Annotated in this window: 87 protein-coding genes, 4 tRNA genes, 2 rRNA genes and 1 riboswitch (1 of these 94 cut by a window edge); of the genes, 18 read left to right on the top strand and 75 right to left on the bottom strand. The window is 63.8% G+C overall.

What is annotated here, in order from left to right; translation table 11 throughout:
- The 3 genes from Q7S20_01875 to Q7S20_01865 form a co-directional block, all read right to left on the bottom strand.
- Window positions 1-2054 (bottom strand): 23S ribosomal RNA (locus Q7S20_01875); the annotation flags it as partial.
- Window positions 2055-2457: 403 nt separating this feature from the next.
- Window positions 2458-3991 (bottom strand): 16S ribosomal RNA (locus Q7S20_01870).
- A gap of 470 nt (window positions 3992-4461) precedes the next feature.
- Window positions 4462-6339, bottom strand: a complete 1878-nt coding sequence (locus tag Q7S20_01865; GenBank protein MDO8500570.1) for a PAS domain-containing protein — start codon at window positions 6337-6339, stop codon at window positions 4462-4464.
- Window positions 6340-6509: 170 nt separating this feature from the next.
- Between Q7S20_01865 and Q7S20_01860 the strand changes: the two genes are divergently transcribed.
- Window positions 6510-6689: a thioredoxin domain-containing protein gene (locus Q7S20_01860; protein ID MDO8500569.1), complete on the top strand. Its 180-nt coding sequence runs from the start codon at window positions 6510-6512 to the stop codon at window positions 6687-6689.
- A 36-nt stretch (window positions 6690-6725) separates the two neighbouring features.
- Here the strand turns inward: Q7S20_01860 and Q7S20_01855 are convergent, their stop codons facing one another.
- A complete protein-coding gene (locus Q7S20_01855; protein MDO8500568.1) occupies window positions 6726-7601 on the bottom strand; it encodes a response regulator in 876 nt (291 codons plus the stop codon).
- A gap of 336 nt (window positions 7602-7937) precedes the next feature.
- Between Q7S20_01855 and udk the strand changes: the two genes are divergently transcribed.
- On the top strand, window positions 7938-8582 hold the full coding sequence (gene udk, locus Q7S20_01850; protein ID MDO8500567.1) for a uridine kinase: 645 nt from the start codon (window positions 7938-7940) through the stop codon (window positions 8580-8582).
- Here the strand turns inward: udk and Q7S20_01845 are convergent.
- From Q7S20_01845 to Q7S20_01825, 5 genes are all read right to left on the bottom strand, one after another.
- Window positions 8552-8992, bottom strand: a complete 441-nt coding sequence (locus tag Q7S20_01845; GenBank protein MDO8500566.1) for a hypothetical protein — start codon at window positions 8990-8992, stop codon at window positions 8552-8554. The genes udk and Q7S20_01845 overlap by 31 nt on opposite strands.
- Window positions 8992-9297 (bottom strand): zf-TFIIB domain-containing protein, encoded by a 306-nt coding sequence (locus tag Q7S20_01840; GenBank protein ID MDO8500565.1) that lies wholly within the window; start codon window positions 9295-9297, stop codon window positions 8992-8994. The genes Q7S20_01845 and Q7S20_01840 overlap by 1 nt, the downstream gene beginning before the upstream one ends.
- A 206-nt stretch (window positions 9298-9503) precedes the next feature.
- On the bottom strand, window positions 9504-9659 hold the full coding sequence (locus tag Q7S20_01835) for a glycosyltransferase (GenBank protein ID MDO8500564.1): 156 nt from the start codon (window positions 9657-9659) through the stop codon (window positions 9504-9506).
- A gap of 81 nt (window positions 9660-9740) precedes the next feature.
- A tRNA-Lys gene (locus Q7S20_01830) sits at window positions 9741-9813 on the bottom strand.
- Window positions 9814-9840: 27 nt separating this feature from the next.
- A tRNA-Arg gene (locus Q7S20_01825) sits at window positions 9841-9917 on the bottom strand.
- A gap of 213 nt (window positions 9918-10130) precedes the next feature.
- On the opposite strand from Q7S20_01825, the gene Q7S20_01820 reads away from it, so the two are divergent.
- Window positions 10131-11129: a lipoate--protein ligase gene (locus Q7S20_01820; protein MDO8500563.1), complete on the top strand. Its 999-nt coding sequence runs from the start codon at window positions 10131-10133 to the stop codon at window positions 11127-11129.
- Window positions 11130-11266: 137 nt separating this feature from the next.
- Entirely contained in the window at window positions 11267-11782 is a 516-nt protein-coding gene (locus tag Q7S20_01815) for a hypothetical protein (GenBank protein MDO8500562.1), read from the top strand.
- A 147-nt stretch (window positions 11783-11929) separates the two neighbouring features.
- On the opposite strand, the gene Q7S20_01810 is transcribed toward Q7S20_01815, so the two are convergent.
- From Q7S20_01810 to Q7S20_01770, 9 genes are all read right to left on the bottom strand, one after another.
- Window positions 11930-12003: transfer RNA gene (locus tag Q7S20_01810), tRNA-Pro, on the bottom strand.
- A gap of 18 nt (window positions 12004-12021) precedes the next feature.
- Window positions 12022-12648, bottom strand: a complete 627-nt coding sequence (locus tag Q7S20_01805) for a non-canonical purine NTP pyrophosphatase (protein MDO8500561.1) — start codon at window positions 12646-12648, stop codon at window positions 12022-12024.
- A complete protein-coding gene (rph, locus tag Q7S20_01800; GenBank protein MDO8500560.1) occupies window positions 12638-13363 on the bottom strand; it encodes a ribonuclease PH in 726 nt (241 codons plus the stop codon). Before rph ends, Q7S20_01805 begins: the two co-directional genes overlap by 11 nt.
- Window positions 13353-13802, bottom strand: coding sequence for a D-glycero-beta-D-manno-heptose 1-phosphate adenylyltransferase (gene rfaE2 / locus Q7S20_01795; protein MDO8500559.1), 450 nt, complete (start codon window positions 13800-13802; stop codon window positions 13353-13355). The genes rph and rfaE2 overlap by 11 nt, the downstream gene beginning before the upstream one ends.
- Window positions 13803-13828: 26 nt before the next feature.
- Entirely contained in the window at window positions 13829-14203 is a 375-nt protein-coding gene (locus Q7S20_01790; protein ID MDO8500558.1) for a hypothetical protein, read from the bottom strand.
- The gene (gene lptE / locus Q7S20_01785) at window positions 14197-14652 is read right to left on the bottom strand and encodes an LPS assembly lipoprotein LptE (protein MDO8500557.1); all 456 of its coding nucleotides are present in this window, start codon (window positions 14650-14652) and stop codon (window positions 14197-14199) included. The genes Q7S20_01790 and lptE overlap by 7 nt, the downstream gene beginning before the upstream one ends.
- Before the next feature lie 13 nt (window positions 14653-14665).
- Window positions 14666-15304 (bottom strand): hypothetical protein, encoded by a 639-nt coding sequence (locus Q7S20_01780; protein MDO8500556.1) that lies wholly within the window; start codon window positions 15302-15304, stop codon window positions 14666-14668.
- A complete protein-coding gene (locus Q7S20_01775) occupies window positions 15301-17430 on the bottom strand; it encodes a peptidylprolyl isomerase (protein MDO8500555.1) in 2130 nt (709 codons plus the stop codon). The genes Q7S20_01780 and Q7S20_01775 overlap by 4 nt, the downstream gene beginning before the upstream one ends.
- The gene (locus Q7S20_01770) at window positions 17417-17839 is read right to left on the bottom strand and encodes a thioesterase family protein (protein MDO8500554.1); all 423 of its coding nucleotides are present in this window, start codon (window positions 17837-17839) and stop codon (window positions 17417-17419) included. The genes Q7S20_01775 and Q7S20_01770 overlap by 14 nt, the downstream gene beginning before the upstream one ends.
- Before the next feature lie 74 nt (window positions 17840-17913).
- Between Q7S20_01770 and Q7S20_01765 the strand changes: the two genes are divergently transcribed.
- Window positions 17914-18702, top strand: coding sequence for a UDP-2,3-diacylglucosamine diphosphatase (locus Q7S20_01765; GenBank protein ID MDO8500553.1), 789 nt, complete (start codon window positions 17914-17916; stop codon window positions 18700-18702).
- Here the strand turns inward: Q7S20_01765 and murI are convergent.
- From murI to murA, 17 genes are all read right to left on the bottom strand, one after another.
- Window positions 18637-19470: a glutamate racemase gene (gene murI, locus Q7S20_01760; protein MDO8500552.1), complete on the bottom strand. Its 834-nt coding sequence runs from the start codon at window positions 19468-19470 to the stop codon at window positions 18637-18639. The genes Q7S20_01765 and murI overlap by 66 nt on opposite strands.
- Window positions 19471-19486: 16 nt before the next feature.
- Window positions 19487-20047: a hypothetical protein gene (locus tag Q7S20_01755; GenBank protein MDO8500551.1), complete on the bottom strand. Its 561-nt coding sequence runs from the start codon at window positions 20045-20047 to the stop codon at window positions 19487-19489.
- Window positions 20048-20082: 35 nt separating this feature from the next.
- Window positions 20083-20179, bottom strand: a tRNA-Sec gene (locus Q7S20_01750).
- A gap of 4 nt (window positions 20180-20183) precedes the next feature.
- Window positions 20184-21227 carry a selenide, water dikinase SelD gene (gene selD, locus Q7S20_01745; protein MDO8500550.1) on the bottom strand — a complete coding sequence of 348 codons (1044 nt, stop codon included), beginning with the start codon at window positions 21225-21227 and terminating at the stop codon, window positions 20184-20186.
- 45 nt (window positions 21228-21272) lie between these two features.
- On the bottom strand, window positions 21273-21653 hold the full coding sequence (locus Q7S20_01740; GenBank protein MDO8500549.1) for a RidA family protein: 381 nt from the start codon (window positions 21651-21653) through the stop codon (window positions 21273-21275).
- Between the two features lie 60 nt (window positions 21654-21713).
- Window positions 21714-22526: a TatD family hydrolase gene (locus tag Q7S20_01735; protein MDO8500548.1), complete on the bottom strand. Its 813-nt coding sequence runs from the start codon at window positions 22524-22526 to the stop codon at window positions 21714-21716.
- Window positions 22436-23425: a protein translocase subunit SecF gene (gene secF / locus Q7S20_01730; protein ID MDO8500547.1), complete on the bottom strand. Its 990-nt coding sequence runs from the start codon at window positions 23423-23425 to the stop codon at window positions 22436-22438. The genes Q7S20_01735 and secF overlap by 91 nt, the downstream gene beginning before the upstream one ends.
- Complete coding sequence (gene secD / locus Q7S20_01725; GenBank protein ID MDO8500546.1) at window positions 23425-25080, bottom strand: protein translocase subunit SecD; 1656 nt, start codon at window positions 25078-25080, stop codon at window positions 23425-23427. Before secD ends, secF begins: the two co-directional genes overlap by 1 nt.
- Window positions 25077-26081 carry a bifunctional riboflavin kinase/FAD synthetase gene (locus Q7S20_01720; GenBank protein MDO8500545.1) on the bottom strand — a complete coding sequence of 335 codons (1005 nt, stop codon included), beginning with the start codon at window positions 26079-26081 and terminating at the stop codon, window positions 25077-25079. The genes secD and Q7S20_01720 overlap by 4 nt, the downstream gene beginning before the upstream one ends.
- Window positions 26074-26763, bottom strand: a complete 690-nt coding sequence (gene truB, locus Q7S20_01715; protein MDO8500544.1) for a tRNA pseudouridine(55) synthase TruB — start codon at window positions 26761-26763, stop codon at window positions 26074-26076. Before truB ends, Q7S20_01720 begins: the two co-directional genes overlap by 8 nt.
- Window positions 26764-26773: 10 nt before the next feature.
- A complete protein-coding gene (rbfA, locus tag Q7S20_01710; protein MDO8500543.1) occupies window positions 26774-27217 on the bottom strand; it encodes a 30S ribosome-binding factor RbfA in 444 nt (147 codons plus the stop codon).
- Window positions 27183-29942: a translation initiation factor IF-2 gene (gene infB / locus Q7S20_01705; protein MDO8500542.1), complete on the bottom strand. Its 2760-nt coding sequence runs from the start codon at window positions 29940-29942 to the stop codon at window positions 27183-27185. The genes rbfA and infB overlap by 35 nt, the downstream gene beginning before the upstream one ends.
- 4 nt (window positions 29943-29946) lie before the next feature.
- Entirely contained in the window at window positions 29947-30333 is a 387-nt protein-coding gene (locus tag Q7S20_01700) for a ribosomal L7Ae/L30e/S12e/Gadd45 family protein (protein ID MDO8500541.1), read from the bottom strand.
- Complete coding sequence (nusA, locus tag Q7S20_01695) at window positions 30330-31829, bottom strand: transcription termination factor NusA (protein ID MDO8500540.1); 1500 nt, start codon at window positions 31827-31829, stop codon at window positions 30330-30332. Before nusA ends, Q7S20_01700 begins: the two co-directional genes overlap by 4 nt.
- A 9-nt stretch (window positions 31830-31838) precedes the next feature.
- Window positions 31839-32402 (bottom strand): ribosome maturation factor RimP, encoded by a 564-nt coding sequence (gene rimP / locus Q7S20_01690; protein MDO8500539.1) that lies wholly within the window; start codon window positions 32400-32402, stop codon window positions 31839-31841.
- A 57-nt stretch (window positions 32403-32459) separates the two neighbouring features.
- Window positions 32460-33176, bottom strand: coding sequence for a polyphenol oxidase family protein (locus tag Q7S20_01685; GenBank protein ID MDO8500538.1), 717 nt, complete (start codon window positions 33174-33176; stop codon window positions 32460-32462).
- A gap of 43 nt (window positions 33177-33219) precedes the next feature.
- Window positions 33220-34524, bottom strand: a complete 1305-nt coding sequence (gene murA / locus Q7S20_01680) for a UDP-N-acetylglucosamine 1-carboxyvinyltransferase (protein ID MDO8500537.1) — start codon at window positions 34522-34524, stop codon at window positions 33220-33222.
- Between the two features lie 158 nt (window positions 34525-34682).
- Here murA and Q7S20_01675 point away from each other — a divergent pair, with 158 nt between their 5' ends.
- The 3 genes from Q7S20_01675 to Q7S20_01665 are packed head-to-tail and all read left to right on the top strand — an operon-like array spanning window position 34683 to window position 36691.
- Window positions 34683-35291 (top strand): DUF948 domain-containing protein, encoded by a 609-nt coding sequence (locus tag Q7S20_01675; GenBank protein ID MDO8500536.1) that lies wholly within the window; start codon window positions 34683-34685, stop codon window positions 35289-35291.
- Window positions 35206-35733 (top strand): hypothetical protein, encoded by a 528-nt coding sequence (locus Q7S20_01670; GenBank protein ID MDO8500535.1) that lies wholly within the window; start codon window positions 35206-35208, stop codon window positions 35731-35733. Before Q7S20_01675 ends, Q7S20_01670 begins: the two co-directional genes overlap by 86 nt.
- 1 nt (window position 35734) lies before the next feature.
- Window positions 35735-36691 (top strand): zinc dependent phospholipase C family protein, encoded by a 957-nt coding sequence (locus tag Q7S20_01665; protein ID MDO8500534.1) that lies wholly within the window; start codon window positions 35735-35737, stop codon window positions 36689-36691.
- On the opposite strand, the gene gatB is transcribed toward Q7S20_01665, so the two are convergent.
- From gatB to Q7S20_01630, 7 genes are read right to left on the bottom strand one after another with little or no spacing between them, the layout of a single operon-like run.
- The gene (gatB, locus tag Q7S20_01660) at window positions 36658-38100 is read right to left on the bottom strand and encodes an Asp-tRNA(Asn)/Glu-tRNA(Gln) amidotransferase subunit GatB (GenBank protein ID MDO8500533.1); all 1443 of its coding nucleotides are present in this window, start codon (window positions 38098-38100) and stop codon (window positions 36658-36660) included. The two genes, Q7S20_01665 and gatB, sit on opposite strands and share 34 nt — an antisense overlap.
- Window positions 38097-39581, bottom strand: a complete 1485-nt coding sequence (gene gatA, locus Q7S20_01655) for an Asp-tRNA(Asn)/Glu-tRNA(Gln) amidotransferase subunit GatA (protein ID MDO8500532.1) — start codon at window positions 39579-39581, stop codon at window positions 38097-38099. The genes gatB and gatA overlap by 4 nt, the downstream gene beginning before the upstream one ends.
- Window positions 39578-39892 (bottom strand): Asp-tRNA(Asn)/Glu-tRNA(Gln) amidotransferase subunit GatC, encoded by a 315-nt coding sequence (gene gatC / locus Q7S20_01650; GenBank protein MDO8500531.1) that lies wholly within the window; start codon window positions 39890-39892, stop codon window positions 39578-39580. The genes gatA and gatC overlap by 4 nt, the downstream gene beginning before the upstream one ends.
- Window positions 39892-42216 carry a UvrD-helicase domain-containing protein gene (locus tag Q7S20_01645; GenBank protein MDO8500530.1) on the bottom strand — a complete coding sequence of 775 codons (2325 nt, stop codon included), beginning with the start codon at window positions 42214-42216 and terminating at the stop codon, window positions 39892-39894. Before Q7S20_01645 ends, gatC begins: the two co-directional genes overlap by 1 nt.
- Window positions 42216-43358: a HAMP domain-containing sensor histidine kinase gene (locus Q7S20_01640; GenBank protein ID MDO8500529.1), complete on the bottom strand. Its 1143-nt coding sequence runs from the start codon at window positions 43356-43358 to the stop codon at window positions 42216-42218. The genes Q7S20_01645 and Q7S20_01640 overlap by 1 nt, the downstream gene beginning before the upstream one ends.
- A 3-nt stretch (window positions 43359-43361) precedes the next feature.
- Window positions 43362-44636: a serine--tRNA ligase gene (serS, locus tag Q7S20_01635; protein ID MDO8500528.1), complete on the bottom strand. Its 1275-nt coding sequence runs from the start codon at window positions 44634-44636 to the stop codon at window positions 43362-43364.
- Window positions 44637-44639: 3 nt separating this feature from the next.
- Complete coding sequence (locus Q7S20_01630; protein MDO8500527.1) at window positions 44640-45215, bottom strand: hypothetical protein; 576 nt, start codon at window positions 45213-45215, stop codon at window positions 44640-44642.
- A 137-nt stretch (window positions 45216-45352) separates the two neighbouring features.
- Here Q7S20_01630 and Q7S20_01625 point away from each other — a divergent pair, with 137 nt between their 5' ends.
- From Q7S20_01625 to Q7S20_01605, 5 genes are read left to right on the top strand one after another with little or no spacing between them, the layout of a single operon-like run.
- Complete coding sequence (locus Q7S20_01625; GenBank protein ID MDO8500526.1) at window positions 45353-45706, top strand: roadblock/LC7 domain-containing protein; 354 nt, start codon at window positions 45353-45355, stop codon at window positions 45704-45706.
- 6 nt (window positions 45707-45712) lie between these two features.
- Window positions 45713-46135, top strand: coding sequence for a response regulator (locus tag Q7S20_01620; GenBank protein MDO8500525.1), 423 nt, complete (start codon window positions 45713-45715; stop codon window positions 46133-46135).
- Window positions 46128-47165: a sugar phosphate nucleotidyltransferase gene (locus Q7S20_01615; GenBank protein ID MDO8500524.1), complete on the top strand. Its 1038-nt coding sequence runs from the start codon at window positions 46128-46130 to the stop codon at window positions 47163-47165. Before Q7S20_01620 ends, Q7S20_01615 begins: the two co-directional genes overlap by 8 nt.
- Window positions 47162-48373: a putative sugar nucleotidyl transferase gene (locus tag Q7S20_01610; GenBank protein ID MDO8500523.1), complete on the top strand. Its 1212-nt coding sequence runs from the start codon at window positions 47162-47164 to the stop codon at window positions 48371-48373. The genes Q7S20_01615 and Q7S20_01610 overlap by 4 nt, the downstream gene beginning before the upstream one ends.
- Window positions 48370-48495, top strand: a complete 126-nt coding sequence (locus Q7S20_01605; protein MDO8500522.1) for a hypothetical protein — start codon at window positions 48370-48372, stop codon at window positions 48493-48495. Before Q7S20_01610 ends, Q7S20_01605 begins: the two co-directional genes overlap by 4 nt.
- Here the strand turns inward: Q7S20_01605 and Q7S20_01600 are convergent.
- The 19 genes from Q7S20_01600 to Q7S20_01510 form a co-directional block, all read right to left on the bottom strand.
- Window positions 48482-49951, bottom strand: coding sequence for an aminotransferase class V-fold PLP-dependent enzyme (locus Q7S20_01600; GenBank protein ID MDO8500521.1), 1470 nt, complete (start codon window positions 49949-49951; stop codon window positions 48482-48484). The genes Q7S20_01605 and Q7S20_01600 overlap by 14 nt on opposite strands.
- A complete protein-coding gene (locus Q7S20_01595) occupies window positions 49948-50145 on the bottom strand; it encodes a hypothetical protein (protein ID MDO8500520.1) in 198 nt (65 codons plus the stop codon). Before Q7S20_01595 ends, Q7S20_01600 begins: the two co-directional genes overlap by 4 nt.
- Window positions 50146-50255: 110 nt before the next feature.
- Window positions 50256-51893: a chaperonin GroEL gene (groL, locus tag Q7S20_01590; protein ID MDO8500519.1), complete on the bottom strand. Its 1638-nt coding sequence runs from the start codon at window positions 51891-51893 to the stop codon at window positions 50256-50258.
- A gap of 24 nt (window positions 51894-51917) precedes the next feature.
- A complete protein-coding gene (locus Q7S20_01585; protein MDO8500518.1) occupies window positions 51918-52220 on the bottom strand; it encodes a co-chaperone GroES in 303 nt (100 codons plus the stop codon).
- Between the two features lie 244 nt (window positions 52221-52464).
- On the bottom strand, window positions 52465-53235 hold the full coding sequence (locus Q7S20_01580; protein MDO8500517.1) for a type III pantothenate kinase: 771 nt from the start codon (window positions 53233-53235) through the stop codon (window positions 52465-52467).
- On the bottom strand, window positions 53232-53981 hold the full coding sequence (locus Q7S20_01575; GenBank protein MDO8500516.1) for a biotin--[acetyl-CoA-carboxylase] ligase: 750 nt from the start codon (window positions 53979-53981) through the stop codon (window positions 53232-53234). Before Q7S20_01575 ends, Q7S20_01580 begins: the two co-directional genes overlap by 4 nt.
- Complete coding sequence (uppP, locus tag Q7S20_01570; protein ID MDO8500515.1) at window positions 53974-54777, bottom strand: undecaprenyl-diphosphatase UppP; 804 nt, start codon at window positions 54775-54777, stop codon at window positions 53974-53976. Before uppP ends, Q7S20_01575 begins: the two co-directional genes overlap by 8 nt.
- A 4-nt stretch (window positions 54778-54781) precedes the next feature.
- Window positions 54782-55951: an N-acetyl-alpha-D-glucosaminyl L-malate synthase BshA gene (gene bshA / locus Q7S20_01565; protein ID MDO8500514.1), complete on the bottom strand. Its 1170-nt coding sequence runs from the start codon at window positions 55949-55951 to the stop codon at window positions 54782-54784.
- Entirely contained in the window at window positions 55909-56820 is a 912-nt protein-coding gene (miaA, locus tag Q7S20_01560; GenBank protein ID MDO8500513.1) for a tRNA (adenosine(37)-N6)-dimethylallyltransferase MiaA, read from the bottom strand. Before miaA ends, bshA begins: the two co-directional genes overlap by 43 nt.
- Window positions 56807-58534 carry a DNA mismatch repair endonuclease MutL gene (gene mutL, locus Q7S20_01555; GenBank protein MDO8500512.1) on the bottom strand — a complete coding sequence of 576 codons (1728 nt, stop codon included), beginning with the start codon at window positions 58532-58534 and terminating at the stop codon, window positions 56807-56809. The genes miaA and mutL overlap by 14 nt, the downstream gene beginning before the upstream one ends.
- Window position 58535: 1 nt before the next feature.
- Window positions 58536-60146, bottom strand: coding sequence for a VWA domain-containing protein (locus Q7S20_01550; protein MDO8500511.1), 1611 nt, complete (start codon window positions 60144-60146; stop codon window positions 58536-58538).
- The gene (locus Q7S20_01545) at window positions 60143-61135 is read right to left on the bottom strand and encodes a VWA domain-containing protein (protein ID MDO8500510.1); all 993 of its coding nucleotides are present in this window, start codon (window positions 61133-61135) and stop codon (window positions 60143-60145) included. Before Q7S20_01545 ends, Q7S20_01550 begins: the two co-directional genes overlap by 4 nt.
- Entirely contained in the window at window positions 61132-62097 is a 966-nt protein-coding gene (locus tag Q7S20_01540; GenBank protein MDO8500509.1) for a hypothetical protein, read from the bottom strand. Before Q7S20_01540 ends, Q7S20_01545 begins: the two co-directional genes overlap by 4 nt.
- Window positions 62094-63149: a DUF58 domain-containing protein gene (locus Q7S20_01535; GenBank protein ID MDO8500508.1), complete on the bottom strand. Its 1056-nt coding sequence runs from the start codon at window positions 63147-63149 to the stop codon at window positions 62094-62096. The genes Q7S20_01540 and Q7S20_01535 overlap by 4 nt, the downstream gene beginning before the upstream one ends.
- Window positions 63146-64120, bottom strand: coding sequence for an AAA family ATPase (locus Q7S20_01530; protein ID MDO8500507.1), 975 nt, complete (start codon window positions 64118-64120; stop codon window positions 63146-63148). Before Q7S20_01530 ends, Q7S20_01535 begins: the two co-directional genes overlap by 4 nt.
- A gap of 39 nt (window positions 64121-64159) precedes the next feature.
- Window positions 64160-64879, bottom strand: a complete 720-nt coding sequence (locus Q7S20_01525; protein MDO8500506.1) for a pseudouridine synthase — start codon at window positions 64877-64879, stop codon at window positions 64160-64162.
- Entirely contained in the window at window positions 64876-65586 is a 711-nt protein-coding gene (gene scpB, locus Q7S20_01520; GenBank protein MDO8500505.1) for an SMC-Scp complex subunit ScpB, read from the bottom strand. The genes Q7S20_01525 and scpB overlap by 4 nt, the downstream gene beginning before the upstream one ends.
- A complete protein-coding gene (locus tag Q7S20_01515) occupies window positions 65561-66310 on the bottom strand; it encodes a segregation/condensation protein A (GenBank protein ID MDO8500504.1) in 750 nt (249 codons plus the stop codon). Before Q7S20_01515 ends, scpB begins: the two co-directional genes overlap by 26 nt.
- Window positions 66298-66981 (bottom strand): site-2 protease family protein, encoded by a 684-nt coding sequence (locus Q7S20_01510; protein MDO8500503.1) that lies wholly within the window; start codon window positions 66979-66981, stop codon window positions 66298-66300. Before Q7S20_01510 ends, Q7S20_01515 begins: the two co-directional genes overlap by 13 nt.
- Before the next feature lie 264 nt (window positions 66982-67245).
- Between Q7S20_01510 and rpsT the strand changes: the two genes are divergently transcribed.
- Window positions 67246-67491, top strand: a complete 246-nt coding sequence (gene rpsT, locus Q7S20_01505) for a 30S ribosomal protein S20 (protein MDO8500502.1) — start codon at window positions 67246-67248, stop codon at window positions 67489-67491.
- Between the two features lie 91 nt (window positions 67492-67582).
- On the opposite strand, the gene Q7S20_01500 is transcribed toward rpsT, so the two are convergent.
- From Q7S20_01500 to Q7S20_01465, 8 genes are all read right to left on the bottom strand, one after another.
- Window positions 67583-68449: a hypothetical protein gene (locus Q7S20_01500; GenBank protein MDO8500501.1), complete on the bottom strand. Its 867-nt coding sequence runs from the start codon at window positions 68447-68449 to the stop codon at window positions 67583-67585.
- Window positions 68450-68457: 8 nt separating this feature from the next.
- Window positions 68458-69792 carry a dihydroorotase gene (locus Q7S20_01495; protein ID MDO8500500.1) on the bottom strand — a complete coding sequence of 445 codons (1335 nt, stop codon included), beginning with the start codon at window positions 69790-69792 and terminating at the stop codon, window positions 68458-68460.
- On the bottom strand, window positions 69792-70751 hold the full coding sequence (locus tag Q7S20_01490) for an aspartate carbamoyltransferase catalytic subunit (protein MDO8500499.1): 960 nt from the start codon (window positions 70749-70751) through the stop codon (window positions 69792-69794). The genes Q7S20_01495 and Q7S20_01490 overlap by 1 nt, the downstream gene beginning before the upstream one ends.
- Window positions 70748-71314, bottom strand: coding sequence for a bifunctional pyr operon transcriptional regulator/uracil phosphoribosyltransferase PyrR (pyrR, locus tag Q7S20_01485; GenBank protein MDO8500498.1), 567 nt, complete (start codon window positions 71312-71314; stop codon window positions 70748-70750). The genes Q7S20_01490 and pyrR overlap by 4 nt, the downstream gene beginning before the upstream one ends.
- 50 nt (window positions 71315-71364) lie before the next feature.
- Window positions 71365-72252, bottom strand: coding sequence for an NAD(P)-dependent oxidoreductase (locus Q7S20_01480; protein ID MDO8500497.1), 888 nt, complete (start codon window positions 72250-72252; stop codon window positions 71365-71367).
- A complete protein-coding gene (locus tag Q7S20_01475; GenBank protein ID MDO8500496.1) occupies window positions 72249-73130 on the bottom strand; it encodes a serine hydrolase in 882 nt (293 codons plus the stop codon). The genes Q7S20_01480 and Q7S20_01475 overlap by 4 nt, the downstream gene beginning before the upstream one ends.
- Before the next feature lie 83 nt (window positions 73131-73213).
- Window positions 73214-73813, bottom strand: a complete 600-nt coding sequence (locus Q7S20_01470; protein ID MDO8500495.1) for a DUF4126 domain-containing protein — start codon at window positions 73811-73813, stop codon at window positions 73214-73216.
- A gap of 58 nt (window positions 73814-73871) precedes the next feature.
- Window positions 73872-74741, bottom strand: coding sequence for a YdcF family protein (locus tag Q7S20_01465; protein MDO8500494.1), 870 nt, complete (start codon window positions 74739-74741; stop codon window positions 73872-73874).
- Here Q7S20_01465 and Q7S20_01460 point away from each other — a divergent pair.
- Window positions 74740-75243, top strand: a complete 504-nt coding sequence (locus Q7S20_01460) for a hypothetical protein (GenBank protein MDO8500493.1) — start codon at window positions 74740-74742, stop codon at window positions 75241-75243. The two genes, Q7S20_01465 and Q7S20_01460, sit on opposite strands and share 2 nt — an antisense overlap.
- 21 nt (window positions 75244-75264) lie before the next feature.
- Here the strand turns inward: Q7S20_01460 and Q7S20_01455 are convergent, their stop codons facing one another.
- The 5 genes from Q7S20_01455 to Q7S20_01435 all read right to left on the bottom strand — a co-directional run bounded on the left by Q7S20_01455 (window position 75265) and on the right by Q7S20_01435 (window position 80491).
- Window positions 75265-75603, bottom strand: a complete 339-nt coding sequence (locus Q7S20_01455) for a hypothetical protein (protein ID MDO8500492.1) — start codon at window positions 75601-75603, stop codon at window positions 75265-75267.
- Window position 75604: 1 nt separating this feature from the next.
- Entirely contained in the window at window positions 75605-78094 is a 2490-nt protein-coding gene (locus tag Q7S20_01450) for a penicillin acylase family protein (GenBank protein MDO8500491.1), read from the bottom strand.
- Window positions 78095-78106: 12 nt separating this feature from the next.
- Complete coding sequence (locus Q7S20_01445; GenBank protein ID MDO8500490.1) at window positions 78107-78916, bottom strand: SDR family oxidoreductase; 810 nt, start codon at window positions 78914-78916, stop codon at window positions 78107-78109.
- 45 nt (window positions 78917-78961) lie between these two features.
- Complete coding sequence (locus tag Q7S20_01440; GenBank protein MDO8500489.1) at window positions 78962-79357, bottom strand: hypothetical protein; 396 nt, start codon at window positions 79355-79357, stop codon at window positions 78962-78964.
- A gap of 84 nt (window positions 79358-79441) precedes the next feature.
- The gene (locus Q7S20_01435) at window positions 79442-80491 is read right to left on the bottom strand and encodes a DUF882 domain-containing protein (GenBank protein ID MDO8500488.1); all 1050 of its coding nucleotides are present in this window, start codon (window positions 80489-80491) and stop codon (window positions 79442-79444) included.
- Window positions 80492-80502: 11 nt separating this feature from the next.
- Window positions 80503-80595, bottom strand: a riboswitch (cyclic di-GMP riboswitch).
- 320 nt (window positions 80596-80915) lie between these two features.
- Between Q7S20_01435 and Q7S20_01430 the strand changes: the two genes are divergently transcribed.
- The 3 genes from Q7S20_01430 to Q7S20_01420 are packed head-to-tail and all read left to right on the top strand — an operon-like array spanning window position 80916 to window position 83762.
- Window positions 80916-82070: a Re/Si-specific NAD(P)(+) transhydrogenase subunit alpha gene (locus Q7S20_01430; protein MDO8500487.1), complete on the top strand. Its 1155-nt coding sequence runs from the start codon at window positions 80916-80918 to the stop codon at window positions 82068-82070.
- The gene (locus tag Q7S20_01425; protein ID MDO8500486.1) at window positions 82067-82369 is read left to right on the top strand and encodes an NAD(P) transhydrogenase subunit alpha; all 303 of its coding nucleotides are present in this window, start codon (window positions 82067-82069) and stop codon (window positions 82367-82369) included. Before Q7S20_01430 ends, Q7S20_01425 begins: the two co-directional genes overlap by 4 nt.
- Window positions 82362-83762: an NAD(P)(+) transhydrogenase (Re/Si-specific) subunit beta gene (locus Q7S20_01420; protein MDO8500485.1), complete on the top strand. Its 1401-nt coding sequence runs from the start codon at window positions 82362-82364 to the stop codon at window positions 83760-83762. Before Q7S20_01425 ends, Q7S20_01420 begins: the two co-directional genes overlap by 8 nt.
- On the opposite strand, the gene Q7S20_01415 is transcribed toward Q7S20_01420, so the two are convergent.
- Window positions 83759-84529: the 3' portion of a cation diffusion facilitator family transporter gene (locus Q7S20_01415; GenBank protein MDO8500484.1), read on the bottom strand. The gene runs 162 nt beyond the window's last position; 771 of the gene's 933 nt are visible here — the last part of the coding sequence; its start codon lies off the right edge, out of view; its stop codon occupies window positions 83759-83761. The two genes, Q7S20_01420 and Q7S20_01415, sit on opposite strands and share 4 nt — an antisense overlap.

Genomic DNA, 84529 nt, shown 5'->3' with positions numbered 1-84529 from the left:
CCATTCGTGCAGGTCGGAACTTACCCGACAAGGAATTTCGCTACCTTAGGACCGTTATAGTTACGGCCGCCGTTTACCGGGGCTTCGGATCAAGGCTTCACCCGGCGTAAGCCAGGTTGACCTCTCCCCTTAACCTTCCGGCACCGGGCAGGCGTCAGTGAGTATACGGCGCCTTGTGCGGCTTGGCACTCACCTGTGTTTTTGCTAAACAGTCGCTTGAGCCGATTATCTGCGGCCTCCCACAGCAGCATCAGTAAATAATGCAACCATGAAAGGCATCCCTTATTCCGAAGTTACGGGATCATTATGCCGAGTTCCTTGACCTCGTTTCACTCGTTCACCTTAGGCTACTCGCCTTACCCACCTGTGTCGGTTTACGGTACGGACGCACGTTCAGACTCCCAGCAGAAGCTTTTCTTGCGTGTCGACTCCAGAAAACTTGAACTTGGGTTGCCCCGCATTCTCGCACTCCCGTCTCGGGTTTCCCCTACGCGGTTGGACGGCCATCCACAAAGCCGCTTTCCCTTCGTTACACGGTCCCTTCTGTGGTAATAACGCCTAAACGGCGGGGCTGGAATGTTCGCCAGCTATCCATCGACTACGCCTCTGGGGCCTCGCCTTAGGTTCCGCCTCACCCTGCGCTGATTGCCATGGCGCAGGAATCCTTGGGTTTACGGTGTCAAAGGTTTTCACTTTGATTTGCGCGTACTCATTCCGGCATCCTCACTTCTCATCGCTCCACGGCACGTTTCCACGACCGCTTCATTGCAGATGAGAACGCTCCCCTACCCCTCATACATAGTATGAAGGCCAAGCTTCGGCGGACCACTTAATCCCGACCATTCTCGGCGCAAACACGCTGGACTGGTGAGCTATTACGCACTCTTTCAAGGAATGGCTGCTTCTAAGCCAACCTCCCAGTTGTCACGGCACGTTCACATCCTTCGCTATACTTAGTGGTCACTTTGGGGCCTTAGCTGTGGCTCTGGGTTCTTTCCCTTTTGCCGCTGGACATTATCGCTCAGCGACTGCCTCCCAGGGTCCATAGCACAGGTATTCGGAGTTTGGTTGGGGTTGGTAGGAGCTTCGCTCCCCCGCGCCCATCCAGTCGCTCTACCCCCTGCGTACAACAGGCCTTGCGGCCTTCCCTGAGGCTCTACCTCAATAGATTTCGGGGAGAACCAGCTATCTCCAGGCTTGATTGGCCTTTCACCCCTACCCACACGTCATCCGAACGGTTTTCAACCCGTACCGGTTCGGGCCTCCACGCGGTGTTACCCGCGCTTCACCCTGCACATGGGTAGATCGCCCTGGCTTCGGGTCTACCCCATGGAACTAAACGCCCTCTTTGCAGGACTCGCTTTCGCTATGGCTCCGCCGCACAGCGGCTTAGCCTAAACGCTCCACAGGAGTAACTCGCCGGATCATAATGCAAAAGGCACGCAGTCAGACGCGACACAACCCGAAGGTCATGCCCATCCTCCTACCGCTTGTATGTATGTCGTTTCAGGCACTCTTTCACTCCCCGCACTGGGGTGCTTTTCACCTGTCCCTCACGGTCCTCGTTCACTATCGGTCACACGGGAGGCTTTAGCCTTGGAGGGTGGTCCCCCCAGCTTCACGCCCGACTCCTCGGAGCTCGGGCGTTACTCAGGAAATCCACTAGCACGTCCCTTGGCCTTCGCGTACCGGGCTATCACCGTCTATGGCGCTCCTTTCCAGGAGACTTCCGCTGACACTTGGACGTACCGTATGTGGCTCCTACAACCCCGCTACTCACAAGGAGTAACGGTTTGGGCTAGGGCCCCGTTCGCTCGCCGCTACTTGGGGCATCTCGGTTGATTTCTCTTTCCTCGAGGTACTTAGATGTTTCAGTTCCCTCGGTTCGCTCTCCTCGTAAGGAGTGACCATCATTTCTGATGGCCGGGTTTCCCCATTCGGCCATCCAGGGATCACAGCTTGTGTGCAGCTCCCCCTGGCTTATCGCAGCTTACCACGGCCTTCCTCGCCTCCGTGTACCCAGGCATCCCCGACATACATTCTTTCGCTTGATCAGATTTCTGACTCAAACAAACACATACAAACAACTACCAACTACACGCGCAATCTAACGAATGAATCAATCTTGCTCGCTTTTTGAGCCTTCGCGATTGCTCGCTCCAGCTCGTCTCGCGACGAAATTGAATCAGTGTTGATTCTTGACGCCCAGGATCTTATCAGGTCCCAGGCATCGAATCCCACGATCACTACTACAATCCGTTGTCAAACAGCTGTGCCTCTCCGAGGCGAACCCGGGGGCTCGGACTCGAGGGCGCAAAATGCGTCCGGCAGGCTTCGACACCTGTCGAACGAAAACAAATCGATGTTGAGATCAAGGATGATGCAAGACGAGCGAACTCGTTGAGAACTTTCGACTTAACGGCTTACGCCGAACCAAGTCTACTCGTTACTCTCCGTTAAGGAGGTGATCCAGCCGCAGGTTCCCCTACGGCTACCTTGTTACGACTTCGCCCCAGTCATGACGCTCGCCTTCGGCCGCTTGGTCCCTTGCGGGTTCCGACACGGACTTCGGGCGCTCGCCACTTCCATGGCGTGACGGGCGGTGTGTACAAGGCCCGGGAACGTATTCACCGTGGCGATGCTGATCCACGATTACTAGCGATTCCAGCTTCATGCCGTCGAGTTGCAGACGACAATCCGAACTGAGGACCGGTTTTGGGATTGCCTTGGCATTGCTGCCTCGGCCCCCACTGTCCGGCCCATTGTAGCACGTGTGTAGCCCTAGACGTAAGGACCATGATGACTTGACGTCGTCCCCACCTTCCTCCGGTTTGGCACCGGCAGTCTCCCTAGAGTCCCCGCCATTACGCGCTGGTAACTAAGAACAGGGGTTGCGCTCGTTGCGGGACTTAACCCAACATCTCACGACACGAGCTGACGACAGCCATGCAGCACCTGTGCATGGATCCCGAAGGAGGCTCCTCGTTTCTGAGGAGTTTCCCATGCATGTCAAGCCTAGGTAAGGTTCTTCGCGTTGCGTCGAATTAAACCACATGCTCCACCGCTTGTGCGGGCCCCCGTCAATTCCTTAGAGTTTCAGCCTTGCGGCCGTACTCCCCAGGCGGGGTACTTCCTGCGTTAGCGCCGGCACCCAGAGGGTCGCTCCCCCAAGCACCTAGTACCCATCGTTTACGGCGTGGACTACCAGGGTATCTAATCCTGTTTGCTCCCCACGCTGTCGCGCCTCAGTGTCAGTATCTGCCCAGCAGGCCGCCTTCGCCACCGGTCTTCCTCCGGATCTCTACGCATTCCACCGCTACACCCGGAATTCCGCCTGCCCCTACAGCACTCTAGCCTAACAGTCGGCACGGCCGATCCGGGGTTGAGCCCCGGACTTTCACCACACCCTTATCAGGCCACCTACGCGCCCTTTACGCCCAGTGATTCCGGACAACGCTCGCACCCCCCGTATTACCGCGGCTGCTGGCACGGAGTTAGCCGGTGCTTATTCACCCGATACAGTCAAATCAGCTAAAGCTGACAATTCGTCTCAGGCAAAAGAGGTTTACACTCCGAAGAGCGTCATCCCTCACGCGGCGTCGCTGCGTCAGCCGTTAGGCCATTGCGCAAGATTCCCCACTGCTGCCTCCCGTAGGAGTCTGGGCCGTATCTCAGTCCCAATGTGGCTGGCCATCCTCTCAGACCAGCTACCCGTCGTCGCCTTGGTGAGCCGTTACCTCACCAACTAGCTGATAGGCCGCGAGCCCCTCGAAATGCCCCGGAGGTTTCCTCGAGTCCAAATGCCTGGTCTCGAGCGTATGCGGTATTACCCGGCCGTTGGGCCGGCTATCCCCCTCATTTCGGTAGGTTGCTCACGTGTTACGCACCCGTTCGCCGGTTGCCCAAAGCTTGCGCTCTGAACCCCCGTGACTTGCATGTGTTAAGCACGCCGCCAGCGTTCATCCTGAGCCAGGATCAAACTCTCCAATAGTTAAGAGATTCGATTGCTCTCCGAACGCGGCTTACCAGACGTATGCCGTCTGGCACCACGTCCGGAATCACTTTGTGATATTTCAGGTTCAAACTCTCCCCGTGCCCCTGAATGGACCCGGATCGTAGAGTTCGCCTCGCACATCACTTGATCTCAACTTCGATTTTCAAAAAGCTCGGTTGCCATTCTCTGGCAGCCTTGAATAGTAGACTTTCTATAACGATCCGTCAAGGCGTTTGCTGAAACTTTTTTCCACGAATCCCCGCCAACACTGAATCATACACCTATACGCGAATTCACGGCGGGAACGCATTCTACCCCGGACATCACCCGACTTCAACCCCCCTCCACACACCACCACACACCACCACCCGCAACAAGAAAAAAGTGTTACCATGTCCTTGGACTGAAGTGTCACCTATCTCCCGGACCGTTCCGTGAGTTGATCAAAGAACGTTGGGTCGGCGGTGTCAGCGCAGCATCTTGAGCACTTCGGCTTTCAGGACTTCCGGTGAGAATGGCTTTTCGAGGAAGTACACTCCAAAATCAAGAACCTCTTTGTCGGCGATGCTAGAGTAACCCGACATGAACAGGATCTTGAGCTCCGGATAGAGCTGTCCGACGCGATCCGCAAGAGACCTTCCACTCATCCCAGGCATCACGACATCGGTCAGTACGAGGTCGACAGGCTTTTCGCGCTGTTCGAGAAGACCTAGCGCCACTAAGCCATTTTCCGCCTCGAGAATCCGATATCCCTCCGCGGCCAGCGTCTTCCTGATCAACTCGCGGACGGCAGGGTCGTCCTCCACGACCAGGATTGTCGTATCCCGCAGGTCCGGTCTGATCGTACAAGGCGCGCCTTCTGCAGGCGTGAGCGGCTCGTCCGTCAAGGGCAGATAAATCTTGAACGTCGTGCTGCCAGGCTCGCTCTGGACGTCGATGAAGCCGCTTGCCTGCTTGACGATTCCGTAAACGGTCGAGAGGCCAAGGCCAGTGCCTCTTCCGATCTCCTTTGTCGTGAAAAACGGCTCGAAGATGCGCGACTGCGTCTCCGCATCCATTCCAGTTCCGGTGTCGCTCACTGAAATGAGCACATAGCGCCCCGGCCTGAACTTGAAGCGTCCCCGTCCCAACTCGTCCAGCTGCCCGGCTGAGGTCTCAACAGTCAGCTTGCCGACGTCTGGCATCGCGTCGCGGGCATTGACCACCAGATTCGCCAGCACCTGCTCCAGCTGCCCCTTGTCCATCTTGACCCGCGCCTGGCTGGCTCTCAGGATCGTCCTGAAGTCTATATTCTCGCCAATCAGCCTCCGAATGAGACTCTCGATTCCCGTCACGACGACGTTGACGTCCAGGATGACCGGCTGCACGACCTGCCGGCGACTGAAGGCCAGGAGCTGACGCGTGAGACTGGCCCCGTGCTCGCCAGCCTTCAGTACTTCCTCCACATCGGCGCAGCGCGGGTCACCCGGTTCGAAGCTGGCGAGCAAGAGCTCCGAAAACCCGAGGATGGCGGTCAGGATGTTGTTGAAGTCGTGAGCGATCCCACCGGCCAGCTGGCCCACCGCCTCCATCTTCTGTGCCTGCCTGAGCTGGTCTTCCAGGTGTTTCCGCTGGGTGGTATCAATCAGGTACCCTCGAATCTCGATCAGGTCGCCACCCTCGTCGAACACGCCCACGGCGTTCTCGATTGCATGCAGCGGCTTACCATCTGATCGCCGGTACTCGGTCTCGCGGTTATCGAGCCGCCGCTCGGCGCGGAGTGCGTCAAGGAATTCCCGCCGGTCCTCGGGGTCCTTGTAGGGTGACGCGAGATCAGTGCCCAAAGCCTCCTCGACCGACGCGAACCCCAACATCGAGGCAAATGCCGGATTGCACGCGAGCAGCGCGCCAGCAGGCGTCGAGACGTAGGCACCGGTGAAATTGCTCATGATCATCTCACGGTAGCGCTCCTCGCTCTGCCTCACGGCCTCCTGCGCCTGCACGCGGTCGGTGACATCGTTGAGAGAAAAGACCAGAAACTCGACTTCACCTCGATCGTCCAGGATCGGAACCAACCTGAGATCCCAGTGTGTGACGCCCCATCCCGGATGGTCAGGGAACGTGAACGGTGTGGCGAAAGCCTGGAAAGGTTCTTTCGTCTGAACGGCACGCTCGAATGCTGCTTTGAGCTCATCGGACGGGTACAGCTCGAAATGATTGCGTCCAGCGAATGCGGATACGTCGCGTCCATATGCCTTAGCGTACGCATCATTGACGCGGATGAAGTTGAAATGTCTGTCGAGAATTACCAAGCACGTTTGTACGTGTTTGAAGAACGAGTCGAGGATCCTCGATTGCTCGGCCATGAGCTACGCGACCCGTTGTTGTTCGCTGACGATGCCGCTTTCCGCGACGACGATGACCGCCAGGAGCGCGGCGATAAAGCAAACCGGGGTCATTCGGATGAGTTGCTCGCGGATCGGCATTCCAGCCCTCGTCTTCTTCATAGTTCTGGAACCTCCTTCCGATTGTGGAGTTGACCCGGCTTCGTGGACACTTCACTCTTTGGGAGAGGAGGTTCACGACCCTCTACCAGGGGCGCGCACTTGTCGCCAAGCTCGACGCCGATCGCTCGCCCCGAACCGCCGGATCGTTCGGCATCCGCGGAATCCCAGCGACAATCGTCTTCAATAACGGGAGCGAAGCGGCCCGGTAACGGCGCTTCTCGCTCAGACCGGAGTGACGTGACCGGTTAAGGCGGAGTCTGCTCGGTAAGTGCGCTCTGCACCGCCTCGGTAAGCTCCTGAATCGTGAAGGGCTTCCGGAGAAAGCTCAACGCCGGGTCGAGTCCCGACCGGGCGACATCTTCGTCCGTGAATCCGGACATGAACAATACGTGTATTCCCGGCCTGGTCTGCCGCAGGCGCTCGACAATCTCCGGACCGCGGAGTCCCGGCATGTACATGTCGGTGATCAGCAGGTCGATTGGCCCATCGTAGGCGGCGGCGAGGCGCAGCGCCCCTTGTCCATGCACCGCTTCCAGCACCTGATGGCCGGCACGTCCGAGAATCTTGGTGATGATCGCACGCACCGATTCTTCGTCGTCGACGAGGAGAATCGTTCTCGCTGCGGTATCCGATGCGGACGGCGCGCTCGGGCGGGGGTTCGCAGCGGCGGGCAGCGCCGTCTCGCCGATTCCCGACTTCCAACTCGCATCGGCGAGGCTGTGGTCGACCCGGCAGCGCTCCACCGCCCGGCGGATCGAGCAGTCGATGACGTCGCCCCGCGCCTCACTGGCGAAGAGATAGTCCTGCGCGCCGTTGCGCAGCGCCTCCGCCCCCGAGGCGTGATCTTCGTCCTCTACCAGGACGATGATCGGAGCGGCGGGGAACTCTCGGCGGATCGAGCGAATCGTGGCCACGCCGGTGGAATCGGCGAGCTCCGTACTCGTAATGATTGCGGCGGGCTGATGCCCATTCGTCATCTTGAGCGCCTTCTCGAGCGTTTCAGCGCTTTCGATCGCCGCCTCTGAAAAGGCTGAGCCCGGCGTGGCGGCGAGCGCAGAAGCGATCCGTCGAGGGGTGTCGGGACTGGAGTGGATTACGAGAATCCTGGTTTCGGCGCTCATTCCGGTGGCTGTATCCTCTTGGTCGTTACGCGACGCTCATGGTACTGCGCTATTGTCACAAAGTGTGGAAATAAGCGGAAGGTGGTTGTACAGACCTGCAAGAACCCTGCGCCGCGCACCATAACATAACCAGTCGTCTCCTCGACCGAAATCTGCGGCGGCGGATCCACGGCCACATCATTATAGACGACGAAGCCGGACAACGGTTTCGCCAAACGACAATTTCGCCAAACGACGCTTGTTCGCGCGGCAGTGTGGACATAGACTGGCAGCTGCATCGGCTTCGCCCAGGCGCCGCCCGCTGCTGCTCCGGAGAGACCTGGAATTTCGCACAGAATGCACAAGCCGCTCATAATCGGAATCGCCGGTGGATCGGGAAGCGGGAAATCGACCGTCGCCGCAAACGTGGCGGAGGGGCTCTCGTCGCTCTCCGTCGCGTTCATAGACATGGACGCCTACTACCGGAACTTCACTGAGCTGTCTTTCGACGAGCGCCGCCGGCTCAACTGGGACCATCCCGACGCGTTCGACTACGAGCTGCTCACGACGCATCTCGAGCAGCTGGCAGACCGTCAGCAGATCGAGAAGCCGGTGTACGACTTCGTGACACACCTGCGGTCAGGCGAAGTCGTTCCAGTGCCCCCGTCCGACGTGATCGTCGTTGACGGCATTCTGCTGTTCGTGGACGATCGCGTTCGCGATCTGTGCGACGTCAAAGTCTTCGTGGACGCGGATCCGGACATCAGACTCATCCGCCGCATCCGGCGCGACATGTCGGCACGTGGACGGCCGCTCGCCGAGATCATCGAGCAGTATCTCTCGACAGTGCAGCCGATGCACCTGCAGTTCGTCGAGCCCAGCAAGCGCTACGCGGATATCATCGTGCCGAGGGGCGGGCACAATTCCGTGGCCATCGAGATGATCGTCGCCAAGATACGGCAACGACTGGGTTATTCCGCCTCTGGCCTCGCGGCGCCGTAGGAATCGGCGGCCATCCGGAGAGCGAGGAGGGCCGAAGCTTCGAGATCGAATCCCGTGGTGAGCTCGGCTAGCCTGTCGCGCGACTGCTTGCCATGGCGGTGTGTGAGGCCATCACAGTTCGCGTGTCGCCTGACGTACTCGCGGCTCGCGTGCCAGAGCATGTTGGCTCGATGCCACCATGCATCGTCGGCGTGGCCGTCGGTGTGCCCCTTCGCCTTCTCGTATCCGGTCATTGCCGTGCCGAGGAAATCGTCGCAAAGGTAGGCCATCTCCAGCGCAGTCCGCTGCTCCTCGTCAGGTGCGCCCAGCTTGACCAGCCGGGCGTGGCGCGTATGCTGCCGATGGCACTCTGCCGCCGCCCTGAAAAGCATGTCGGCCTGCTGCATGAGGCCCTTCACGCGGGCCGGCATCAGCGGATGAGGCGCATGAGATTTTCCATGAACCCTGGTGTGTGTCTGCCGATGTGCTCGATCATCTCGAGCTCCCCCTTGTCGAGCCACATGCCTCCGCATTCCGGGCACTGATCTATCTTGACGTCGCGATGCTCCCGCTCCACGAGATCGGAGCCGCATCTGGGACACTTATTGTAGTGCGACGTCCTCTCCTGCCTGAGGCGCTCCTCGTCCAGGCGGGCGCGCCGCTCTTTCATCAGATCGGCGTCCAGTCGGGCGAAGTACTTGTCCTCGTTTCTGCCTGGTTTTTCCTCGATCGCCATTCTTTCCTCTCAATACTACTGCTGTAACAGGCGGCATTGCCCCGGTAACACTCACGAAGTATTGTCTGCGCGGCGGGCAAAAGGAAGTGAGCAAGCGGACTCCCGCAAGGCGGCAGGACAGTCCCTCCTCACAAGGCGAGAGTATGCGTTGGATTCAAGGCAATCGTCATACGAATTCCATCTTCGGCTGGAGCCGCTCGGTGCGTTCATGCGCCGGGAATGGAAGGCAATTGCCCGTCGTCCACCACGAGGAGCTCCCACTCAGCGCGAGGCAGGTCGCTTACGAGGAGGGCGCGAAGGCACTCCGACAGATCGGGTCCGGCGTTGTGGGCCGGAACGACGACGCTCGGGCGGGGACTCACATCGGCACGGGAAACGACGAAGGGACCTCTTTCGAGATCCCTCCCGTCGATTCAATGCGAATTCCCATGATCGCTCTCAAGTGCGCCGTGCAGGAATCGAACCTGCAACCTAATGATTAAGAGTCATTTGCTCTGCCAATTGAGCTAACGGCGCAGATTTTTCAACCGGGTCACTGCACTCTGGCGCGCCAGGAGGGAATCGAACCCCCGACCCACAGCTTAGAAGGCTGTTGCTCTATCCAACTGAGCTACTGGCGCATCAAGTCCTGAAAATTAACGAAGGCGAAGCTCTCATTCAATTGGGCGGACCGGATTCGAACCGGAAAGCTCCCGCACTGCTCGCCCTGTTCCACCCAGACACGATAATCCCGGCGGCTGCCCGAGGCAATTAGTATTCACGCCTTCGATTTGCCGAAACGTAAACCCGGGACAGGATGCGCGTAGAGACCCTCGCCCCGCATAGACAGCATCATGATCTTCGTTGACAACCTGGACAATACCGACGCACGCCTGAATCTCGCGCTCGAAGAGTACGTGTTCCGCCACAGGCCAGCGGATGACGACGTGCTCCTGTTCTACGTGAACGCGCCGGCGATCATCATCGGCCGCAATCAGAACACGATCGAGGAGATCGCCGCCGACGTCGTGGAAGCGAGGGGAATTCACGTCGTGCGCCGCATTTCAGGAGGCGGCGCTGTCTATCACGACCTCGGCAATCTCAACTTCAGCTTCATGACGCCTTCCGTGACGGCCCGCTTCAACCGGTACGAGTACTTCACGCACCCGGTGATCGAAGTGCTTCGCGACATTGGCGTGCCGGCGGAGCTCGGCGGGCGAAACGACATCCTCGCCGACGGACGCAAGATCTCCGGCAACGCCCAGTTCGCGCGCCCAACGAGGATGCTGAGCCACGGGACACTCCTCGTCCACTCGAGCCTCGACGACGTCACCGCCGCCCTCAAGCCAAGGCCCGGAAAAGTCGAGTCGAAAGGCGTCAAGTCCATCCGAAGCCGTGTCGCGAACATCAGCGAGTTCGTCACAGCGCCTCTCGACGTCATCGAGCTGCGTGAGCGGATCCTTGAGAGAATCTTCGGAACGCGCGATCGCGCACTGATACCGACGCTTGCGCTCGACAGCGATGACTGGACGCAGGTACGGAATCTCGCCGAGGAGAAGTACAACGCGTGGAGCTGGAATTTCGGTGAGAATCCACCGAGCAACGTGCAGCGAGCGCAGCGCTTTCCGGCCGGCGAGATAGACTTGCGAATAGATGTGCGGGATGGCCGGATCGCCTCGATTCGTATTTTCGGCGATTTCATGGGCCGGGAGAGCGTCGAGCTGCTCGAGGGCCGACTTACCGGACTTCCCTATTCGCGCGATGCCGTCGCGAATGCGCTGGAAGGACTGGACCTGTCGGACTACTTGGGCGAGGTGCGTCGGGAGGATGTGATGGATCTCATCTGCCCCTGATCCTTCCTCGTGTCTTCCTTCTCTTCCTTTTGCAGGTTCTCGTTGCGTACACCAGCGTAGTACCATACATTCTCGACGATTCGGACCCCTCGCGCACACGGTTGCTTGTTCCTTGAAACCTTGGAGGACGTAGCAAAATGGTCCTTGCTCGTCTCGCGACTACGATAGTAACGGGTATGATCGCTCTCGGTTGCGCGTCGGCGCCACCACCACCTCCCGAGCCAGTCGGACTCACTGGATTGCCGGCGCAGATAACCGTCAACGAATGGCCGTTCTGGGTTGACATTCCGATCGAGTCGAAGGACTTCGATCGAACCTGGAAGACTGTCATGGACGTCGTCTCAGAACGGGCGGCCATAGGCGTTCTCGACAAGGAGAGCGGCTACGTGCGCACTGAATGGCGGCCGGTCGACATGTCTGTCACGCTATATACCGGGCTGAGAGACGGAAGGGGTCGGTCAATCGTGAGTCAAGGCGCTACCAGCGAGCAGCGTTACACCTTCCGTATCCGGCAATCAGAGAGCAAGATCCGCATGGGAATCGAGGCTCGGCTGATGCCGAGTCAGCGCTGGGCTACCGGCTTGAAGAACATTCCGAACGCGCCGTGGGTTTCGATCCATCGAGAGCTGCAGGACAGGCTGGTGATTCGGTAGGCCTCGAAAAGCAGCCGGTGTCCTGAACGGAATCCTGAAAGCGAAACCCCCTGATTTCCCGCCAAACAGGCAAAGGTACGGGCAAAGAAACTCAACGAAGCACCAAGCCCTGCCGACGAAAGAACGGCAGGGCTTTGTGTTAAAAAGTCGGGGCGCCCGGATTTGAACCGGGGACCTCCTGCTCCCAAAGCAGGCGCGATACCGGGCTACGCTACGCCCCGAACAACTCTCGCAAACTACTATCCGCCACGGCGAACGCGCAACGCGGCAACGAGGCCGCGGAAAGCCCGCCCGCGATGGCTCACTACCGCCTTCTCCTCGATGCCAGCTTCGCCGAACGTCTTGCTCAATTCGGTGGAATAGAAGTACGGATCGTAGCCGAATCCGTGGTCGCCCCTGGCCTCGGCGATGATCTTCCCGAACGTCTGTCCGATCGCGACGACTTCCTCATGGCCCTTCACGTATGCGGCGGCGCACATGTAACTCGCAGTCGTATCGCGAAACCCGCGAAGCTCGGCTTGAAGCCTCGCGTTGTTGGCGTCGTCCAGCGCCTGGCCGCTCAGATCATCCCGGCCGGAGTATCGCTTGCTCCAGATACCAGGCGCGCCTCCAAGCGCGACGACGGACAGCCCCGAATCGTCGGCGATGACGGGCATTCCAGACAGTCCATTGAAGTAGCGCGCCTTGGCGAGCGCGTTTTCCTCGAAGGTGTCGAGGCACTCGATCTCTTCCTCTTCCGGCGAGTAGGCGATTCCCGCCTCATCGAGCGTGATACCCGTGAGCCCGGCGTCGGCAAGCAGTCCATGGAACTCCCTGAGCTTGCCCGCGCTCCGCGTCGCGATCAGGACGCGGGCATCAGCCGGCAAGCGCTTCCTGCTGTTTGCGATCGAGCTCCGCGATTCCGGCAACGGCGAGATCCAGCAGTGAGTTGAGCTGCGCGCGATCGAACGTGCCGTTCTCCGCCGTTCCCTGCACCTCGACGAATTGCCCGGTCGAGCTCATCACGACATTCATGTCCACTTCCGCACCCACGTCCTCGGGATAGTCGAGATCGAGGCGCGGCTCGCCGCCTATCACTCCCACGCTGATCGCGGCGACCCGCCGCTTGACGGGCGTTGCGCCAAGCTTGCGTGTCTCCACCATCCAGTTGAAAGCGTCCACGATCGCAACCGACGCACCGGTGATCGCCGCTGTTCGAGTCCCGCCGTCCGCGACAAGCACATCGCAATCGAGCTTGATAGTGAACTCGCCGAACGCGAAGTCGTCGAGCATCGCGCGCACGCTGCGCCCGATGAGTCGCTGGATCTCATGCGTTCTGCCGCCCACCTGCGACCGCTCGCGCGACGTCCTGGTCTTGGTCGCGCGCGGAAGCATCGCATATTCCGCCGTGAGCCATCCCAGCCCGCTGCCGCGACGCCAGGCCGGTACCCCGGTCTCGACGGAGGCGGTGCACAAGACCTTCGTCGAACCGAACGTCGCCAGACACGATCCCTCGGCATAAGGTGCAACACCGCGCTCGAGCGAAACGACGCGCAGGTCCGAGTTGCTGCGGTCGGTGCGAACAACTGCCTTATCGGGCACTCAGCTTCTCTATGATTGAGGTTGTGGACTGTCCGGGCGTCAGCGGAATCACCACCGCTTCCCCGCCCCACTCCCGTACTTCGCGGCCCCCGGCGATAGTCTCGACGGTGTAGTCACCGCCTTTTACGATGACGTCGGGTCGCAGCGCGAGCACAAGGTCGAGCGGCGTATCCTGATCGAACAAAACGACCGCGTCCACCGACTCGAGGGCGGCGAGAACGTAGGCGCGCTCCGCCTCGCTGCGGACCGGGCGCCCGGGCCCCTTGAGACGGCGCACCGACGCGTCGCTGTTCAAGCCCACGACGAGCGCATCGCCCCGCGCGCGGGCCGCAGTGAGAATATCCACGTGTCCAGGGTGGAGAAGATCGAAGACGCCGTTGGTGAAGACGACACGTCCGTTACGCGATGACCGCCAGCGGCGGGCATCGTCCCATGTCAAGATTTTTTCAGCGGGAGTGCGGGGACTCAGAACGATTTCTCGACTGACGGCCTGAGGTGAACGATGCGATGCTTGTTGAAGGGCAGATTGAACTCCTGATCGTACTCGCTCCAGATCCGGATCGTGTTTCCTTCGCGAACGATGTTCACATCCTTCGCGGAAGCAGGCAGATCCACTGAATCGGTAAAAGCTCTCAGCCGATCCTTGATCTGCTGATCGCTCCGGCGCGCCGCGAAGCGCGCCTCGTTCTTCATTGCGTCATGGAACCGGTAGTAGATCAGGGCCTCTTCGCCGACGATGGACCCGAAGTATAGCAGCGCGCCGAGCACGATGACCTGGATAAGGCAGCCGAGGCGGCTCGCGCCGCAGCGCGCGCTCGAGCAGGAGCGGACGCTCACCATTGTGACTGGGCTCCCTGAATCACTTCGTTGACGATGCGCTCGATCGCCTGCTTTCGCCCGCCGGCTTCGCCACGTTCCTCGTACTGACCTTCCGCCATCAGCCCCTTCCGCTGCCAGAGAGATTTTCCGGACACCTGGTCCACCATCTCTATATCCACCGAGATCTGCAGCTGCCGCCGCGCGCTCGTCTGATCCTTGTTGGTCGCGCTGTAGCCGATTGGGATGTCGGTTTCGTACCGCTGAATTGTGCCGCGAACGATCGCACTCGCGCGATTCTCCGCCGCTTCGCGGAGGCCGAGGCGATTCCGCAGCTCCGTGCGCAGCGCGAGAGCCAGCTCCTGCTGGATCTCCGGCGCCGACGTGAGATTCTCGAATGGAATCACGGCGACCGTACGTACGTGCGACGGCAAACCCCCGCCGGCAAAGCCGTACGGGAAGCATGCCGACATCGTCAGGAGGATGCTAACGGCCCCAAATCGATGCATCGAACGCCGGTACCTCCTCATCGCGAGTGATCCCTAACCAGAGCTTCCGCCGGCCGGGAACCTCATATAAAAGACGCCCGCCTTCATCCCTTGTAACCAGTTCCACGATCCGCCCGCCACTCAGACGCGCGAGCTGCATCAGCCGGGTGCCGCGCACTGTCACCCTCCAGGTGGCCGGACGGCCGATGTCAGCGTGGAGCACGTCGCCCTCCACGGTCACCACTGTATCCGGAAGCGCCGGAATCGCAAGCCGTCCGAGCGCCGCCCACATCATGGGAGGCGGCGGCAGCACGCGCGAGACATGGTCCTGATTGGTCGCGGTAAGTGTGTTGCCGATGAGAACTGCGCGACCGACTGCCACGCCGCTGCCAACAAACAGGTCAACCCGAGCGCTGTCCGGCGACGCGGCGCGAATCGCTCCCTCCCCCTTTGCGATGAGGCTGTTCTCCTCGTAGTTCCAACGGAAAACGATGCGCCGATGACCAGGCGCCAGCTCGATCACCGGCAGACGCCGCTCCGGCGCCGGAATTCCACCCAGCGGGACCGCGAGGGGAGCGCACGCGCCAAGCAGCACAAGGAGCGCCACCCGTGCGATGGGCCGGGCACGATGAGTCATCGAGCCACGATTGACAGAATGCGATCGCCCTGCACGACGGCATCGAGCGCCGCATATCCGCGGAGCACACGTCCGAACACCGTGTAGTGACCGTCGAGATGCGGCTGCGGGGAATGCGTGATGAAGTACTGGCTTCCCCCTGTATCGGGGCCGGAGAGAGCCATGCCGAGCGCGCCGCGCTCGTAACGTCGTGGGTTCATCTCGTCGCGAATGGCATAACCCGGCCCGCCATTGCCGTCATCGCGCGGATCGCCATCCTGCGCGACGAAATTCGGCACGACGCGATGGAATCCGGTTCCGCGGTAATACCCCGTACGCGCAAGATTCATGAAGTTCCAGACGGTGATGGGAGCATCGGCGCCGAACAGCTCGAGAACGATGTCGCCCCGGCGGGTACGGATCGTCGCGCGCTGCGTCTGCCCGCGAAGCGCGGGCACGACGTACGTGCGGACGATGTTCTGATACCACGAAAGAGGCCGAGGGTTTCCTGAGGTGGACGGCCAGGCGGAAAATATGGATGCGCTGTCAACCGCCGCGCGCACCAGAGGGTCGTCGGACGGCCCGAGCGACGCGACCTGATTCCGAAGCGCGGGCGTGAACGACGCGCTGTCATTCTTCCATGCGGCGGCCAAATACTGAATTGCGGCGATCCGCGCGTCGTTTCCCGAATCGGCGAGCGAGCGGGAATAGCTCGCCAGAACGGCGGGGACATCTGCAGCACGCGGATGCCTCGACATGTTGCCGAGGACTGTGGCGCGGGCGTAGAAGTCACGGTCCGTGAGACCCTCGATCAACGCGGCATGAACCGCCGGCAAAGGGGTTGTCGTATCGCTTCCTGTCAGAAGCCCATAAGCAGCCGCGCGGACCCTGCCGTCAACGTCCTTCAGCATCGCGTTCGCCGCGCGCGCAGCGACGGCCGGATCATTCGCTCCGCCCGCCGCATTGAGAGCCGCGGCGCGATAGCGCCAGTCGCGATGCGTCGTCCAATCGCTCAATGCCGCGAGGTCCGCGCCGGCACTGGTAGCCGAAGCGAGGAGGCTCGCGCGATACATCAGCGAAGTATCGCGTTGCCAAAGTGGCGTCCATGAGGCGGACGTCGAATCGAGGACGTTGCCGAGTGACTGTGCGGCCGCGATCCGCGTGTTGGCATCCGCGTCAGTTGTCGCGGCGACGACCGCTTCCCGGCCGCGAGCGCCGTAGGTTCCAAGCGACCGCACGGCATTGATGCGCACGTGCGGATACGGATCGCCGGCGAGCGGCAGCAGAACAGCAACCGCGGCGTTGGCGAGCGAATCGCCAGCAGCAGAGTGAGCGAGACCCCGCGCGATCTCGGCGCGTGCGCGCTGGCGGCCCGTGGGCGCAGACACATAGGCGTCGGCAGTGAGTGAGCCGGCCGGCGGCACGACGTGAGGCGCGCCGGTCCCGAGGCGCGCTTCGTCAGCGGATACCCTGACGAACTGCGGATTGGTGGCGAGCGAGATGAGATCGCGCACACCGGCAGGCGAGCGAATGCGAGCGATGGCATAGGCCGCTGCCCACTGCACCGATGAGCGCGCCGACATTGCCAGATATGAACGCACGTCGGCGACCGGTACCGGCCGGAGCCTGGCAGCAGCGAGGAGCAGCTGAATCATCCGCGCGTCATCGGTGCGGGGATTCGCCAGGCCGGCGATTATCGCGCCCCGTGCCGGAGCACCGATCTCGCCGAGCGCCCACGCCGCCTCGCGCGCAACCCGGGACTGTGCGGAGAGCGCCGTCGCAAGCGCGGACACGGCGGCTGAATCACGAAGGAGGCCGAGCGCATACGCGGCGTTCGACGCGACCGTGAGATTGCGATCACGGAGCAGCGCGTGCAGCGCTGGCGCGCCGGGCATTCCGTGCGCGGCGCCAACCTGTCCAACCGCAAGAGCGCCGGCCGCGCGAAGCGGAGCCCACGAAGAGCCCATCACGCTGTCGAGCAGTGCGCGGTCGAACGTCCGCGAGTCGGTCATGGCCATCAGCTGTGCGTAGAGACGGACTTCGGCCGCGCCAGGCCCGCGGGATGACGATTGAGCAGATGCGCTCGCCGCGGTCGCACCGAGCAGCAGCGCTGCGACGACGAACGACGCGAGCCTACGTGACTGCATTTTCGAGCGAGCTGCGCAGCTCTTCAGGCATGGCGACAAGTTTTCCGTCTCTGTTGATCGATGCGAGGGTCGTGCGGGCTGTGACGAGCTTCGCGCCGGTATCCGCGTTCTCGATGGTGTACTGGAAGGTCACGCTGCGCGACCGCGCCTCGACGAGGATGGTACGAACGCGAATGGTATCCTCGTACCGCGCCGCGGCGTGGTAGCGCAGCCTCGCGTCCACGACGGCCAGCTTGATCCCCTGCTTCTCGAGGTCGGCGTACGACGTACCGAGCCGGCGAATCAGATCCGTGCGGCCGATTTCGCACCACACGAGATAGTTGGCGTGATACACAACCTGCATCTGGTCGGTTTCCGCGTAACGAACGCGGAACTCGACTTCGCTGGAAACGGGGGAAGCGGCGGGCATGGCCCAGTAAGATAAGGCCTGAGACAATCGCCCGCCGGTTTGTAAAGCACACGCGCGTCCGCTACAATTGGCGTGTGCTCAACGCTCCGTGCTATGTAGTCTCCGACGCTCATCTTGGCGTGGCCTCTCCCGTGATCGAGCGGGCGCTCGTCTCATTTCTGCGCGGACTGGAAGGGCGCGCTGGATCGCTGCTCATCAACGGCGACCTGTTCGATTTCTGGTTCGAGTGGAAGACGGTGATTCCGCGAAACAGCTTCCGGGCGCTCGCGGCGCTCGCCGATCTGCGCGAGAGCGGGATACCGATCACGTGGATCGCGGGAAACCACGACTGCTGGGGAGATGAAGTGCTGCGCAACGATATCGGCGTGGACTATCACGCTGCGACCTGGCGCGGCAGCGTGGCCGGCTGGAACACTCTCGTGGAGCACGGCGACGGTCTGCGTCAGAAAGAGGACCGCGGATACAGAATGGTGAGGCCGATCATGCGAAATCGCGCGGCGATCAAGGCATTCCGTGCGTTGCATCCCGACTGGGCGACGGCCCTTGCGGTCGGCAGCTCCGGTGCCAGCAGGACGTACCGCTCGCGCGATGAAGGTCGCGGACTTCGCGTGATCGCGCTACAGCAGCTCGCGGCCGACCCCGCGCTGGATCTCCTGATCTACGGGCATTCACACGTCGCGGCGCTCGAGCGCGCACCCGGAGGCGGGGTCTTCGGCAACGCCGGATCCTGGCTCGATGCTCCCACTTTTCTGCGTGTGACCGAGGATGTCATCGAGCTCCGCGAGACGCGGGACGGATCAGCCGAGGGTGACTGTCTCCACTCGATCAATAGACGCGCCGAGAAAGCGCTGGCCGACGCGTAGGAACTGCCCGGGCGCATCGGATGCGATGAAGCGGTAACGCGCATCGTCGGTCGCCTCGTGGGCCAGGCCGGCGTCGCGCAGAGTGGTCGCGGTCTCCGCCGCGGTCTCCTCCGCGCTGTCAATGAGACGCACGTCGCGGCCCACCACCGAACCGATGACGTGCTTCAGCAACGGGTAGTGCGTGCACCCCAGCACAAGCGTGTCCACGTTCGCTGCGGCCATCGGCTCCAGGTATTCACGCGCGATGAGGCGCGTGGCCTCGGTGTCGAGCCAGCCCTCCTCGACCAGCGGGACGAACAGCGGGCACGCCAGCGCCGTAATCTCCGCTCCGGGCGAGACGGCCGAGATGGCTCGCTCATAAGCTCGCGAGTGAATCGTTCCCTGAGTGCCGATTACGCCGACCCTGCCGCTGCGCGTGGCGCCGGCCGCGGCTCTCGCTCCGGGCTCGATGACGCCGACGATCGGAAGATCGTTTTCCTCTTTCAGCGCCGAGAGAGCATGCGCAGTGGCGGTGTTGCACGCGATCACGACCGCCTTCACTCCCTCGCCTCGGAGAAAGCTGGTGATCTCGCGGCTGTAGCGAAGCACCGTGTCCGGGCTCTTTGGACCGTATGGGACGCGGGCGGTGTCACCGAAGTAGATGATGCTCTCATTTGGAAGCTGGCGAATGAGCTCCCGAACGACCGTCAGGCCGCCGATGCCCGAATCGAATACGCCGATCGGAGCGTCCGATCCGGCGGAAGCAAAGTCCTCAGCTTTCGAAGTCATGCACTCTTGTACACCATCACCATGCCACGCGAGCCGTCACTCGAACATCGCGGTCCGACGAGCTGACCTGCACATTGGCGTTGACATCTGCCAGATTGGCCGCGACGTACGCGTCCGCTCCCGCGAAGAGGTGATTGAACACGAGCACCGCGATCCAGTCCTCGAGATGCGCGCGCCGCGCGCGAATGCGGCCGACGAGATTCGGGTCGCGCGGAGCGTACGTGATTTTCTGCAGCCCCGTCGTCGTGTCGATCACCGCCTTGCCAGATCCATCCACGACCGGGGTCCCGACGGTGTCCCGCTTGGCCGCTTTCGCCTTGCTGAGATCGTTCCACGATTTCACCGACATGCCGATCGTCCCCGCTTCTGCCGCAAGGAAGAGCGTTGCCGCCTTGGGACGTCCGAGCCGCAGCTGCATCAGTCCCGGCGCGATGAGAGAAGTGAGAAACGCACGGCGGGGCGCAATCGAGCGCTGCGCAGAGGTATCGGCGGCGGTGCGTGGCGCGGTTCGCGACACGCCCGCACGAGTGCTGTCGGCGCGCTGAGCCGCCGCGTCCGCGGGGGCCGTGAAGGCCACAGCAACAACCAGGACGCCGAGCGATAATGCAGTCGTGGCGGGAGAGTGTGGGAATCGAACCCACCCGGCCCGACGAAGTCGGGTCACACCAGTTTTGAAGACTGGGGAAGCCACCAGGCCCCATCCACCCCCATGCTCAGTCCACCGCGATGGCAAATCCGTCTCGCTCGATCACTTCTCCGATTTCAGTCGCTCCATTCACGCGGGAAAGATACTCCGCAACACGCGCGGAAGGCACGGCGACGAGGAGCCCTCCCGACGTCTGCGGATCGCACAGCAGAGCGCGCGTCACGCCGGATACCGTTCCCCATTCGACCAGCGGCTCGAGGTACTCGGAGTTGCGCCTCAACCCATCGCTCGACGCACCCGCGCTCCACGCGTTCTCCGCGCCCGCAAGCCGCCGAACGGACGCCGAGTGAATGCGCAGCGTGACGCCGCTGCCTCGCGCGATGTGGGACGCGTGCCCGAGCAGTCCGAAGCCGGTGATGTCGGTGGCGCATTTTGCGCCCGCGGCGAGAGCGGCGCGGCTGGCTGAGCCGTTCAGCGTCTTCATTCCGTCGAGCATCGCGCCGGCGATGGAATCGTTCATCATCGTCCGGAATTTCTCGTCCCCTGCCGACGCGCGCTTGAGCGCTGTCGCGAGAATTCCGTTGCCGATCGGCTTCGTGAGCACGAGCCTGTCCCCCGGCTTGGCGCCTGCATTCGTCAGCAGAAACGAAGGATGGGCGCGACCTGTCACCGCCAGGCCGTACTTGAGCTCGCTGTCGATAACGGTGTGGCCGCCAACGATGAGCGCGCCGGCCTCATGGACCTTGTCCTGACCGCCGCGCAGGATCTCGGTGAGCACCGCCAGCGGAATCTCGCCAGTCGGAAACGCGACGATGTTGAGCGCGGTGAGCGGCTGTCCGCCCATGGCGTACACGTCGGAGAGTGCGTTGGCGGCGGCGACCTGTCCGAAGTCGTATGGGTCGTCAACGATGGGCGCGAAGAAATCCACTGTCTGGACGAGCGCAATCTCGTCGGACAGCAGATACACTCCCGCATCGTCGAAGGTCTCGCGGCCTACGAGGAGGCGCGGATCCTTCGACGCGGGAAGTGGCGCGAGCATCTCGGACAGGTCACCCGGACCCATCTTGGACGCTCAACCAGCACACCGCGCGAATGCCGTCAGGCGAAACAGCTCTTCGCGGGTCCTGGATGTGCTCACGACGACTCCTTGCAGATGTTAACGGCCGGTGGCGGCGATCATGTCCATCTCGACCAGTCCTCCGCGCGGAATCGCGGTCACCTGAACGGTGGACCGGGATGGGCGCGCATCACCGATCCACCTTCCGTAGATCTCGTTGACCGCCGGGAAATGGGCCATGTCGTGCAGATACACCGTGGTTCGGACGACATCCTTCCACGCGAGCCCGGAGGCTTCCAGCACCGCCTGCAGGTTCTGCATCACGCGCTCGGTCTGCCGCGTGATGTCCCCCTCGACCATCTGGCCGGTGGCGGGATCGAGCGCGATCTGTCCGGCCGAGAAAAGGAATCCGTTGGCGATCACGGCCTGCGAATACGGGCCGATCGCAGCCGGCGCCATGTCAGTCTTTACTTGCTCCACGCTAATCCTCGCTCATGCAGAAAGTGAATACGACGGCAATGTTACTCATATCGGATCGGCTCACGCCAGCTTGAAGAGTCGGCGCGCGTTGCCGGCTACCGACGCGGCCATCGCGTCGCCAGTCGTTCCGCGGGCCGCAGCGAGCTTCGCGACGGTGTGTGCGACCCATGCGGGCTCGTTGCGCTTCCCTCTGTTCGGAACCGGCGCGAGATATGGCGCGTCGGACTCTGCCAGAATTCGATCCACCGGAACGAGCCGGAGCAGCGCGTCGTCGCTCCATTTACGGAACGTGACGATTCCGCTGAAGGACACGTACCAGCCCACGTCGATCGCGGCACCTGCCAGCTCGTGCGAGCCCGTGTAGCAGTGCAGAACGCCTGCAACGCCAGCCGCCGCCGCCTCGACGAGCATCGCTCGCGTGTCGTCCTCCGCGTCGCGCGTGTGAACGACGACCGGCAGCGACGTCTCCCGTGCCAGCCGCAGCTGCTCGGCAAATGCGCGGCGCTGCTCGGCACGGGGAGAGTTGTCGTAGTGATAGTCGAGGCCACACTCGCCGATCGCGACGGCTCCCTCATCGGCGAGCTCACGGAGCGCCGGGATGTCGCGAGCCGGGTCGAACCCGATCGCGTCGTGCGGATGGACTCCCGCCGTAAACCATACGACTCCCCGATGGGCGGCCGCGACGTCCCGCGATGCGCGAGCGGCGCCGAGGACATCCCCGGCGCCGCTGCCGGAGCCGATGCAGACAATCGCTTCGGCTCCACTTTCCTTCGCCCGCCGGATTACGTCGCTGCGGTCGCCGTCGAACGCCGGGTCGGCGAGGTGCGCGTGGCTGTCAATGTACCCTTCGATGTTGCCGTCTTCCTCGGCCATTTCCTCTCGATCCAGAGCAGCACCGGGCTCGCGATGTAAATCGAGCTGAACGTTCCGGTAAAGATACCGAACGCCATCACCCACGCGAACGGCCTGATCACTTCGCCGGCGAAGAAAAGAAGCGCGAGGGTCGCCGCAAGAGTGGTGGCGTGGGTCAGAATCGAACGGGGCAACGTCTCGTTGATCGCCCGATTGAGGGTCTGATAGAGCGTTTCCTTCCTGCCCTTGCGAAGATCTTCGCGGACGCGATCGAAGATGATGATCGTGTCGTTGAGGGAGTAGCCGATGACCGTGAGGATCGCGGCAACCACGGTGAGCGAGACCTCGAGGTGCAGCAGCTTGAGAAACGCCAGCGTTGTGAATACGTCGTGGCCGGTCGCGATGAGCGCCGCCACGCCGAAGCGCCACTCGAACCTGATTGCCAGGTAGACGGTGGTGACGAGGAACGAGAGAAACATGGCGATCACGGCATCGCGCCTGAGCTCGCTGCCGACGCGCGGACCGACCGCCTCCGTTCGTACGACGCGGATCTGATCGGACCCGTACCTTGTGGTGAGGACGTTCCGGATCCGGCCGGCGACCGTCTCGGCGCCGGTTGTCTTCGCGCCCGCCTGCTCGGCTTCCTGCGCGCGGATCGTGAACTCTCGGTTGGTGCCAAACTGCTGGATCTCGGCCCCGTGGATGGCCGCGTTGTCGAGCGCAGCACGAAGCGCGGCGACGTCAACCGGCTTGGAGAACTCGACCTGCATCATCGTCCCGCCGGTGAACTCGATGCTGTAGTTGATCCCCTGCAGCGCGAGCGAGCCAAGTCCGAGCGCGATGAAGGCGGCGGTGAGCCCGACGGCCCACTTCCACCAGCGGATGAAGTCGTAGCTCGTGTCGTGAAGAATTCGAATCATCAGATGCTCAGTGCCTGTGTGCTCTTGGAGCGGTTGAGCCAGATCATGTAGAAGGTCCGCACGACGAAGATCGAGGTGACCATCGACGCCGCGATACCGGCGAGAAGAGTGACAGCGAAGCCGCGTACCGGCCCGGTGCCGTACTGGTACAGAACGGCCGCCGTCAGAGCGGTAGACACGTTGGAGTCGATGATCGCGCTCATCGCGTGCTTGAAGCCTTCGTCAACCGCGGTGCGGACCGTCTTTCCGTGCGCGAGCTCCTCGCGTATGCGCTCGAAGATCAGGACGTTGGCATCCACCGCGATGCCGATGGACAAGACGAATCCGGCGAGGCCCGGCAGCGTCAGCACAGCGCCGAAGCCAGCCAGCGTGGCCATCGTGAAGAGCATGTACAGGCTCAGAGCGAGAACGGCCAGGAGCCCGGAGAAGCGGTAGTACACGATCATGATGCCGACGATGAGCAGGACCGCGATGATTCCCGCCGTGATGCCCTTCGACACCGAGTCCTGGCCAAGGCTGGCGCCGATGGAGCGGATCTCGGCGATCTTGAGCGGCGTGGGCAGAGAGCCGGCACGGAGCACGAGCGCGAGGTCGGATGCGTCCTGGAGACCCTTTCCTCCCATCGTGATCTGGCCGCGGCTGCCGATGGCGCTCTGGATCACCGGAGGACGTCCCATCACGCGGTCGTCGAGGACGATCGCCATGAAATCCTTGATGTGCTTGGAGGTCTCGTTCCGGAACCTGCGTCCGCCTTCGTTGTTGAACTGGAACTCGACGATCGTTCCTTCAGTCGGCGACGTGTTCGGCTTGGCGTCGGTGAGAAACTCACCGGTGATGATCGGCCGCGCATCGAGCACGTAGATGGCGCGATACCACCGGTTGGCGAGCTGGGTCGAATCGCTGCCGAACCGGATGACCTTACCAGGCGGAAGCGCCGCCTGCACCGCGGGCATCGCGAGGTACAACTCGAGCGTCGGCATATCCCCGTCGGCGACGTAATACTCGCCGGGCATTTGCCCTTGCTGAATGAGCTTCGAGAACGCACCGCTAGTCGGTGTCGCCGCGGAGTCGGCCTTGGCGGAATCGCCGGCAGGTTTCTTCGCCGTGTCCTTTGTGAAGAGGCCGGCCACGCCGCTCGCCGATGACGAACCGGCGCTGTCCCTGGTCGCCGTCGAGGCGACAGCCGGTGTTGCGCCCCTGTTCTTCAGCGCCGCATCGAGACGCGGAAGCGCCTTCTCCAGCGCCTGCGTCTTGTCGGTGATCTGGAACTGGAGGAAGGCGGACTTCTGGACGACTTCCTGCGCGCGCTGCGGATCGTCAATACCCGGCAGCTCGACGATGATCCGGTCGTTACCGGACTTCTGGACGAGCGGCTCGGAGACGCCGAACTGATCGATTCGAGTGCGAACCACCTTCAGCGCCCGGTCGATCGCCTCGCTTTTCTTCGGGACGATGCCCTTCGATTCATCCACTTCGAGCGCGAGGTGCATGCCACCCTGGAGATCGAGTCCCCGCTTGAGCGGAACACGTCTCACGGTATCGTAGACGAAGCCGTTGGGCCCCTTTACGCGCTCCTTCACGTTGCGCGGAAAGAGAGCTGCCGCCGATGCGAGGATCAGGCCGACGATTATGAGTATTCGATACTTCAGGGTCATGCGACTGAAGGGGTGAAATTTGCTGTTCTGACAGAGCCTGTAAGATTATCGGAGACAGCGTGGGGAGTCAACGCGCGAAGCGCGCTCTCTCGATCTCTTCCAAGCTGTCTCTCCAGCGCCTCAGCGTCCGGGAACTGCCTCGTCTCACGCAGGAACGACACGAAATCGATGCGCACCCGCCGTCCGTAGAAATCGGCGGTGACGTCGAACAAATGCGCTTCGAGCGTGCGCCCGCTCTCCCCGAATGTGGGACGCGGACCGAGATTCATCATTGCGCCGAAACGCCCCAGCGGCGTCTGCACCATCACCACATACACACCTTCCGGTGGCAGAAGTTTCCTCGCTCCCGGATCGGAAAGATTGATCGTCGCGAAACCCAGCTGCCGTCCGCGCGAATTGCCCGCGACGACGGTGCCGGAGACGGAATAGAGCCGACCAAGCCCTTCGGCGGCGCGCTGCAGATCGCCCCCCGCCACCGCACGCCGGATGGATGTGGACGAAACGTGTTGCCCGTCGCCGAGCGACACCGGGTCAACGACGTCCACGCTGAAACCGCGCGCCGCACCGAGGGATTGGAGAACGGTCATGTTCCCCGCCCGGCGGTGGCCGAAACCGTGATCGTGTCCGATCAGCAGCTCCGACATCCGGAAGCGCGCGAGAAGAACTCTGTCCACGAACTCCTCGGCGCCATATGAGGCGAGGTTGTGCGTGAACGGCACGATGGCGAAATAGTTCACTCCGGTCTCGGCAATCACCTCGAGCTTTTCCTCGCTGGTCGTGAGAAGGAGAGGCGCCGCGGCCGGATTCACGATTTCGAGCGGATGCGGATCGAAGCTGACGAGGAGGCTGGGCAGCTCTCTCTCTCTCGCCCGTGCGACGAGGCGTCGTAACACGTCGAGGTGGCCGCGGTGGACGCCATCGAAAGTCCCGACGGTGACGACCGTACCTGTGACCGTCGGTGGAAGCCCCGATTCGGACAGCTCGAGCTCCGCGTCAGCCATGCGAGGCTATCACGGTCAATGCTCTGAGCGGAGGTGGAGCAACTCGCAGCTGATCCATCGTCACAGCGTCGCTCACATCGAACGGGCCGCTCCTCGCCCTGCGCAGCGCGGAGAGATGGGCCGCACTGCCCGTCGAGCGGCCGAGATCGCGGGCCAGTGCGCGGATATATGTGCCGGTGCCGCAAGTTATCGTGACGTCAATCTCCGTTGGGCGCGCGGCAACGATCGTCCACCCGTCCACGCGCACGCGTACAGGAGGAAGATCGAGTGGTTCACCCTGCCGCGCTGCATCATACGCGCGCGTGCCGTCCACCGACTTGGCGGAGTAGGCCGGCGGCACCTGGAGGATGTCGCCTGTGAAAGATGGAATCGCGCTTGCGACCGTGTTGAGGGCTGGAGCTGCGGCCTCGCGAATCACGGCTCCCGTACAGTCGTCGGTATCCGTCTCGGCGCCGAACCGGATCGTTGCATCGTAGACCTTCGGGTCCGTCACGATGAACGTCGAGAGTCTCGTCGACCGTCCGATGAGCAGAACGAGAAGACCCGTGGCGAACGGATCGAGGGTCCCGAGGTGGCCTATGCTGCGCTCACCATACACGCGGCGGACGAACTGCACGACATCGTGGGACGTGATGCCTGCGGGCTTGTCCACCAGCAGGAGTCCTTCAGGGCGCGCCGACACTCGCGCGCCCTCAGTCGTCCGTGTCTTCGCCTGAGGAGGCTGGCGAAGAAGGTTCGGCCGGAGCGGGCGCCTGCGGCGACCCCGCCTTGATCCCCGCGAGCAGCGACTCGATGCGCGCTGCCCGCGCGACGCTGTCGTCTTCGCGGAAGTTGATCTCGGGCGCGACGCGGAGCCGGAGTGCCCGGCCGACGCGCGAGCGAAGGTGGGACGCCGTGCTCGCGAGCCCGGCGAAGGTCGCTTCCTTTTCGGTGTCGCTTCCCATCACGCTCACGAAAACCTTCGCGTGACGCAGGTCGGGAGTGATGTCAACTCCCGTCACCGTCACGAAGCCGACGATGCGGGGATCCTTTACTGACTCGGCGAGGAACGTCGCTATCTCCTCGCGGACCGCCTCGGCCACACGGTCCGCGCGACGATTATTACGCAGAGGCAGTCGACGCCAGGGTGCGCGCAACCTGCTCCTTGCGATAGCACTCGATGACGTCGCCCACCTTGATGTCGTTGAAGTTCTCGATACCGATACCGCACTCGAATCCTTCGCGCACTTCCTTGACGTCGTCCTTGAAACGGCGGAGTGAGCCGATGTTCCCGTCGTACACCTCCACGCCGTCGCGGATCACGCGGGCGCGCGCCTGGCGGTTGATCAGCCCGCTGCGAACCGAGCACCCGGCGATGAGCCCGATGCGCGGAACCTTGAACGTCTCCCGCACTTCCGCCTCGCCGAGCACCACTTCGCGCTCCTCGGGCTTGAGCATTCCCTCGAGCGCGGCGCGAACGTCCTCGACCGCTTCGTAGATGACCTTGTACAGCTTGATGTCCACGCCTTCGCGCTCGGCGGCGGCGCGGGCGTTGTTGTCGGGACGCACATGGAACCCGACGATGATCGCGCCGGATGCGCGCGCGAGCAGGATGTCGCTCTCCGTGATCGAGCCGACGCCGCGGTGGATGACGTCCACCGAGACTTCATCATGCGACAGCTGTGCGAGGGCGTCGGCGAGCGCTTCCGCCGGGCCGCCCTGGTCCGCCTTGATGACCACGCGCAGTGTGCGCTTCTCGCCCGCCGCTGCGGCGTTCATGAAGTCCTCGAGCGATACGATGCTCTTGGACGTGCGGCGGCTCTTGGCCTCGCGGTCGAGCCGCTGGCGAGTTTGCGCGATCTCGCGCGACTCCATCGCATCCTCGACCACCACGAACTGGTCTCCGGCCATCGGCACGCCGCCTATTCCGAGAATCTGCACGGGGATCGCGGGGCCAGCGGACTTAAGCGCCTTGCCGCGCTCATCGAGCAGCGCGCGAACGCGACCCGAGTACATGCCGCAGATGAAGTCGTCGCCGACATGCAGCGTTCCGGCGGAGACGAGCACCGTGGCGACAGGTCCTTTGCCGGGATCGAGCTGCGCTTCGATGACGGCGCCGACAGCGCGGCGGTTCGGGTTGGCCTTGAGATCGAGAATCTCCGCCTGCAGCAGAATCTGCTCGAGCAGGGAGTCCACGCCTGTTCCCTTCTTCGCCGAGATCTCGCTGGAGAGAGTGGTGCCGCCGAACTCCTCGAGCACGACGCCGTGCTGGAGAAGATCCTGCTTCACTTTTCCGGGATTGGCGGAGGGAAGATCGATCTTGTTGATCGCGACGATCATCGGCACACCGGCGTTCCTGGCGTGCGAGATCGCTTCGATCGTCTGAGGCATCACCTGATCGTCGGCGGCGACCATGAGCACGACGATGTCCGTGACCTGGGCGCCGCGCGCGCGCATGGCCGTGAACGCTTCGTGGCCCGGCGTGTCGAGGAAGGTGATGTGCTTGTCGGACGGCAGCGTGACGTGATACGCGCCGATGTGCTGCGTGATTCCGCCTGACTCGCCGGCGACGACGTTCGCCTTGCGGATGTAATCGAGAAGCGAGGTCTTTCCGTGATCGACGTGACCCATGATCGTCACGACGGGCGGACGCGGCTCGAGATCCTCGGGGTTCTCGACGACGACGGCTTCCTCGAGGCCAGCGGTGTACTCCTCTTCCTTCACTGCCTGGAATCCGAACTCGCCGGCGATGAGCTCGATCTGATCGAAGTCGAGTCGCTGGTTGATCGTGACCATCAAGCCGAGATTCTTGAACGCGAATCCGACGATCTGCGTCGCGGGGATCTTGAGGATGCCGGCGAGCTCGCTGACCGTGATGAACTCGTTGACGTGTACCGTCTTCTTCTCGCGCTCGACGGCTGCCACGCGCTGCGCTTCCATCTCCTCGCGATAGCTTGCATCGTCGGCACGGCGGGGTCCGCCCCGGCGGGGCGCTGTGCCCCGTAGCGCGGTCATCGTCTTCGAGATGCTCGATGACACCGCTTCCTGATCCACCGAGCCGCGCTTGCCCTTCTTGCCGCGGCGTGCGCGATCGTCGCCACCCGGACGCGGGCGGTCATCGCGGCGGGCACCGGGGAATCCGGCGCCTGCTCCCGGGGCCGCGGACGCGACCGGACGAGGCGGAGTGAACGGCGTGCCCGTCGCGACTGGGCGAGGACGCGGTGCGCCAGGAACGATCGGCCGCGGACGCTGACGATCAAGCGCAGCCGGAGCGCTCGGCGCAGTGGACTGAGCTGGCGGCGCGGATGCGCCCGGAGACGCTGGCGGCGCCCCCTGCGGGGCGGCGGCGCGCGGAGTGGGCGCCTCAGAGACATCGGAGACATCGGAGACATCGGAGACAGCCGAGGCCGGCGCGGGTGCGGGTGCGGCGCGAGGGGCGGCCTGCTCCGAAGGCTCTGCGGACGGCTCGGCCTGAGCCACAGCCTCGGGGGCAGGTGCGGCCGCGCGACGACGCGGCGCTGGTACCGGCTCCGCGCTTACATCGGCGACGGCAGAAGTCTCCGGCTCGACAGGAGCGGGAGCGGCGTCAGCGGCGCGGCGGCGGCGGCGTCCTGCGGCTGTCTCCGGAGCCGGCTCGGGAGCGGGTGCCGGCGCTTCGACAGCGGCGGTACCTCGACGGCGACGCGCGGGAGCGGCGGCAGGGGTGGTGGCCCGGACTCTCTTCTCGCGCTCCCACCGGGCTCTGATGCGGGCGACCTGGTCGTCCGAGAGCGGTGTCATATGGCTGCGAAAGGGGACATCCATCTGTCGAAGGAGGTTGATCACCTCATCGACTGATATCCCGAACTCGCCCGCCAGGTCGTTCACGAGAAGCTTGCTCAAAACACTACCTCCTTGAATCCCGACGGCCCGATGGTCGAGCCGCCCGCTTGCCACTTTCACCAGCGATTTCTCCGACCGGTGGAATCGCGGTAACGATTCCTCTGGCCAGTCCCGCATTCGTAACTCCGATCACTGCGACCGCCTCGCGTCCGGCCACGCCGCCGAGCTCGGAAGCAGACAACTCTCCGATCACCGGCACGCCGCGCGCGACGAGCAGTCCCGAAACCTTGTCCAAACTATTCTGCGATGCGTCGCTCGCCACAAGCGCAACTTTGAGCTTGCCCCGTTTCGCCGCATCCCTCACCTGCTGTACTCCAACAACGGCATGCCGCCCGCGGAGTCCCAGACCTACGAGGCCCAGCACTTTCCGCTTGGCGACGTCGTCCGTCATTCGCCCTTTTTCTCTCCGCGCTTGCTGCGCGGCGCGGAAGCGGCATCGGACTTGGCGCCCGACTCTCCGTCGGTGGCGTTCGTCGCGTCTCCCGCTCCACCGTCACTGCCGACCGTTGCGCTCGCGGCCGGGGTATCGGAGTCGGCCTGAGGCGGCTCCGGAATCTCCGCCGCCACAGCGTCGCTCACCTCTTCGCCGCCACCATCCTCCGTCGTCAGCTCGTTGATGATCGTCATCAGCCGATCGGCCTCCTCGGGCGCAATACCGGCAAGACGCAGGAAGTCCTCGCGCTCGAGATCAATGATGTCGTCGAGCGTGCGGTAACCCGCCTCCTCGAGGACGGCAACCGTAGCCGGCTCGAGACCTTCGATCTCGGAGAGGCGCGGGTTGACGTTCTCTTCGCCCTCGCCCGGAAGCGGCGCAAAGAGCTGCTGTTCGGAGCCGCGCTCCATCCACTCGCGGCTCGAGTAGAGCTCGATCTTCCACTCGGTGAGCTCGGACGCCAGTCGCACATTCTGACCGTTGCGGCCGATCGCGAGCGAAAGCTGATCCTCGTCCACCACTGCCTGAATCGTCTTCGTCGCGGCGTCGCTGAACACGCGCGCAACGCGAGCCGGCGCGAGCGCCAGCTTGGCGAAGCGCTCGGGATCCGCGGACCACGGCACGATGTCGATTCTCTCACCGCCCAGCTCGTTGACGACGGCCTGCACGCGCGAGCCCTTGAGGCCGACGCACGCGCCCACCGGATCTACCGAGTCGTCGCGTGAGAAGACCGCGATCTTGGTGCGATTGCCGACCTCGCGCGCCGCAGCGCGAATCTCGACGATGCCTTGCTGGATCTCAGGAACCTCGAGCTTGAACAGCGCCTTGACAAACATCGGGTCGCCGCGGCTCAGCATGAGGCGCGGTCCCTTAGGAGTCTCCTCGACGCGCTTGAGCACGGCGCGCAGCGGATCACCCTGATGGAAATGCTCGCGATGGTTCTGCTCGCGGTACGGGATCACCGCTTCCGCCTCTCGGAACTTGTTCAGCATGATGACGAGCTTGCCGCGCTCGATCTGCTGTACTTCGCCCGACAGGAGATCACCGACGCGGCTCGTGAACTCGTCGCGGATCTTGGTCCGCTCGCCTTCCCTCACGCGCTGGATGATGCGCTGCTTGGCGGCGAGCACGGCCATGCGTCCGAACTCGGCGAAATCGACGGGATTCTCGAGAACGTCGCCGACCTGGAACTCCGGGTCTTCGAAGCGCGCCTCTTCGAGCGAGACCTCGCGAGCCGGATCGGTGACCTCGGCAACGACAGTGCGAAGGCGCACGATTCTGATCGTGCCCTTGTCCTCGTCGATATCCACTTCGGCCTGAACCGTCGGGCCGTGTTTCTTCGCGAGTGCGGCTGTGATGCCGTCGAACAGCAGACCATGCAGCTCCGTGCGGTCGAGCTGCTTCGTGTTCGTCAGCTCCCTGATTGCAGTCAGGATTTCAAGTGAACCGGCCATCCCCGCTCCTTACCTTTTCCAGTTGAATGCCAGCCGCGCCTTTCTGACCGCGGCAAGCGGAACACGATGGGCAGCGCCCGACGCGTCTTCGACAATGACAATTTCTGCGCCCGGATCCCCTTCGACCCTGGCAATGCGAACCTCTTTCGAGCTCAGTCCCGCGGCGCCTTCGATGGAGTCAGTCGTGACAACCGCATCGCGGCCCACGAACTTCCCCCAGTCGGCGGCATTCCGGAGAGGTCTTTCGACCCCGGGCGAGGAGACCTCGAGGACATATCTCGTGCCCACGGCGTTCCCCGCATCCAGCTTCGCCTCGATCGCGCGTGATGCCCGTGCGCAATCGTCAACAGTGATCTTCTCGCCGTCCTTTCGCTCGATGCGAACATCGAGGACAGGCCGGTTTTTCGTGCCCCCAGTCCGGAGTTCAAAAAGCTCCAGTCCAAGCGGGGCAAGTTCTGAAACGACAATGTCTTGTGGCGCTTCGCTCATGTTCTTTCGAGCCACCTTCACGAAACAAAAAAATGTGGGGGGCATCCCCACATTTCCGTCCGCGGCGATCGTCGCGCGACTCATGGCAATCTAGGCCTCGCTACTTATAGAGTCAAGGCGATGAGGGCGAGCGCGATCATCCTACCAGAGCCCGGCTACGATCACCCCTAGTTGCCTGCCGGTGTCGCCCGCACGGTGCGAGAAGTATCGGTCGTTGTCGCAGCGGGTACAGTCGGAGCTCACGCTCACGTCGGTTACGCCGATTTCCCTCGCGTGCTCGGCGATGAGTGAGCGGATGTCCACCTTGCCGGGACGATTGACGGGCTGGCCGGTGAACTGTGCCCTTACTTCGGCGCTCACTTCGTAGCACCGGCCGCAGATCGCCGGTCCGAGGTGGACTTTCAGCTCGTCGGGGGGCATGCCGAGACGCGCGTAGGCGCTGATGCCGGCGTCAATGATCCGTGCGACCGTGCCGCGCCAGCCGGAATGGAGAAGGGCGACTATCCCGCTCGGGTGGGCGATGAAAATCGGAACGCAGTCGGCGACGGAGACTGTGAGCACGATTCCCCGCTCCGCCGCGAGGTGCCCGTCCGCCTCTCCCGTGCGGAGAAGTCCTTCCCATCCTCCGCGGTGGGTGAGCACGTTCGAGCCTTGCACCTGTCTTCCGATCACCATGCGGCGGGCCTGGGCGCTCAGCTCCTCCTGCAGTCCGGTCCATCGCGCCATGACTTCGCCGACGGGATCGGGGCCCGAAAAGCTGAACGTTCCCGCATCACGCGTCGTCGTGAACGCGCCGATGCCGAACCCCGCGAATTCAGCAACGTCCTGTCGCGGAATGGATCCGGGGGCGGCCGTCATCGGCGCACCGCCTGGTGATTCAATGCCTGTCGTGGACCGCCCCTCACTTGCGCCGGTCGGCGACGCGCTCGACGGACGCGCCGAGCGCACGCAGACGATGATCGATCCGTTCGTAGCCGCGCTCGATCTGACCGACGTTGTTAATCACGCTCTTCCCTTCCGCGCAGAGAGCGGCGATGAGCAGCGCCATGCCGGCTCTGATGTCGGGAGAGTCGAGAGTGGCGCCGCGAAGCCGCGAAGGGCCGGACACGAGCGCGCGATGCGGATCGCACAGCACGATCCTCGCGCCCATCGCAATGAGCTTGTCAACGAAGAAGAGCCGGGACTCGAACATCTTCTCGTGCATCATGATCAACCCTTCGCACTGCGTCGCCGTGACAATCGCGATGGACATGGTGTCGGCCGGGAAAGCCGGCCATGGCTGGTCTTCCAGCTTCGGCACGTGGTCGCCCATGTCCGCCTGAATCTTGAGTGTCTGCTTCGCGGGAACAATCAGATCGTCGCCGTCCACCTCGCAGACGATGCCGAGCCGTTCGAATCCCATGCGCGTGGAGCGCAGGTGCTCGATCCCCGCCTGCTCGATGCGCAGCTCGGAACGAGTCACAGCGGCGAGACCGATGAACGAGCCGACCTCGATGTGATCGGGACCGATCCTGTGCGTGACCTCGGTCTTCCCGAGCGGCCGCCCTCCCTCGATGGTGATGCAGTTGGTTCCGACGCCGCTGATCTCGGCGCCGAGCGCGCGGAGAAAGTTCGCGAGATCCTGAACGTGCGGCTCGCTCGCGGCATTGCGCAGGATCGTTCTGCCCGAGGCGGCGCAGGCGGCGACGAGGGCATTCTCGGTCGCCGTAACGCTTGGCTCGTCGAGGAACACATCGGCGCCACGGAATTCCTTTACCGACAGCCGGAGCAGGCCTTCCCCGAGCGTGACCTTGGCGCCGAGCTGCTCGAGAGCGAGGAAATGCGTGTCGAGCCGCCGTCGTCCGATCACGTCGCCGCCGGGGGGTGGGAGAATGATCTCGCCGCAGCGCACGAGCAGCGGTGCGGCGAGGAGGATGGATGCGCGGATCTTGGCGCACAGTCCGGCGTCGAGGTCCCGAGCGGTGAGCTCCTTCGCTTCGATTCGCAGTGAGTTGTCGCCGGTCCACTGGACCGATGCTCCGACGGAGGCGATGAGCTCCATCAGCGTCTCGATGTCGCGGATGTGCGGGACATTCTCGAGGTGGACGGGTTTGTCCGAGATCAGCGCGGCGGCGACGATCGGAAGTGCTGCGTTCTTGTTCCCCGAAGGGCGGATGGTGCCGTGGAGGGTGCGCCCTCCCTCTACGATATATTGGACAGCGGGCATTTCTCTCATCAGATGCGGGGAAGGCTCACGATCGTTCAACCGCGTGGCCAGAGCCGGAACGTGGGCGCGGTTGCGCTAATATATTGCGCGTAGCACTCTTTGTACCGTTTCACACAACGATGGCCGGGGATGGCCTTACCCTTGCACACAACGCGCGTATGACGGAATGGCTGACGACGGGAGCACACTGGCTGCTGCAGGCCGCCGCTGCGCTCCCCGACACGATCATCACGAAGCAAGTGCAGTCGGAAGCGTCCACGTTCGAGAAGCTCACGACGTACGCCAGCGGGCTCGCTTCGATCGCGCTGCTGATTCTCGCGGTGGCTCTGGTCCCCGCGGCGTGGAATTTTCGGAAGAGCTACGCGAAGGTCAGCGACATGCTCGACCGGATTTATGGCGACATCAATCCGATCATGCGGCACGCCAGCACGATCGCCGACAACGTGAATTACATCTCGACGTCGATCCGCGTTGACGTGCAGCAGGTGAGCCAGACGATCGCCGCCGCCAATCAGAAGCTCGTCGCCTCGGTCGCCGCGGCCGAGGACCGCGTGAAGGAGCTCAACGCGCTCCTGGCAGTGGTGCAGGAGGAGGCGGAGGCCGCGTTCGTGTCCACCGCGTCCACGCTGCGCGGCGTTCGCACCGGCATTCATGAAGCATTCGATAAGGAGGAGGATCTGGATGACAGATACATTGAAGGCGACTCCGAGTGGGAGAAGCCACGCCCGCGCGTCCGTCCGCGAGACGACTTCGGAAGGCGAGAGTGAGCAGCAGTTTGACCTCCTGACCGCGGCCCTTCTCGGCGCAGTCGTGGGGGCCGTAGTGACATTGATCTTCCGCACAGGACCGAGCGGCCGCCGGCCGATCGCGCCGATGCTGAGCGCGACGGGCAGGGGCGCGAAGTGGGCCGCTCTTGCCGGCCTCGGAGGCGCACGCTGGGCGGGTGAGCGCACAGCTCCGGGAGCCCGATGGGCCGCGGAGCGCGGGCGGGACGCCGCCGGGTGGGCCGGCGAGCGGTCGGCACGCGGGTATCACGCTGCCCGCGAGCGCGGCGAAGAGCTCATGGACTCCGTACCGGTTGACGACATCGCCGACTCTGTGCGCGAGTACGTAGATGGCGCACGCGAGGCGATCAACGACGTTGTCCGCGCCGAGATGAACGACCTCCGCAAAGCGGTCCGGCGGCAGCGCAAGCGGATCGGGATCTAGGTTGGCCATACGGCTGTCGGCTCGACAGCCCCTGGTGTTCCTGTTCTGCGTGGCCGGCGTCGCACTCATCGCGATCGCCGCCACGCCCTCCACAGCACACGCGTGGACTCCGGGCACCCATATCTTTCTCGGCGAAGCGATCATGCGGTCGCTGTCGCTCCTGCCGTCGTCAATCGCACAGACAATCGCGGCGTTCCCGTATGATTTTCTTTATGGAAGCATCGCCGCCGACACGAGCATCGCGAAGAAATACGCCGCAGCCGGACGTCACTGCCATTCGTGGAATGTCGGCCTCGAGATCTACAACGAGGCCGGGCCCGAGCCGATGCGCGCGTTCGGACTCGGCTATCTCGCGCATCTCGCGGCAGATACGGTCGCGCACAACTATTTCGTTCCGCATCAGCTCGCGATAACGTCCACCACGGCTGCGCTCGGCCACAGCTACTGGGAGAGCCGCATTGACACGCATGTGGGCGAGCGATTCAGTCGGCGCGCGAGAGAGATCATTCTCCTCGATCATTCGGCTTCCGACGGGCATCTCGACAGAATTCTGAGCCCGACGATCTTCAGCACACCGACCAACCGCCGAATATTCCGGGGCATGGTGTACGTCACCGATACCGAGTCATGGCAGCGGATCTTTCAGATGGTGTCGGAAAAAAGCCGCTGGGACCTGCCGCAGAACGAGATCGGCGCGTACATGACGCGCTCGTACGACTACATCGTGGACCTGTTCAACAGGTTCGATGGGGCGGAGCCGTACTCGCTCGATCCGGCGGGGCTCGACGCACTGCGCGAAGCAAAGCGCGTCAGGCGTGCCGCGCTGCGGGCGGGTGACGAGGCGGTCGTGGTGGACAAGGCCCGCGCGTATTTCGGAATGCCCGCGTCCACGCTCACCTACTCGTCGAAACTCGGTGAGCCGGTTTATCCGGCGCCCACCCGCGACATCAGCAGCTGATTCACGCGCTTGGGGTCGGCCTTTCCCGCCGACTTCTTCATTACCATTCCGACAAGTACTCCCTGCAGCTTCCGCTCGCCGGCGAGATAGCGCCTGGCCTCTTCCGGGTGCTCGCGCAGAACTTCGTCGATCCAGCCGGCGAGCGCTGTGTCATCGCCCACCTGGAGGAGCGCCGAGTCGTGCGCGATCTGCGCCGCGGGCTTTCCGGTTTCCACCATCAGTGCGAATATCTTCTTGCCTGCAGCGTGGCTGACGAGGCCATCGCCGATGAGCTTGATGAGCTGTGCCAGATCAGCCGGGCGGACGCGCAGCGTTTCGATCTGAGTCCCCGTCGCATTGATCGCCGCCTGAACCTCGCCCATCACCCAGTTGGCCGCGGCTTTCGGATCTCCTGACTCGCGCGCGGTGCTCTCGAAATAATCGGTGAGCGCCGGGTTGGACGTCAGCTGCTCGATCTCCCCGGCACCGATCCCGTACTCGGTTGCGATGCGTCCCTTGCGCGCGCCCGGCAGCTCGGGAATCGACGACCTGATTCCGTTGACCCATTCGGTGTCGAGCACGAGCGGGCCCAGATCCGGCTCCGGGAAGTACCGATAGTCGTGGCTTCCCTCCTTGGTCCGGCTGACGCGCGCCTCTCCTTTCGCCGCATCCCATAGCAACGTCTGCTGTGTGACCATCTCTCCGCGATCGAGCAGCGCGCGCTGTCGCGCGAACTCGAAGTCGAGAGCGCGCTCGACGCCGGAGAACGAGTTCATGTTCTTGACCTCGGTCTTCGTGCCGAGCTCCTTCTGGCCGATGGGGCGCGCGCTGACGTTCGCGTCCACACGCAGGCTTCCCTCTTCCATGCTCACGTCGCTGACGCGCACATAGTGCAGGATCTGCCGCAACGTGCGGAGGTACGCGCCCGCTTCCTTCGAGGACCGCATGTCCGGCTCGCTCACGATCTCGATGAGAGGCACACCTGCCCTGTTGAGGTCTATGGCGGTCGCTCCGGGATACCTGTCGTGAAGCGATTTCCCGGCATCCTCCTCCATGTGCACACGCGTCACACCGATCTTCTTCTCGCCTTCGCCGATGTCGATTGTCACACTGCCGCCTGTAGCGAGAGGCTGATCGAACTGCGAGATCTGGTAGCCCTTCGGGAGATCGGGATAGAAGTAATTCTTGCGCGCGAAGATCGAGACGGGATGAAGTGTGCATCCGAGCGCGAGCGCCGCGCGCACTGCGAGCTCGACGGCCTTTTCGTTCAGCACGGGAAGCGCTCCGGGCAGCGCGAGGCAGACAGGACACGTGTTCGAGTTCGGCGCAGCTCCGAAATCCGTAGAGCAGCCGCAGAACGCCTTGCTCTTCGTCTTGAGCTGAACGTGAACCTCGAGCCCGACGACCATCTCATAGCGCGTCGAGCTCACTTGTGCGCCTCCCCGCCGAGTGCCGCCTCGAGCGCGTATGCAACGCGGAACATCGTGGACTCGGCAAAATGGCCGGCGATGATCTGCCCGCCGACGGGCAATCCGCCTTCCCTACCGATCGGAATTGACATTGCCGGTACGCCCGCGAGGTTCGCGGTGACAGTGAAGATGTCGCTCAGGTACATCTCGTATGGATCGGTGACCGCGCCGATCGAAAACGCCGTGGTCGGCGTAGTCGGCGTGAACAGCGCGTGGATGCCGGTTCCAAACACGTTTCCGAAATCGCGCGTGATCAGCGCGCGCACTGCCTGCGCTTTCCGGTAATAGGCGTCGTAGTAGCCCGCCGAGAGCACGTAAGTTCCAAGCAGAATGCGGCGCGTCACCTCGGGCCCGAATCCCTCTGACCGGGTCTCGGCGAACATCTCGCGAAGAGTCGAACCGCGAGACGAGCGATGGCCGTAGCGCACTCCATCGAAGCGCGCGAGGTTGGACGACGCCTCGGCGGGCGCAACGATGTAGTAGACGGGTATCGCCAGGCTCGTGTGGGGCAGCTTGACGTCCACGACCTTTGCGCCGACCGACTTGAGCGCATCTATCGCCCGCTCACACTGACGACGAATGCCGGCATCGAGATTTTCCGGGAAGTATTCCTCCGGCACACCGATCGTGAGGCCGTCGAGCGGAGCCGGAGAGCTGGCGATGGAGAGGAACTGGTCGCGGTAAGATCCGACCGTGACCGAAGAGCTCGTCGAGTCCTTCGGATCGACGCCGGCGATGATCTCCGTAGCGAGCGCCGCATCGTCCACATTCGCGGCAAACGTGCCGATCTGGTCGAGGGAAGACGCGAATGCGACGAGGCCGTAGCGGCTGACGCGGCCGTATGTCGGCTTCACTCCCACTACGCCGCAGAAAGCCGCGGGCTGTCTGACCGATCCGCCCGTCTCCGATCCGAGAGCAATCGGGGTGATGCCGGAAGCCACCGCCGCCGCCGATCCGCCCGAAGAGCCGCCAGTAACGCGCCGGATGTCGTGCGGGTTTCTCGCCGGTCCGTACGCACTGTTCTCAGTGGACGAGCCCATCGCGAACTCGTCCATGTTGGTTTTCGCAACGACTATCGCCCCGGCTTCGCGGAGCCGCGTCACCGCGGTCGCTTCGTACGGGCTGACGTAGCCGGCGAGGATCTTCGACGCGCAGGTAGTCGGCAGCGAAAGCGTGGCGATGTTGTCCTTGAGGGCGATGGGCACACCGGCGAGCCGGCCGCCGGTTCCCGCGCGGGCCATGCCCTCGGCAAGCCCGGCGGCGTCGCGAAGCGCCTGATCGCGATCGCTCCACAGAATCATGTTGAGCTCGTCGCGACCGGCGCCCGCTACAGCGGCGCGCGCGAAGCTGGCCTGCACGACATCCGCCGGCGCGAGGCTGCCATCCCCGACACGCGCCGCAATCGCTGTCGCCCGAAGAGATGCAAATTCGGACGTATTCATGGTGTGCGGCCGGCGTCGTCCTCGTGAGTCGCGAGTCGCGGCACGAGAAAGAGTCTGTCGCGCATGGATGCGGCGAAGCTCTCGAGAGGTGACAGCAGAGGGATCGGGCCGCTCGAATCGGAGCGGAGGGGAGTGCACTCGGTCGGCGCGGAGATCGTCTTCTCGCTCTCCGTCGTGTCAACCTGCGACAGCACGTCCATATGTTCGAGGATGCCGTTGAGCTCGGCGACGAGGTGGTCGAGGCGGTCCTCGTCCACTCCCAGCCGCGCGAGCTCCGCGACGTGGCGCACGTCATCGTGTGTGACAGCCATCAGCCCTGTCCCCGCTCCAGAGTTGTGTATGCCAGTTTGATAGTCTTGCGTCCGACGTTGGCATCGTCGAATTCGATTACGGCCTTCACGTCCCTGCCGGTTCCGGAGACTTCCTCGATGCGTCCGCCGCCGAAGAGCCTGTGCCGGATCCGCTCACCGGAAAAATAGGCGGGCGCGGAATCGGCTGCCTCGACGGCCGCTGCCTTCGAGCCGCGCCACGCCGGAACCTCGTGTGACTGGCGGGAGGGCCCGCCACGCCATGCGGTCTGCCCGAATCCCTCGTTGCGCGACATCGCGTCGCGCGAGAATGTCATCCTTCCGGTCGACCGGAGCTTGAGCGTCTTTTTCTCCTCGAGCATGGCGGGGGGAATATCGCCCAGGAAGCGGGACCGCAGGGACTGCATCATCTGACCGTTTCGCCTGCGACTCTCAGCAAACGAGAGGTACAGCTTGCGCTCGGCACGCGTGATGCCGACGTAGAAAAGACGACGCTCCTCCTCCAACCGATCCGCGTCCTCCATCGAGCTTGCGCCGGGGAACAATCCGTCCTCGAGACCAGTCACGAACACGACCGGATACTCGAGCCCCTTGGCATTATGAAGCGTCATCAGACTCACGGCGTCCGCATTCGGATCGAGAGCGTCTGTCTGCGCGACGAGCATGGCGCGCTGAAGAAAATGATCGAGCGGCGTGAGTCCGACTTCGCCTCCATCGTCCACGACGGTCTCGGCCGCGCCGTCAATGAGCGCGCTGACGTTCTCGCTTCTGTCCCGTGCCGTCTCCGGCGAGTCGGCCTGCAGGTAGTCGCCATAGCGGATGGCGTCCACCAGCTCGCGAAGCAGCTCGTCAACGCTGGCTTCACGCGCTCTGTCGCGCAGCCGGTGGATGAGCGCGGCGAACTCCTGAAGCCCCGCCTGCGCGGCGCCGCGAAGTCTGTCGAGAAGATCGGCGCGTCCCGCTGCTTCGAGCATGCTGACGCCGGCACGGGTCGCGATCTCGCCGAGCGCCTCGATGGTAGTCTCACCGAGCTTGCGCCGGGGAACCGAGACCGCGCGGCGGAATGCTTCGTTGTCCGAAGGGTTCGCGATGAGCTTGAGATAGCTCATCAGATCGCGAATCTCCTTTCTGTCGTAGAACCGGACTCCGCCCACGAGCCGGTAAGGAATGGCGTTCTTTCTCAGCCCATCCTCGAGAGCACGACTCTGCGCGTTGGTGCGATAGAGAATCGCGAAATCGCGGAGCGAGCGCTTCTCCGACGCCTGGCGCGAACGGATCTCGTCCACCACCATGTCTGCCTCGTCGCGCTCGTCGAGCGTGGCATAAAGCGTCGCCTTCTCACCGCCGGGCTTTGTTGAGCGAAGCGTTTTTCCGCGACGGCCGACGTTCGCGCTGATGGCGGCGTTGGCGACGTCAAGGATGGACGAAGTAGAACGATAGTTCTCCTCGAGCTTCACGACGCGCGCCGACGCGAATTCCTTCTCGAAGTCGAGGATGTTGCGAATATCCGCGCCGCGCCAGCCGTAGATGGACTGATCGTCGTCTCCTACCACGCAGACATTGCCGTGGCCGCCGCCGAGCAGCTTGATGAACTGGAACTGCGCGCGGTTGGTGTCCTGGTATTCATCCACCAGGATGAACTGGAACTTCTGCCGGTAGCGGTCCAGGACGGGAGCGTTCTCGCGAAGCACCTGTACGGGCAGCACGAGAAGGTCATCGAAGGTCACGGCATTTGCAGCGCGAAGCGCAGGCTCGAGTGCGGCGTAAACGGCGGCAGCGGCGCGCGACAGCGGATCCAGAGCGACCTGTTGGTACTCGGCAGGAGTGACGAGTGCGTTCTTCGCGTCCGAGATCGGAGAGACGATGGATTTCGGTGTCCACTGCTTCGGGGAGACACCGACCTTTTCCATGACCCGCTTGACCGCGCCGAGCGTGTCGTCTTCGTCGTAGATCGTGAAGTTGGGTGTGCGGCCGACAGACGCCGCATTCGCGCGCAGCATGCGCGCGCCGATCGCGTGGAACGTTCCGCACCACATGCCCTTCAGATCGGAATCCACCAGCTTCACGATGCGCTGGCGCATCTCGCCCGCGGCCTTGTTGGTGAAGGTGACGGCCAGAATTCGAGTCGGATCCACTCCGTGATGCTGAATCAGGCGCGCGATGCGCGTGGTCAGCACGCGCGTCTTGCCGGAGCCGGCGCCGGCTATTACGAGAAGTGGGCCTTCGAAGTGGAGTACGGCCTCGCGCTGTGCAGGGTTGAGCCGCGCGAGGGGCTCTGCATCACCGGAAGAGGCGGAAGACCCGGTGGCATCCAGCGTTTCATTCATCAACTCAAGATAATATCGAATGTTGCTCCGCGTTCGGACGGGGTGAGCACGAGCTCGCCGCCGTGGTTGTCACGCACGATCCGCCGCGCCAGGGGAAGCCCGATACCCCATCCACGTTCCTTGGTGCTGAAGCCGGGCTCGAAGATCCTGTTGCCGAGCTCTTGCGGCACTCCCGGCCCGTTGTCGCTCACCCGGACCCGCACGCGGCCTTCCGGCAGCGCCATGGCGGACATCTCTACCTGCCCATCGCGGCCGGCAAGCGCGTCTATCGCATTCTTGGCGAGGGATTCGATCGCCCATTCGAGAAGTACCGGGTCACCGCTCACTACCAGCGGCCCGTCGCCACGGGATGATCGCACCGTCACCCGCTGCGCGAGAGTGGGAACGCGGGCACGGAAATAGGTCGCGACACGCTCGACCAGATCTCCCATGTCCACCTTCTCCTTCCGCGGGGGCCTGCCGATCCTCTCGAATCGGTTGGCGACGCGCTTGAGACGCTCGAGATCGCCGTCCATGTGCGCCAGCGCGCTCTCCGTCATCGCATCCCCGCCAGCTTCGCGAAGAAGCTCGATCCATCCGCTCATGCTCGAGATCGGCGTGCCCAGCTGGTGCGCCGATTCACGCGCCATTCCCGCCCAGATCTGCTCGCGGTCGGCTCGGCCCCGGGTGCGCAGGGCATACGCGCCCGCGAGCAGGAACATCCCAATCAGCAATGACTGGAGCAGCGGGATGATCCGAAGCCCGCGCACGAGCGGCGTATTGCCGAAATGAACCGTCCCCGCGTCGCCCCCGGCGATCGGGCGGTTCTGCCGGTCGAGCGCGGACACGAACTCGCGAATCTCCGGCGAGTCGAGGGGGAGCTCGCGCGGCAGGTTTGCCGCGGCGGTCGGATTTCCTTTGGAGTCCGTGATGATGAGCGGAACTCCGGACTCGCGGATGTGGCGCGAAAGGCCGAGGAGCGCGGTGGTGGCAGCATCGGGTCCGGGATCGTTGAGGCCGTCGTACACGCGCGCGTACATGAGGCCGACCCGCGACGCCTCGCGCCTCAACTCACGCACGACTCCCTGTGTGTAGATGACGTACCAGACGAGCAGCGCGGCGACGCAGACCGAGACCAGCGTGACCGGGGCGAGCCGACGCACGACTCAGCTCAGCCGGTCGGTTCCCAGATACGGTCGCAGCACTTCCGGAACGTCCACTGTGCCGTCCGCATTCTGGTAGTGCTCGATGATTGCCGCGATCACCCGCGGGAAAGCCACTCCTGATCCGTTCAGCGTGTGAACAAATCTCGGCTTCCCGCCGTCCGCGGGACGGTAGCGGATGTTGGCGCGCCGTGCCTGAAAATCGGTGAAGACACTGCAGGACGACACCTCCAGCCAGACGCCCACGCCCGGCGCGAACACCTCGAGATCGTACGTCTTGGCGCTTCCAAAACCGGTGTCGCCCGCGGAGAGAAGCACGACACGATATGGAAGGCCGAGGAGCTGCAGAACCTTCTCGGCCTGTCCGGTCAGAAGCTCGAGCTCGTCGGACGATGTCTCGGGCGTCGAGTAGCGCACCAGCTCGACCTTGTCGAATTCGTGCACACGGATGAGGCCGCGCGTGTCCTTGCCGTGCGCGCCAGCTTCCCGCCTGAAGCACGGCGTATAGGCCGTCATCGCGCGCGGAAGGTCGGCCGCAGCGAGAATCTCACCGGCGTAAAGATTGGTGACCGGCACCTCCGCTGTGGGAATGAGGAACAGCTCCTCATCCCGGATTGCGTACATGTCGTCCTCGAACTTCGGGAGCTGCGTCGTTCCCGTCATGGACGCGCGGTTCACGACGATGGGGACCCAGGTCTCCTCGTATCCGTGCTCGGCGGTATGCAGATCGAGCATGAAGTTCATCAGCGAGCGGACGAGGCGCGCGCCCTTCCCGCGGAAAACAATGAAGCCGGAACCGCTGATCTTCGCGCCGCGCTCGAAGTCTATGAGGCCCAGAGATACGCCCAACTCCCAATGGGGCTTGAGTCCCGCCGTGTCCCGCGGAGATCCCCATGAACGCACGTGCCGGTTGTTCTCCTCCCCGCCCTCCGGAACGTCCGGAAGGGTGATGTTCGGAATCTCGAGCAGCGCCCGCTCGAGCTCGGATTCCAGAATCGCAAGCTCACCCTCGAGACGCGCGATCTCTTCGCCCAGAGTGCGAGATTGTGCGAGAAGCTCGTCCGCATTCTCACCGGCTCGCTTGCGGCGGGCGACTTCCTGGCTGATGCTGTTGCGGGCGCCCTTTCTCTCTTCGACAGCCTGGATCAGGCCGCGGCGCTCAGTGTCTACCTGCTGGGCGCGGTCGATTACCGGGGCGAGCGCGTCGAGCTTGCCGCGACGGCGCATGCCGTCACGAAGCACTTCGATATGCTCCCGGACCATGCGCAGATCGTGCATTTTCTACTTCGCCGGTACGCCCGATTCGAACGAGCGGAAGCCGCAATTGGGGTCGAGCACGGTCTGCACGACGATAGTGCGCGTTGCCATGGCGACCGAGTCGATCAGCATCTTGGTGTAGATGTAGGGTGAGATGTTGAACTGGCAGGCATCGCCGGAGCCGTTGCGCACGGCCTGGACAACGACGATGTCGCCCCGAGAGGCGACGACGACGGAGTCAGCATATGTGCCGCTCGGCGCCAGCGTCACCTCGGCGAACGTTCCGGCGACTTTTCTGATGCCCACCTTCCTCGTGCCGGAGAGCAAGCTGACCACCTTCTGTACCGGCAGCACGATCACGCGCCCGGCGGCATCCAGATCGAAGGCGACATCGAAATTGCCGTTTCCGTCCACACGCATCGCCGACCTGATGTACGTGTTGATTCCGCTTGGATACGCCGCTGGCGTGCCGGTGAGGGCGAATACCGTATATACGTCCTGGACCGTAGGCAGCGCGGCGCGGAGCGACGCGGGATCGCCGCAAGCCGACAGGACGGATGCGCTGGCGATTAACGCCAACGCCAATCTGCGAGGATTCATAACCTGCATTAAGGGAAGTGGGACGACAGAGTCGCCCCGGTTTCGATAATACCCTGTAACTCGTGGCAGTTCAAGCGAATACGCTTGACTAGATTTCATGGGATCTCCAGATTCGCAATACTTTCCACGGAGCCTTGATGCCGAGCATTCGCGACCTGACAGTCGCCATCCGAAACCGGCCCGGCATCGAGGCCGTCGTGGTCCTCGGCCGCGACGGATTGCTGATCGACAGCCAGTGCGCAACCAGCCTCGACGCGGAAGGTTTGGCAGCGCGAGTTCCCGGAATCGTTGCTTCCGCAGACGAGATCGGTGCGACGACGGGCAGGGGCGAGATGCGCATCGCCCTGATCGAGCAGGAGAACGGATACGCCGTCGTCTCATCTGTCGGGGACGACGCCCTGCTCTGCGTGCTGACATCGAGGTCGGCCGACCTGGGCAGCCTCCTTTACGACGTCCGCCGGCATCGCGAATCCATCGCCCGTCTTTTCTAGCGCGGCATGACCGATACTGGAGTGGAAGAGCGCCACGTTCTCGTCGCCGACGACGAGGCACACATCGGGCGAATAATCAAGATCAAGATGGAGCAGGGTCCGTTCCGGGTGACGCTCGCATTCGACGGACAGGAAGCGGTGGACATCCTTGAGCAGGAGGACAGAATAGACCTCGTGGTGCTCGACCTCATGATGCCCCGCTTGAGCGGCCTCGATGTTCTCGACCGCATTCGCTCGAGTCCGCGCTGGAGGGACCTGCCATGCATCATTCTCACTGCCGCGGGCGAGGAAGAATACGAGCGAGAAGCCCGCAAGAGCGGCGCGACCGACTTCCTCACCAAGCCGTTCAGCCCGAAGAAGCTGTACGCGCTCATCGCGAAGCTCACGGGTGTGGCGAGCGACGATTCCGCAGGTGAATCCAATGACTAGGTGGGCTGTAATTCTCGCGGGGGGCGTTGGCTCCCGCTTCTGGCCTCTCAGCACGCTGACGCGTCCGAAGCAGCTTCTTCCTCTGGTCAACGATGAGCCGCTCCTCTCGAACACGATTGGCAGGCTCGGGGACATCGTTCCGCCCGAGCGAACTCTGGTTCTGACGAGTGCGTCGCTGGCCAGCGCGGTCTCCGCGGTCGCGCCTTCTCTTCCGCCGGCCAACATCATCGCCGAGCCGAAGCCAGCGGGGACTGCAGCCGCATTGACGTGGGCCGCGAGAGAGATAGAGCGCCGCAGCGGGTCCGAGGCGACGATGATCTGCGTCCACGCCGATTGGGCGATCGCCGACGATGCCGCATTCAGAGACGCGCTTTTGGCGGCGGAGCGTGTCGCGCTCATGGAGCAGGCACTCGTTACCGTTGGCGTCGTACCTACCCGCCCTGACCCCGGGTTCGGATACATCCAGCCCGGCCCGGAGACCGAGAGCGGCGCGCGATCTGTTACCCGATTCGTCGAGAAGCCGGACAGAGCGCGCGCGGAGTGGATGGTTCACGAGGGATATCTGTGGAACACCGGGATCTTCGCGTGGCGCGTCGGCGACTTTCTTTCCGAGGTCAGATCGCTGACGCCCGAGGTATCCGACGCGCTCGCGCGACATTCCGACGATGGACTGCCGGCGTTTTTCGACGCCGTCGAGCCGGTTTCGGTTGACGTCGGTGTTCTGGAGCGAAGCGGACGCATCCGTGTCGTGACCGGAGATTTCGGATGGGACGATGTCGGGACGTGGGGCGCTCTTCGCCGGGTAAAGCCGGAAGATTCCAACGGCAATGTCGTGAGCGGCGACGTTCACGCGCTCGACGCAACCGGCAACGTCGTCCATGCGGAAGGCAGCACGGTCGTTCTGTACGGCGTATCGGATCTGGTCGTGGTTACGAGAGGAGGGCTGACGCTGGTGACGACGACGGACCGATCCGCCGATCTCAAGAACCTGATTGATTCCCTGCCGGCGCGTCTTCGCGACATCGTATGAAGCGACTCTATCTCTACGATGATGCCACTGCGCGCAACTTCGAGCCGTTCGCGCTTACGCGGCCGGTGTCCGAGCTGCGCGCCGGCGCGGAAATCATCCGCCTCCGGTGGGAGCGCGTGGCGCGGACCAAGGCGTACGGATTCATCGGAGCGCCGCATCTTTCGAGCTTCGAGGAGCTCGACGCGCCTCCCGCGGTGTCCGGCGAGACGACCATTCCGGCGGGATCGGTCATCGCCAACTCGCGGTTCGTCGTCGCAGTCGACGCGGCGATTGACGACATCAGCGCGGCCTTCAGCTGTGACGGCGCGGTCTGCGCGGTCAGGCTGCGGAAGTCCATAGACATCGCGGGGCTCGACGACGGATCGCTGACGCTGGAGAGTCTGGTCGCCGGCGACGCGGAGCCGACTCCCATCGCAGGACGGTGGCTGCGCGCGGTCTGGGATCTCGTGGGACAGCTGTCCGATCAGCTCTCTGAGGACATTCCCCTGATCGGCGGAACGCTTTCCGGCGCGGTAGTGGAAAACGCCACCGTTATCGGCAAGCACGGCATTTACTGCGATACGGGTGCCGGCATCGAGCCGTTCGTGGTTCTCGATGCATCGGAAGGACCCGTGCTCATCCGGCGAGGTGCGACCATCGCATCGTTCACGCGAATCGTCGGCCCGTGCTACATCGGCGAGGACTCGCACGTCGTGGGTGACGCGATTCGCTCGTGCTCCATTGGTGACATGTGCAAGGTACGCGGCGAGATCTCGTCCACGATCATGCTCGGGCACTCGAACAAGGGACACACGGGGTTCGTCGGGAGCTCGTACATCGGCCGCTGGGTAAACCTCGGCGCGGGCACCACGACCAGCAACCTGAAGAACACTTATGGGCCGGTGCAGATGTGGACTCCGCACGGTCTGAGGGACACTGGCCTGCAGTTTCTTGGCAGCCTCATAGGCGATCACGCCAAGACGGGGATCGGGACCATGCTGACGACCGGCTGCGTCATGGGTGCCGGCGCCAGTATCTATGGTGCGCACACTTCGCCGAAGCACGTTCCGCCGTTCGCGTGGGGCGACACCGAGCCGTACTCGCGATTCGAATCGGGGAAATTCCTCGAGGTAGCCGAGCGAATGATGGCTCGCCGCCATGTCTCCCTCGGCGCGAAAGCGAGGAAGCAGCTCGAGGTAGCGTACCGTGTCAGCGGGGATTCGCAGTGAAGCTGTGCGTTCTCGGGAGCGGCAGGCGCGACGACGTCGTCGGAGCTAACGGCTTCGATCTCGACATGGGTTACGGCGGGCTCGAGCCGCGAGCCGCCAGGCGCGCAGTCATGGCGCGATAGCCGCTCCGGCAGAAGCACCATCCACCTGCAGCTCGCCGAGCTCGGTGTGCAATGCGCGCTCGATGGAAGCGAAAAGGTCGCGAATGTCGTCGTGCGTCGTGCGGAAGCCAAGCGTGCACATCCTCAGCGAGAAGTGTCCCCGCAGGCGGGTGGATGAGATGAGGAATCTTCCTTCGGAGACGACGCGCGCGTTGATTCGCTCGTTGAGCGCGTCGAGAGCTTCCGCAGGCACGTGACGCGGGTTGGCGCGAAAGCAGAATATTCCGAACTGCGCCGGACATAGTGACTCGAAGTCATCGGACTCATGGATGAGCGACTCGAGAAGCCGCGCCCGGTCCATGCCGTCCTGAATGGCCTGAGTGATCGCGGCGGTTCCGAAATAGCTCACCGACATCCAGATCTTGAGCGCACGCGAATATCGTGTGAGCTGCACGCCGCGATCGGCGAAGTTGACTTCCTCTTCGCCCGGCTCGACGTCCTTCAGATACTCCGGCCAGATACGGAACGCCGCCTCGAGCCGCGCCGGATCGCGAACCATCAGGCATCCGCATTCGAAGGGAACGAATAGCCACTTGTGTGGATCGAGCGTGAGACTGTCCGCACGCTCGATTCCGTCGAGCATGCGGCTGCCTTCTGCGGTAAGCGCAGCGAATCCCGCATACGCTGCGTCAACGTGCAGCCACAGATTCTCCTTCACGCAGAAGTCGGCGACCGGGTGAATGGGATCCACCGAACCGGTGTTTGTGGTTCCGGCGCTCGCAACAACGAGGAACGGAGCGAGGCCGGCATCGCGATCGCTGGCGACCTTGCGGTCCAGGTCGGACGGCACAATGCGAAACAGATCGTCCATCTCGATTATGCGCACGTTCTCGCGCTTGATGCCCGCGATCCAGGCCGCGCGCACGACTGATGAGTGCGCCTGCGCTGATGTGTAGACCGTAAGCTTGGAGATATCCGCCCCATTCTCGATCGCCGCGTGCCGCGCCGCGACGACCGCCGTCATGTTTGCCGCCGAGCCACCCGACGTGAGAAGCCCGCTCGCGCCCGCCGGCATACCCATCCATTCGCGGATCCACTCGAGCACGACCATCTCGATCTGATTGGGCCCTGCCGCCACCGGCCAGACGCCCGCGAAGAAGTTGTAGCCGGTGGCGATCCAGTCTCCGAGCAGCGCGGGAAAAGTCGGACAGCTCGGAACGTAGGCCAGAAAACCCGGATGCGGCTCACGAGCGTGATACGGAAAGACATTCTCGCGGAGAGTCGCGATGAGGGATTCGAATTCCGTACCATCGCGCGGCGCGGGAATGAGCAGCGATTCGTTCAGGGCGTGACGCGGCGCAGCGGCGATCACCAGCTCTTCCCGGATGTTGGCAAGATGGTCCGCGACGAGGTCCGCCACTCGATGTCCGAGCCGCTTCATCGTCGCCTGATCGAGATCCAGCGGAGAGCGCGTCATCGCGAAGCGGTGTCGTACATGTCCACTACGGAGTCACCCTCGTAGACGTAGAGGATCTTGTCAGAGAGGTCGGCAACCAGCCTCGGCCCATTCAATTCGCGACCGTCCACGAATGGGCTGGCCATGCCGATGAGAGAGAAAGATCCGATTGTAATAGCTGCAGCGGCGGTCGCCGCTTTGTTCCATCGATTCATTCGATTCATCCTTCGCAAGACAGTATTCACACATCCAAACGCAAGCGATGTTCCAAAAAAAGACGGGGCCGCTTTCGCGACCCCGTCTCGTTTAGAGCGCAGAGCCGAGCCTAGTACATCCCGCCCATGCCGCCCTGCGCGCCGCCGCCCGAAGCGCCGTTCTTGTCTTCCTTCTTCTCGACGACCACCGCTTCGGTCGTGAGCAGAAGCCCGGCGATCGACGCGGCGTTCTGAAGCGCCGTGCGCGTCACCTTGGTCGGATCGATGACACCGGCCTCGACCAGATTCTCGTACTCGTCGGTGAGAGCGTTGTAGCCGTAGTTGCTCTCCTTCGAGTTGCGAACCTTCTCGACGACGATGGAGCCTTCTCCACCGGCGTTCTCGACGATCATGCGGATCGGCTCCTCGATGGCGCGGCTGACGATGCCGACGCCGATCTGCTCGTCAGAATCTTCGAGCTTGAGCGTCTTGAGCGCCTTCTGGGCACGAATCAGCGCGACTCCGCCGCCCGGGACGATCCCCTCTTCCACCGCAGCGCGCGTAGCGTGCAGCGCGTCCTCGACGCGAGCTTTCTTCTCCTTCATCTCGCTCTCGGTCGCCGCCCCGACGTTGATTATCGCAACACCGCCGGCGATCTTCGCCAGGCGCTCCTGCAGCTTCTCCTTGTCGTAATCCGAGGTCGTCTTCTCGATCGCTGCCTTGATCTCCTTGATGCGACCCTGAATCTTGTCGTCCTCTCCGGCGCCGTCTATGAGCGTGGTGTTGTCCTTGTCCACGACGATGCGCTTGGCCTTGCCGAGGTCGGTGACGACCGCGTTCTCGAGCTTGAAGCCGACTTCCTCGGAGATCACCTGACCGCCGGTGAGAACCGCGACGTCCTGCAGCATCGCCTTGCGGCGATCGCCGAAGCCGGGGGCCTTCACAGCGGCAACGCGGAGCGTGCCACGGAGCTTGTTCACGACCAGCGTGGCGAGGGCCTCACCCTCGAGGTCCTCGGCGATGATGAGCAGCGGCTTGCCGAGCTGAGCGACCTTCTCGAGAATCGGGAGGAGATCCTTCATCGACGAGATCTTCTTGTCGTGGATGAGGATCATCGCGTCCTCAAGAACCGCTTCCATCTTCTCGGGATCGGTGACGAAGTAGGGCGAGAGGTAGCCGCGGTCGAACTGCATGCCCTCGACGGTCTCCAGCGTCGTCTCGAGGCCCTTGGCTTCTTCGACGGTGATGACGCCGTCCTTGCCGACCTTTTCCATCGCCTCGGCAATCAGATCGCCGATTTCCTTGTCGTTGTTGGCGGAGATTGCGCCGACCTGAGCGATCTCCTTCTTGCCTTGCGTCGGGACGCTCATCTTCTTGAGATCTTCGACGACACAGGCAACCGCCTTGTCGATGCCGCGCTTGAGCGCCATCGGGTTGACGCCGGCAGTGACGTTCTTGAGGCCTTCGCGGAAGATCGCCTGAGCGAGGATCGTCGCCGTGGTGGTGCCGTCGCCGGCGATGTCGGAGGTCTTGGTCGCAACTTCCTTCACCATCTGCGCGCCCATGTTCTCGAGGGGATCGCTGAGCTCGATCTCCTTGGCCACGGTGACGCCGTCCTTGGTGATTGTCGGTGCGCCGAACTTCTTCTCGATGACGACGTTTCTGCCCTTCGGTCCGAGGGTGACCTTCACCGCCTCGGCAAGCTGGTCAACGCCGCGCTTCAGTGCAGCGCGCGCCTCAGTGTTGAAATGGAGTTCCTTGGCTGCCATGGATCGTATTCCTTTTGTTACGGTTTAGCTGACGACCGCGAGCACGTCGGCTTCGCGGAGGATCAGGAGCGGCTCATTGTCGATCGTGACCTCGGTCCCGCTGTACTTTCCGTACAGGACCTTGTCGCCGACCTTGAGCTCCATGGGAACGCGCTTGTCCTTCTCGAACCGACCGGGGCCGACGGCAAGGACTTCGCCCTGCATCGGCTTTTCCTTGGCGGTGTCGGGAATGAAGAGTCCACCGCGCATCTGCTCGGTCTCTTCTGTTGCGCGGACGACGACGCGGTCCGCGAGGGGTGAAACACTGGTGCTGGTCTTCGTAGCCATATTGTGCATCCCTCCTGCTGAGAATGGCATGAAAAAGGGGCATTAGCACTCACGCATGGAGAGTGCTAATGCCCCTAAGCTAGACGGTAAGAAGAGCTATTTCAAGCGGGGCGACCTAATCCAGGAGGCTGACGTGTCCCAGCTCGACCCCAACTCATTTCACCGGCCACATCACGTGGGCGTAGGGGGTACCCGACATCATAACATACGGCCCCATTACTGCCTGTTACGGCGGCCGCAATACTCAGCCCCGGAGAAGCTTGTAACCTATCCGGACTCCCTTGAGGGTAAGGAACGGGTCCACGTCGTCGAAGGACCGGCACCATGGCCGAAGTGTCTCGGCAAGACCGCCCGTAGCGATCACGATGGGAGAGGCGGCGGACCATTCGCCTTTGATCCGGCCGACCAGACCGTCTATCGAATCGGCCGCCCCGTACAGCACGCCGGATCGGATGCATTCGTCGGTCCGCGTTCCGATCACGTGTTGCGGCGGGATGAGCTCGGTGGCGGCGAGCTGCGACGTCCTGCGAAACAGCGTTTCGGCCGACGTTCTCACGCCGGGCTGGATGATACCGCCGATGAACGCGCCGTCCGCGGTGATGCAGTCGTACGTCGTCGCCGTTCCCAGGTCCACGACTATCGCGTCCCGGTGCCACAGCCGGCTGGCGGCGAGCGTGTTGGCGACGCGGTCCGCGCCGACGGTCAATGGCTCATCCACCTCGAGACGTATGGGAAGCGAGGCACGTGCGTCCACGAACGCTGGTTGAGAGCCGAAACAATCCTCGCACGCTTGAGCGAGAGTCTGAGTGACGGGTGGGACTACGGAGCAGATCGCGGTTCCCGTCACGACCTCCGGCTGCATTCCCTCCGCGTGAAGCAGGGAACGCAACAGCAGAGAGAACTCGTCCGGAGTGCGCGGGAGACTCGTCGTCACCCGCCAGTGGGCGAGGATGGCGTCTCCGTCAAAGAGTGCCGCTGTTGTCTCTGTGTTACCGACGTCGAAGGCGAGGATCATGATGGCTGTTCGAGGACGAGTGAGCCCGACCGGAATCTGGCGATGGAGTCGGCGAGCGCAACGAGAAGCTCACCGGCGGGACTGATACCTTCGACGATTCCACGCGCCGGCTCGACGCAACGGTGTCCGCGCGCCATGTCGCGTGCGTCCCATTCCGCCATCTCGATGTGTGCGAGATGGCCGGGAGCGGCAGCCGCCGCGCGAAGTGCGGGGACCAGGTCGGCGAGCACTTCGACGCGCCGGGTGCCCGGATCGAGCGCGGCGGCGAGGGTCACGTCGGCGGGAGTGGAGACATTCACTCCGATTCCGATCGCTGCCCACTCGAGCCGGCTCTCGCGCCAGCGCGCCTCGATCAGAATGCCTCCCAGTTTGCGGTCTTCGACGTAAAGATCGTTCGGCCACTTCACGCGCACCGGCTCCGCTGCGAATCGATCGAGAGCGCGCGCGGCGCGCAGTCCGACGCGCAAGGCGAGAACATCCATGCCCGAGGGATCGGCTGGTCTTTCAAGAAGGGTCAGCCAGAGTCCGTGAGCGGCGGGAGAAGTCCAGCGGCCGCCGCTTCTTCCTCTTCCCGCGGTCTGATGTTCAGCGATCACCAGAGTGCCGGCTGTCGCTCCCGCTGCGCCGAGCCGGTGTGCGACATCCAGTGTCGACGTCGTCTTCTCCAGCAGCTCGACCCCCGGCAGGCCGAGGAGCTCCGCCAGCTCATCAGCGGTCAGTCCGTCGAATCTGAAATCGTCAGCCACGCACGTAGAGGATCGCCAGCACAACCAGACCGAGAACGACCCGGTACAGCGCGAATACGCCGTAGCTGTGCTTGCTCACATAGCGCAGCAGCACGGCGATGGCGAGCCAGCTGCTGATGGCAGCGGCGAGCACACCTACGACTACCTGAAGTCCGATCCCGCCCTCAGCGAGGACGTCGGGAGCCTTGAGGATCACTGCCGCGGCGATGATCGGCATGCTCATCAGGAAGCTGAAAATGGCCGCCGACTGCCTGTCGAAGCTCAGCACCCGACCCGCCGAGATCGTGGATCCGGAGCGCGACACTCCCGGAATCAGCGCGATGACCTGCGCGAGACCGATGAGCAGGGCATCCAGCCATCGCATTCTCTCGAGAGGCCGCCCCTGCGCGCTGAACCTGTCCGCCGCCCAGAGAATGATGCCCATGACGATGAGCGCGGACGCGGTCAACGCGGGAGCCCTGAAGACTGTCTCCGCTTTCTTCTCCAGCAGCAGTCCGCCGATGGCGCCGGGGAAGGTCGCGAGAATCAGAAAGGCGACGCGCTTCTGTTCCACCGTCTCGATCCGGCGTGTGCGCAGGATGCCCATCGTCGCCCCAATGAGCTGAGCCCACTCGCGCCGGAAGTACCACAGCACCGCGATAAGAGTCCCGAAGTGGAGCGCCACGTCGAATGCCAGCCCGGGATCTTTCCAGCCGAAAAAAAACGGAGCAAGCGCGAGGTGCGCCGAGCTGCTGACGGGAAGGAACTCGGTGAGTCCCTGAAGCAGACCGAGAATCAGCGCCTGAAAAATCGTCACGGCGTCACATTGCGAGAGAGGTGGTATAGAGGTGCTCGTACTGGCTCACGATCTGATCGAGCGAGAAGCGCTCCCGCGCATCCGCAATACCAAGCTCGCTCATGGCTCTCCATCGAGCGGGATCCAGAAGAATCGCCAGGGCCTCGCGGGCCATGCCATCCACGTCGCCAACACCGCACAGCACGCCGGTTTCGCCGTTCCTTACGACCTCAGGCAGACCGCCGGCGTTCGTTCCCACAACCGGTACGCCCGACGCCAGCGCCTCGAGCGCGCTTAATCCGAACGATTCGCTGGAGCTCGGGAGGAGAAAGAGATCCGCCGATGCCAGAAGCGGCGCGACGTCGTCTATCTTGCCGAGAAAATGGACGGAGTCGTCTATCCCGAGCGCGCGGGCTTCGTCCTCCGCCTCCGGGCGATCGGGCCCGTCACCCACCATCACCAGCCACGACGGAAGCTCGGCGTGCACTCGCGCGAAGATCCCGACCACGTCGCGGACGCGCTTAACCGCCCGGAAGTTGGAGATGTGCATCAGAATCGGCCGCGCCGCGCCCAGCTGCTTCCTGAGCACGGATTGATACTTGTCGCGGTTGTAGATGGATGGATCGATGAAGTTGTTGATCACTGCAACGTCGCACGCCGTGCAGCCGAACGCGTCGTAGGTCTCTTTCCTCAGAAATTCCGAAACCGCAGTCAGGCGGTCGGACTTCTCGATCGAGAACTTCGTGATCAGGTTGAAAGACGGGTCCTGGCCGACGATCGTGATGTCGGTTCCGTGAAGCGTCGTGACCACTTTCACGTCGCGCTTCTGTTCGCGCAGCATCTCGCGCGCGATCCACGCGCTCGTCGCGTGCGGAATGGCGTAGTGGCAGTGAAGCAGATCGAGCCCGTGGGTCCGCACCACCTCCTCCATTCGCACCGCGAGAGCGAGGTCGTACGGGGGGTACTCGAACAGCGGGTAGCGGCCGACGTCCACCTCATGGAAGAAGACATTCGGCAGAAACGCCGGGAGACGGAACGGCTGCCGGTACGTGATGAAATGGATCTCGTGACCGCGCGCCGCGAGGGCAATGCCGAGCTCGGTCGCGACGGCGCCGGAGCCTCCGTACGTCGGATAACAGGTGATCCCGATCTTCAAGAAGACTCCTTCCACCAGCGTTGAACGGTCGCCTGCCAATCCGGATCGTCCGGATCGACGCGGGCCACCGGCGCATCGCCAAGCTGATGGCGAAACCAGGTTCTCTGCCGCTTGGCATATTGCCGAGTCTCAATAATGATCCGCTCGCGCGCCGATGACAAATCGAGCTCGCCGCGCGCAACGCGTCTCATCACCTGATAACCGCTGGCTTTCCAGGCCGGTGCGCTTTCCGGAACCGTCGCGCCGAGGGCGCGCACTTCGTCGAGCCATCCGGCGTCGAGCATTGCGTCCACGCGGTGCTCGATGCGTGCCGCGAGTGCGGGACCCGGATCCACTATCAGGTAGACCGGACGCACCGGCGATTCCCTCAATTCCGCCGCGTGCATCGCGCTGATCCGTTCACCAGAAAGCAAGGCGGTCTCGATCGCGCGGCAGAGCTGTTGCCTGCCGAGGTGGGCGCGCGCGGGATCGAGCGCCGTGCACCAGCGCCGGAGTTCGCTCGAGTTTCTGGCAACAAGAAATGCCTCGAGCGCATTTCTCCGAGCCGGATCAAGCTCCGGCGCGTCGAAGAGGGGATCGAACAGGGCGCGGATATAGAAGCCGGTACCGCCGACTACGAGCGGCGTGCGGCCCGCGGCGCGCGATGCCGCCATCCAGTGCATCGCCAGGCCTGCCCACCGCGATGCCGAAAAGCGCTCCGTTGGCTCGGCAATGTCGATGCCCTCGTGGGCGATCGCTTTCCTCTCGCTCCAGTCGGGTTTGGCGGTTCCGACGTCGAAACCGCGATAGATCTGACGCGAGTCTGCGCTGATGATCGTCGCACTGTGCTCCAGCGCGAGACTTGCGGCGATCGCCGACTTCCCCGCCGCGGTTGGTCCGCAGATGACCCGGACTCTATTTTCTGCCAAACCGCCGATCCAGCTCATCCCAGCTGAGCTGCACAATCGTTGACCGGCCGTGAACGTCGTGCGCGGGAAGAGTCGTGTCGCGGAGCGACGCGAAGAGGGCCCGCATTTCCGGCGCCGACAGTGCTTCTCCCGCCTTGATCGCCGCCTTGCACGCCACTGTCGCGGCCAGGTGCTCGTGACGAGTAGCAGTGCCGGCGACACGATTGCCGGTGAGGGCGTCCAGTGTCTCCCGCAGGCATCGCTCGGCATCGAACCGCCGGTGCGGCATGGGCACCGTATTCACGATGAGGGTGCTGCCGCCGAACCCTTCGATCTCGAATCCGAGCTTCTCCAGATACTCGCGATTGGACTCAAACGCGTCGGCTTCCGCCGGGCCCAGGTGCAACGTGATCGGAAGCAGCAGCCGTTGTGCAGGCGCGTGTCCGGTCTCGAGCGCAGTCATGAACTCTTCGAAGAGAATACGCTCATGCGCGGAGTGCTGATCAATCAGCACGAGTCCGTCGGGATGCTCGAACGCGATGTATGTGCGGCGGAACTGGAAGAGATCAGGTATCTCCTGGCGATCCACGTCCGCCGCCGGTTCACTCAATGCGGGCGACTCGAACAATCCCTCCGATGGAGCGCGCGAAGAAGAGAGCACCGATGCGTGGTTGACCAGCGCAGCGCCAAGCGACTCGAGGTCGGGTCTCGCCGGACGGAAGTAGCGCCCGCCCAGCCCCGCCGACGCATCGAAAGTGCCGAGCGCACGCCGCACGGCAGTCTCCACTGCTCGTTCGACGGGCCATCTCTCCAGGAAGCGCACTTCAGCTTTCGCGGGATGGACGTTGACGTCCACCGTCGACGCGGGAAGCGTAACGCTGAGGAAGAGCGAAGGCCTGAGCCCCGCGGAAATCGTGGAGCGGTACGCAGCTTCCGCGGCCCGCACTATTCCGGTGTCGCGAATGGACCGCCCGTTCACCGATATGAGAATGCGGCGTGTAGCCGTGCCCACGTCCGCCGGGCGCTCCACCAGTCCGCTGGTGTGCACGGCTCCGCTGACGTCGTCCACCTCGAGCAGCGCCCCCGCGTATTTTCCTCCCCAGATCCCGCTCACTCGCGCGCGGAGGGAAGAAACCGGCGGGAGCACGAGCGCCGCCTTGCCGTCATGGCTCAGAGTGAAGCGGACATCGGGCCTGGTCAGGGCGATGTTGCTCAACGCATCGGCGATCGCGCGCCATTCGGAGCGCGCGCTTCGGAGAAATTTCTTGCGGGCCGGCGTGTTGAAGAAAATCTGTGCGACGCTCACGGTGGTGCCACGACGCCTGGCGGATGACGAGATCGTGCTCGCCGAGCCTCCCGCCGCGCTGAGCAGCGCGCCTTCGCCGTCCGCCGGGCTCGTATCTATTTCGAGTCGCGATATTGACGCGATCGCGGAGAGAGCTTCCCCGCGAAATCCGAAGCTTTCGACTCCAACGAGATCGGATGCGGTCCGGATCTTGGACGTTCCGTGCCGCAACAGAGCAAGCGCGACATCTTCGCGGTCCATGCCCGAGCCGTCGTCGCTGACGCGAATGAGCTTGTGGCCCCCCTCCTCGATCGCCACGTCCACGGTCATGGCCCCCGCGTCGAGCGCATTTTCCACCAGCTCCTTCACGACTGATGCGGGACGCTCGACCACTTCGCCGGCGGCGATCTGATCGGCGACCGCGCTCGGCAGCACAGCGATGACGGGCAAGCTACCAGTCCCGTCCGTTGGGCGGCGGCGTCGGCACGCTTCTCCGCTGCTTGCGCCCCTGCACGTCCTGCTCCTGCTGCTCCATCGAATTGAGTATCTGCTCGGCGCGCTGCTCGGTCATACCGGGAATCGGACGCGGGCGCGGCGCCTCGTTCTGAGAGTTCTGCGGCTCAGGCTGCGGGTTGGCGCCGCCGCCTCCGCCGCCGCCGCCGCCTCCGCTCTTCTGCTTCCGAAGTGCGAGCTCGTAATTCCATTTGGCGTCCATGTCATCGGACCGCAGTGTAAGAGCCCGCTTGTAAACCGCAAGCGCGCTGTCGAGCGGCATCGTCGCCGAGTCGCCGCGCAGCCGCAGGCCATCGCGCAGATGGACGTAGCCGGCGTTGAATCCGGCCCTGAATGCGACTTCGACGTCCTTCGATTGGGCCGCCTGCTTCAGCACGGGCACCGCCGCTTCCATCGAGTCCGGGATCGCGAGCATCGCTGTGCCGCGATTGTACAGTTTCACCGCGGCCCGATCGCGTACGTCGCCGGTGGAGCAGGCGTTGAGAATCACCAGCGCCGCGGCAGACGCTGCCGTCGCGACGGCGGAAAGCTCGCGCCGCCTGCCGCGCCGCGTCGAAAGGAAGGTGTCGAGAACCACGAGCAGCAGTGCCGGAATGAGAAACAGCTGGAATCGCTGTCCGAGATCCGTTCCCCTGGTGAGAGACCGCTGTTCCGTGCGCAGGCCGGCGAGCGTCTGTCTCACCGCAGCCGCCCGGTCGGGATCGGTCGGTGGGACGAAGACGCCGTGCCCGGCATCGGCAGCTGCCTTCAGCAGATCGGGCGAGTATTTCGTTACCACGACCGCTCCGGACTGATCCTTTTTCTGTGTCGTGACTCCGTTCTCCACGACCGGTATCGTGGCGCCCGGCGTCGTGCCGAAACCGACGGTGATCACCGACGTGCCAGCCTCGGCAGCCCGTCGAGCTTCGGTGAGAACCTCATCCTGGCCCTCGAACCCTTCACCGTCGCTCATCACCACTATCGCGCGTTCGGCATCGGATTTCGACAGAGCGAGGAGGTTGTTCGCCTGGCGCAGGGCGCTGGCGATCGAGCTGCCAGACTGACCCACGATGGTCGGATCGAGATTGCTGATGAAAAGATTGAGCGCCGCATCGTCAGTGGTGAACGGGCTCAGCACGTAGCTGCGCCCGGCGAACGCCACGAGAGCGAACCGGTCGCTGGGCGACAGCTCGCGAAGCCGGTCAACGACCTGCTTCATCTTCGTGAGGCGGTCCGGGGATTCGTCGCGCGCAAGCATTGACGACGACGCGTCGAGAGCGAGAACTACGTCTATGCCCGGCTGCCGGACGACGGTGCGCTCGATTCCCCAGCGAGGTCCGGCGAAAGCAATCGCCAGGCAGAGCGCGGCGAGAGACAATCGCAGCGGTTGCCAGCGCGAAGCGGCAGCGGCGGCGGGTGCAAGACGCGCGATCATCAACGGAGTTCCGAGATGGGCAAGGCGCCGGGCGCGCACTCTCCGGGCGGTGGCGATCATCCACGCAGTGATCACGGGCACGACGACCACCAGCGGCAGAGCCCACGGCCAGCTCACGTAGCGTAGATCCATCATGGCAGCGGAGCCCTCCACGCGGTGAGACCCAGCTCGAGAAGCAAGGCGAGGATCGCGACGCCCAGCGCCCATCGGTACAGCTCGGTGTAGGTGACGAGGGAGCGCGACTGCACCGGCACTCGCTCGAGCCGGTCGATCTGCGAATAGATCTGCCCCAGCGCCGCGCCGTCGCGCGCTCGGAAATAGCGCCCTCCCGTCAGCGCCGCGATCTGGCGGAGCAAAGCCTCGTCTATCTTCACCGGCTGGTTCTCGAACCGGAGCCCGAAGGCGTCGCGCCCGACGGGCACCGGGGCGACTCCCTCGGTGCCGACGCCGATGCCGTAGATCTTGATGCCGTACACCGCGGCCGCCTTCGCGGCCGACAGCGGATCGATTTCTCCGCGATTGTTGACGCCGTCAGTGACGACGATCATCACTCGCGAGCGCCCGGGTGCGTCGCGCAGCCGGTTGGCCGCGGTGGCGATGCCGAGCCCGATGGCGGTTCCGTCCTCGAGCTGTCCGGCCTGAAGATTGTCTATCGCCTGAAGCACCACCGGGTGGTCGGTGGTGAGCGGCACCTGTGTCAGCGCCTCGCCGGCAAAAGCGACGATGCCGATCCTGTCCGATTCGCGCGCGCGCACGAATTGTTTCGCCCGCGCCTTTGCGACCTCGAGACGGTTGTTCGGTCGAAAGTCCTGCGCGAGCATCGAGCTGGAGAGATCCAGCGCGAGCACGATGTTGATGCCAGAGCTGGTGATGTTCTCCACGTGTGCTCCGCTGCGCGGTCTTGCGATGGCGACGATCACTCCGGCAATGACGAGGTTCCTGAGAACGAAGATCGCGCGCGCGATTCCCTGTCCGGCCTTCGGACCGCGCGCCAGCACGGATGTCCTCGAAAAAACGATTGCGTCTTCAGACCTGCGCCGTCGCCACAACCACCACACAGGCAGGATCAGCAGGAGCAGCAGTGCCTGCGGCGACTGGAAAGTGAAGAGATCGGGAATCTTCATGCCGCGCGCTTCTCCGCCGATTCCTTCTCGCGCTCGACGAAATGGCTCTCGACGGCGCGGGCGATTCCGCGCGCGCAGCTGCCGAGCCGCTCTGCTTCATCGGGCGCGACGCGCGCGTTGGCGAACTTGATCAGGTCCGTGCGCCAGAGGAGCTCGCCAAGACCGCCGGCGATGCCTCGAATGTCTTCCCCCGCCGCGAGCAGTTCCGACGAAGTGTGCGAACGCGCGATCCCCGGGACGCGCGCGGCGAGGTAATCGCGCAGCACGTCAGTCATGAGCGTCCCGTGCCGCTCGCCTTCTCCCGATTCGGTGAGCCGCAGCGCCTCGATCCGGTTGAACTCACGCTCAGCCGCGGCGAACGGGTCGAGAGGCGCATCCTTCCGGCGGCGGTACCAGACCCAGACGCGCCACGCGAGAGCCGCAGCCACCAAAGCGGCCGCAAGAAGCGCCAGCGGGAGCCAGTCGAAGGGCTCGAGGTCAATCGCCGGGCGCGGAGGCTTCGGCACGCGAAGCGCGGAATCAACGGGCAGGACCGAGCGCACGAACACTCCGCGATCGGCGAGCGAGACGTAGCCGGTCCGACCGCCGAGGCGAACGACGACATTGCCGAGTCCGAGCCGCTGCGGGCCGACGTCCCATGCCGCGAGGCGGTACGCCGCCGTCATGGTCGTCGCAGTCGAGTCGGGAACCGGCTGCACGACCGGCTTCCCGATCAGCTCGGTCGCGGTTGGAGACGCCGCAGCGGCGGAATCGCTTTCGGTAGGGAACTTGATCGTGGCACCACGTGGCGCGCGGATCCTCACGATTGCGACGAAGCGCTGCCCTACCGTCACAGTGTCGCTGGTGACACCGACCCCGAGCTGCACCGGGAGCTGCACCGGGAGCTGCGCGCCGGACGCAGCGGGAGGTGCGGCAGCTCCCGCGCCCTGGAGCAGCAGCGTGAGCGCCACCGGAAGGATCATCTTCTGCGTCTCGTCTGTGTCTCCCGCGAGCGGAAGAACCTGAGCAGCGGCTCGATATAGTTTCCGTCGGTGCTCACCGGCACTTCATCTATCGCGAGCCGTCGCAGCAGATGACGGCGCGCGTCGCGCTCCTCGCCGACCTGCCGGGCGTAGTCGGCGCGCACCCGTGAAGAGCTCGTGTCAATCTCGAACGTCTGCCCTGTCTCGGGATCCACGAAGCGCGCGAGCCCGACGTCAGGCAGCTCCCGCTCGCTCGGGTCCTCGACGGTCACCGCAACCACGTCATGCCGCTGCGCGAGAATCTTCAGCGGGCGCTCGATGTCCGGGGCATCGAAATCGGATATCAGGAAGACAATCGTCTTCTGCGACAGCGTGCGCGCGAGATGATTCGTCAGACCGGCGATGTCGGTGCCGCGCCCGACGGGCTCGAAGGTGAGGATGTCGCGGAGAATCCTGAGCACATGCTTGCGTCCCTTCCGCGGCGGCAGGACGTACTCGATGCGATCGGTGAAGAGGACGACGCCGACGCGGTCGTTGTTGCGCACGGCTGACATCGCAAGCACCGCAGCAAGCTCGGTCGCCAGCTCGCTCTTGAACCGGCGCACCGTGCCGAATCGCTCGGAGCCGGAGAGATCCACCGCCAGCATCACCGTCAGCTCGCGCTCCTCGATGTAGCGCTTGACGAACGGACGCCGCATGCGGGCAGTGACGTTCCAGTCAATGGTACGCACCTCGTCGCCGGGCTGGTATTCGCGCACCTCCGAAAACTCCATTCCCTGCCCCTTGAACGTGCTGCGATACTCGCCAGTGAAGAGCGAGTTCACGAGGCTGCGTGTGCGAAGCTCGATGAGCTTGACCTGTCGGAGTATTTCTGGAGGAACGCCCTCCCTGATTGCCTCGGCGACCGCCGCTGACGCCTGGCGCGGCTCATGCGGGCGCTCGCGCCGTGTGCGACGAAACAGCGACCATCTCTCGTCGCGCTCCTCTTCCTCGCGGCGCGCGACGAGGTTGCCCCCGCGCCGCCTCGCGAGCGGAGTGCGGCGGATGATCACGGCGCCGCTACGGCGGCCAGGATGCGCGAGACGATTGCGTCGCTGGTCATCTCTTCCGCTTCCGCTTCGTACGTCGTCAGCACACGGTGCCGAAGCACGTCCGGCGCGATCGCCTTCACGTCGTCGGGTGTTACGAACGCGCGCCCGCGCAGGAACGCGTGGGCTCGCGACGCCTGGGCGAGCGACAGCGTCGCGCGCGGGCTCGCACCGAACTCGATCAGCGGAATGAGATCCTGAAGCCCCGCGTCGGCGGGAAAGCGCGTCGCGTGCACGATGGACACGATGTAATCCACGATCCGCTCGTCCATGTACAGATCGGCTATGCGCGCTCGCGCCGCCATGATCGCCTCCGGAGTGGCGACGTGACGAACGGCGATGGCGTGTCCGCCAGCCATGCGCCGAAGTATCTCCTTCTCCTCCTCCTGCGTCGGATAGCCGACGTGCAGTTTGAGCATGAAGCGGTCAACCTGCGCTTCGGGGAGCGGGTACGTCCCTTCCTGCTCGATCGGGTTCTGCGTCGCCAGCACGAGGAATGGCTCGTCGAGCTTGAACGTCGTGCCGCCGATCGTCACCTGCTTCTCCTGCATCGCTTCGAGCAGCGCAGCCTGCACCTTGGCTGGCGCACGGTTGATCTCATCGGCGAGGATGATGTTGGCGAAGATCGGCCCCTTCTTCACGCTGAACTGTCCGTTCGACTGATCGTAGACCTGTGTGCCGAGAATGTCCGCCGGCAGCAGGTCGGGGGTGAACTGAATGCGCTGAAAGGTGGTGCTGATAGTCTCGGCGAGAGTGCTGACGGCCAGCGTCTTCGCCAGTCCCGGAACTCCCTCCAGCAGCACATGGCCGCCGGTGAGGATGCTGATCACGAGCCGCTCGATCATGTAGTTCTGGCCGACGATTCGCCGGCTGACCTGGTCCACGATGTCGTGGATCATTCCGGTATCTACGGCGGCGGGAACCTGTGTTGCCACGTGCGTCTCCTTATTCGTTGTGTTGCCGCGGAGCTGTCTCTATGCCTGCGTGATAGCCAGGATGATATCCCGCTCCCGCCCCGTGAGGAGACGCGTCGCTCCCGAAGGAAGGTTGCCGAGCGAGACTGGACCGAACCGCGTACGCACAAGTCGCTCCACTCCGAGGCCGAGGGCGGCGCAGAATCTCCGGATTTCCCGATTGCGACCTTCGGCGATGGTCACGTCGAGCTCCCAAAGCCCCCTGCTGATGTTTCGGGCTACGATGTCGAGCGGCTGCATCCATCCATCCTCCAGCTCTACACCGTTCCGGGCCGCACGGACTGCGGCCGGGCCGTCGCCGCGAACCGTCGCGACATAGGTCCGCTCCACTTCCGTGCTCGGATGCGTGAGCTTGTGGGCCGCCTCGCCATCCGTCGTAAAGATCAGCACCCCTTCCGTCATGTAGTCGAGACGACCGACGTAGGTGAGGCCGGGCTTGTCGGCGACGAAGTCGAACACCGTGCGCCTGCCGCCGGGATCCGATTTGGTCGTGAGCACTCCGGGCGGCTTGTTCAGAACAAGCCAGTGGAATCCAGTCGGCTGGGCCACGGGCTTGTCGTCAACGGTGATAGTGTCGCCGTCGGGATCCACGCTCTGACCAGTGGTGGCGACGACGCCGTTGATTTTCACTCTCCCCGCAGCGACGAGCTCTTCGGCCTTGCGACGGGAGGCGACGCCGGCGCGCGCGAGGGCGCGCTGAATGCGCATGACCTCAGTCATCGGCTCTGCACTGCTGCGTAGGGCGAGTCTGTGCTCTCGATGGCGATGCGTTCGGATTCGGCGACGCCGGAGTCACCTGTTGGCGCAGAGGAGGAATTGCTGTCGGAGCCCGAAGCGTCCACTTCCGGCGCCAGTTCCGGTGTCGCGTTCGCAATCGGCGGCAGCGGCGCGTTGGGATCGCGCAGCGCAACCGCGAGCTCGTCCGCGCGCGGAAGCTCGCCGAGGTGGCGCAGGGCGAACTGCTCAAGGAATCCGGGAGTCGTTCCGTAAAGCAGCGGTCGGCCCATTCCCTCCCCGCGGCCGACGACCTCGATCAACTCGCGCTCGTGCAGCGACTTGAGCATCTGACCGCAGCCGACGCCGCGGATCTCCTCGATCTCGGCGCGCCCGATGGGCTGCCGGTAGGCGATGATCGCGAGCGTCTCCAGCGCGGCGGCGGAGAGCCGTTGCGGTCTCGCGGCGAGCTGCGCACGCTCGATCGTCTCCGTGTATTCGGGACGCGTGAGTATCTGCCAGCCGCCCCCGACCTCGATCAGCTCGACGCCGTGGCCGTCTTCGTCGTAATGGCGGCGCAGCTCCTGGAGAGCGGCCGTGACATCGTCGCCCGTCGTCTCTCCATCGGCGACCATTGCCTTGAGGTCGGCGATGGCGACGGGGTGCGCACTGGAGAACAGCGCTGCCTCAAGCAGCTTCGCTAGCGGTATCACTGGTTATCTCGACGGAGGCGAATGGTCTGGACTGAGCGATCTTGAGCTCGCCTCGCTTGGCGAGCTCGAGCAATGCCAGAAGAACGGAAAGAACCTGCCATGGCTCGGCGTCGCACTGGATGACGTCTCCCCACCGGGCGGACGCGCGAAGTGCGAGCACCGCGCGGACCGTCGCCATGGCGCCGTCCACATCGAGCGCGCGCGGAACGACATCGTGCATCGTCGGCTTCTTCGCGACGCGCAGAACGCGGTCCACCGCGGCGAAGAGCTCAGGCAGCGAGAGCGACAAAGCCGCGGCGGCCGGCGCGGGCGAGGAGAAATTCTGTGGCAGATACGCCCGCGCGAAGCGGTTGCGCCGCTCGTCGCTGCGCCGCTCGAGAATGTCCACCACCTCCCTGACCTGCTGGTACTCGAGGAGCCGGCGCACCAGCTCCGCGCGCGGATCCTCCCACGCTTCGTCACCTTCACGGCGAGGCAGAAGCATCTGGGCCTTGATGCGGACGAGTCGCGCGGCCATCTCCAGATAGTCGGCCGCTTCATCGAGCGCGAGGGTCGAGATCCGCTCGAGGAATTGCTCGGCGATGCGCGCAACGGGAATATCCTGGATGTCTATCTGCTCGTCGCGGATGAGCGTGAGCAGGAGATCGAGCGGACCTGAGAACTGTGTCAGCTCGACGACGAACACCTCGCCCTCCCGTGATGCCGCCTGATTCACATTGTCCATGGGCTCGGAATGACGAATGGAACGACGATGCGCTGAAGGGCCGTGATCAGTCCGAATGCCGGAGTGAACCACAGCATGAGAACGGGACGGCCGAACGAGATCAGAATAAAAAGCAGAATGAGGCCGTACCGCCCGAAGCGCTGGTAACTGAGGCTCCACGCCGGGGGAAGCAGATACTTCATGACGTGCGAGCCGTCGAGGGGGGGCAGCGGAATGAGGTTGAAGGCGGCGAGGACAACGTTCAGCTGTATCCCGACCAGCAGCATCAACTGGAAGATCGACGCGGGGGCCGTGAGAACATCCACTCGCGATCCGACGGCGTGCACGAGCATGATCAGCGGCACGCAGAGGAAGGCGATGACGATATTCGTCGCGACTCCGGCGAGCGAAACGATGATGTCGCCCTTCTTGAAGTTCCGGTAGTTCCGGGGATTGACCGGTACCGGCTTGGCACCGCCGAAGATCGGAGCGTTGGCGAAGAACAGCAGCAGCGGCAGAAGGATCGTCATGAACGGATCGATGTGCTTCGCCGGATTCCAGGTCAGGCGGCCGAGCTGGTAGGCGGTGGCGTCGCCATTCCTGAGGGCTGCATACCCGTGCGCGTACTCGTGGGCGACCATGGAGAACAGCAGCACGGGCGCGATCAGGATGAAATTCTGGAGCGGGCTCAATTGTCTCGTGAGAGGAGTGAAGACGGCGGAGGAAACTTACCGGATGGGGATAGTCCGCGGCAGCATGAGACGAGTGCGGTCAGCTTATCCAAGTGCGTAGCGGGTGCGAGTCGCCCGGCCAGGCTTTGCACTTCCCCTCTCCGAGGGAAGGTGGAATTCTACGGGTGTCCCGTTGACTTCCGCCCTCGAAACCGGGTATCATTAGCGGCTAGACTCGCCGCGAAAAAAGGGAACGCGCGGCTCTCAAAGACTGGAGACCGAATAGTGCCGAATATCGCGTCCGCGAAGAAGAACATGCGTAAGTCCAGAGCCGCCATGGCGCGCAATCGTGCCCAGCGCTCCGCACTTCGCACAGCGCTCAAGAAGGCGCACGTCGCGGCCGCTCCCGGCGAGGACACGGCGGTCGCCGTCACGCTCCTCGATCGCGCCGCCCGCAAGGGGCTGATTCACAAGAACACCGCTGCCCGGCACAAGAGCCGGATGGCGAAGAAGGCCGCCGCCACGAAGTAAGGCAGCTGGGTCACGAACATCGAACGGGCGCTCAAATGGCGCCCGTTTTTTCTCTTAAAGAGATTCCGGGGACCTTCTCCTGGCCCTGCGACTACATCGTCGCCAACTCGCCCCCGCACCGCTCGCAATACCACTCCGTCGGATAATTCGGTGTTCCGCACTCGGGGCACTTGAGAGTCTTCGACTGATCCGGCTTCACGGCTTCCGTCTTCCGGACGGCTGAAACGCCACCGGGCGGAGTTTTCGACGACCGCGGCCTTGCGGTGGTGCCGGCCGCTGCCGACGCCGCTGCCGCGACCGGATCGAGTGGCAGGCGGCCCTGATCCTGGGGCGCTCTGGCTGGCGCCGCGAGCCCATTCGAAGCTGGTACAGCGGGAGGAGGGGACGCTGGCGCAGGCACTGCCGCCGCTACCGGCCCGGGAGCCGGCCGCGCGTCACTCGGCGGCGCTGGCGGCGTTGGCTCGGCTTCCGGTACCGGCGCCGCGGAGTCAACACTCGAGCTCACCGGAGTACCTACGCTTCCAACCTCGCTCAATTTCTGAATCGAGCGCAGCTCACCCAGCTGGCCGTCGAGCGACGCGCGATCAGCCGCAATCTTCTCCAGCGCCTGCGCGGCCTCGGTTCTCAACTGCTCCCACTGACCGGGCTCGTATTCTCCCACCGCTGCACGCAGTTCCGCCTCCTGAAGTCCCTCGCGGCGGCTATCCTCGTCACGCGCCACTTCGACCAGCCGGGACGAGAGAGCCGATATGCTGAGCTGAAGCTCCTCCGCATGGCCGCGAATGTCCGCCACCACGCGATCCAGCCGACTGCGGTAATCCGCCTGAACCCGCTCGAAAACGTGCTCAGGTGTGCCACCCCTTTTGCCTTCGAGCGCGGAAATCCACTGCTCGTACTGCTGCCTCTCGGCGATGAGCGCTCGAAGCGCGTCCAGTGCATTCGTCTTGGCTTTGCTCATTCTCTCCGTCACCCCGATGAAGCACGGCTCTGCCGTGCGTTCGCGCCATCGCTGGCCAGCCTGTGCACAACCTTTCCCCCGACGATCGTGCAGATCGCGCGTCCCTCGAGTGTCATACCCGCATACGGCGTGTTGCGTCCCTTCGTCAGGAATTCCGACGGATCCACTCGCCAGCTCAGTTGCGGGTCGAAGACCGTGACGTCAGCCGGCGAGCCGTGCGCGAAAGTCCCGCCCGGCAGTCCGAAAAGCCGGGCCGGCGCGCACGACATCTTCTCTACAAGCGTGCGGAAGTCAATATGTCCCCTCTTCACGAGATTCGTCACCGCTACCGCCAACGCGGTCTCCAGGCCCACGATGCCGTTGGGCGCGTCGGCGAATTCCCGCTCCTTTTCGTCATAGTGATGAGGAGCGTGATCGGTCGCGATCATGTCGATCGTCCCGTCCTTCACGGCGTTTCTCAGCGCTTCGACATCCTTCGCCGTGCGAAGCGGCGGATTCATCTTCGCGTTCGTGTCGTACGAGAGAATGCGCTCCTCGGTGAGCGACACGTGGTGCGGGCACACCTCGGCGGTCACGTTGATGCCGCGGTCCTTGCCCCATCGGATGAGCTCGACCGAGCCGTGCGTGCTCATGTGCGCGAGATGCACGTGGCCACCCGACCGGCGCGCAAGCAGAATGTCGCGGATCACCATGATCTCCTCGGCCTCCGAAGGAATGCCCTTGAGGCCGAGCCGCGCGCTGACGATTCCCTCGTTCATGGATCCGCCGAGCGCGAGCGTCGGCTCCTCGCAGTGATCGATCACGGGAATCGAGAAGCTTCGTGCGTACTCGAGCGCCGTACGCATGAGCTGCGCGCTCACCACCGGCTTTCCGTCGTCACTCACGGCGACTGCGCCCGCCGCCACCATTTCCCCGAACTCGGCCAGTCGCTCGCCCATCTGGCCGACCGAGATGGCGCCGATCACATGCACGCGCGACGCATCCGCGCGTTGCGCCTGGCGAATGATGAATCCGACCGCCGCCTGATTATCCGTCACCGGATCGGTGTTCGGCATCGCGCAGACCGCCGTGAACCCGCCAGCCGCGGCTGCGCGCGCGCCGGTCGCGATCGTCTCGACATCCTCCCTGCCCGGCTCGCGCAGATGGCAGTGAACGTCAATGAATCCCGGCGACACGATGCAGCCATCGCAGTCTATGATCTCGGCGTCATCGTGCGAGCCGATGCGCCCCGACGCGCTCTCGATCCGGCCGTCGGAAACGAGCACGTCGCCGACATCGTCAATGTTGCGCGAGGGATCCAGCACTCTTCCGCCGCGGAGCAGAATGGGCCGTTGAGAGCTCATCAGCGGGCTCCTCCCTTGGCCGCTTCGGCGAGCTCGGGCCGTCCACCGGCAAGCAGGTACAGCACGGCCATGCGGATGGCGACGCCGTTGGTGACCTGATGCAGGATGACGCTGTGCGGTCCGTCGGCGACGTCGGAGTCTATTTCCACACCTCGGTTCATCGGTCCGGGATGAAGGATGAGAATGTCGTGCGGCGCGCGCTCGAGGCGCTCGCGTGTGACTCCGAAAACGCGATTGTACTCGCGGCTGGACGGAATGTACCCCGCCGTCATGCGCTCGAGCTGGAGCCGGAGAACGTTGAGGGCGTCAGCCCACTGAATGGCGTCTTCGATGCGCTCGAACACGGTGACGCCGAATTCCTCGATGCCGTGCGGCAGAAGCGATCTCGGCCCGCACACAGCGACTTCGGCGCCCATTTTCTTGAGGCCCCAGATGTTGGAGCGCGCCACGCGGGAGTGCAGAACGTCACCGCAGATGCACACTTTCTTTCCCGCGAGCTCGCCGAAGCGGTCGCGAAGCGTCAGCAGGTCGAGCAGGCCCTGGGTCGGATGCTCGTGCAGTCCGTCGCCGGCGTTGATCACGTTCGACTCGATCCGATCGGCGAGGAACTGTGCGGCGCCGGATGCACCGTGGCGGATGACAACCATGTCAATGCGCATCGCCTCGAGATTTCTCGCGGTGTCCACGAGCGTCTCCCCCTTCTGCACGCTCGACCCCAAGGCAGAGACGTTGACCGTGTCGGCTGATAGTCGCTTTTCAGCGAACTCGAAGGAGATGCGCGTCCGTGTCGAATTCTCGAAGAAGAGATTGACGATGGTCGAGCCCCGCAGCGCGGGCACCTTCTTGATTGACCGCTCGCTGATCTCCTTGAATGGCTCGGCAGTGTCCAGGATCAGACGGATCTGCTCGCTCGACAGAAACTCGAGTCCAAGCAGGTCCTTGCCGAGCGCGCTGGTCACGGAGTCTCATCCTCCAATGCGGGCACGACCACTACCGCGGTCCTGCCATCCAGATCCTCCACCAGTACATCCACGCGGTCACGCGGCTCCACGGAGAGTTTCTTTCCAACTATGTCCGGCTGGATGGGAAGCTCACGTCCGCCGCGATCTATCAGAACCGCGAGAACGATGTGTGCCGGTCGCCCGAAGTCTGCCAGCTCATCCAGCGCCGCGCGGACCGTCCGGCCGGTGTAAAGCACATCGTCCACGATCACGACGTTCCGGCCGTCGATTTCCCAGGGGATGTCGGTGGGGCCGACGACAGGACGCGGACCCACGGTCTGGAGATCGTCCCGATACAGCGTGATGTCGAGCGAGCCCTGGAGGACCCTCTCGCCCTCGCTCTCCTCGATGAGCGCGCTGATGCGGCGGGAAAGCTGCACGCCGCGTCGCTGAATGCCGACGATCACGAGTCTGTCGGTGCCGTCGTTCAGCTCGACAATCTGATCGGCCATTCGCCTCAGCGTCCGCTCGACGGCGGGAGCGGTGAGCACAGTCTTCGGTTCTGTTGTACGGGAAGGCATCGATTGACAAATATGGAGACGGCCCGCGTGTAATTGAAGCGCGGGGCGCGCTACGAGATCAGCACGCCCGCCCTCTCCTCGATCACGCGCACGGCTTCGACGTGGTCGGCCTCTTCGCCGAGAATCCCGTGGGCCTCGGCAAACAATCGCGCGGCGAGCTCGATGAACGGAGCCGGCAGTCCGTTCTCCTCGGCGATTCGCGCCGCGATGGACACGTCCTTGTCGAGCAGCGCGAGCTTGAAGGTCCGTGGAAACGCTCGACCCATCACGCGCTCGGGAAAGAGATTCTCGGAGCTGTTGGATCTCCCGCTCGATCCGTTGATCACGTCGAGCGCCAGATGCGTGTTGACCCCCACCTTGGCGAGCGCGGCCAGCGCCTCACCCGCCGACCAGATGTGAATCGCCAGAAGCGCCTGGTTCATCGCCTTGACGGCATCACCGGCGCCAACGTCGCCGCAGCGCACGATCTTCTTTCCAAAAGCTTCGAGGACAGGACGGGCGCTGTCCACTGCTGCTTCGGTCCCTCCGCACATTACCGTCAGCGTGCCCGCCTCGGCGCCTTTCACACCACCACTGACCGGGGCATCCACGAATCTGATTCCGCGTTCGGCGAGCCGCGCAGCGATCGCGCGCGATGTGGTTGGATCGCCGGAAGTGCAGTCAATGAAGATCGCTCCGTCTTTCAGACCGGATGCGATGCCCGATTCGCCTTCGACCAGTTGCTCCACTTCGCGCGACGACGGAAGGCATGTGATGACGACGTCCGCACCGGTGACAGCATCCGCGGGCGTCGCCGCTGCCACAGCGCGATGGGCGGTGGCGAACGCCGTCGCCTTTTCGGCAGTCCTGTTCCACACAGTGAGCTCGAATGGCTCACCGGCCAGATGACGCGCCATCGGCGCGCCCATCGCCCCGAGTCCGAGGAAAGCGATCTTCATCGCCGCATCCCTGTCGCGTGCGCCCAGACAATCCTGGAAATGTCCGCGATGAGAGAGCCCGAAGCGGCGCTTTCCCTCAATCCACGTGTAAGAACGACGAGTACGTACGGCTTGCGTCCGGGTGGATAGATGATTGCGGCATCATGCGAGACGGCGGTAATCTCTCCTGTCTTGTGCGCGACTCGCGTACCCGGAGGAAGCCCTGCCGGAATCTTGGAGTTGAACTCCTGCGCGAGCAGGATCTCGCGCATCTCGGCAGAGCTCGCCGGAGACAGCGCCTGTCCTCGCTCGATGGCGCTGAGGAGCACCGCGAGATCGGCCGAGGTTGTCGTGTTGTTCATCCCCTTGTCGAACGCTTTCTGGTCCTCGACGCCGCGCAATACCTGTATGTGCATCGCTCCCAGCTGTCTTGCGGCCGCGGTGACGCGATCCGCACCGACCAGCGCGATGAGCTGATTGGTCGCGAGGTTGCTCGAGAGCGTGATCATTCGCCGCATCAGCTCACGGACAGTGACGCGCCCGCCGACCTTCCGGTAGAGTGCAGTGTCGCCGTCCTCGGACGCGATGAGCGAGAATGGGGATCCGTCCGCGAGCGACGCGAACTGATTGACGAGCAGTATTCCCTGATCGAGCGAAAAGGCGCCTTCCTGGGAGCGGCGCAGCACCTCGATCATGACGGGGATCTTCATCGTGCTGGCGGCGTGGAACACGGCGTCCGCGTTGACCGCGAGCGATTCGCCGGTCTCCAGGTCGAGATAGGACACCGCCACCGTGGCGCCCAGAGACGCCGCGACACGCGATTGAATGGAGTCGCGCAGGGAGGCGGAGTCGTGCATGAGGCCGGTACCGGCCGCAACGAGCAGTGCGAGCGTCAACACGTCAGGAATGCCCTCATAGTATTCACGAGGGCAGGCCCGCCCTCAGCGAGCCATAAATGTGCGCCCTCGAAGGACGCGGCGCACTATGCCGGGATTCCCCGCTTCCAGTCGCCGCGGAACAGGGAGCGCAGCGTCTTCATGATCCTGCGTACGACGAGGATGAGCAGAATGAGGACGAGGATCGCGACTGAGAGCGTCACGAAGGGATGGCTCCAGACGAACAGCGCGATAGACGATATCGTCGCGAGCTCGGCTACGTTCGCGAGGCCGTTGGTGACCGGCTCCGGAGATGTGTCCACCGCGTATCGCAGCCCGAGCTTCGTGCCGTGCGTGGTGAGCGCCAGTCCGCCACCAAGAAGTCCGGCCGCGACCACGAGAGGCGGACTCAGGTTGTACGTCGTTGCGACGGCCAGCAGCGCGGCGGCGGGTGGCCGAATCAGGCTCTGCACGGTCTCCCAGATGCTCGTCACTCCCGGCACCAGAGTGACCACGAACTCCATCATGTAGAGTACCGACGCGATACCGATTACCCAGACGCTGCTCACAGCATGGAGCGCGCCGGGCAGCGGATCGATCCATCCCGCGCGATCGGCGATACCGAGCACGGCGACCGTTGCCGGAAGATTGATTCCGGCGGCGAACGCGACACCTAGCGATTGTGCGAGTGTCGTAACTGAATTCATCGGGAGCTCCCGTCGAGATTCACACTACGTCCGTCCGATCGGCGCGGTTTCGGCCCGGTCACATCCAGCCCGACAGCCGGTATCGCAGCGTTCCGGCCAGTTCGTAGATCCACATCGCGAACGCATCCACGCGGTCCTCCGGCGACGACAACGTGCGAATGGCAATGTCGCGCGAGTCGGCGGGCACGCAAGCCACGATCAGTCCGACTTTCTCGAACGTGGCGCAGGCCCGGCGCGAATGATATGGCGACGTCACGACCACCATGCGGCGCCAGCCGCGCGCACGCGCGAGCGCCGCTACACCGAGCGCCTCGTCGCGTGTGCTCCTGGCCAGTCCCGCAGAGTACACTTCGGTCACTCCAGCCATCGCGATCAGCCGGCCCTGATCGGCCGAAGAAGTCACGACTTTACCGTCGATTCGCGTGACCTCGCGCGTCACCACCAGATTCGTGGCAACCCCCGATCTCACCAGCTCCAGCGCCTTACGGAGTCGGTCGGTGCCCTGCTGTGGTACAAAGCCGTCACCGGTCACGCCGGCCGAGAGCACCACGACTGCGTCCGCTGTGCGCGGAACCGGATCGGCGCGGATGAGACGGCGCGAGGGTCCGATCAGTCCCGTGTATGCGACGATGACGAGGATTGCAACGAGCCCGGCCGAAAGCCATAGCAGCGCACGCCGCCAGCGCGTCAATCCAAGTGCGGCTCCTGCAATCGCGGAAGGTATCAGTCCGGAAAAAGTGCCGATGCCGAAAATGTTCGGAGCGCCGAGACGCGCGATGATGTCCCAGCACGCGGCGCCGAGCACGAGGCCGGTAGCTGCGTGGACGATCACCCTCCCAAGTACGCTGGCCCGCGGATGTTGCCCCTCGTAAATTGACGCGGCGGGATCTGCCCGCAGTTTCTCACTCAATGTCGGGGATGTTGCCATGTCCAAATCTATGCTGCTTCAGGATCCTGGCATATCGCGGGACCAGCTGAGACAGGAGATTCGGGAGACCGTTCGCGATGCGCAGATCGCTGCCGAACAAGCGGCCAAAGAAGCCGCAAACGCGCGCGCTCAGAACGGGGTCGTGGTCATCCCCGCGCCGCCAACGCCCGGCATCCCGGGTACCATTGCTACTTCCTACCCCGACAACGTCATACCGCCGCAGGTAGAGTCGATCTCCATCGCCTTCTTCATCATGATCGCCGCGATCGTCATTGGCTGGCCGTTGATGCGCGCCTTCGCCCGGCGGATAGAGCGCGGCACGCCGGTGGCGGCGCCACTGCCGCCTGAGGTGCGGGATCAGCTGCAGCAGATCTCGCAGTCGGTGGATGCCATCGCGATCGAGGTCGAGCGCATCTCGGAGGGACAGAGATTCACCACGAAGATGCTCACCGAGCGCACGCCCGAGCGAACGATGCTCACGCCGGGCAACCCTCCGCGGTAGCGCAGCTCCGTCAGCGATCGTTCACACGGCGCGCCCGCGAAATCGCGGAGCCAGGGTCGCCGCGCTCCAGGCCAGCAGCGCGGGAAACACGAGAGTCAGCACGTAAAGCACCCCGGCCGGTACATGCATCACTACTCCGAGCTGCGACGCCATGAGTCCGACCGGCCCCCGTACGGCGTCCAGAAGAAGCAGCGTCGCCCATCCACCTGCGGCGCAGAGCGCGGCCATTCGCGCGCGGCCTGGATCGGTGGAAAACGCTGCCCAGAGAGCGGCGACGATCGGAACCGACCACCACCCCAGTCCGAACGTCGTAACGGCGAACGCCTCGGCCAGCAGAAGAGCCTTCACCAGATTGCGCATGTCACCTCGGCGTGAGAGTGAGCGTCGAGATTACGCGCTTCCGGTCAAGCTCCGCCGGAGTCCTCGGGAAGAGAACCGGATCGAGCTGGCCGAGTGCCCACCGCGACAGGCGATCGGTGTAGCGAGGGCTGGCGGGAGATCCGGACTGCCCGCCTGGATAGACGGCCCACGCGCGGACTTCGGGACCGAGCTCGACGACCATTCTCCAGCTTGCGCCCTGTGTGCCCGCGCCTCCCGAGGGGCTCAACGTGCCTGGACCACCCTGCACCGGAATTTTCAGCGCCGAAAATGCGGGAATACGAAGCAGATGATGAATGTTCGCCTGCCTCGTGTTCGACCAGAGCCATCCATCCGAGTCGGGCGCTCCCTTTTCATCCCTGATCTTTGTGTACGCAGCTTGGAGGCTGGCCGCAAGAATCGCATCGCGACCTTCCCGCGCCGGCGTGCGCCGGTCATCCCACCACGCATTGGCCGGGTCCTGCATCAGCTCGAGCAGCATCTGCGCTTCCGGAAAGCCGAAGCTGTCACCAGTGCTGCCCCTCTCCTTCATGTCGGGCTCTGTCAGCTCGTCCCACGTGCGTGCGGCAAGCTGCCGCATCGCCCCCTCGAAGAGAATGGCGCGGCGGCTCTCGCGGACGTAGAGCCGGTTCCACTCGCCGAGCAGCCGCGCGGCCTCGCGAAGATCGGCATCGGCTCTGCCGGCCGAGTCTTCGCGCGCGGCGGCAGCGAGAAAGCGCGGAACGAAAGCGTCGGCGCGCGCGCTGCCAGGATTGGTCTGGAACCGGCGCATGTCATCGGGTGTGACAGCGCTGTCTGCGCGCAGCAGAGCATTGATCTGCATCGCCCGCCATGGCGAATACCAATCCGATCCCATGTAGCTGAGATTGTGTCGCGGATCCACAGGCTGCTGGTTCGCGGAAGCGAGAAAGCCCTGCGGCGGATTCATGGCGAACGGATACTTGTCGAGCGGCAGCGAGCCGGTCCAGTCACTTGCTGATTTCGAGCCGTCGCGCATAACGTCGCCGCGCCCGTCGCCAGGCCGAATGGGATAAGTCCCCGACGACCGGACCGCGATGTTGCCGGCGCGATCCGCCACCATGCCGTTCTGCGTGGGCACCACGTAGTCGCGCATGAAATAGAGCCATTCGCTCACCGTGCCGGCGTAACCGAGCGAAAGGAAGTTGTCGAGCTCATGCGACGGCTCGTATGCAGTCCATCGCATTGACAGCCACTCCCCCATCTGCTTTCGCATCGGCCCGCGGTGCGTGAAGTAGAGCGTGTCGGTGGCGAGAGCAGCGCCTTTCGCGTCGAGGTATCGCTCGATTCTCTTCTCCAGCGGCCGCCATTGCCCGTCCACCTCGTAGCGCGACGGATGCGTTGTGTCGTCCACCGTTTCCATGTAGAAGTCGTTTACATCGGATCCCGTATTGGTGAAGGTCCAGGCAACGTTCCTGTTGAATCCGATCACGACTCCGGGAACTCCCGGAAATCCGACGCCCGCAACGTCGAGCTTGCCGGGCACCACGATGTGCATCTCATACCAGACCGACGGCAGCGTGAGATCGAGATGTGGATCTCCTGCCAGCAAAGCATTCCCCGCGGACGCGCGCGAAGGCGATACCGCCCAGTTGTTGCTGCCAATCGCGTCCTGAGTTTCGGTGTGCTTTCCCAATCCGAGTGCCACGAGAAGTTGCTCGCGCACCTGCACCGCAGACGCCGCCGCTCGATCTGGAGCGCCAGGCGACGGGAGCACAGCGAAATCGAATCGCGGTGCGCGCGTCCCGTTCGGTTGAACGGGCTCCTGGATAGCGCTGTTCACTGGAAACAGCGCGTCCGCGGCTGTCTTCCCGACGAGCGCCTGGGCGCGGAGCCTGCGCATCGTCGCGTCATTCATCGCCAGCGTGAGCGACATGCGGGCCAGAAAGTACATCGAATGGATTGGCTCCCACTTGATCGGCCGGGCATTGAGAAGCCGGTACTCAATCGGCAGATCGCGCGACCGCATCTGCGCGATCCACGTGTTCACGCCGGCCGCATAAGCCTCGAGCGCCTGGTAGCCGGGCGACGAGCGGTCATAACTCGCGAATTTCTTCTCGGCTCCCCACGCCAGTCCAAGGGCGCGGCTCTCCCTGTCAATCTCGAGCGCCTTCGGGCCAGCCCACTCGGTAAGCCTGCCGGCGGTGGCACGCGTCTGCGCCTCCATCTGGAAAAGGCGATCGCGCGCAACCACGTATCCGAGAGCGCGGTACGCGTCAACCTCGCTCGCGGCGAAAATGTGGGGTACGCCACGATCATCGAATAACACCTGCACCGGTCCGGCGAGTCCGGGTACGGATGCGCTCTGTCTCGCGGGGAAGGTCGTTGCCGCCGCGCCAGCCCACGCTCCGTTCGCCGGATCCAGCAGCCGACCGAGCGGGGGCACCGACCCGGTGGACCGGAATCCCACGAACAGCAGCGCAGCGAGCAATGCGACGGCGATACCGGTCCGCATCAGGGAGCCTTGCTAACGACCGCGCTTGATCGCGCGCTCGGCCATTCGATCGACTCTTCCGGGCGCTATCGCCTTCAGCAGGAGCCCGATGCGCGCCATCCGCGTCATGACGATCTCGCGGCGCCGTGCTGCGGCCGCGTCGATGATCTGTCGCGCGCATTCCTCGACACTCATGACTGCGTGCTTTGCCACCGGACGCGTGCCCAGCAACTTGCCATCGGGACCGAGCGCCCGCTTGGCGATGTCGGTGGCGACGAATCCTGGGTAGATGACCGAGACGCTGACTCCGTCACGCTTGAGCTCGATTCGCAGCGAGTCGAAGAATCCCGCCATGGCGTGCTTCGTACCGGCGTACAGCGTCCGCGTCGGGACTCCGTTCCTGCCGGTGAGACTCGAGATCGCTACGAGGCGACCCTTCGACTTCTTAAGATGCGGAAGCGCGTACCAGGTGCAGTAGACGCTTCCGAAGTAGTTGATGCTCGTGATGCGCTCGACAGCTTCGATGTCGCTCAGCTCATCGAAGCGGGCATGCATGCTGATGCCGGCGTTGTTAATCAGCGTGTCCAACCGACCGAATTGCGTGACAGCAGCAGCGATGAGGTGACGGCACTGGTCTTTGTCGGCGACGTCGGTGGGAACGGCAATCGCCCGCGCGCCGAGTGCGCGACAGCTTTCGGCGGCAGCGTCGAGCAGCGCCGGATTCCGGGCGGCAAGAACGAGCGCGGCGCCACGTCCAGCCAGCTGTCGCGCGACCTCGAGCCCGATGCCTGCCGAGGCACCGGTGATGACCGTTACGTTGTCGCGGAAGACGTCGTGTGCCATGCGCGCTGCCATGCGCGCCGAAGATAGGCGGCGCGCCAGAGAACGCTAGTGATTCTTCGTTTTCCCCTGCTGCCTGTCGGTCGCCTGCGCGATCTCGCGCGCGAGCGCGTCGAGAACGGCCTGCAGCGTTTCGGCCTGCTGGGTGATCACGACCTGCGCCGCGGTCACGGCGTTCTTCGCGACCTTCAGAGCCGCGACCCTGACCGCGGGATCCTCAGTCACCTTTCTCACTGCTTCCCGCACGGCGATGGCAAGCTGGTCGGCCGCTTTCTGCACGTCGGCTATCGTCACCGAATCCCCTGCGATGCCACTGTCGGGCTTCGCGATCACCGACGACTTCACTGCCGGGGCTTGCTGAGCTGCGGCAGTCGTGGCGGCACCCGTCCAGATGGACGCGATGACGATGCCGGAGAAGAGGATCGAGCGATGGGTTCTGGTCATTGGAGTAGGCCGCTGGAGAATAAAGGGAGCGTCGCTGCTTTTTTCGACAAGTCCGGCAGCCGGATGGTTGCCACGGCCGCGCTCCTATTTCGACGCGAGCTTCTTCGACCTGCTGCTCTTCCGCGACGCTGTGGACTTCCTGGAGTGGCGCGCCGATCGGCGGCTCGATGCAACGCGTGCGCCGTTGGTCCAGCGAGCGCGCGATCCCCGAACGTCAATGTGCGCAAACGGCCCATGTGACCCGTTGGAGTGATAGAGTCCCGTTCCACCCAGGAGGTCTGGATAACGGCTCTCGACTCTCTCGACTGCGGCGAGGATCACGCGGGAATCGCGGACGTTGACGCGGCCGTCGCGGTTGAGATCATCCATCCGTCCGTCGTGATTGCTGTCAATGACGATGTCCGCCGCGTCGCCGAACTGATGGCGGCTGTCGCGCGCCCTGCCGCTCTCGTCTCCGAGAGCCATGTTGTACTGCGGGGTGCGGAAACCCGAGAGAACCTCCACGTTGCGGGCGGGGACCCCGTGGTCCTCGAGGTCCTGGATGACCAGCTCGAGCTTGTCGATCAGCGACTCGCGCAATACGAGGTACTTGGGCCAGACTTCGTGCTGATCGTGTGTGAGAAAATCGCGCAGGCGGAAGTGCTCGGAGATTCGCGTGTCCTGATTCTCCTGCGTGACCTCGATGAATCCTTCCGGATTCTCGTAGGCCTCCGACCTCAGCCGGCCTTTTTCCTCCGGCCAGAAGCCGACCCGATACGTTCCGACCGATCCCGCGATCTTGTCCCGGAACGACTTCATGGTGATGAGCGAGAATCGTCCGATATGGCTGGCGCCGGCGATCTCCTGAATGCCAGGTAATATTCTTGCCGTGTAATTGAGGTTCCCGGCGAGAATAGGGATCTGCAGGGAGCGCGGCGGAGCCACGAAACGCGCCAGGAGCTTGCCGCTCTGCCCCGCGAGGTTGCCGATGACCGCCCGGAGACTGGTGCTGTCCACGACAGCGAGCCTTGCCAGGGCGGCGACGTCAGGATTCACTGAAACCTGAGCGTATGCCGCAACCGGAGCTGATGCGCCGACTGCCACGAGTGAGATGATTGCGGCGCTTCTTCGTCCGCGACGACCGAGAGCTTTCATATCCAGGCCTCTTCGGTAGCCCGACGAGCGTGGCGGGAGAGAGATCCCGCTTTAGCCTCGTGGCTTTGCGTCGCCGCCTTTCGACGGGTTTGCCGGAATATCAATTGTGCCCGACGCGTATCTGCCGGGAAAAGGGAGTGTAACATATGGACTACTCAGCCTGGATCTGGTCACAACGCCGACATACCGGCCAAACACGGACGAACGCGCAACATAACCCCGGAACCGGGGACACAACAGAAAGATCTGTACACGGAATGGCTCAGCTACCCGAAAAGCCGACGAAGGGTTCCACCGGCGGGGGGACCAGCGCCTGCGGACCGCACTAAGGCACGCGCCGGGTCACAGCGCCGCATGGAACGCCTGCGCGAAGTATCTTTTTCACCGCTGGAACTGAACGCGGAATCGAACAGCGAGATAATGAATGCGTGTAGCGGTACCAACTGAGATCGTCCCCGGCGAAAAGCGAGTTGCGCTGGCTCCTGAAGTAATTCCACAACTGTTGAAGCTGGGTCACACGGTGGCGATTCAGTCCGGAGCCGGCACCCGGGCGGGATTCACGGACGATGCCTATGCGGCGGCCGGCGCAACGATCGAAGCGGACGCCAGAAGCACATACTCCGGCGCCGACATGTTGCTCAAGGTTCAGAGGCCGGCAATCGGGCCTTCCGGCAACGAGCTCGATCTTCTGTCGAGCGGATCCGTTCTCATCGGACTTCTTCAGCCATCCGGCGACCCTTCCATCTTCGGGAGTCTCGCGCGGCTTGGCGTCACCGCGTGCAGCATGGAGCTCGTCCCGCGAACGTCGCGCGCCCAGATGATGGACGCACTGTCGTCGCAAAGCACGGTCGCCGGATACAAGGCGGTGCTGCTGGCAGCGAATGCCCTCCAGAAATTCTTTCCGATGCTGATGACCGCGGCGGGTACGGTTCGTCCCGCGCGCGTTCTCGTCATCGGAGCGGGCGTCGCCGGGCTTCAGGCGATCGCCACGGCGCGACGCATCGGCGCGGTCGTCGAGGCGTTCGACACCCGCCCTGTGGTGAAGGAACAGGTGCAAAGCCTCGGCGCCAAGTTTATCGAGTTGAACTTCGGCTCGCAGAACGCAGAGGATGCGGGCGGATACGCCACGGAACTCGCCGAAGAGCATATCCGGCGCGAGAAGGAGCTCATTCACGAGCACGCGCGCAATGCAGATGTGGTGATTACGACCGCGCTCGTACCCGGCAGGCGCGCGCCGCTGCTCGTCACCGCCGAGACGGTCGCGGCGATGAAGCCGGGCTCGGTAATCGTGGATCTCGCCGGCGAACAGGGCGGCAACTGCGAGCTGACGGAGCCCGGAGAGACGGTCGAACGACATGGCGTCACGATCATCGCGCCGCTTCACATCGCCAGCGACCTCGCCTATCACGCCAGCCAGATGTACGCGAAGAATGTTGCCGCACTCGTCACGCTGATGACCACCAACGGAAATCTCAATCTCGACATGAACGACGATATTATCTCAGCGGTGTGCGTGACCGCGAACGGACAGGTGCGCAACGCGGCGATCGCCAGCCGTCTCGAGGAGGCAGCACAATGAGCATGGAACTCGTGCTCGGAGTCTACGTCTTCATTCTCGCGATGTTCGTGGGGTTCGAGGTGATCTCGCGGGTGCCTTCCGTGCTGCATACACCCCTGATGTCGGCTACCAACGCGATTCACGGAATCGTGCTGCTCGGCGCAATGCTCGTCGCCGGTGCGGCGGACACGACGCTGCTCAAGGCCCTCGGCTTCATCGCCGTCGTGTTCGGCGCGGCGAACGTGTTCGGCGGTTTCGTCGTCACCGACCGGATGCTCGAGATGTTCCGCAAACGCCCCGGAGACGGCCGCGATGCTTGATGTACGCGAATCGCTCATCGCCGCGGCGTACATCGTCTCGGCCGTGTTCTTCATCTTCGGGCTGAAGCGGCTCAGCTCTCCGGCAACGGCTCGCTCCGGAAACCAGCTGGCCGCGTTCGGAATGGTGGTCGCTCTTGCGGTGACGCTTCTCGACCGGCAGATCCTTTCGTTCTGGATCATCGGTGCCGGCATCCTCCTCGGCGCCGCGATTGGCACGTGGTTCGCCCGCACCGTTCAGATGACCGCGATGCCGCAGATGGTCGCGCTGTTCAATGGAATGGGCGGCGCCACGGCGGCGCTGGTCTCGGTCGCGGAGTACATCCGGCTGGCGGGAAATGCCGAGCCGATAGGCTCGGGCGAGACGTCGTCCATCGTGCTTGGCACGATCATCGGCGCCGTATCGTTCACGGGAAGTCTCATCGCCTTCGGGAAGCTGCAGGAGCTCCTGTCGGGGAAGCCGCTGCAGTTTCCGCTGCAGCGACTGCTCAACGGTCTTCTGGTGCTGGCGATGATCGCGCTCGGCGTGTCCATCGTGCTTGGCACGTCCGGCGCCACCGGCTTGTGGGGACTGTTCGCCCTGGCGCTTCTTCTCGGAGCGCTCTTCGTGCTGCCCATCGGCGGCGGAGACATGCCGGTCGTCATTTCGATTCTCAATTCGCTGACGGGCCTCGCGGCGGCTCTCACCGGATTCGTTCTGCACAACCAGATGCTCGTCGTCGCGGGAGTTCTCGTCGGCGCGTCGGGCACGCTCCTCACGCTTCTCATGAGCAGAGCGATGAATCGTTCCGTGGCGAACGTTCTCTTTGGAGCATTTGGAGCGGCGCCGGCGGCCGGAGCGGCGGCAGCCGACACGGCGCAGCGACAGGTCCGTTCCACCACTGCCGAGGATACGGCTATCGCCCTTGCCTATGCGCGAACCGTCGTCATCGTGCCCGGCTACGGATTGGCTGTCGCGGAAGCACAGCACACCGTTCGCGAGCTCGCAACCGATCTCGAGAAGCGCGGTGTGGACGTGAAGTACGCAATCCATCCGGTCGCGGGCCGCATGCCCGGCCACATGAATGTCCTGCTGGCCGAAGCGAACGTACCCTACGATCAGTTGCTGGAGATGGACCAGGTGAACGGCGAGTTCGCGCAGACCGACGTCGTGCTCGTCGTCGGCGCCAACGACGTCGTAAATCCCGCCGCACGCGACGATCCGTCCAGCCCCATCTACGGCATGCCGATTCTCGACGTGGACAAGGCGCGCAACATCATCGTTCTCAAGCGCAGCATGGGGCACGGCTTCGCCGGCATCGAGAACGCTCTCTTCTATCACGAGAAAACGCGCATGCTCTTCGGCGATGCGCGCCAGTCGTTGACACAGGTGAGTCAGGCGCTCAAGACGGTTTAGCCGGATCCATCGAACGGCTCCATGTGCACGAGCACGCCGAACACCCGCGGCACGCTTGCACGGATGGCGCTCTTCACCGCCCCGCTCAGCCCGTGCGCATCGTGCAGCGACATTTGCGGGTTGGCCTGGACATGGATGTCCACGTAATAGACCAGCCCTGCCTTTCGCGCGGAGAGCTTCTCCACGGCGAGAACGCCACTCACGGCGGCCGCGGCATTTCGCACCGGCTCAATTATCTCGCCGCCCGGTGTGCGGTCCATCAGATCGTACACCGCCGGCCTGGCGAGACGGAGGCCGTTGTAGAAGATGATCGCTGACGCGAACAGAGCCGCCCAGTCATCGGCCTGCTCCCAGCCCGCGCCGCCCCACAATGCGATCGAGATTCCGACGAAAGCCGCCGCCGAGGTGATCGCGTCGCTGAGATGATGCCATGCGTCGGCCTTGCCGGCAGTACTTCCCGCCTCTTCCCCCGTAGCCGCCACTCGCCTGAACAGCACGTACTTCACGAGGAGCACGGCGACGAGAACGAGGAGCGTCCACGGTGCGGGGGTCTTGTGCGGAGTCCGGATCTCGCGAACCGCCACGAACGCGATTCCCACCGCGGCCGCAAGCAGCATGATCGCAACGAACGCTGCGGCGACCGACTCCGCCTTTCCATATCCGAACGGATAGTCTTCGTCGGGATCACGGGTCGCGACGCTAAGCCCGCCCCAAACCACCAGCGATGCGAAGATGTCGCCAGTGGACTCGACCGCGTCGGCGACGAG

Source organism: Gemmatimonadaceae bacterium, from assembly GCA_030647905.1.
Taxonomy (GTDB): Bacteria; Gemmatimonadota; Gemmatimonadetes; order Gemmatimonadales; family Gemmatimonadaceae; genus UBA4720.
Note: the sequence above shows the minus strand (reverse complement) of the source record. Positions and strands in the feature narration are given on the sequence as shown.

Coding starts and splice junctions, on each gene's coding strand:
- Q7S20_01865 (MDO8500570.1), bottom strand. CDS start 6,339: ATGGCCGAGCAATCGAGGATCCTCGACTCGTTCTTCAAACACGTACAA.
- Q7S20_01855 (MDO8500568.1), bottom strand. CDS start 7,601: ATGAGCGCCGAAACCAGGATTCTCGTAATCCACTCCAGTCCCGACACC.
- udk (MDO8500567.1), top strand. CDS start 7,938: ATGCACAAGCCGCTCATAATCGGAATCGCCGGTGGATCGGGAAGCGGG.
- Q7S20_01845 (MDO8500566.1), bottom strand. CDS start 8,992: ATGCCGGCCCGCGTGAAGGGCCTCATGCAGCAGGCCGACATGCTTTTC.
- Q7S20_01840 (MDO8500565.1), bottom strand. CDS start 9,297: ATGGCGATCGAGGAAAAACCAGGCAGAAACGAGGACAAGTACTTCGCC.
- Q7S20_01820 (MDO8500563.1), top strand. CDS start 10,131: ATGATCTTCGTTGACAACCTGGACAATACCGACGCACGCCTGAATCTC.
- Q7S20_01815 (MDO8500562.1), top strand. CDS start 11,267: ATGGTCCTTGCTCGTCTCGCGACTACGATAGTAACGGGTATGATCGCT.
- Q7S20_01790 (MDO8500558.1), bottom strand. CDS start 14,203: ATGGTGAGCGTCCGCTCCTGCTCGAGCGCGCGCTGCGGCGCGAGCCGC.
- lptE (MDO8500557.1), bottom strand. CDS start 14,652: ATGTCGGCATGCTTCCCGTACGGCTTTGCCGGCGGGGGTTTGCCGTCG.
- Q7S20_01780 (MDO8500556.1), bottom strand. CDS start 15,304: ATGACTCATCGTGCCCGGCCCATCGCACGGGTGGCGCTCCTTGTGCTG.
- Q7S20_01775 (MDO8500555.1), bottom strand. CDS start 17,430: ATGCAGTCACGTAGGCTCGCGTCGTTCGTCGTCGCAGCGCTGCTGCTC.
- Q7S20_01770 (MDO8500554.1), bottom strand. CDS start 17,839: ATGCCCGCCGCTTCCCCCGTTTCCAGCGAAGTCGAGTTCCGCGTTCGT.
- murI (MDO8500552.1), bottom strand. CDS start 19,470: ATGACTTCGAAAGCTGAGGACTTTGCTTCCGCCGGATCGGACGCTCCG.
- Q7S20_01735 (MDO8500548.1), bottom strand. CDS start 22,526: ATGGCCGAGGAAGACGGCAACATCGAAGGGTACATTGACAGCCACGCG.
- secF (MDO8500547.1), bottom strand. CDS start 23,425: ATGATTCGAATTCTTCACGACACGAGCTACGACTTCATCCGCTGGTGG.
- secD (MDO8500546.1), bottom strand. CDS start 25,080: ATGACCCTGAAGTATCGAATACTCATAATCGTCGGCCTGATCCTCGCA.
- Q7S20_01720 (MDO8500545.1), bottom strand. CDS start 26,081: ATGGCTGACGCGGAGCTCGAGCTGTCCGAATCGGGGCTTCCACCGACG.
- Q7S20_01700 (MDO8500541.1), bottom strand. CDS start 30,333: ATGACGGACGACGTCGCCAAGCGGAAAGTGCTGGGCCTCGTAGGTCTG.
- nusA (MDO8500540.1), bottom strand. CDS start 31,829: ATGGCCGGTTCACTTGAAATCCTGACTGCAATCAGGGAGCTGACGAAC.
- rimP (MDO8500539.1), bottom strand. CDS start 32,402: ATGAGTCGCGCGACGATCGCCGCGGACGGAAATGTGGGGATGCCCCCC.
- Q7S20_01685 (MDO8500538.1), bottom strand. CDS start 33,176: ATGACGGCCGCCCCCGGATCCATTCCGCGACAGGACGTTGCTGAATTC.
- murA (MDO8500537.1), bottom strand. CDS start 34,524: ATGCCCGCTGTCCAATATATCGTAGAGGGAGGGCGCACCCTCCACGGC.
- Q7S20_01675 (MDO8500536.1), top strand. CDS start 34,683: ATGACGGAATGGCTGACGACGGGAGCACACTGGCTGCTGCAGGCCGCC.
- Q7S20_01670 (MDO8500535.1), top strand. CDS start 35,206: ATGACAGATACATTGAAGGCGACTCCGAGTGGGAGAAGCCACGCCCGC.
- gatA (MDO8500532.1), bottom strand. CDS start 39,581: ATGAATACGTCCGAATTTGCATCTCTTCGGGCGACAGCGATTGCGGCG.
- gatC (MDO8500531.1), bottom strand. CDS start 39,892: ATGGCTGTCACACACGATGACGTGCGCCACGTCGCGGAGCTCGCGCGG.
- Q7S20_01645 (MDO8500530.1), bottom strand. CDS start 42,216: ATGAATGAAACGCTGGATGCCACCGGGTCTTCCGCCTCTTCCGGTGAT.
- serS (MDO8500528.1), bottom strand. CDS start 44,636: ATGCACGATCTGCGCATGGTCCGGGAGCATATCGAAGTGCTTCGTGAC.
- Q7S20_01630 (MDO8500527.1), bottom strand. CDS start 45,215: ATGAATCCTCGCAGATTGGCGTTGGCGTTAATCGCCAGCGCATCCGTC.
- Q7S20_01625 (MDO8500526.1), top strand. CDS start 45,353: ATGCCGAGCATTCGCGACCTGACAGTCGCCATCCGAAACCGGCCCGGC.
- Q7S20_01620 (MDO8500525.1), top strand. CDS start 45,713: ATGACCGATACTGGAGTGGAAGAGCGCCACGTTCTCGTCGCCGACGAC.
- Q7S20_01615 (MDO8500524.1), top strand. CDS start 46,128: ATGACTAGGTGGGCTGTAATTCTCGCGGGGGGCGTTGGCTCCCGCTTC.
- Q7S20_01610 (MDO8500523.1), top strand. CDS start 47,162: ATGAAGCGACTCTATCTCTACGATGATGCCACTGCGCGCAACTTCGAG.
- Q7S20_01600 (MDO8500521.1), bottom strand. CDS start 49,951: ATGACGCGCTCTCCGCTGGATCTCGATCAGGCGACGATGAAGCGGCTC.
- Q7S20_01595 (MDO8500520.1), bottom strand. CDS start 50,145: ATGAATCGATGGAACAAAGCGGCGACCGCCGCTGCAGCTATTACAATC.
- groL (MDO8500519.1), bottom strand. CDS start 51,893: ATGGCAGCCAAGGAACTCCATTTCAACACTGAGGCGCGCGCTGCACTG.
- Q7S20_01585 (MDO8500518.1), bottom strand. CDS start 52,220: ATGGCTACGAAGACCAGCACCAGTGTTTCACCCCTCGCGGACCGCGTC.
- Q7S20_01580 (MDO8500517.1), bottom strand. CDS start 53,235: ATGATCCTCGCCTTCGACGTCGGTAACACAGAGACAACAGCGGCACTC.
- Q7S20_01550 (MDO8500511.1), bottom strand. CDS start 60,146: ATGATGGATCTACGCTACGTGAGCTGGCCGTGGGCTCTGCCGCTGGTG.
- Q7S20_01545 (MDO8500510.1), bottom strand. CDS start 61,135: ATGAAGATTCCCGATCTCTTCACTTTCCAGTCGCCGCAGGCACTGCTG.
- Q7S20_01540 (MDO8500509.1), bottom strand. CDS start 62,097: ATGATCCTTCCGGTGGCGCTCACGCTGCTGCTCCAGGGCGCGGGAGCT.
- Q7S20_01525 (MDO8500506.1), bottom strand. CDS start 64,879: ATGACTGAGGTCATGCGCATTCAGCGCGCCCTCGCGCGCGCCGGCGTC.
- Q7S20_01515 (MDO8500504.1), bottom strand. CDS start 66,310: ATGGACAATGTGAATCAGGCGGCATCACGGGAGGGCGAGGTGTTCGTC.
- Q7S20_01500 (MDO8500501.1), bottom strand. CDS start 68,449: ATGAGCAAAGCCAAGACGAATGCACTGGACGCGCTTCGAGCGCTCATC.
- Q7S20_01495 (MDO8500500.1), bottom strand. CDS start 69,792: ATGAGCTCTCAACGGCCCATTCTGCTCCGCGGCGGAAGAGTGCTGGAT.
- pyrR (MDO8500498.1), bottom strand. CDS start 71,314: ATGCCTTCCCGTACAACAGAACCGAAGACTGTGCTCACCGCTCCCGCC.
- Q7S20_01480 (MDO8500497.1), bottom strand. CDS start 72,252: ATGAAGATCGCTTTCCTCGGACTCGGGGCGATGGGCGCGCCGATGGCG.
- Q7S20_01470 (MDO8500495.1), bottom strand. CDS start 73,813: ATGAATTCAGTTACGACACTCGCACAATCGCTAGGTGTCGCGTTCGCC.
- Q7S20_01460 (MDO8500493.1), top strand. CDS start 74,740: ATGTCCAAATCTATGCTGCTTCAGGATCCTGGCATATCGCGGGACCAG.
- Q7S20_01465 (MDO8500494.1), bottom strand. CDS start 74,741: ATGGCAACATCCCCGACATTGAGTGAGAAACTGCGGGCAGATCCCGCC.
- Q7S20_01455 (MDO8500492.1), bottom strand. CDS start 75,603: ATGCGCAATCTGGTGAAGGCTCTTCTGCTGGCCGAGGCGTTCGCCGTT.
- Q7S20_01450 (MDO8500491.1), bottom strand. CDS start 78,094: ATGCGGACCGGTATCGCCGTCGCATTGCTCGCTGCGCTGCTGTTCGTG.
- Q7S20_01445 (MDO8500490.1), bottom strand. CDS start 78,916: ATGGCACACGACGTCTTCCGCGACAACGTAACGGTCATCACCGGTGCC.
- Q7S20_01440 (MDO8500489.1), bottom strand. CDS start 79,357: ATGACCAGAACCCATCGCTCGATCCTCTTCTCCGGCATCGTCATCGCG.
- Q7S20_01435 (MDO8500488.1), bottom strand. CDS start 80,491: ATGAAAGCTCTCGGTCGTCGCGGACGAAGAAGCGCCGCAATCATCTCA.
- Q7S20_01430 (MDO8500487.1), top strand. CDS start 80,916: ATGCGTGTAGCGGTACCAACTGAGATCGTCCCCGGCGAAAAGCGAGTT.
- Q7S20_01425 (MDO8500486.1), top strand. CDS start 82,067: ATGAGCATGGAACTCGTGCTCGGAGTCTACGTCTTCATTCTCGCGATG.
- Q7S20_01420 (MDO8500485.1), top strand. CDS start 82,362: ATGCTTGATGTACGCGAATCGCTCATCGCCGCGGCGTACATCGTCTCG.